Below are 115,343 nucleotides of genomic sequence, written 5' to 3'. Positions count from 1 at the left end.
CCTCCATGCCCGGGAACAGGGTGTCCAGGTGCTCAGCAATGATGTCTTCGAGCGCAATGTAGCGGCTCTCGCGGCCCGCAGTGTTGGCGGCGCGGGAACCATCCACAGAGACCATACGGTCCAGCTGATCGGGCACCTTCACACGAGCGAACAGTTCCTTGCCGGTCTGCGGGTTACGTACCAGCACCGCAAGGTTCAGCGACAGACCCGAAATGTACGGGAAGGGGTGCGCCGGGTCAACAGCCAGAGGGGTCAGAATCGGGAAGATATCCTGCATGAACTCCTGACGCAGGCGCTGCTTAGCGTCCGCATCCAGGTCGTCCCAACCGACAATGCGGATGTTCTGCTCCTCCAGAGCAGGCAGAACCTGGTTGTGGAACACATCGGCGTGGCGCTCCTGCAGCTTATGGGCACGCTCAGCAATCTCTTCCATCTGCTCCTCGGGGCTCAGGCCCGCCGCCGAAGGAACCGCCAGACCGGTCGCAATGCGGCGCTTCAGACCCGCCACACGCACCATGAAGAACTCGTCCAGGTTAGACGCCACAATCGACAGGAAGTTCAGACGCTCCAGCAGGAACAGGTTCGGGTCCTCCGCCAGCTCCAGCACGCGGGTGTTGAAGTCCAGCCAGCTGCTCTCACGGTCGAAGAAACGCTCCGGGCCGAACTCCTCTTCCAGACTGAAGTAGGAGCGCTTCTCGCCCTTCTCAATGCGGTCGCCGCGAGACTCGGCACGCTCAATCTTCGAAATATCGTGGCCGATATGAATGACACCGGTCATGGGTGCCGGCTCAGACGGCTTAGGCTTAGGCGCCTTATTCAGGCCATTGGGGGCGGGTACCATACTGTACTTGCCTTTCTGATCGGGGATAAGTCGTGAAGAAGCACGCCAACTGTGGCGCACCAAAACTAGGCGGCAGGCTCAGCCTGCTGGGCGGGGGCGTACATGCGGTCAACCGTCGCCACACCAAAGCCCAAGGAAGTGTACAGGGCGTAGGCGGCATCATTATCGGCGTCCACGTACAGATCAATGGCGCGCAACGGCTCGCCGTTCTCGTCTTCAGCGCAGGCGAGGTACGCCAGGGCGCGCAGGGTGAGGGTTCGGCCCAGACCGCCTCCCTGAGCCTGCGGGTTCACGCCCACCACGTAAATCTCGCCGGAGGGGGACAACTCGCCCTGCTCCTGACCGGTCGGGATTTTCGTCCAGGTGAACGCCGCAATAGCGGAATCATCATCCACCTCGGAGGCGATGAAGAAACCCTCGGGACGGAACCAGGGAGAGCCGGTGCGCTCGCGCAGGTCGGCGAGGGTGAGCTTGCCCTGCTCGGGGTGGTGCGCAAACGCTGCGGCGTTCACGCGAAGCCAGGGGAATTCGTCCGCACCGGTGAAGGTACGCATCCGCAGGTTCTCCGGCAGAGTGCGCGCATCGGAGCGTTCCACGAGCTCTTCGCGGGTCTGCGCGTCCAGGGGCAGAACCATCTTGTACAGCACACGTACCGGCTCGAAGCCGTGCAGGGTCGCGAACGCGTGGGCGGGGCTTTCAATGCCGGTGTCGGTGGCGCTGCCGTGAACCCAGAGGCGGTAGCGTACGGCGTCTTCACCCAGCTGGCGGACGGCGTGGTCGAAGAATGCGCTACCGGCGCCTCGTCCGCGGTATTCGGGGGCGACGGCTGCCTCAATGACTCCGCTGTCTTCGTCGTTTGCCGGGGTGAGCGCCACAAAGACGGCGGCGAGGGTGCCGTCGTCCTCGGCGACAAAGAAACGCGGAGGGGTGAGGGTGCTTTCGCGTAGCGCCTTGCTCAGCTCGATGCGGGTCTGCTCGGAGAACGCCGAAACGCCGTCGTGCTTGGCAACCGCCTGGGCAAAGGAATCGAATCGTTCCAGCAACTCTTCGGTGAGCTGCGGTTCCGCGTAAACAAGGGAGCTTTCAGCGGGCAGGGTGGAGGGATTGGGTGTCTGACTGTGTACCATCATCGCCTTCTTTCGTAGCCTTCTGATTCAACTCTACCGGGGATGATTGCTCTTTGAAGAGTTTGCTCTTCGTCTTGGGCGAATATGACAAGAACCGGAACATTTACACACTCTGGTACCTGGTTCAGCGGCGAGTCTACCCGAGAACGGGCACACCAAAACAGCGGTTGGTACCGCAAAATTTAGCGGGTGCTGTTGAAGGAATAGCCCACGTTACGCACGGTCGAAATCATCTGTTCGTACTCGGTGCCGAGCTTGGAACGCAGACGACGCACGTGCACGTCCACGGTGCGGGTGCCGCCGTAGTAGGAGTCGTAACCCCACACTTCAGAGAGCAGCTGGGCGCGGGAGAAGACGCGTCCTGGGTGCTGAGCCATGAACTTGAGTAGTTCAAACTCTTTGAAGGTCAGGTTCAGCGCCGCGCCGGAAAGGTGTGCCGAGTACGCCTGGGTGTCAATGACGAGGTTGCCCGCGCGCACGATGCGCTCTTCCGAGCTTTCTTCTTCCGCGGCTGCGTCGCTCTTGATGGCGAGGCGCAGGCGCGCATCCATTTCGGAGGGGGATGCCTGGTCAGAGACGATATCGTCCACCTGCCAGGAGGCGGCAACCGCCGCCATGCCGCCTTCATTCAGGAGTGCGATGAGCGGCAACTGCACGCCGGCTGCGCGCAACAGCTGGGCGCATTGGCGTGCCTTGACGAGCGCGGTGCGGGCGTCGACCATGAGCAGGTCGAAGGTCTCGGATTCGAAGGCGGTGTGGGCGGTGTCGAGGGGGAAGACGTGTACCTTGTGGCTGAGCAGGCTCAGCGAGGGGATCATATCCTGCGCGGCGGTGTCGCTCATGAGCGCAATACGGTACACACCCTCTCCTTTCCCATGTATTTCCCGTGTAAAACTTTTGGGCTCTTTCTAGTGTACTCGCCAGGCTGTGACGCGGCTGTGGGCGCCGGTGTAGACCGGGCCGAATATCGTATTCCGGACTGTTCGTACAGGCTTCTCAGCTGGCTATGATGGGGCACCTACCCGGATTCTGCGGGGCTATTATTTTGCTGGTGCCGGGCGGGGCGTATGCCTGTTGGGAATCGTGCTGTTCACTATGTTTCTGCCTCCGATTCTGCGCCCTTTCGGGGCGGGTCTATGGTAGGTTTAAGGCATGGAAAACAATCTTATGGCTCTTGAAGCTCTCTTCATGTCGCTGATGGCTATCATCTCCGTGTGCATCGGTATCGGTGCATTCGCAGTGTTGCGTGGCCTCTTCAGCGGTCAGAAGTAGTCTTCCCGCACAGAGCAGAAGCATCGCCCACACAGGGCTTTAGGCGGTCGTACGGTTCGTACCGCCTCGCCAATGACGGCGTGAACCCCCACCCGGTCCCCTCCGGTTGGGGGTTTTCTATATGTCTGATGCCGGGCGTGGACGGGAAATTATCCCGCGCCGAGGGCGAACGAACAGGGTACCGTTTTACGCTCGGGTACTAAAATAGGGGGTATGGCTATTGAAATCCCTACCAACCTAACCCCTGAACTTGTTCCCTTCGCATGGCTGCTCGGCACCTGGGAGGGTACCGGAACCATGTGGTACGAAGGCCAGGAGAATACCCCCTTCGGCCAGATTATTACTTTTGAGCAGAACGGTCTGCCCTTCATCGAATACCGCGCTGAATCTTTCCTCCTCGATGACGAGGGTCAGAAGCTGCGTCCCATCACCGTTGAGACCGGTTTCTGGCAGATTGACCGCCCCCTGACTGACGCCGACGGCGGCTTCGGTATCGTTCCCAAGGACGTTATTCCCGCCTTCGCTGACGCTGAGAGCGTTGAGACCCTGCGCAACGAGGACGACGGTTTCTCGCTGCTGGCAACCATCGCGCATCCCGGCGGCATTAGCGAGAACTATGTGGGCATGGTCAAGGGCCCGGTCATTCGCATGCAGACCGGTAACCTGCTCCGTGACGACATCTCCCACGAGTACGCGGGCTCCGTGCGCCTGTGGGGCCTGGTCAACGGCAACCTCATGTGGGACTGGGAGGTCGCAGACGCCGAGGGTAAGCTGCACAAGCACGCCTCCGCTGAGCTTCGTAAGACTTCCTCGATGACCGGCGATTCCCTGGGAACCTCGATGTTCGGTTCCCTGGACGGCGAAGAGCCCACCGGCGAGCCCGGCTCCGAGCCTACCGCCTAATACATTACTTATGTCTGCCCCGCTGAATGGCGGGGCAGACTCTTTGCGTGAAAGGTGCACCTTCCGTGACTGAATCTTCGCTTGAAGCCCCTCAGGCTGAGGCACCCCAGCCTGATGCCGCCCGCCCCGCGAGCCCCCTGCTGGGCCTGCACGGCGCTTTTGCCGCCTCCGGGCTGGACGCCGGCGTCGCCGCACACTACGGCAACCCCATGCTGGAACAGCGCGCCCTCAGCTTTGACCGCTCCGCCGACGCAGGCGAACCGCTGGTGCTGGTGGACCGCTCCTCCATGGGCGTGGTGCGTGTTGCGGGTCCGGATCGTCAGACCTGGCTGACCTCCATCGCTTCGCAGATTCTGACCGGCATGACCTCCGGGGAGAGCCGCGAGTTCCTGTTGCTTTCACCCCAGGGCCGCGTGGAGTATGCCCCCGCTGCGATTGAAGATGGCGAGGCGCTCTGGCTGATTGTGGAGGGCTACCAGGCTCAGCCGCTGACCGATTACCTGAACCGCATGAAGTTCATGATGCGCGTTGAGGTGCAGAATCTCAGCGACGAATACGCCGTGCTGGAGAGCGCTCGTAACCCGATCCTGCAGGACGGTTCGGTGCATCCGGCGCTCGCTGAGGGCAAGCCGCTGGTGTGGGAGGACCCCTGGCATACTCCTGCACCGGGTAGCTGCCGTTACGATGAGGCGGGTGACGCCCACCCCGGCGCGGACTATGTGCGTTTCTTGAGCATTGTGCCGCGTTCTGCTCTGCCCGCCCTGGCTGAATCTGCGGATGCGCGTTTTGCGGGCCTGTGGGCCGCCGAGGCTCTGCGTATCGAGGCCTGGCGCCCCCGCTATGGCACCGAGGCTGACGATAAGACCATCCCGCAGGAGCTGGATTACACCCGTACTGCGGTGCACTTCGATAAGGGCTGCTACAAGGGCCAGGAGACGGTGGCTCGCGTGCATAACCTGGGCCGCCCGCCGCGCCGCCTGGTGTTCTTGGATATCGACGGTTCGGAGCACACCCTACCCGCGGCAGGTAGCGAGCTGTTTGTGGAGGGCAAGTCCCGCCCGGTCGGTCGTATTACCTCGGTGGCGTTGCATCACGAGGCGGGCCCGATTGCTCTGGCTGTGATTAAGCGCGGCGTTGACCCGCAGGCGCCTTTGCGTGCGGTTGATGGTGGTGACTTCCTGCCCGATGGTTCGCCGGCGCCGGCGACCGAGTACGCGGTGGCTCAGACGACGGTGGTTTCGCCGGAGTCCGGTGAGGTGGCGCGTCGTTCTTTGGCGGGTCAGGACTTCCTGAAGCGCTAGGGCATTCCTGACCAAAAGCTACCCCAGCTAAAACCCACCCCAACTAAAAGCCGCGGAGGCGGACACCCGTTACGAGTGCCCGCCTCCGCGGTTTTAGTATGAGTGCTCAGCGAGCTTGCTGAGTCTGTGGGGTTTAGCGGCCGAAGAGGACGGCTGCTTCTTCCCAGCGTTCCTGAGGTACGGACTTCAGGCCGTCCAGTGCCTCTTCGAGGGGTACGTACTTGATTTCGGTGCCCTGCACGGAGACCATCTTGCCCCACTGCTTCTGTGCGACCATGTCGACTGCGCCCATGCCCAGGCGGGTTGCGAGCACTCGGTCGTAGCCGGTGGGTGCGCCACCGCGCTGGATGTGACCCAGGATGGTGTTACGGGTTTCGACGCCGGTCATCTTCTCGATTTCGTGGGTGATGTACTCACCGATGCCGCCGAGGCGGGGACGGCCGTCCTTTTCGGTACCCTTGTTTGCCATGACCTCGTCGAAGCCTTCGGGGATGAAGCCTTCAGCAACAACAACCAGGGGAGAGCGGCCGCGGTCGTGTACTTCCTTGACCCATTCAGCAACCTGCTCCATGGAGACCTTGACCTCGGGGATCAGGATTGCGTGTGCGCCTGCAGCCATACCGGAGTGCAGCGCGATCCAGCCGACGTGGCGGCCCATGACTTCGGCGACCATGCAGCGGTGGTGCGATTCACCGGTGGTGCGGATGCGGTCCATAGCCTCGGTTGCGATGGACACTGCGGTGTCGAAACCGAAGGTGTAGTCGGTTGCGCGCAGGTCGTTGTCGATGGTCTTGGGAACACCGATGACGGGCAGGCCTGCGTCCGCCAGACGCTTTGCGCCTGCGAGGGTGCCTTCACCGCCGATAGCGACGATTGCGTCGATGCCGTGGCGTTCCATCATAATTTCGATGTTTTCGGGGCCACCGTTGGGGCCGTCGAAGGGGTTGGTGCGGGAGGTACCGATGATGGTGCCGCCCTGGGATGCCAGGCCGCGGACCTTCTGGCGGGGCAGGTCCATGTAGTCGCCTTCAACGACGCCTCGCCAGCCATCGCGGAAGCCGACGAATTCGTAGCCGTACTTCTTGACACCGTTGAGCACGGCGCCGCGGATGACAGCGTTCAGGCCGGGGCAGTCGCCGCCGGAAGTAAGCAGACCGATCTTCATGGTTGGCTCCTAATGTCTGCGCGTTTTAGGTGTTGTGCGCGCGTGTATATAACTATGACCTCCACGATTTCAGCGCATGAATGTGCGCCGGTCGGGAGGTCGTTCTCTTGGTCTCTATTTTAGCGATGTTTGGGTTGTGTTGGTAGTGGTGGAAAGGCGTGGGAATGCCCAAATCGCGGCATAAAAGTTCAGGTTTTTGAAACCTGTATGTTTGGGTTTAAAACACAAATAGCCGCCGCTTCCCACCTATGGCACCGAAGAGGCAAACGAGGCCTCCGCGCATCCGAAAAGATGCGGGAGGCCTCGAGTGTTTTAAAAATATTTTTAAATCTTTGTGGGATTCCCGGTTTTTAGGACAAAAAACGGTCAATAGCTCTGTGTTTGATCGTTTTGTGCCGGTTCACCCCACGCCTAAAGCGCACCTCCCGCCGTGGTGAGAGGCGCGGTTCGGAGAGCCGCAAACTAGTCGCGTGCCTGACCGAGGAACTTCTGCAGGCGAGCTAGGCCCTCTGCCAAATCCTCGTCGCTCAGTGCGTAGGAGAGGCGCAGGTAGCCGCTGGGGCCGAATGCCTCGCCGGGAACTACGGCGACCTCAGCCTTTTCGAGGATGAGCTCGGCAAGCTCTGCGGAGGTCTGGGGGCGTACGCCGTCGATTTCCTTGCCGAGCAGTTCGCGTACGTCCGGGTAAGCGTAGAATGCGCCGGTGGGGACGGGGCAGTGCACGCCTTCAATCGCGTTCAGGCCGTCGACGATGGTGCGGCGGCGGCGGTCGAAGGCTGCGTGCATGATTTCCACGTCCTCCTGCGGGCCGGTCAGTGCGGCAAGTGCTGCGCGCTGGGCGATGTTGTTGACGTTGGAGGTCATGTGGGACTGCAGGTTGGAGGCTGCGGCGATGACGTCGCGCGGGCCGATCATCCAGCCCACACGCCAACCGGTCATGGCGTAGGTCTTTGCCACGCCGTTGAGGATGACGCACTGGTCGGCGAGCTCGGGCACTGCCTTCAGGATGGAGACGGAGTCGGTGCCGTCGTAGGTGAGGTGCTCGTAGATCTCGTCGGTCAGCACGAAGATGCCCTTGGCAAGTGCCCATTCGCCGATTGCGCGGGTCTCTTCTTCGGTGTAGACGGCACCGGTCGGGTTGGAGGGGGAGACGAAGATAAGCGCCTTGGTTGCGGGGGTGTATGCGGCTTCGAGCTGCTCGACGGTCACCTTGTAGTGCTGGTCGCTACCGGCGAAAACCTCGATGGGGTTACCGCCCGCCAGGCGGATGCATTCGGGGTAGGTGGTCCAGTAGGGCGCGGGCAGCAGTACGTCGTCGCCTTCGTCGATGACGGTTGCGAATGCCTGGTACACGGCCTGCTTACCGCCGTTGGTGACGATGACCTGTGCGGGGTCAATCTCTACACCGGAGTCGCGCAGGGTCTTTTCCGCGATTGCCTTCTTCAGCTCGGGAAGGCCGGAGGCGGGGGAGTAGCGGAAGTTCTTGGGGTCGTTGAGTGCTTCGCGTGCTGCATCAACAATGTGCGCGGGGGTGGGGAAGTCCGGTTCGCCTGCGCCGAAACCGATGACGGGGCGTCCCTGAGCCTTGAGTGCTTTTGCCTTTGCGTCGACGGCAAGGGTTGCGGAGGGTGCGATGGCACCGATGCGGCTTGAAATACGCGCCATGGGGCTCTCTTCTCTTTCTTCTTGTGCGCTGCCGGCGTGAAGTCGACAAGGAAAATGGTGATGGGAATGCGCGTGTGGGACCAATTCGCGCGTGGTGGGCGCGGGTGTGAGCGGCGTTCCTTGTAATAGGATACGGTCCACTAGTAGTGATGCGGAACCCTTAGTCAAGGTATCTCAAGAGGTTTTTCAAAAAATATTACATTCTGAAGTTGCATCGGCCCCGAAAGATGGTTTAGAGTTAGTTCTGCACCCGCAAGGGTGTAATTGTTTGCCCCTCTAAAGCCACGGCTTAGAGGCAATGGAGGAGCAAGCGAGTGAGAAGCAACTCTCACACCTGAAGTGAAAACTTCAAAGGGTGGTGGCTCAATTGGTAGAGCAGCGGTCTCCAAAACCGCAGGTTGCAGGTTCGAGTCCTGTCCGCCCTGCTTTTATTGCCTCAATAAATAATTTGTACGCCCGCACCCCGGGCGTACTTTTTTAGACTCAGAAAGGGGCAGAAGAAATGGCATCGTCTGCTACCGCCGAAAAGGCTGTTCAGCCCGGCGCATCGTCGAAGAGCGATAAGAAGCTCGGTTTCTTCGGCCGTATTTTTGCATTCCTCCGTGAAGTTTTTGCGGAGTTGAAGAAGGTTACTACTCCCACCGGACGTGAACTGGTTGGTTACTTCTTCGGAGTTCTGTTCTTCGTCGTGGTGATGCTCCTGCTTATTTCTGGTCTGGATTATCTTTTCGGCCAGGGAGCATTCTGGATTTTCGGTAACGGAACGATTCAGCGTAACTAGTACTGGCTGCATCCTTAATCTGGGTGCCCCATCAGTGATTTCCCTCAGCGTATTGGCGAGTGGGAGTCCCCTCTAGATGATTAACGATAGAAAGTAGGAGCGACGTGTCCGAGCAGGAACTGGTATCCGAGATTGAAGAGGTCGAGGTAGCCGCTGCTGAGGCTACTGAGGAGTCTGCGGCTATTGAGCAGCAGGCTGAGGAAGCTACCGAGGCTGTCGAGGTGGCTGAAGCAGCTGCTGAGGCGGCTGAGGAAGTCGACGCTCTGGAAGAATTCAAGTCCAAGCTGCGCCGTCAGATGGGCGACTGGTACGTGGTGCACACCTACTCCGGTTACGAGAACAAGGTGAAGACCGGTATCGAGACCCGTATCCAGAACCTGGAAGCTGAAGATGAGATCTTCGAGGTTCAGGTTCCCATGGAGACCGTGGTTGAGTTCAAGAACACCGTGAAGAAGACCATCCGCCGCGTGCGCGTTCCCGGTTACGTTCTGGTTCGTATGGAACTGACCGACCACTCGTGGGGCGTTGTCCGCCACACCCCGGGTGTGACTGGCTTCGTGGGCCAGGATGCGTACAACCCGGTCCCGCTGCGTATGGACGAGGTCTTTGACATGCTCCTGCCGGTCTTTGAAGAGCAGCAGCAGAGCCAGGGCCTGCCCGTTTCCAAGCCCGTTATCGAGTCCGACTACACTGTGGGCGAGAACGTCCGCGTGAAGTCCGGTGCTTTCGAGGGCATGGACGCTACCGTTTCGGAGATCAAGGGCGAGTCCCAGCAGATTGTCGTGATGATTTCCGTCTTCGGCCGCGACACTCCGGTGACCTTGAGCTTCACCGAGATCGAAAAGATTTAACGCTTCTAGCGCGTGAATATGAGCCTCGCACTTCGGTGCGGGGCTCATATTTTGTGTCGGCTGTATAACCGGCGGTGGCTGTGCGGGTGGGGTTTACTCTTTCTGCTAGCTGGCGCTGGATTAAGTCGCTGATTAACGCTAGAATGTTGGTTTGTGTATGCGCATGTCACGCTTTCATGCGGATGCACGGGTGACCGCGCCACGGTCACCGTCTTGCCGGCGTACGCTCCTGTGCGTCGGTTCCCAGCTAAGAAAAGGACCCTACATTGGCTCCCAAGAAGAAGGTCACTGGCCTCATCAAGCTGCAGATCCAGGCAGGCGCCGCTAACCCGGCTCCCCCCGTCGGCCCCGCACTGGGCTCGCACGGTGTGAACATCATGGAGTTCTGCAAGGCATACAACGCTGCAACCGAGTCGCAGCGCGGTAACATCATCCCCGTTGAGATTACCGTCTACGAGGATCGCTCCTTCACCTTCATCACCAAGACCCCTCCGGCTTCCCAGCTGATCAAGAAGGCTGCTGGCGTTGCTAAGGGCTCCGCTGTTCCTCACACCACCAAGGTTGGCTCGCTGACCGAGGCTCAGGTGCGCGAAATCGCTGAGACCAAGATGCCCGACCTGAACGCAAACGACCTGGATGCTGCTTCCAAGATCATCGCAGGTACCGCTCGTTCCATGGGTATCACCGTCGAGTAATTTCGGTTCGCCGAACAGCCGAGTAATCGGCACCGTAGATTTTTCTACACAGAACTTGTAAATGCCCGTCGTATGGACGGGATGTGGCAGAGCCGAGCGCGGCTCACGAGACCACAACTGCATAAGGAGAAAAGCAGATGGCAAAGCGCAGCAAGGCGTACAAGGCAGCTGTAGCCAAGATTGAAGAGGGTAAGCTCTACACCCCCGCTGAGGCAGTTGCCCTGGCGAAGGAGACCTCTTCCACCAAGACCGACGCAACCGTTGAGGTTGCAATGCGTCTGTCCGTTGACCCCCGTAAGGCAGACCAGATGGTTCGCGGTACCGTGAACCTGCCCCACGGCACCGGTAAGACCGCTCGCGTGGTCGTTATCGCAGCAGGCCCCAAGGCTGCTGAGGCTGAGGCAGCTGGCGCTGACTACGTTGGTTCCGACGAGCTGATTGCAAAGATCGCTGGCGGCTGGACCGACTTCGACGCAGCGGTTGCAACCCCCGACATGATGGGCAAGGTCGGCCGCCTGGGTAAGATCCTGGGTCCCCGTAACCTGATGCCGAACCCCAAGACCGGTACCGTGACCATGGATGTTGCAAAGGCTGTTGCAGACATCAAGGGCGGTAAGATCGACTTCCGCGTTGACCGTAACTCCAACCTGCACTTCATCATCGGTAAGGCTTCCTTCACCGCTGAGCAGCTCGAGGAGAACTTCCAGGCAGCTCTGGAAGAGGTTAACCGTCTGAAGCCCTCTTCGGCTAAGGGTCGTTACATCTCCAAGGCAACCGTTGCTACCACCTTCGGCCCCGGCATCCCCGTTGATCCGGCTGCCGTTGCTGCCTAAGGTATGCACCTGTAGCTTCTAGCTTTCGCTAGTGATCGCCCCCGACGTTTAGGCGTCGGGGGCGATTTTTTGTGCATGATTTTGTCTGTGTGAAGATTCAAAACACAGCGTGAAGATTCAAGACATTGCGTGACCGGCGTCAGTTAAAGTACGTCACGGACTTCCAGCTTATATAGGCTTAAAACATAGAATGATTTTCTAGCCCCCTGTTCCTTGGGCTTTGTCCATGCCCGGGCACCGTCGAAACATATACACGGGGTTGTACGCCCCTATCCTGCCCTACGACCATGAGAGGTAAATAATGCCTTCTTCCCTTCAGAGCGAGCAGAGCGCCCGCCGCGGCCTCAGCGTGCCGGTCAATTATTTTGCGGTGGCGCTGGGCACCGGCGCACTGGGCGCTGCCTGGCGTACCGGCGCATCGAAGGGACTGGCGCCTGACTGGGTGGGTGAGAGCATCCTGGCTTTTAACGCCGTGGTGTGGCTGCTTCTTATGGGTTTTCTGGTTCACTCGGTGGTGAAGTATCGTGCGTGGGTGCGTAGTTTTTGGGAGCATTCGGCGCGTACCTGTTTCTTTTCGCTGGTTCCTGCGACGACGGCGCAAGTGGGCGCGGCGCTTTACCCGTATGCTGAGGCTCCGGCTCTGACCCTGGTTGTGCTGGGCGGTGTGGGTCAGCTGTATTTCGCTTCTCATCGTATTGCCGGTACGTGGCGTGGCGGGTATGCTCCCGAGGCCGCCTCACCGGTGCTGTATCTGCCGACTGTGGCGACAAATTTTGCGACCGCTACGGCGATGGGTTTTGTCGGGTGGCACGATATGGCGATGCTCTTCTTGGGTGCGGGTCTGATTTCGTGGTTTAGCATTGAGGCCGCGATCCTGAGCCGCATGCGCACCTTGACCCCGCTACCTCAGGGCGAGCGCGGCGTCATTGGCATTCAGATGGCACCGCCCTTTGTGGGCGGTAACGCGTACCTGGCGGCTAACGGCGGCACGGTGGACTGGTTCTTCCTGGTGCTGACCGGTTATGGCATTTTGCAGCTGATTTTCCTGATGCGTTTGCTCCCGTGGACTCTTGAGGGTGGTTTCTCGATGAGCATGTGGGGCTTCTCCTTCGGTATGGCGTCTATGGCGGCGAGTGGTATTCGCCTAACCTCGGCTGGCATGTTGGGGTTGGTGGGCCCTGCGCTGACGGTGGCGGGTACGGCATTCCTGGTCTTTCTGTGGGCGGGCACGCTGTACTTGGCTGTGAAGGGACGCCTACTGGTGCGCCCGAGCTAAGGTTCCCGTGTGAGGCACCGGCGTGAGGTTAGTGTGGCGTTGTATGACGGCGCTTATCTTCTGCGCCCGTGCCGGGTGCGGGTTTCGGCGATAATGGGGGAATGACTTCTGCATCCTATTCTTCTGCCGTGGTGGAACCCTTTGAGGGCCTGCGCATTCGAGGCGTCGCAAAGACCTTCGGCACCGATACGACGGTTCTGAACGAGATTGACCTGGATGTGCACCCCGGCGAGCTGATTTCCCTCGTGGGTTCTTCGGGTACGGGTAAGTCGACTCTGCTACGCATTATTGCCGGTTTGGAGGAGCCGAGCGCCGGCAGGGTGACCTATGCCGGTCAGCCGCTGGAGCGCGGCTCGGTGGGTGTGGTGTTTCAGCGCCCGATTCTGTACCCGCACCTGAGCGTGAAGGACAATATCCTGTTCCCGACCCGGCTGGGTGCATTCTCCGGTGGGGTCGATATGGACTACTACCGCGAGCTGCTGGAAGCGTTGAAGCTTGAGGGTCTGGAGTCCCGTAAGCCCTCGCAGCTATCGGGTGGTCAGGCTCAGCGCGTGGGCATTGCGCGTGCACTGATTCGCCGTGCTCCGGTGGTGCTTTTTGATGAGCCGCTGGCGAGCGTGGATGAGGAGATGAGCGCGAGTATCCGCGCGGATATTGTGCGTCTGCACGAACGCTATGGTTTTACGGGCCTGTACGTGACCCACGATCAGAATGAGGCGCTCATGCTGGGTCAGCGGGTTGCGGTCATGGATGCCGGTTACCTGGTGCAGGTGGATACTCCGGAGCGTCTGCTGGCGCATCCGCATACTCTGCAGGTGGCGAAGCTTTTAGCGGCGCCCGCGCTGAACCTACTGGCTCTTGAGGACTCGGATTTTCTTCCTGCCGGGTGCGAGCTGGCGATTCGCGCGACCGCCTTGCACCCCGTGGCGGCAGATGCTGCTCACGCCCTGCCGGTGCAGGTGCTCGGTTACCGTCACCTGGTCGGTGGCATGCTGTACCGCGGGCGTCTGCTGGAGGCGGTTTCCCTGCCGCTGAAATCCCAGCGGGCTCAGACGGAAGCTGAGCTGAGTGCCCAAAAGTATGCCCGTGTGAGTGCCGGTCAGGAGCTAGAGTTCTTTATCCCGGATGCGCAGAGCACCGCCTCCCTAAACGTGGGGGAGCGGATGCACCTGGGCGTGGCTGCTGAGCGCTGCTTCTTGTTCTCTGAGGGAAAGCGTTTTTACCTCTAAAGCGTGGGTTGCCAGGCCTTTTAACGGGGAGAAAGCGCGGGTTGAGTAGCTTAAAGAGGGGCTTTAAGTGATTAACCCCGCTTAATCACGTTTTTAACTTGCGACTCGGGCTTTAACCTGAGATGATGAATGAACCAAAGACCGCCGGTCTAGAACTATGTCCTTTATCGCCACCTCGTTGGAGACGAAGAACAGAGTTCTGATAAGAGCAGATTTCACTAGAAATCGCCGCCCGCGTAGGTAACTCGAAGTAAATAGCCGTTGCCCTGATTCAGGGTGCCGTCTACTGTGCCTCGTGCGCCTACGCGTCGGGGCATTTTTTATTGCTTGCAATAAGTGCTTCGAGGCTCTACCGGCGACCTTACAAGAATCGGAAGAAGGAACTACCATGGCGACTCAGGAAAAGATCGCTGCAGTATCCGAGCTGAAGGAACTCTTCGAAGCTTCGAACGCAGTCATCCTGACCGAATACCGCGGTCTCACTGTTGCACAGCTCAAGGAGCTGCGCCGCGCACTCGGTGCAGAGACCGAATACGCCGTGGTGAAGAACACGCTGGCTGCTATCGCAGCTAAGGAAGCTGGCATCGACGCATTCGAAGGCCACCTCCAGGGTCCCTCCGCACTGGCATTCATCAAGGGCGACCTGATTGATGCTGCTAAGGGCCTGCGTGACTTTGCCAAGGCTAACCCCCAGCTGATCGTGAAGAACGGTTACTACGAAGGTGCCGCTCTGACCGAGGACGACGTCAAGCGCTACGCTGACCTGGAATCCCGCGAGGTTCTGCTGTCCAAGGTTGCAGGTGGCGCAAAGGCAGCCATCGCACGCATCGCACAGGTTGCAGACGCACTGCGCGTCAAGCTGGAGGAGCAGGAAGGCGCAGCTCCCGCTGTTGCCGAGGAGGCTTCGGAAGAGGCATAAGCCCCTTTCGTGCTACTGCACCAGCGCTGAGATACTCAGCAGCGTGAACGCGAATAGCGTGTAACGCACCCTAAATTTGACCGACCCTTTCGGGGTAGGTACTGAAGATTTACACCGCGGGCGTCAGTCCGCACCAGATAGTGAAGGAGCCAAACAATGGCTAAGCTGTCCATCGAAGAACTCATTGCAGCATTCAAGGAACTGTCCCTCGTTGAGGTTTCCGAGTTCGTCAAGGCATTCGAGGAAGAGTTCGACGTCACCGCAGCTGCTCCCGTTGCAGTTGTAGCAGGCGGCGCAGCAGGCGAGGCTGCTGAAGAGAAGTCCGAGTTCGACGTTATCCTGGAGTCCGCTGGCGACAAGAAGATCGCAGTGATCAAGGAAGTTCGTGCCCTGACCTCCCTCGGCCTGAAGGAAGCAAAGGACCTGGTTGACAGCGCTCCCAAGGCTCTGCTCGAGGGCGTTTCCAAGGAAGACGCTGAGAAGGCTAAGGAGCAGCTCGAGGCTGCTGGCGCAACCATCACCCTCAAGTAATCGACTTCTTCTCGATTCTTACGCGGGCGGTGCATCCATCGGATGCGCCGCCTCGCGGCATTTAACGGCCCCGCACCTACTCCGGTATGAAGACTGGGGGAGGTTCGGGGCTTCGTCGTGCCCGCTCTTTTCTCCTGTAGCAAACGGGGCATGCGCCACATAATCGGCAGGTGGCGGTATAAGCCGCTGTGGCCGCCCTGTGCCTCGGATGAGAGAGGCTGAGAGCACTGTGGTTCCTCTCTCCTGGAGCCCGGCAATGGGGGAGAGGTGCCGTATGATGGGATGAGACAACCCAGACATTCCTTTGCACGAAAGCGGATAGACATGAGCGAGCAGAAGAAAAAGAAGAAGAGCGCAACCGAGCGACCCGCCCGCGACTTGGCGGCTGAAGCACAGCAGGTTCTGGACGCTTTCGGTGCCGGTGTTCGTGAAGACCGCGACTACCCGGCTCTGCACCTGGCACCTCCCGTGGGCCGTCTGAACGACCCGAACGGCCTGGTCTTCGACGGTAAGCGCTACCACGCCTTCTACCAGTACTCGCCCCTGCACCCGGAGCGTATGGTCTACTGGCGCCACGCCGTCAGTGAGGACCTGACTCACTGGACCGATGAGGGTACCGCGCTGGTTCCCGATAGCCGCTACGATTCGCACGGCTGCTACTCCGGCTCCGGCATTAAGGTTCCCGGCGGTTTTGAGTTCTTCTACACCGGTAACGTGAAGGACGAAGAAGGCAACCGCGAAACCTACCAGATTCTTGCTACCGCGGGTGAGGATGCGAAGCCGACCCGTCAGTTGCCCCCGCTGATTTCCGGCCCCGCGAAGGGCTACACCGCGCACTACCGCGACCCGCACGTTTTTGAGCGTAACGGTGAATGGTGGATGGTCATCGGTGCTCAGCGTGAGGATCTGACCGGCGCCGTGGTCGTGTACACCTCCAAGGATCGCCGCGAGTGGACCTTCCGCGGCGAACTGAGCATTAAGGATAAGACCCTCAAGGGCACCTACATGTACGAGTGCCCCTCCCTGCTGAGCATGCGCGATGAGCTGACCGGCGAAATCCGAGACGTGCTGATTTTCAGCCCGCAGGGCATGCAGCCCCTCGGCGAGAAGTACAACAACATTTTCCAGAGCGGCTACATTGTCGGTTCGCTGGATAACGAGACCCTCAAGTTCACCGTGGAGACCCCCTTCACCGAGCTGGATGCAGGTTTCGAGTTCTACGCCCCGCAGACCATCTCCGGTACCGGCCTGACCGCTGACCCGAAGGCACCGCACGATGTATGCGGCGACGCCCCAGTGATGATTGCGTGGCTGGGTAACGCAGACCAGGACGACCTGCCCTCGTGGAGCCACCGCTGGGTGCACATGTTCACCTACCCGCGTGAGCTGCACCTGCGCAACGGCAAGATTTTCCAGCGCCCGGTGCCGCAGCTGAACGACGCTATGGAGATGAAGCCGTTGTACCGCGAAGAGGAGAAGGGCAAGCTCGTCGAGCTGAAGAACGCCCTGACCTTCCGCCTGCGCGGTCGCGTGAACGTCTCGGATGAGCGTGTGAAGCTGAAGATTAAGGACACCCACGGCGTGGCACTGAGCATCGTTCTGGATAAGGACTTTGTGCAGATGGACCGTGGCGGTACCCGCTACACCGAGGGTGGTAGCCTGCGCCGCCGCACCCTGAAGCGTTCGAAGATTCGCGAGTTTGACCTGCTCGTGGACGGCTCGGCAACCGAACTGTACGTGGGCGGCAAGCTGGTCGCGTCCATGGGTGCTGAGGTCATGACCGCTCGCACCTTCTTCAAGGGCGATAAGCGCCGCGTCCGACTGACCGGTGGCGAGGTGCTGTCCCTGGAATACGGCCGCCTCTAAGCCGTTTTCTAGGCGTTGGGAGCCGCCTATGCGGGTAGTTTCCGGTAATTTCTGAATATGTCTGAGGGCTCACTCTCCGCATGGAGGGTGGGCCCTCGCTTTTAATAACTTTCCCGTGATACCATGTTTTACATCTGATATGTCAAACGTATGACATATGCATGACATGCACACACAGACATGTCACCCCACCCCATTTACAAAGCATCATACGGTGGTGCTCCAAACAAAGGAGAGCGAGCGTGGACCACAAGTCAGTGGCACAGCGCGTGCTGAAGGACGTCGGTGGCGCCGGCAACATCGTTGCAGCCGCACACTGCGCAACCCGCCTTCGCCTCGTCTTGAAGAACCAGGACAAGGTCGACCAGGCGGCAATCGACAACGACGAAGACCTCAAGGGTAGCTTCCTTAACGCTGGCCAGTTCCAGATCATCGTCGGCCCCGGCGACGTCAACGAGGTGCATAAGCACCTCATCGCTGCTGGCGCACCCGAGGCATCCAAGGACGAGCTCAAGGAAATTGCCTCCAAGCAGGGCAACATTGTCTCCCGCTTCATCAAGACCATTGCTGACATCTTCGTTCCGCTGATTCCGGTGCTGGTCGGTGGCGGTATGCTGATGGCGCTCAATAGCCTCCTGACTTCCAAGGGTATCTTTGGTCCCCAGGCAGTTATTGAACTTTACCCGGAATGGGCTGACTTCGCGGACATCGTCAACCTGCTCTCCGCAGCTCCTTTCGCTTTCCTGCCCGTGCTGGTTGGCTTCTCCGCAACCAAGGTCTTCGGCGGTAATCCTTACCTGGGCATGACCATGGGTGCCGCAATGGTCTCCCCGGCACTGATGAACGGCTACAATGTCGCTGCCTCTCTGGCAGGTGCCGAGGGTAGCGAACCGATGAAGTACTGGAACCTCTTCGGCCTGCAGGTCCAGCAGGCGGGCTACCAGGGTACCGTGCTGCCCATCATGCTGGTTGCCTTCATCCTGTCCCACATTGAGAAGTTCTTCCACAAGGTCCTCAAGGGCACCATCGACTTCATCTTCACCCCGACCCTCACCATCCTTATCACCGGCTTCCTGACCTTCATCTTGGTCGGCCCGCCGATGTTCCAGCTGGGTACCTGGCTGGGTGAAGGTATTAACTGGCTCTACACCGTTGCTGGCCCGCTCGGCGGTCTGATCTTCGGTACTTTCTACGCATTCATCGTGATGACCGGTATGCACCAGGCATTCCCGCCCATCGAGATGAGCCTGTGGGCAACCGGCGGTTCCTTCATCTTCGTCGTTGCCTCCATGTCTAACGTGGCGCAGGGTGCTGCCGCAGCCGGTGTCGCACTGACCACCAAGAACAAGAAGATCAAGGGTATTGCTTCGGCATCTGCACCCTCCGCATTCCTCGGCATTACCGAGCCCGCAATGTTTGGTGTGAACCTGGCTCTGCGCTGGCCCTTCTACATTGCAATCGTCTCCGCAGGTATTGGTTCGATGTTTACTTCTATTCTTGGAATTAAGGCGGGTAAGCTTGGCGCCGCTGGTTACCTTGGCTTCCCCTCGATTGAACCGACTGTTGGCGCTGGTATTCCTGGCTTCTTCGGCTGCCTCATCCTGACCACCGTCATCGCTTTCGTTGCCTCCTTCATCTGGGGTAAGAAGGTCGAGGCTGGCAACACTGAGGCACCCGCTGCACCCGCTGCTGCCGCTCCCGTTGCCACCGTAGCTGCTGCCGCAGCTCCCGCCGCCGCTGTAGCATCTGAGGCTGGCGAGAGCGTCGAAATCGGTTCCCACATGGTCGGTTCCGTGGTTCTGCTGGCTGACGTCAAGGATCCCACCTTCTCCTCCGGCGCACTGGGTGCAGGCACCGCAGTGGAGCCCACCGAAGGTAAGCTCTACGCGCCGGCTGACGGCAAGATTACCGTTGCATTCCCCACCGGCCACGCATACGGTCTGCGCACCGAGGATGGCCTGGATCTGCTGATGCACATCGGCATGGACACCGTTGAGCTCGACGGCAAGCACTTCGAGCCCAAGGTTGCTAAGGGCGACACCGTTAAGCGCGGCGACGTCATCGCCGAGTTCGATATTCCCGCTATCAAGGCGGCAGGCTACCCGCTGGCAACCCCCATGGTGATTACCAATGCCAAGAAGGCAGCTGCCTCGGTTGAGGATGTCCAGGCTTCGGGCACATCTGTCACCAGCGCAGATTCACTCCTGAAGGTTGCACTGAAGGCAAAGGCTAACGCATAGTCTGCACTCTTAGTGAGTAGATAACCTCAACGTGATGTACACCCCGTACCGCTCTTCCTAGAGCTGGTGCGGGGTGTTCAAATTTCCCTGCAAAGTAATGCAAAAATAACATGAATAAATATTCGTAAAATTTATGCATATTGGTGCAATATAAGCTGGCACACATTCGATGCATGGCTATGAAAAATGTCTTGATAAGGCAGAATTTATTAGCCAGGAGTGAATAATCCAGCTAATATTTATGTATAGTTTCAAGCTTTTGTAAAGGGTGAATATGACCTCAGCTTCCTATGCTGTCCGCACCGCCGAGCCTCATGAATATGCCGAAGCGCTCGAAGTCCTGATTGCCGCGTTTGACGGAGATCCCGCCATGATGGCAGTCATTGCAGGCGGTAGCCGCCGACAGGAACTCGCCAGGCTCCGCGCAATCATGACCCTGCAGGTCTACGGCAACTTCCAGGGCCGCGGACGTATCGACATCGCTATTGATAACTCCACCGGCAAGATTGTGGGTGTCTGCCTCTGGAACACCCCCGAATCTCACGAAGGTTCCTTTGCTAACGAGCTCAAGCAGATTGGCGCCTACTACAAGGCACTCGGTTGCAAGACCCTGCTGAGGGCAGTCCTGATGGAGCTACACCTGCTCAAGTACCGCCCCGCGTACAAGCACTGGTACCTCTTCAACATTGGTGTTCTCGAAGAGTACCGAGGCCGCGGTATCGGCTCCCAGTTGCTCGATTACGGTACCGAGCGTATTGGCGATTACCCCGCCTACCTCGAAGCATCGACCTACGACAGTGCACGCCTCTACGAGCGCCGCGGATTCTTCTCCCTCGGCCCGCTCCACGGAATCTTCTCCAAGGCACACGCCGTTGGTATGGTCTACCCCGGCACCGGTCCCACCGAGATTGTGCAGCGCACCTCCTAAACTTCCGGACGCGCGCAGAACCGATAAATGTATATGAAAAATCCGCCCCACCGTGAGCACTCGCACGGTGGGGCGGATTTTTATTGTCAGAAGAGGAGCCTCTTATTGGAGCTCGTCCGGGGCAGAGGTATCAGGCTGAATCTGATCCAGATTCGGGATAGAACGCACCGTCGCCCCCAAATGCAGCTCAACGGGGAGTACGTCCTCGGGTTGGGTAATTGGGGGAGCGGTCTTCTCTGAAGATTCCTCCTGCTGTAGCTCAATGAGCTCCAGTAGACGCTGCGCGGTACGCTTCGCAATACCCTCAATCGGCTGAACCACGGTCGCCAACTCCGGCATGAGCAGCTGAACGCTCTGCGTGCCGTCGTAGCCAATCACCTGGAAATCCTCAGGAACGCGAATACCGCGTGCGCGCGCCCAGCCCAGCGCCAACGCGGCGTAATTATCGTTGGAGGCGAAGACCGCATCCACCGGCTCCGGGCTATCGGCGCGTTCGTCGAGGTAGCGGTAGAGCACCTCACGCTTAATGCCCAGGGAGGGGCGGAAACCCAGCTCCAGGAACTCCGGCATGAGTCCGGCTTCGAGCATTGCCTCACGGTATCCGCGCTGACGCTCATTGTGCTCACCCAGGGTCGATGTCACGTGCACAATATTCTGCGCACCCGTGGCGATCAGATGCTCCGTGGCGGCGCGAGCGCCTTCGTAGTTATCGGAGCGGACATTCGGGTAAAAGCCGCTTTCGAGGCGGTCCACGGTCACCAGGGGAGCCTGGGCGTGCGGAATATTCACCAATGCGTCGGAGTGAGCGCCGCTGATAATGCCGTCCACCTGATTGGAGAAAAGCATCTCGAGGTAGCGCTTTTCCTGCTCGGGGTGGTCGTCGCTATTGCAGAGAATGACGCGGTAGCCTGCCTCGGCAAGGTAACTTTCGAGGCGGTACACCATCTCCCCGTAGAAGGGGTTAGCGACCGTGGGGAAGATGAGGCCCACCATCTGCGAGCGCTGACCTTGCAGGCTACGGGCGATGGCGTTGGGCCGGTAGCCGAGTTCCCGCATTGCCTCGTGGACCTTGGTGCGGGTGCTTTCGCTCAGGTAGCCGCGGTTGTTGAGCACGCGGGAGACCGTGGTGGGGGAGACTCCCGCCAGGGCCGCAACGTCGCTGAGTTTGGGCTTAGCCACGGAGGCTCCCTTCGGTATGCTAAACGATTGACATATCTCTCTACTATACCCCGACCGCATACCGCATAAACATTCCAACGCCGGAAAATAGCGCCTTACTACAGCACCGGAATAATCGGAACCCGGGCCCCCACCTCATGAGCAGAACCCCGAACCGAAGAATCATCCAACACCGCGCAGTGAGTAGCCGCCGCCAACGACGACAGCATATGCGACGCCGACTTCGGCAGAGGATACGCCACACCATCACGCACCGACACGGGAAGCAGACGAGCCCCCGCCGGCTTACGCAACGTATCAACAGGCTCACCCAGAACCGCAGAATCCAGCTCCGGTAGAGGCATATCCCTCATACCAGCCAAAAGCGGCGGCAAATACGAATACAGGGCAGTGTACGCAGCCAAAGGATTACCCGGCAGACCCAACACAAAACGCTCACGACCCGAATTCGGGCCAGTCTCCGGAACCGGCAGGCGCGCAGCCAATGCAGGGTGCCCCGGACGCACATCCACCGACTCAAACAGATACGTCGCACCCATATCGTTGAGCACCTTACGCACCAAATCAACACCCGAGGTGCTCGACCCACCCGTGAACACCAGCACACGAGCAGTCGACGTGGACAAGAACGTGCGGAACTCAGACTCAACATCCGCCAAGCGAATCGAAGGGCGCGCCTCACAGCCAGCAGAAATAATCGCATGCTCCATAAAGCCGCCAAACGCATCACGCACCTGACCCGGCGCAGGCACACCAAACGTAATGACCTCATTACCCGTAAACGCGCAACGCACCGGAATCGGGGCATACACCGGCAACTCATCAAAACCATTCGTGCCCAAGAACGCCGCCATACGCGCAGAAATACGGTCGCCGTGGCGCGCCAACAGCTCGCCACGCTCCAGCTCAGCACCGGCATGGCGAATATCAGCACCCGGTGCCGGAGGCTCAAAACCCTCCGCCATATCCAGGTAATGAATGCTCGACTGAGTCTCCAAATGAGCGCTCACGCCCGGACGCAAAGAAGCCTCCGCACCCTCATATAGGCGGGAATGCTCCTCACGCACAATCGCCTCAGCACCCTCCGGAATCAAACCACCCGTCAGAATCGGGGTCGCCTCGCCCGGTGCAATCGGCACGGTCAGGCGGTGAATATTCGCGCGAGAATCCTCCGGGTACGCCGGGGTCACCAGACGCCACGGAGGCGCACCCGCCACCGCGTAACCGTCCATCGCCGAAGAGCTGTAGTGGGGCACCGGCATCATCGAATAAACGTCGTCCGCCAAATAGTGGCCAATCGTCGCCAACAGCGGCAAAGACTCCGTCTTCACATGGTGAGCAATCTCCAGACCCTGCTCATGCAGAATCTGGCGGGCCTGCTGCCACGAAACAGAAGGAATATGGTGAGACATCGTACCTCGTAAAAGTGTGTGCGGGACGCGCAACAGCGCGCGAGCTCAAAAACATCGCCCGGTCGGGCGTTAAGAACTGAGACCTACCACTAGGGTACTCGTAGCTTGGCAACTAGCGCTCCTGCGCGCCTCAGATGCTAATAACTCGTGCTAATAACTCGACCAGAGCGAGGTCGTATAGCCGAGAGCCTGCGCCTGCTCCCACGTATCAACATCGGCGGTGTCAGCGGCAGACATCTCCACCGCCGCAGGGTTCAAACGGCGCAAAAAAGAACGAACAGAAGCGTCAGTCGTACCGGTCGAAAAGACCGAACGAATCGCCTCAAAGCGGTAAATACCCACCAGCGGCTGATAGATGCCCTCAGAGACACCCCAGAAGCCCTCAGAAGCTTCAGAGTCACTGGGCGCTTCAGAACCGGTGGTGGAGAAGGTAGTCGCGGTCTGCTCGGCACCCCGCGCAGCGGTAAGCAACTGCTGAACCGCCGGAGCAATACGCGGAGTATCCACACCCAAAATCAGGCACCAGCCCGGCAACGGGGTCTGCGAGCGCTCGCAATCCGCCGCAATACACTCCAACCCGGCATGAATCGCCGCGGCAGGACCCGAAAACGGCGGATCCTCACGAGTACGCAACACCCCGGTAGGCAACGGCAGGCTCTCAGGACCCACCACCACACGCGGGGACGCGCTCGCCACCGCCTCCAGGGCACAACCCAGCAGGGTATTCGTGCCATCAGACAGAGACGCCTTCGGCACGTGGTTCAGGCGGCGAGAAGCGCCTCCGGCAACAACGACCGCGGCGCACGAAAAATCACCCTCAGCGGGAAGCTCCGAACCGGGCATCTGATCCGCCCGCATTATCCACCCGCAAAGGGAGGCAGAACGTCCACACGATCGGCATCCTGCAGCGGAGCCTGCGCATCAGAACGGGCACCGTTGACCAGGAACGAGCACTGCTCCATGACCTGCGCAAGAGTCAGACCCGAAGGGGTTGTGCCCTCCAAGCTCTGGCCCAGATGCTCAATCAGCGCGCCAAGAGTTGCAGACGACAGCTCAGCCAGGGGCACCGACAGCTGCGCGGTACCCGCCGCAGAACGCGCGGCAGCGAAAAAATGAACCTGCATAATGCTCCTCAATCCTTGAATAAACTCTGAGCAGGGTAGCCGAAAGCCAGGGGGTAAGGTGGCAGTAAAAGACCTTGTCCCACGCATATTTGGGTGTATATCCGGCTAATAAATAGGGTAGCTTCCTTAGCCGCCAATAGCGCTCATCGAGCGGCTCGCCTTGGCGAACTCCTCAATATCGAAGTCAGCGTCTTCCTTGCCGTGAGCGCGCGGCTTAAACCACATGCCTTCACGCCAACGCAGAGCCAGCTGCTGATCGTCAGCACCGGAACGTAGAAGCTGCATCAGGTCAGTCTCAGTGTCAGAGAACAAACACGAGCGAATCTTGCCGTCCGCCGTCAGACGGGTGCGGGTGCACGCATTGCAGAACGACTCCGTCACCGAAGCGATAATGCCCACGCGGCCCAGCGACTCGGTACCGTCAGCCGGGAAGCCCGCCTCATCCAGGGCAGTGCCGAGCGGGTACACCTCCCACAGCTGAGCGGGGGAATCGCCACGTGCCTCAGCCACCGAACCCAGAACGTACTCAGCCGATAGCTTCTCGCGAATCTCAGCGGCAGTAATCGTGCCCTCGCGGGTCCAACGGTTATCGGCATCCAGCGGCATCTGCTCAATAAAACGCAGCTGATAGCCACCCGCCAATGCCCAGCGCAGAAGCTCCGGAGCCTGATCATCATTCAGACCCGGCATCAGCACAGCATTAATCTTGATGGGCCACAGGCCAGCCTCAGCAGCACCGTCAATACCCTTGAGTACAGCATCGAGCTTGTCGCGGCGGGTCAACTCGGCAAAGGTTTCACGGCAAATCGTATCCAGAGAAACATTGATGCGGGTCAGACCAGCCTCCGCCAGGGCGGTGGCACGCTTCTCCAAACCAATACCGTTCGTCGTAATAGCAAGCGGAACATCCGGATGCGCCTGATGGATACGGGAAATAATGTCCACCAAATCGGCGCGCACCAGCGGCTCGCCACCGGTAAAGCGGATCTCCTCCACGCCCAGCTCAGTAATCGCAATATCGGCAAGGCGTGCAATCTCCTCTGCAGAGAGCAGATTCTCCTTGGGAAGCCACTGCAAACCATCCGCCGGCATGCAATAAATGCAACGAAGATTACATTTATCGGTCAGAGAGATACGAAGATCCGTCGCCACGCGACCCCAACGGTCCAAGAGCGGACCGCTATTCGTAATATTCGGAAGTTTACGCTGGGCCTTTACGCCACTCTCAGATTTTTGGGGCGTCACAAAAGCAGCCCCGTTACCCTCCGCAGAAGATAAGGTGCTTAACATTGGGCCCGCAATGAGCTCAGAAGAAGCTGAATTTGCCGTGTACGCCATGTAAAACCTATGTGGAAAATTTGCATATTTCAGGTGACAATATGATTATTCCATGTTCCGGCGCCCCGCACATAGTGTGTGCAGGGTAAGTTACAACTGCGCCACCGCAGACCACGTGACGAAAACAACGTGTACAAGCTAGGGACGTACACGGAACGTCACACAGAGCCCGAACAGGAAAACACCTCACCACCGCAAGAGTACGAACCACCAAGGAAACAAATTTCATGAAGACCCCCCTCGCAGCCCTCAGCGCGCTCGCCGCCGCAACCCTCGCCCTCACCGGATGCGGCGCCACCCAGAGCTCCTCTTCGTCCACTGCCTCCTCATCGAGTAGCCAGGCTGCCTCCGGCAAGGTCGAAGTCTTTGCCGCCGCCTCCCTGAACAACGCAGGTGCAGACCTTGAAAAGGCATACGAAGCCGCCAACCCCGGCGTAGACGTCACCTTCGTCTACGAAGGCTCCGCAAAGCTCGTCAACCAGATTGAGCAGGGCGCAACCCCCGACCTGCTCATCACCGCAGACACCAAGAACATGGACAAGGCAAAGAAGCTCGACCAGTTCTCCGACTCCAAAACCAACGTTCTGGTCACCAACAAGCTCGTGCTCGTCACCGCCGAAGGTAACCCCGGCAAGATCAACAGCCTTGACGACCTCAAGACCACCGAAGGCGTCGTCGCTGTCTGCAAGGAAGACGTTCCCTGCGGCACCATCGCCCACCAGGAACTGAAGAAGCACGACATCACCCTCAAGAACGCAACCACCGAAAGCAAGGTCACCGACGTAGCGACCAAGGTCACCACCGGTAACGCGGACGCGGGCTTCATCTACACCACCGACCTCGCCGCCGCCAAGAAGAAGGGCGCCAACCTCGGTTCCGTCGAACTGACCGACGTGGAACGCAACGAATACCCCGCAGCGCTGAGCAAGACCGGCTCCTCCTCCGAAGCCGCAAAGAAGTTCAACGAATGGCTGAAGAACTCCGATGAGGCGAAGAAGATCCTCACCGACTACGGCTTCAGCACCGCCAAGTAACGCTAGCGCCGTTCCGCACCGCTGAAACCCGGAGCGCAGAACGGACACCCGCAGGATGCGGCGGCACGCTCAACGAGCAAGCCGCCGCATCCTGAACGCGTCTCCTGCCGCGCTCTCAAGACCCCGAAGAAATACGCCGAGAAATACCCATGACAGACAGCACCGCAACCACCCGCCGCCGCGCCGGCGCCTCACGCACGCCCGGGAGCAGCCTCTTCGCCTCCGTGCCCGTGCTCTTCCTGGTTCCGGCGTCGCTGGGTATTTTCCTCATCGCGGGTCCGCTTCTCGGGCTCTTCCTCAACATCCCCTGGAGCCAGCTCGGCAGCATCTTCACCCCGCAGGTGCTCGGGGCGGCTAACCTCTCTCTCGGCACCGCCGCCGCATCCACCCTCATCTGTGGTCTTCTCGGCGCACCCCTGGCACTCGTGCTTTCTAAAGTGCTCAACCGCTCGCGGCTGCACCGTTTCGGGTCGGTCCTCTACGCCATCATCTACACCCCGGTGATTCTCTCACCGGTGGTCTCCGGCCTTGGGCTACTCTTCTTCTGGGGACGCAAAGGCATGATCGGTACCTACCTCTACCAGGCAGGAATCTCTATCCCGTTCACCTCGAACGCGGTGATTATCGCCCAGGTCTTCGTCGCCCTGCCCTTCTTTGTCGCCACCGCGGTTACCACCCTGCAAGCCATACCCCGTGAGTATGAGGAAATCGCTCTCGTCGAAGGCGCTAAACCCGCAGAAATCACTTTCAAAGTGTTGTTGCCCCTCGCCGCGCCGGGACTCGCCACCGCCTTTCTCCTCTCCTTCGCTCGTGCACTCGGTGAATACGGTGCAACCGTCACCTTCGCCGGCAACGTGCAAGGAAAAACCCAAACCATACCCCTCGCCATTGACCTAGCCATCAACAGCAGCGACATTTCCAGCGCCCTCGGAAGCGCCCTGATCCTCATCAGCCTCTACCTGGGAATCTTTGGGGTCCTCGGCCTGATTCGCGCCCTCAAAAAACTACGCGAAAGCACCCGATAAGCCACTCCGCCGCCTGCCCCGCATACCACCCGGCATACACCGGTCCTTAGGCAAAACTGCATTTACCAGCCCACAAACACACACCTACACTAGTCATAACCGCCACCGCACGATTGGAACCGCCATGATTTCCCCCGAATTCAATGGAACCCCTAGCACCGAGGAATACCGCGCCTACCTGGCGCTACTGTTGCGCGAAGTATTTATCGGCACCGCAGAAACGGTTCCCCTCTACCACGCGGCAGGACGCATCCTCGCGCAAGACGTCACCGCACGCATGGACGTACCCAGCTTCGACAACTCCCAAATGGACGGCTACGCCCTCACCGCGGCAGCCGTTGACCGCGAAGACCGTATCTTCACCGTCGGCCGCGAAATCCCCGCCGGACGCCCGCTACAGCGCTCCCGCTCCTCCGACGACCTGACCTACCCCATCATGACCGGCGCACCCATCCCCAAGGGCTACGACGCCGTCATCCCCGTCGAACAGTCTGAACGCATCGAATACCCCGACCTGCCCGAATCCTTCGGCCGCCCCAGCGAAAAGGTCAAACTCGCCCCCGGCAAGCCCGGACAGTTCGTCCGCCGCCGCGGTGAAGACGTCGTCACCGGCCAGGTACTCGCACGTGCCGGTGAACGCGTCACCCCCGCCCTGCTCGGTGCGCTCGCCTCCCAGGGTTATGCGCGCCTGACCGTTGCGGCAGGCCCCCGCGTGCTCGTATGCACTGGCGGCGACGAGATTCTTTCCGGTGTTGAAGAAGACGGCACCGCTACCTCGCAAGAGCTGGCTCAGGGGCAGATTTTTGACGCCAACGGCCCCATGCTCACCGCCATGCTCCGCGAAGACGGAGCGGAGGTGCGGCGCATCGCTATTGGTGATGACCCCATCGAGCTGCTGCACCGCCTCACGGCAGAATACGAGAGTTTCGCGCCGGACATCATCATCACCTCCGGAGGCATTAGCCACGGTAAATACGAAGTGGTGCGCAACGCCATCGCCAAGGCACACGAAGCCGACATCCTGGTGCCCGTCTCCTGGTTTGGGCATGTCAGCCAGCAGCCCGGCGGACCGCAGGGCGTGAACCTGCTCGACTTCAAGGGTCACCGCGTGCCCATGATTTCCTTCCCCGGAAACCCGGTGAGCACCCTCATCTCGTACGCGCTGATCCTGCGCCCCTACCTGCGTGCAGGCGGCCCCTACGGTGTGCCCTATGCGGTTGCCTCCGAACAGGCAACGCTGAACAATGCTCCCCGAGGCGTGCTCGTCACCGACACCCCGCTCACCGCCCCGGCAACCAAGCGCCAGTTCCTGCGCGGAACCCTCGCCATGGTAGAGGTCGAGCCCGGAACCTACCGGGTGGAGCTCTACCCGGACATCCTCTCAGGCTCGCACCTGCTACACCGCGCCGCACAGGCGGATGTGCTCATTGAGCTGGCGCCCGGAACCACCTACACCGGGGGAGAAGCGGTACCCTACCACCGCATCCGCCTCACCGATAACTAGGCGACGCACCCCCGCATTGTTCCCATCCAGAGCGACAGGGAATAATTGAGACTCACACTAACTAACGATTCGCGGCAGAAGAATACCGCGCAGAAGCCAGGAGAAACGATGACCTCTACCTCGCAGCCCAACCAGGAACTGACCCATGTGCGCGCCGACGGCTCGGCGCACATGGTGGATGTTACGGAGAAGTCTGTCACCACCCGCACCGCCCTGGCTGAGGCGACCGTGCGCACCCGCGAAGACGTTATCGCCATGATTTTTGATGCCGATCTGCCCAAGGGCGACGCTCTTCCCGTTGCACGCGTTGCCGGCATCATGGGCGCTAAGCGCACCCCGGAAATCATTCCCCTCTGCCACCCGCTGCCCCTGGGTAAGATCACGGTGGACTTTGAGCGCGGCACCGACTTCGTGCGTATTGAGGCGTCCGTGAAGACCCGCGGCGTCACCGGCGTAGAGATGGAGGCGCTCACCGCCGTCTCCTCGGCGGCGCTGACCGTTTTCGACATGATTAAGGCAGTCGATAAGCACGCCGTCATTACCGATATCCGTGTTCTGGAGAAGAGCGGCGGCAAGTCCGGCGACTGGTCCGTCCGCGAGGACTCCTAAGTTACGGCGGCACACCACCCCCACCGATCCCACCGTCACCTGATAGATACAGAAAAGGAAAGCCAATGAGTAGCGAAGACTACACCATGCCCGAGAACCTCACCGGCTTGGTTATTGTCGCCTCCACCCGTGCAGCCCGCGGCGTGTACGAGGATAAGTCCGGCCCCATCGCTGTGGAGTGGCTGCGCTCGCGCGGTTTCGACACCCCGGATGCCGTGGTCATTGAAGACCGTGATATTGTCGAGTACTTCAACACCCTGGTGGCCGAAGGTAAGAAGAACGGTAACCTGCCGACCTTCATCCTGACCAGCGGTGGTACCGGTCTGAACTCTGACGACCAGACCGTGGAGGCGGTTCGCCCCCACCTGGACAAGGAAGTACCCGGCATCATGCACGCCTTCTGGATGAACGGTCTGAAGAACGTTCCCGCGGCGGTGCTTTCACGCGGCGTGGCGGGTGTTATTGACCGAACCTTCGTGATGACCCTGCCCGGTTCGCGCGGTGGTGTGAAGGACGGCGTGGCAACCCTCGACCCGCTTGTTGAGCACATTTGCCGTCAGATGGAGGACTACCATGACCACTAAGCCGCAGAACGAAGAATCCCTGGACCATTCGGGTGCGCACGGTGCTGAGCCGAGCGGCTCGACCGTGGTGTTCACCGATATTACGGAAGCGCCCCTGGAGCCGCTGTACGCGGCGGCTAAGGCTGAGGTCATGACTGACGCTATGGGTGCCCTGGTAATTTTTGACGGCATTGTACGCAACCATGATCACGGTAGTGCGGTTCGCGGGCTGTCCTATAGCGCGCATCCGCAGGCTCGTGAGTATATTGCGGAGGTTGCCGCCGAGGTTGCTGCCGAGCTGGACGGTGTGCGTCTGTGGGCTGTGCATCGTGTGGGTCCGATTGCTATTGGTGAGTCGGCTCTGACCGTGATGGCGGCGGCTGCTCACCGTGGCCGCGCGTTTGATGCCTGTGAGCTGGTGGCTGACCGGGTGAAGGCTCGTGTGCCGATTTGGAAGGAACAGGAACTGCTCGATGGAAGCATCGAGTGGGTTGGTGTGGACACTTCGCCTGCTTAGCCTTCTGAATATTCTGATATCTCTATATAAGCCTGTCAGGGGGATTTCTCTCGGGCAGGCTTATTCTCCTTGAAAGCTCAAGTCACCTCTACTACTAGACGCGAGGAATCCCTATGTCTTCTCAGCCTTCAACCGGCACGGGCGAGCTCTCTGCCGCTGAGCGTGCGTTCTACTCTCGTCAGCTGATTCTGCCCGAAATGGGTTACGAGGCTCAGTTGGCGCTCAAGCGCGCACGCGTGGTGGTGCTGGGTGCTGGCGGTTTGGGTGCTCCCGCGCTGCTGTACCTGGCGGGTGCCGGGGTCGGTCAGATTGTGGTGGTTGATGATGACTTCGTGGATGCCTCGAATCTGCACCGCCAGGTGATTCATACGCACGCCAGAGTGGGTAATTCTAAGGCTGAGTCTGCCGCAGAGTCTTTGCGCTCGCTGAATCCTTTTATTGAGGTGTTGCCGGTGCGTGAGCGCCTGACGGAGGCGAATGTTGATGAGCTTCTGTCTGGCGCTGATCTGGTGCTGGATGGTAGCGATAATTTTGAGTCGCGTTATGTGGTCTCGGCGGCGGCTGCGCGTGCGGGGATTCCGCATGTGTGGGCTGCGATCCTTGGCTTTGATGCGCAGCTGAGTGTGTTTTGGGCGGGGTGCGGTCCTGTGTATGAGGATTTGTATCCTCAGGCTCCTGCGGAAGGTAGCGTGCCGTCGTGTAGTACTGCAGGCGTGGTGGGTGCTATGGCTGGCGTGGTGGGTGCTGCGATGGCCATGGAGGCGGTGAAGCTGCTGACCGGGGTGGGGGAGCCGCTCATAGGTGAGGTTGGCCTATATTCGGCATTAAGCGGAAGGTGGGAATATATACCTCTTGTAGCTAGCGTGCAAGCTGTACCTAAGAAAAGCGCTGTTTTGCCCCAAGAAACGAGTCATAAGCCCAAAAATCATGTAACAATTCGTAATATTTCTCAGGATTTTACAAGCTCTTCTGCTGACTCGAAACCCCGCTCGATGAGCGCTCAGGACCTTAAAAAGATGTCATCGGGTGAAAATATTGCCCTTTTGGATGTCCGTGAGCAGGTGGAGTTCAATGCCTTTGCAATTGACGGTGCCATTAATCTACCCCTCACTGAATTGCTTGAAGCGGCTCGAAATGACTCCCTCAAAGCCCTAATTGAGCGTAAAATCCCCGCAAATGCCCAGAAAATCGTTATTTACTGCACCGGATACACCCGAACGGTTGAAGCGGCTCGTGAAATAGCGCCTCTGGAGGAGCGTTCTGTGTACATGCTTGAGGGTGGAATTTCCGCCTGGCTTACGGTCTAAAACACCCTTATTTCGCATGAATTAGGCAAGGTTTTTATCTCGTATTTTCTATGCCAAATTTCCGATATATTGGGCAGTATGGAACAAGCATCACAGATTAAGGGCCCGGATGGCCCCCTTACCGATCAGCTGATCAAGTTCGGTAAGTTCTTCTCCCGCTGGGATGAGACTGAAGACGGCCGCGCCGTCTTCCGTGAAGGCGGCCGCGAAGGTGACGCCTTCTACCGCGACCGTTGGAGCCACGATAAGGAAGTTCGCTCTACCCACGGTGTGAACTGCACCGGCTCCTGCTCCTGGAAGGTGTACGTCAAGGACGGCATTATCACCTGGGAAGCACAGGAAACCGACTACCCCACGGTTGGTCCCGACCGCCCCGAGTACGAGCCCCGCGGCTGCCCCCGCGGTGCAGCATTCTCGTGGTACACCTACTCTCCCACCCGCGTTAAGTACCCCTACGTTCGCGGTCTCCTGCTGGAGATGTACCGCGAAGCGAAGGCAATCCACAACGATCCCGTGGACGCCTTCCACTCCATCGTGTCCGACCCCGCTAAGCGTGCACGCTACGTGAACGCACGCGGTAAGGGTGGTCTGGTGCGCTCGACCTGGGCTGAGGCTCTCGAACTGATGGCTGCTGCTCACGTGCACACCATCAAGTACTACGGTCCCGACCGTAACACCGGCTTCACCCCGATTCCGGCAATGTCTATGGCATCCTTCAGTGCGGGTGTTCGCTACATCCAGCTCGCTGGCGGTGTTATGACCAGCTTCTACGACTGGTACGCTGACCTCCCCGTGGCATCGCCGCAGGTCTTCGGCGACCAGACCGACGTGCCCGAGTCCGGCGACTGGTGGGACGCTGCATACCTCATCATGTGGGGCGCAAACGTTCCGCTGACCCGTACCCCGGACGCTCACTGGGTCTCCGAGGTTCGCTACCGCGGTACCAAGGTTGTCACCGTGAGCCCCGACTACGCCGACAACACCAAGTTCGCTGACGAGTGGCTGCCCGCACAGGCAGGTACCGACGCGGCACTGGCAATGGCAATGGGCCACGTCATCCTCAAGGAGAACTACGTCGACCAGCGTGTCGAGTTCTTCGAGGACTTCTCCCTGACCTACACCGACCTTCCCTTCCTGGTCACCCTGGAAACCCGCGAAGACGGCGTTAAGGTCCCCTCCAAGTTCCTGACCGCAGCTAAGCTCGCAGGCGAGGCTGAGCAGGCTAACGCTGACTTCAAGCCCGTCCTGATGGACCGCGAGACCGGTGAGGTCTTCGTTCCCAACGGCACCATGGGTCACCGTTACGCTCAGGAAGACCAGGGCAAGTGGAACCTGGACCTGCAGGGTCGTAAGCCGATTCTGTCGATTCGCGACCTGCCCCAGGGCCAGACTGCAGCTGCAGAGATCAAGATGCCGACCTTCGACAACCCGAAGGGTCACGGCGACGTCATTACCCGCGGTGTGCCCGTAGCCTACGTTGAAGGCCACGAAGTCACCACCGTCTTCGACATCATGCTGGCACAGTACGGTGTGGGCCGTGAGGGCCTGCCCGGCACCTGGGCTAAGGACTACGAGGACTGGAACGTTCAGAACACCCCGGCATGGCAGGAGCAGATTACTTCTGTCCCCGCCGAGGCTGTTATCCGCGTTGCCCGCGAGTTCGCCAAGAGCGCCCTGGATTCCGGCGGCCGCTCCATGATCATCTTCGGTGCGGGTATCTGCCAGTGGTACCACGCTGACACCACCTACCGCGCTATCCTCGCCCTGCTGAACCTGACCGGTTGCCAGGGTCGTAACGGTGGCGGTTGGGCTCACTACGTGGGCCAGGAGAAGGCACGTCCGCTGACCGGTCTGACCAACATTGCGAACGCTCTGGACTGGAGCCGCCCGCCGCGTCACATGATCGGTACCGGCTTCTGGTACATGCACACTGACCAGTTCCGTCAGGATGCATACTCCACCGACTACCTGCAGTCCCCGCTGGCTAAGGGCGAGCTGCGCGATGTTCACACTGCTGACGTTGTGGCACGTTCTACCCGTATGGGCTGGATGCCGTTCTACCCGCAGTTCCCCGAGAACTCGCTGGATCTGGCAGACAAGGCAGAGCAGGCAGTGGCACGCGGCGAGGCTTCCTCGAACGCGGACTACATTGCACAGCGCCTGAACTCCGGTGACCTGGAGTTCTCCGTTGAGGACGTTGACAACCCCGTCAACTGGCCTCGTACCCTGACCCTGTGGCGTTCGAACCTGTTCGGTTCCTCCGCTAAGGGTGAGAGCTACTTCCTGAAGCACCTGGTCGGTAGCATGGACAACGTCCAGGGCTCCGACTCGGAGAAGCTGCCGAACGAAGTGAAGTGGGTTGAGGACGCGCCTCAGGGCAAGCTGGATCTGCTGGTCACCTCGGACTTCCGTATGACCTCCACGACCCTGCTGTCTGACATCGTTCTGCCGACTGCTACCTGGTACGAGAAGCACGATATCTCCTCGACCGATATGCACCCGTTCCTGCACGCGTTCTCCCCGGCAATTGACCCGCCGTGGGAGGCAAAGACCGACCACGAGACCTTCAAGGCACTGGCGTTTGAGTTCAGCCGCCTGGCTAAGAAGCACCTCGGCGTCCGTAAGGACATCGTTTCGGTCCCGCTGCTGCACGACACCCCCGGCCAGATTGCTCAGCCCGGCGGTCACGCACCCGACTGGAAGAACACCCCCGGTATGGTGGGCGTACCCGGCAAGAACATGCCGAACTTCGTCACCGTCGAGCGCGACTACGGCGCACTGTACGACATGTACACCACCGTTGGCCCGCTGTTCGATAAGCTCGGTGCAACCACCAAGTTCATCACTTACGACCTGAAGGACGAAGTCGCGAAGATGGCTAAGGAATTCGGTGTGATGGACTCCGGTAAGGGCGCAGGCCGTCCGGCACTGGATACCGACGTGAAGATTTCTGAAGCAATCCTCATGATTTCCGGTACCTCCAACGGTGAGGTCGCTGTCAAGGGCTTCAAGGAGCTTGAGAAGCAGACCGGTCTGCACCTGATGGACCTGGCAGAAGGTAACGAGGAACGTCGTATCACCTTCCCCATGACCCAGGCCGCACCGCAGCCCGTGATGACCTCCCCCGAGTGGTCCGGTTCGGAGACCGGTGGTCGCCGTTACGCTCCGTTCACCGTCAACATCGAGAAGAAGAAGCCGTTCCACACCCTGACCGGCCGTATGCACTTCTTCCTCGACCACGACTGGATGCACGAAATGGGCGAGGCTCTGCCGATTTACCGTCCGCCGCTGGATATGACCGGCCTGTACAACGAGCCTGAGCTCGGTACTACCGATGGTGTTTCGGTTGCTGTTCGCTACCTGACCCCGCACAACAAGTGGGCAATTCACTCGCAGTACTTCGATAACCACTACATGCTGAGCATGTTCCGTGGCGGTCCGACTGCATGGATGAGCCCGCAGGACGCTGAGAAGATTGGCGTCAAGGATGGCGAGTGGATTGAGTGTGTGAACACCAATGGTGTCTTCGTCGGCCGTGCGGTTGTTTCGCACCGTATGCCCGAGGGCGTTTGCTACGTCTACCACGCTCAGGAGCGTATGGTTAGCCCGAAGTCTGAAGTCACCGGTAAGCGCGGTGGTATTCACAACTCGGTGACCCGTATTCTTCTGAAGCCCACCCACATGATTGGTGGCTACGCTCACCAGGCGTTCGCCTTCAACTATCTTGGACCGACCGGTAACCAGCGAGACATCGTCTCGTACATCCGTCGCCGTAAGTCCCAGGAGGTAACTTTCTAATGCGCGTTATGGCACAAGTTGCTATGGTGATGGCGCTCGATAAGTGCATCGGCTGCCACACCTGCTCCGTGACCTGTAAGCAGGCATGGACGAACCGAGCCGGTACCGAGTACGTCTGGTTCAACAACGTTGAGACTCGTCCCGGCCAGGGTTACCCCCGCCGTTACGAGGATCAGGAGAAGTGGAAGGGCGGCTGGGTGCTGAACAAGCGCGGTCGTCTGGAGCTCAAGAGCGGTAACCGCTTCCAGAAGCTCTTCACGATCTTCGCTTCCCCGATTCAGCCCGAGCTGAACGACTACTACGAGCCCTGGACCTACGATTACCAGAACCTGACCAGTGCTCCTCTGGGTGATGACTTCCCGGCTGCTAAGCCGGTCTCCCTCATCACCGGTGAGGACACCAAGGTCGAGTGGGGTATGAACTGGGACGACAACCTGGCTGGTGCGACCGAGTACGGTCACCTGGACCCGCTGGTTGAGAAGGTTCGCAAGAAGGCTGAGGACAAGATTAAGTTCGAGTTCGAGCAGACCTTCATGTTCTACCTGCCTCGTATTTGTGAGCACTGCTTGAACCCCTCCTGCATGGCTTCTTGCCCCTCCGGCGCTATCTACAAGCGCGCTGAGGACGGTATCGTTCTGGTTGACCAGGACCGTTGCCGCGGTTGGCGTCAGTGCATCACCGGCTGCCCCTACAAGAAGGTGTACTTCAACCACAAGACGGGTAAGGCTGAGAAGTGTACCTTCTGCTACCCCCGTATTGAGGCTGGTATTCCGACCGTGTGTGCTGAGACCTGTGTTGGTCGTATGCGCTACATCGGTATCTTCCTCTACGATGCAGACCGCGTGACTGAGGCTGCTTCGGTTGAGGACGAGAAGGACCTCTACGAGGCTCAGCTGTCGCTGATGCTTGATCCTTCGGATCCGGCTGTGATTGAGCAGGCTCGTAAGAACGACATCCCCGATGCGTGGATTACTGCAGCTCAGAAGTCGCCCGTGTACAAGCTGGCGAAGGAGTGGAAGGTGGCTCTGCCCCTGCACCCCGAGTACCGCACCATGCCGATGGTTTGGTACGTGCCGCCGCTGTCTCCGATTGTTGACCTGCTCAAGGAGCAGGGCCACGATGCAGAGAACAGCAACAACCTGTTCGGCGCTATTGAGTCTCTCCGTATTCCGGTTGAGTACCTGGCTGAGCTGTTCACCGCTGGTGACACTGAGGTTGTTACTAACGTTCTGCGCCGCCTGGCTGCGATGCGTTCGTACATGCGTGACATCAACCTCGGTGGCGAAGGCAACGAGGAGATTGCTCAGGCAGTTGGCATGACTGGTCAGCAGGTGTACGAGATGTACCGCCTGATGGCTATCGCTAAGTACAACGAGCGTTACGTCATTCCGAAGGCTCACATGGAAGACGCCCACAACCTTGAGGAAATGGGCTGCTCCCTGAGCGTGGATGGCGGACCCGGCATGTACGGCGATGCGTTCAACGACATGGAGGGTCGCCCGACCCCCGTGTCTACCGGTGTCTACGAGGCTAACAACAAGGTCAGCTTGTTCAGCTGGGATGGTTCTTCCCGTCCTGACGGCCTCTTCCCGAATACCACCGGAAAGAAGTAATAAGTGGCTGGATTCTTTTCCAAGCTCATGGGCAAGGCCGGTTCCGAGGCTACTGTCTCGGAGCCGGCTCAGCCGGAGAACCCGTTTGATATCGATTACGGTCCCGGCAAGGATAAGGACTCGGTGATTTACCAGGTGAGCGGTATGCTCCTGGGCTACCCCGATGAGGAGACTCTGAAGGTTCTGCCTGAACTGGTGGAGATTACCGCTTCCACCCAGGATGAGGCTTTCATTGCTGCCGTTGATGCGGTTCAACAGTGGCTGACTTCTAAGGACCTGGAGGATGTGCAGTCCGAGTACGTGCAGGAGTACGACCTTTCGCGTCGTCATTCTCTGCATCTGTCCTACTGGACCGATGGTGATACCCGCCGCCGTGGTGAGACTCTTCTGCGTTTCAAGCAGATGTACCGCGACTCCGGTATGTTGACCGTTTTGAATGGTGAGCTTCCGGACTACCTGCCGTTGGTGCTGGAGTTCTGTGCGTTGGTGGATCGCCGTAAGGGCCGTTCCGCTTTGCAGGCGTACCGTCCGTCCCTTGAGCTTCTTCGTCTGTCCATGAAGGACGGAAATCTGCCCCACTACGGGTTGTTGCAGAGCATCTGCGATACCCTTCCTGGCGTCTCTCCGCAGACTCAGGAGGAGGTCCAGAAGATGGCTGGCTACGGCCCTCCCGTCGAGACTGTTGGCCTGAATGGCTACGCTGATCATCAGCTACTCCAGCAGGCTTCGGCTCGTTCTAACTAGTTTTATCCCTTGTGAGGAGACAACACGTGTACGTACTTGCTTCTGAGAACGCAGGACATGCTGCACAGGCTGTAGCCGATCCGGGTATTGTGGACATCCTGCTGTGGGGCGTTCTGCCCTATGTTGCACTGGTCATTCTGATTGGTGGCACCATTTGGCGTTACCGTACTGACCAGTTCGGATGGACTACCCGCTCGTCCCAGGTCTATGAATCGAAGCTGTTGCGCATCGCTTCGCCCCTGTTCCATTACGGTCTTGCGGCCGTTTTCCTTGGCCACGTTGGTGGTCTGCTGGTGCCTAAGGCATTCACCGACCTGGTCGTTTCGGATGACACTTACCACATTGTGGCGCTGGTTGGCGGTTCTGTCGCTGCGGTCGCAACCATTGTTGGTATGTTCGTTCTGATTGGTCGCCGCGCTTCGAACTCTCGTGTGCGTTCGGCTACCACTCGTAATGACGTTTTCATGTATGTCGTTTTGGTTCTGGTGATTCTCGCCGGTACTGCGGCTACTCTGATTTCGGCAGTGAACCCCTCGGGCGGTTTGCCTCCGGTGAATGGTCACGAGGTTCACTTCAACTACCGTGAGACCATTTCTGTGTGGTTCCGTTCGCTGTTCTACTTCCACCCTGAGGTGGCTCTGATGGTGAATATTCCTGTGGCTTTCAAGATTCACATCGTGGTGGCTATGGTTCTGTTCATCATTTGGCCGTTTACCCGCCTGGTGCATGCACTGACTGTGCCTCTGCACTACCTCTTCCGCCCCTACACCGTGTACCGCTCTCGTGGCGGCCAGCGTGTTGGTGCACGTCGAGGTTGGGATCCGGTTGGTACTCTCCCGCGTGAGCGCGCCGACCGCTAATACACATATCCATATTGCAAAAGAGGAAATATGAGCACCCCTGTTGCACCGAGCTACGACCTGAAGAATGGTCAGCTCCGTAACGTTCTGCTGGCAACGTTCATCTCGACCATCGGCTTCTGGGCCTGGACTATTGTTGGTCCGCTGGCCAAGCTGTACGCCAAGCAGATGCACCTGGACGCTGGTATGACCAGTGTTCTGGTGGCTATGCCGATTTTCATCGGCGCTATCGGCCGTATTCCCGCTGGTGGTCTGACTGACCGCTACGGTGGTCGTATTATGTTCACCGCTGTTCTGGCGATTAGCGCGCCCCTGGTCTTCCTGGTTGGTGTTGCTGGTCAGATGAACTCGCTGCCCATGCTGCTTGTTGTGGCGTTCTTCCTGGGTATTGCGGGTACCGTGTTCGCTGTGGGTATTCCCTTCAGTGCCGCATGGTATGACGCTTCCAAGAAGGGTTTTGCGACCGGTGTGTTCGGTGCCGGCATGGTGGGTACTGCGGTTTCCGCATTCGCTACCCCCCGCCTGGTGCAGGGTATTGGTTACTTCCAGACTCACGTTCTGATTGCTGTTATCTGTGCTGTAACCGCTGCTATCTCTTTCTTCTTCTTGAAGGATTCTCCGGCAACCATCGGCCGTGAGGTTACTCCGCTGATGCCGAAGATTGTTCAGGCATTCAAGGTGAAGACCACTTGGCAGCTGTGCTTCCTCTACGCTGTTGTGTTCGGTGCGTTCGTGGCATTCTCGAACTACCTGCCTACTTACCTGAGCAACATCTACAACTTCAACGCTAACGACGCTGGTATGCGTGCGGCTGGCTTTGCGGTTGCTGCTGTGATTGCTCGTCCCTTCGGTGGTGTGCTGGCTGATAAGTTCGGTCCGAAGATTATCACCCTCATCTCCCTGGGTGGTGTGGTGATCCTGGCAGTTATTACCGCGTTCCAGCCTGATGCTGAGCACGTGTATGGTGCTGTTTTCATCCTGATGGCTGCTCTTCTGGGTCTGGGCCACGGCTCGGTCTTCGGCTGGGTGGCTCGTGCGGCTGATCCGAAGAACGTTGGTGCGGTGTCCGGTGTGGTTGCTGCTGCTGGCGCTCTGGGTGGTTTCTTCCCGCCGCTGGTGATGGGTGCAACCTACAACCAGGCTGAGAACAACTACTTCATCGGTCTGATGCTGCTGGCCGTGACCGCGTTCCTCGCCTTTCTGTCGGCATTCCTCGTGCCGCACGGTGGCAAGCCCAACCACGCTAAGTAGGGTCTTCTAATACATCCTTCTGCGGGATGTATGTGAAGTTTGCTTTGACTGAGTCCGGCTCGTTTTCTCTTCGGAGAGAACGAGCCGGGCTTTGTGCGTTTCTGCTGTTTTTCCTCTAACAGGGAGGGAGCTTAGCGGGGCAAAAGACTTTGATGTTTAGGCATGTCAAATGTTGGTAAAGCTAGCAAAACTTTGTGGAGATGTGGGACACTTAAGATGTTCGACTCGTCGCAATAGCGCGACGTGACCCCTTTACGGTTTGCGCCGACTAATAGGAGAATCCTATGTCCTTTATTGATCGTCATCTCGGCCCCCGTTCCGCAGACGCAGAGCAGATGCTCGAAACCCTGGGATACTCTTCCCTGGATGCGCTGATGGACGCTGTTGTCCCCTCGCAGATTCGCCTTGACGGCGAATTGCAGTTGCCTGCTCCGCTGTCGGAGCATGAGGCTCAGGCAAAGATTGCCGGCTATGCTGCGAAGAATAAGGTTCTCGCCCAGATGATTGGTGCCGGATACTACGATGCAGTAACTCCCGCGGTTCTGCGCCGTAACATTCTGGAAAACCCCGGTTTCTACACTTCTTACACCCCGTACCAGGCTGAGATTTCTCAGGGCCGTCTGGAGGCTCTGCTGAACTTCCAGAACACCGTGATGGAGCTGACCGGCCTGGAGATTGCAAACTCCTCCCTGCTGGATGAGGCATCCGCAGTAGCTGAGGCAGCTGTCATGATGCACCGTGCGAACCGCAAGGTGAAGAATGGCTTCTTCGCGATTGACTCCCGTTGCCTGCCTCAGGTTATTTCGGTGACTCGCGGCCGTGCAGAGATGCTCGGCATTCCCTTCGTCATTACTGATTTCTCTGAGGGTCTGCCTGAGGGCGACCTGTACGGTATCGTCCTGGCGTACCCCGGCAATGAAGGCGATATTCGCGATATTGAGCCGCTGATTAAGGCCGCTAAGGAGCGTAACGCCCTGGTCACTGTGGTCGCTGACCTGTTGGCTCTGACCCTGCTGAAGTCTCCGGGTGAGCTGGGTGCTGATATCGCAGTTGGTAACACTCAGCGTTTCGGTCTGCCCTTCTTCTTCGGTGGCCCCCACGCTGCGTACATGGCTGTTCACAAGGGCATGGAGCGTACCATGCCTGGCCGTCTGGTGGGTGTTTCTAAGGATTCGGCTGGTAAGCCTGCGTACCGTCTGGCTCTGCAGACTCGTGAGCAGCACATTCGCCGTGAGAAGGCTACTTCCAATATTTGTACTGCTCAGGCTCTGCTGGCGATTGTTGCTGGTGCTTACGCGATGTACCACGGTCCTGAGGGTCTGCGCGCTATCGCGAACCGCCTGCACACTAATGCCGCTCGTGTTGCTACCGCGCTGAAGTCTGCGGGCTACGGTATCGCTCACGATACTTTCTTCGACACCGTCGTGGTGGAGGCTGCTGGCCGTGCCGACGAGCTGGTTGCGAAGGCTCTGGAAGCTGGCGTGAACATCCGCCGCTTCGACGAGAACCGCATCGGTATTTCCGTGGGTGAGTCTCACGGTGAGGAGCTGCTCAAGGGCCTGGTTGAGGCTCTGGGCGGCACCCTGGGTGAGGCAGATGCACAGTACGATCTGCCCGCTGAGCTGCTGCGTACCGATGACTACATGCAGCACCCGATTTTCCACAAGTACCGTTCCGAGACCGAGATGATGCGCTACCTGCGTCACCTCGCTGACAAGGATCTGGCACTTGACCGCACCATGATTCCGCTGGGTTCGTGCACTATGAAGCTGAACGCGGCCGCTGAGATGGAGCCCATCTCCTGGCCTGAGTTCGCGAACATCCACCCGCTGGTCCCGGAGAATCAGGCTGAGGGCTGGCACGAGCTGATTAAGGATTTGAGCGAGTGGCTGGTTGCTATTACCGGTTACGATGCTATCTCGCTGCAGCCGAACTCGGGTGCGACCGGTGAGTACGCTGGTCTGCGCGCTATCCGTTCCTTCCATGAGGCTAACGGTGACCACGAGCGCGATACCGTCCTGATTCCGCTGTCTGCGCACGGCACCAACGCGGCATCTGCTGCTCTGGCTGGTCTGAAGGTTGCCGGTGTGGCAACTGCTGCTGACGGTTCGATTGATGTTGACGACCTGAAGGTAAAGATCGAGAAGTACGGTCCTAAGGTTGCCGGCATCATGATTACCTACCCCTCCACTCACGGTGTGTTTGAGGAGCAGGTTGCTGAGGTTTGCCAGCTGGTTCACGAGGCTGGCGGCCAGGTGTACCTGGATGGCGCGAACCTGAACGCTCAGATGGGCTTCGCTCAGCCCGGTAAGTTCGGCGGCGACGTTTCGCACCTGAACCTGCACAAGACCTTCTCCATTCCTCACGGTGGTGGTGGCCCCGGTGTTGGCCCGCTGGCTGTTCGTGAGCACCTGGCGAAGTTCCTGCCCGGTGACGCATACCGCGCTGATGCTGAGGGTAAGCTCCCCAACGATGCTGCACTGCCGATTTCGCAGGCGTTCTTCGGTTCTGCCGGTGTTCTGCCGATTAGCTGGATGTACATTGCGATGACTGGTGCTCAGGGTCTGAAGGACTCTTCGCAGTACGCGGTTCTGAACGCTAACTACATTGCGAAGAAGCTCAACGACAAGTACCCGGTGCTGTACACCGGCCCCGGCGGTCTGGTCGCTCACGAGTGCATCCTGGACCTGCGTCAGCTGACCGATCAGTCTCACGTGACTGCTGAGGACGTCTGCAAGCGTCTGATGGACTTCGGCTTCCACGCTCCGACTCTGGCGTTCCCGGTTCCGGGCACCCTGATGGTTGAGCCGACTGAGTCTGAGTCGAAGGAAGAGCTGGACCGCTTCATTGAGGCAATGGAGACCATCTACGACGAGATTATCGAGGTGGCTGAGGGCAAGGTCGCTGTGGAGGATTCGGTTCTGCGCAACGCACCGCACACCGTTGATGTGGTGAGCGCTGATGAATGGGATCGCCCCTACAGCCGTACCCAGGCAGCTTTCCCTGTACCGAGCCTGCGCGCTAACAAGTACTTCACTTCGGTGGGTCGCATTGATGGCGCTGGTGGTGACCGTAACTTCGTGTGCGAATGCCCCCCGATGGAGGCTTTCGACCTGGAAGCATAAGGAGCCTATAACGCTCCTGGGTAGGCTGTAGCGGTCTGCCTGCCTCACCCGTCCTCAGGTTCCTGGGGGCGGGTGGGGATCGCCTCCGCAGCGTATCTCGTGTCTGTGGGGGTGAACTAAATCTACGACGATTGAACGATAACAGCACAAGGCTGTGCGTGAGGAGAACCTAATGTCCCCCAAGAAGACCTCCCTGTACCCGGTTCACGAGAAGCTGGGCGCTTCTTTCACCGACTTTGGTGGCTGGGATATGCCCCTGAAGTACGCTAATGACGTTGCTGAGCACGAGGCTGTCCGTACCCGTGCCGGTATTTTCGACCTGTCCCACATGGGTGAGTTCCGTGTGACCGGTCCGGATGCGGGTGCGTTCCTGGATTACGCTCTGGTGTCGAACATGTCCATCCTGAAGGTTGGTAAGGCGAAGTACTCGATCCTGGTCAACGATAAGGGCGGCGTGATTGATGACCTGATTACTTACCGTCTGGGCGATGAGGAATTCATGGTCGTTCCGAACGCTTCGAACATTGACACTGACTTCGCTGCGATGAGCGAGCGCCTGGGCGATTTCAACGTTGAGTTTGTGAACGAGTCGGATCAGACTTCTCTGGTTGCTGTTCAGGGTCCTCGTGCTGAGGAGATTCTGCTGGCTGCTGGTGTTTCTGATGAAGAGGCTGTGCGCGAGCTGAAGTACTACGCTTCGGTTCCGCTGACTGTTGCTGGCGTTGATGTTCTGCTGGCTCGTACCGGTTACACCGGTGAGGATGGCTTCGAGCTGTTCGTTCCGAATGAGAAGGCTGTTGAGCTGTGGGATAAGCTGGCTGCTGCTGGTGAGCCTTTCGGCATGATTCCTGCGGGTCTGGCTTCTCGTGACTCCCTGCGCCTTGAGGCTGGTATGCCGCTGTACGGTCACGAGCTGGGTCTGGATATCACCCCCTTTGAGTCCGGTCTGGGCCGTCTGGTTGAGATTGCTCTGGAGAAGAAGGCGGCTAACTTTGTGGGTCGTGAGGCTCTGACTGAGCTGGCTAAGAGCGAGTCCAAGCGCATCCTGGTGGGTCTGAAGGCTCAGGCTAAGCGTCCTGCTCGTGCCGGTTCTAAGCTGGTGGATGCTGAGGGTAATGAGATTGGTGAGGTTACCTCCGGTATTCCTTCCCCGACTCTGGGCTTCCCGATTGCTATGGCTCTGGTGAACCGTGAGTTCTCTGAGGTTGGCTCTACTGTGGATGTTGATATCCGCGGTAAGCGTGCTCCGTTTGATGTTGTGGCTCTGCCGTTCTACAAGCGTGAGAAGTAAGATTTTTTCTGCAGGTTATCTGTAGGGGAGAGGCGTCGTGTCCTGTGTGGGTACGGCGCCTTTTCTGTGCTGTAATGCGGGTTTGAACGGTGGGGGAGCGGGTGAGGTGTTCTGAGCCTTAGTTTGTGATGGTTCTGAAGTGCGTTAGGATTAGAGCGGCCAGTCAAGGGTGATTGTCCGCACTTATAGACCGCAGATTGATGTGCGGTTCCTCCGTTGAGGGGCGCATATCTTTTGGGGCGGCACACAGACGACTATTTCGAAGGACAGAACGTGGCTATTAACCAGAGCGCACCCAGTAGCGCCCAGAAGAAGGCAGAGGCTCTGCCGTATGACATCAGTGTTTTTGAGATGTTCAGCATTGGTGTGGGTCCTTCGAGCTCGCATACGGTGGGTCCGATGCGCGCTTCGAACCGTTTTGTGGCGGAGCTGATTGATGAGGGTCTGCTGGATCGCGTGACGGGTGTGCATATTGACCTGTATGGTTCGTTGGCGGCTACTGGTGCCGGTCACGGCACGATGAGCGCGGCGTTGAAGGGTCTGTGCGGTTTTGTTCCTGAGACTATCAATATCGCTGAGTCTGAAGCGATGATTGAGCGCAATAGCGTGGATGGCACGTTGCCGTTGGCGGGTTACCCGTCCTCTGCGTATGGCGTGACTGCTCCCGGTGGTGAGGAGCAGAAGGTGTACGGCCCGGTGGTGAATTACCGTGAGCTGGATATGACTCTGCGCCCTTTGACGGTTCTTCCGCGCCATACGAACGGTATGAAGATTGCGGCGTTTGCGGGTGAGCAGCTGCTGCTGGAGCGCACCTACTATTCGATTGGTGGCGGCTTCATTGTTGAGGGTGATGAGGAGGCGACCGGTGGTGCGTCGCTGATGAACCCTCCGTATCCGTTTGGTTCGGCTGCTGAACTGCTGGAGATGGCGAATGAGTCTGGCCTGTCGATTGCGCAGTTGAAGATGGCGAATGAGTGTTCTCTGCGTTCGGAGCAGGAGGTCCGTGACGGCATCTTGCATATCTACCGTGTGATGAAGGAGTGCATTGGCTCTTCGCTGGCGCGTGTGGGTTATTTGCCTGGTCCTCTGAAGGTGCGTTGCCGTGCAGGTGCGTGGCATCGTGATTTGATGGTGGAGGACCCCTCGAAGTCTCCTGAGTTCGCTATTGACTGGGTGAACCTGATTGCTCTGGCGGTCAACGAGGAGAACGCTTTTGGTGGTCGTGTGGTGACTGCTCCGACGAATGGTGCTGCGGGTATTATTCCGGCGGTGCTGCATTATGCGATGAATTACACGCAGGGTATTCGCCATTGCGGTCAGGCTGCTCGTGATCAGGCTGTTGTTGATTTCTTCTTGGCGTCTTCTGCTGTGGGTGTGCTGTATAAGAAGCGTGCCTCGATTTCTGGTGCTGAGGTGGGTTGCCAGGGTGAGGTGGGTAGCGCCTCCTCGATGGCTGCTGCCGGTTTGGCGCAGGTGATGGGCGGTACTCCCGAGCAGGTTGAGAACGCTGCTGAGATTGCGATGGAGCACAACCTGGGTCTGACCTGTGACCCGGTGGGTGGTCTGGTGCAGATTCCGTGTATTGAGCGTAATGCGATGGCGGCGTCGAATGCTGTGACGGCGGCTCGTATGGCGTTGCGTGGTGATGGTACGCACCGTGTGTCGTTGGATCAGGTGATTGAGACGATGCGTCAGACCGGTCTGGATATGTCTCACCGTTATAAGGAGACGTCCATGGGTGGTTTGGCTGTGAATGTGGTGGAATGCTAGGTGCACGCCGTGGCAGGTTTGCACTCCTGATGAGGGTGTGGTAGACAGAAGGGATTTCTTCCTGTATCGTTAGTATTTACGCTTTCCCTAACCTTTGTGCCTTCATATAGCGGTGGGCACGGGCTGAAGGTGACGTTTTTCCGTCCGACTCTATAGCTTCGAGCACCGTTCTATTCGGGGGCTGAGGTTGTCGTGTCGCCGGTAATGTCGCCGGGAGGCTGATTGCTAACAGACATGTCTGTGGAAGGATCCCCATTTTGGTCGCTTCGAGCACCTCTAACCATGACGCCGCTAACGGCGCAGAGAACATCTCGCGCCGAATTTCATTCGCGAAGATTAACGAACCGCTGAAGGTTCCCAACCTGCTTGCTATCCAGACCGATAGCTTCGACCGCCTCGTTGGTAACGAGCGCTGGGCGGAGCGTCTGGAAAAGGCGCAGGCTGCTGGTGACACTTCTGTCCCCGCTCAGTCCGGTCTGGCTGAGATTTTTGAAGAAATCTCCCCGATTCGTGACTTCCAGGAGACTATGCAGCTCTCCTTCTCTGAGCCTGAGTTTGCTGACCCCAAGTACTCTGTTGAGGAGTGCAAGGACCGCGACGCAACCTACTCGGCTCCGCTGTACATTAAGGCTGAATTCATGAACCTCGCTACCGGCGAGGTCAAGCAGCAGACCCTGTTCATGGGTGACTTCCCCCTGATGACCGAGGCCGGTACTTTCGTTATTAACGGTACTGAGCGTGTGGTCGTTTCTCAGCTGGTGCGTTCCCCCGGTGCTTACTTCGAGAAGGCTCCGGACCGTACCTCCGATAAGGACATTTACTCTGCCCGCGTGATTCCTTCCCGCGGTGCATGGTTCGAGCTGGAGATTGATAAGCGCGACCAGGTTGGCGTGCGTCTGGACCGTAAGCGTAAGCAGTCTGTGACCGTTCTGCTGAAGGCGCTGGGCTGGACCGAGTCCAAGATTCTGGCTGAGTTCGGTCAGTACGACTCCATCCGCGCAACCCTGGAGAAGGACTCCGTCAAGGACCGCGACGAGGCTCTGCTGGACATTTACCGCAAGCTGCGTCCGGGCGAACCCCCGACGGTTGAAGCTGCCCAGGCTCTGCTGGACAACATGTACTTCACCCCGCGCCGCTATGACCTGGCGAAGGTTGGCCGTTACAAGCTGAACCGTAAGCTCGGTGTGGATGTTCCCATGGATTCCCCCGAGGCTTCCGTTCTGAGTCAGGACGACATCGCTCAGATGATTCGTTACCTCTGCGCTCTGCACGCAGGCGAGACCAGCATCCCCGGCGTCCGTGACGGCGAGGAAATCTCCCTCAAGATCGATATCGACGACATCGACCACTTCGGTAACCGTCGTATCCGCACCGTGGGCGAGCTGATTGAGAACCAGATCCGTACCGGTCTGTCCCGTATGGAACGCGTGGTTCGCGAGCGCATGACCACCCAGGACGTGGACGCTATCACCCCGCAGTCCCTGGTGAACATCCGCCCCGTCGTGGCAGCTATCAAGGAGTTCTTCGGTACTTCTCAGCTGTCCCAGTTCATGGACCAGAACAACCCGCTGGCGGGTCTGACCCACAAGCGTCGTCTGTCCGCACTGGGCCCGGGCGGTCTGTCCCGTGACCGTGCAGGCATGGAAGTTCGAGACGTCCACCCCTCGCACTACGGTCGTATGTGCCCCATTGAAACCCCTGAAGGCCCGAACATTGGTCTGATTGGTTCGCTGGCAACCTACGGTCGCATCAACTCCTTCGGTTTCATTGAGACCCCCTACCGCGTGGTGACTGATGGCCGCGTGACCGATGAGGTCCGCTACCTGACTGCAGACGACGAGAAGTCTGTCGTTATTGCACAGGCAAACGCGCCGCTGAACCCGGACCGTACCTTCGCTGAGAACGAGGTTCTCTGCCGTGCGGGCGATGGTTCTGGCGAAGCTGTTCTGGTCGCTCCCGGTGCCGTTCAGTACATGGACGTCTCCCCGCGCCAGATGGTGTCTGTCGCTACCGCCCTGATTCCTTACCTGGAGCACGACGACGCTAACCGAGCACTGATGGGTGCTAACATGCAGCGTCAGGCTGTGCCCCTGCTGGAGTCTGAGGCTCCCGTGGTTGGTACCGGTATGGAGAAGTACGCAGCACTGGATTCCGGTGACTCCGTGCTCGCGAAGAAGCCCGGTGTGGTTTCCTCCGTGGATGCTAAGACCGTTATCGTCCGTAACGACGACGGCTCTGTCTCCACCTACCCGATCATGAAGTTCTCCCGATCGAACCCGGGTAACTGCTACAACCAGCGCGTTGTGGTGAAGGAAGGCCAGCGCGTCGAATACCGCGACGTTATCGCTGACGGCCCCTCCACCGACGGCGGCGAGCTGGCACTGGGTAAGAACCTGCTCGTGGCGTACATGCCGTGGGAAGGCCTGAACTACGAGGATGCGATCATCCTCTCCCAGCGCATGGTTTCTGAGGACGTGCTGACCTCGATTCACATTGAGGAGCACGAGATTGACGCCCGCGACACCAAGCTGGGCCCCGAGGAGATTACCCGCGATATTCCGAACGTGTCCGAGGACGTTCTCTCGGCTCTGGACGAGCGCGGCATCATCCACATCGGTGCTGAGGTTGAGGCTGGCGACATCCTCGTTGGTAAGGTCACCCCCAAGGGTGAGACCGAGCTGACCCCCGAGGAGCGCCTGCTGCGCGCAATCTTCGGTGAGAAGTCCCGCGAGGTTCGCGACACCTCTCTGAAGGTTCCTCACGGCGAGTCCGGTACCGTCATCGGTATCCGTATCTTCGACCGCGAGAACAACGATGAGGACGATCTGCCCCCGGGCGTGAACCAGCTGGTCCGCGTGTACGTGGCTCAGAAGCGTAAGATTACCGACGGCGACAAGCTTGCAGGCCGCCACGGTAACAAGGGTGTTATTTCCAAGATCCTGCCGATCGAGGATATGCCCTTCCTGGAAGACGGTACCCCCGTGGACGTCATCCTGAACCCGCTGGGCGTGCCCGGTCGTATGAACATTGGTCAGGTTCTGGAAGTCCACACCGGTTGGCTGGCTAAGCAGGGTTGGAAGATTGAGGGCGAGCCCGAGTGGCTCAAGCACATGCCGAACTTCCCGAAGGAATCCGGCCCGACCCGCCTGGCAACCCCGGTGTTCGACGGTGCCCACGAGGACGAACTGTTCGACCTTATGGACCACTCGAACCCGAACCGCGATGGCGACCGTCTGATCAACCGTTCCGGTAAGGCACGTCTGATTGACGGCCGTTCCGGTGAGCCGTTCCCGGACCCGATTTCGGTTGGTTACCAGTACATCCTGAAGCTGCACCACCTGGTGGATGACAAGATTCACGCTCGTTCCACCGGTCCGTACTCGATGATTACCCAGCAGCCCCTGGGTGGTAAGGCGCAGTTCGGTGGTCAGCGCTTCGGTGAGATGGAAGTGTGGGCGCTGGAAGCATACGGCGCCGCATACACCCTGCAGGAAATCCTGACCGTCAAGTCCGATGACGTGGCGGGCCGTGTGAAGGTTTACGAGGCTATCGTGAAGGGCGAGAACATCCCTGAGCCGGGTATCCCCGAATCCTTCAAGGTTCTTATCAAGGAAATGCAGTCTCTGTGCCTGAACGTCGAGGTGCTCTCCACCGACGGCAAGATTATCGAGATGAGCGACTCGGAGGAAGAAGGCTTCCGGGCAGCAGAAGATATGGGCGTGAGCCTGACCCACGACGAGCCTAGCTCCGTCGACGAGGCATAAGCACCGCCTCCTTCTAGGGTGGGGAACCCCGCATGCGCTCGCGTGCGTTGTGGGGTTCCCGCCCGCTAACCCAAGTCTTCAGAAACTTACAGAAAGAGATTAGGACCGATATGTCCAACGAATCTTCGCTTGGTTTGATGCGAATTGGCCTCGCCACCGCCGACGACATCCGTCGCTGGTCCTTTGGTGAGGTTAAGAAGCCCGAGACCATCAACTACCGTACCCTGAAGCCCGAGAAGGACGGCCTCTTCGACGAGCGTATCTTCGGCCCCACCAAGGACTGGGAGTGCTACTGCGGTAAGTACAAGCGCGTGCGCTTCAAGGGCATCGTGTGTGAGCGCTGTGGCGTTGAGGTGACCCGCTCCAAGGTTCGTCGCGAGCGCATGGGCCACATTGAGCTGGCTGCTCCCGTGACTCACATTTGGTACTTCAAGGGTGTTCCTTCCCGCCTGGGTTACCTGCTGGATCTGGCTCCGAAGGACCTGGAGAAGGTCATTTACTTCGCTGCGTACATGATCACTAAGGTTGACGAGGAGGCTCGTCACGAGGATCTGCCGATGCTGCAGGCTGCTCACGACCGTGAGAAGCAGGAGCTTGAGGCTGCTCTGAACGCTGATGTGAACGCTATCAGCCGTGAGGTTGAGGCGGAGCTGGCTCGTATTGAGGCAGAGGGCGGCAAGGCTGCTGAGAAGCGTAAGCTGCGCGATAACGCTGAGCGTCAGCTCGCGTCGGTGCGTAAGCGCTACGAGCGTGAGGCTGAGCACCTGGATCGCGTGTGGGATCGCTTCAAGAACCTGAAGGTCGCTGACCTTGAGGGTGATGAGGCTCTGTACCGTTCCATGATTGATAAGTACGGCCTGTACTTTGAGGGTGCGATGGGCGCAGAGGCTATTAAGAAGCGTCTGGAGTCCTTCGACCTGGAGGCTGAGGCTGAGGCTCTCAAGGAGATTATTCAGACTGGTAAGGGTCAGAAGAAGACCCGCGCTCTGAAGCGTCTGAAGGTTGTTAACGCCTTCCTGACCACTAACAACTCTCCGCTGGGTATGGTCCTGGATGTCGTTCCGGTTATTCCGCCGGAACTGCGCCCGATGGTTCAGCTGGACGGTGGCCGCTTCGCGACCTCCGACCTGAACGACCTGTACCGTCGTGTGATCAACCGTAACAACCGTTTGAAGCGTCTGCTGGAGCTGGGTGCCCCCGAGATTATCGTGAACAACGAGAAGCGTATGCTGCAGGAAGCTGTGGACTCGCTCTTCGATAACGGTCGTCGCGGTCGCCCGGTGACCGGCCCTGGTAACCGTCCCCTGAAGTCTCTGTCTGACATGCTGAAGGGTAAGCAGGGTCGTTTCCGTCAGAACCTGCTGGGTAAGCGTGTTGACTACTCGGGTCGTTCCGTGATTGTGGTTGGTCCTCAGCTGCAGATGCACCAGTGTGGTCTGCCCAAGCAGATGGCTCTGGAGCTGTTCAAGCCCTTCGTTATGAAGCGTCTGGTGGAGCTGAGCCACGCTCAGAACATTAAGAGCGCTAAGCGTATGGTTGAGCGTTTCCGCCCGCAGGTTTGGGACGTTCTGGAAGAGGTCATTGCTGAGCACCCGGTTCTGCTGAACCGTGCACCTACTCTGCACCGCCTTGGTATTCAGGCGTTTGAGCCGAAGCTGGTTGAGGGTAAGGCTATTCAGCTGCACCCGCTGGTTTGCTCCGCGTTCAACGCTGACTTCGATGGTGACCAGATGGCAGTTCACCTGCCGCTGTCTCCCGAGGCTCAGGCTGAGGCTCGTATCCTCATGCTGTCCTCGAACAACATCCTGAAGCCGTCGGATGGCCGCCCTGTGGCTGTTCCTTCGCAGGATATGATCATTGGTCTGTACCACCTGACTACTCCTCGCGATGGTCAGAAGAACGAGGGTCACGCATTCTCCTCGGTGTCTGAGGCTCTGATGGCGATGGATCGTCACGAGATTGAGCTGTACACCAAGGTGAAGATCCGCCTTGATGGTGACCAGTTTGTTGCTCCTGAGGGCTGGGAAGCTCCCGAGGGTTACAAGCCGGGCGACCCCGTGCTGCTGGACTGCACCGTTGGTCAGGTTCTGTTCAACCAGGCTCTGCCGAAGGATTACCCCTGGTTCTCTGGTGTGGCAGATAAGAAGGGCCTGGGTAGCCTGATTAACGATTTGGCTGAGCGTTACCCGATGGATGTTGTGGCTCGTGCCCTGGACAACCTGAAGAACTCCGGTTTCTACTGGGCTTCTCGTTCGGGCGTGACCGTGGCTGTTTCCGATATTGCTACTCCCGCTGAGAAGCCGGCAATTATGGAGCGCTACGAGAAGCAGGCTGCTGCAATTCAGGACGACTTCGAGATCGGTACCATCGATGACGAAGAGCGCCGTCAGGAGCTGATTAAGGTTTGGACTGAGGCTACCGACGTGGTTGCTGAGGCTATGCGTGAGAACCTGAGCTCTCACGGTGGTCTGAACACCATTTACCGTATGGTGACCTCCGGTGCACGTGGTAACTGGATGCAGGTCCGTCAGATTGCGGGTATCCGTGGTCTGGTGTCGAACCCGAAGGGTGAGATTATGCCTCGCCCAATTAAGTCCTCGTACCGTGAGGGCCTGTCGGTTCTGGAGTACTTCATCGCGACCCACGGTGCACGTAAGGGTCTGGCGGATACCGCACTGCGTACCGCTAACTCGGGTTACCTGACCCGTCGTCTGGTGGACGTTTCGCAGGACGTTATCGTTCGCGAGCACGATTGTGGCACTCGCCGCGGTCTGGTTCTGCCTCTGATTGATGAGGACGGCGCTCTGCACCAGGATGTCGAGACTTCGATTCACGGTCGTACCCTTGCGGTTGACGTGAAGGACGAGGCTGGCAACGTTCTGGCTGCTGCTGGTTCCGATGTCTCTGATGAGCTCATTGAGAAGCTCTTCAAGGCAGGCGTGAAGGAAGTTCGCGTCCGTTCGGTTCTGACCTGTGAGTCGGCTATTGGTGTGTGTGCACTGTGCTACGGTCGTTCGATGGCTTCGAACGTTCTGGTAGACATTGGTGAGGCTGTTGGTATTATTGCGGCTCAGTCGATTGGTGAGCCCGGTACCCAGCTGACCATGCGTACCTTCCACACCGGTGGTGTGGCTTCGGCTGACGATATTACTCAGGGTCTGCCCCGTATTCAGGAGCTGTTCGAGGCTCGTACCCCCAAGGGTGTTGCCCCGATTTCTGAGGTGTCTGGTCGCGTGACCATTGAGGATACCGAGAAGTCCTACAAGATTGTGGTGACCCCGGACGATGGTTCCGAGCCCCAGTCCTACACTGTTCTGCGTCGTGCAGCTTCTAAGCTGCAGAACGGCGATCACGTTCAGGTTGGCGATCAGCTGGCTACCGGTTCTGTTGATCCGAAGGAGGTTCTGCGTATTCGTGGTCCTCGTGAGGCTCAGAAGCACCTGGTGAGCGAGGTTCAGGGCGTGTACAAGTCGCAGGGTGTGGAAATCCACGACAAGCACGTTGAGGTTATTGTTCGCCAGATGCTGCGTCGCGTGACCGTGATTGAGTCCGGCGATACCGATCTGCTGCCTGGTGAGCTGGTTGATAACATTGCTTTCCAGACTGCTAACCGCAAGGCACTGGTTGAGGGTAAGAAGCCCGCAGCTGGCCGTCCGGAAATGATGGGTATTACCAAGGCTTCGCTGGCTACCGAGTCCTGGCTGTCGGCGGCCTCCTTCCAGGAGACCACCCGCGTCCTGACTCAGGCTGCTATGGAGGCGAAGACTGACCCGCTGCTCGGCCTGAAGGAGAACGTGATCATCGGTAAGCTGGTTCCCGCCGGTACCGGTCTGGCACGTTACAACGATATTGAGGTTGAGCCCAGCGCTCAGGCTACCGCGGAGCGTATGCAGGCTCTGGACACTTTCGGTGGTTACCCGAGCGCATTCCAGATGGATAACGAGGTGTACACTTACGGCAACGGCGGCTTTATGGCTGTTTCGCTGGATGAGTACGGTCGTGGTCTGGACTAAGGCTTCTGCCGTGAGGGGCAGGTTGGAGGTTTAGAGACCCGGCTTGGTCCTTGATAAAGAACGCGGATATTCGAGTTTGTCTCGGGTATCCGCGTTCTTTGTTGTTTAACGAATAGGTGGGGGAGAGGCGACTTTCTTTTAACCGGTACTTTAATATTCTTTATCCTTCAGGGGAAGGTTGCATATTTTTTGCCTAGTGGACGGATTTATTTATGAAAAAATTATTGGAGTGCATTATTTTTCAAACTGGGAAAATTTCTTGAATGGGCAAGAAATTAGATGGCGGTCAAATATTGTGAGACCCCTTGTAATTCGCCCTAATAATGCCATATATAGAATACTTGCTCGTTTTTCTTTGGGTTATATAAAGAATAAATATTCTATATTTGAATAATGCTAATTCAACTTGGAAAGCCCTTTGACTAGGTTCTATTCTTGAAAGCATGCATATCACTCCATTCTCTTCCGGACGGGTGACGAATCAGGGTACCCGACTGTCTTCCGGAGCATCTCGACCTCAGATGTCTGAACAGAATTCCTCCTTGTCTGCAGGGGAGCAAAAGCGCTCCTCTGTTTTTTCGCGTTTTAAGGCACCCACCCACTCTCTTGCTCGCATTGGTGCAGCATGCCTTATTGCGGCGTCCGCAATTCTTCCCGCCGGTCAGGTTGCAACCGCAGCCCCTGCTTCTCAGAGCGCTAGCGCTACCCCCTACCTGGTAGGTGCGGGTGCGGCGGATATTACCGGCGAGCCCGGTGAAGTCGGCTTCATGGGCTACGGCGACTCTTCCCAGAAGGGTAGCGGTGTGCATACTCGTCAGTACGCACGTGCTTTCATTGCGGTGGACCGCGCCTCGGGTAAGCGCAACCTCATCGTTGTGCTTGATACGCTGACCAGTTGGCAGTCGTTGCGTGATGAACTGGTGAAGCGCCTCCGTGCAGAGTTTGGCTCCGCGTATGACGAGTCGAACATTATGATTACCGCGACTCACACTCACGCAACTCCGGGTGGTATTACGCACCAGAGTCTGTACAACATTACGACTCTGGGTTTCCATCAGGACACCTTCAACGCCCAGGTGGACGGTTCGCTGAAGGCAATCCGCCAGGCAACCAAGGATTTGGCTCCTGGTAACCTGACGATTTCTTCTTCGAAGCTGACCGGTGTTGGTGCTAACCGTTCCCGTGAGGCGTTTAATCTGGATTCTCCTGAGCTTCGTTCCAAGTTGCCTGGCGGTACCGATCCGACCAATATGACTCTGCGTTTGGAGCGTAACGGCAAGACTCGTGCGGTGCTGAACTGGTACGCGATTCACCCGACGTCTTTGACCTCGAAGAATACTCTGATTTCGAGCGATAACAAGGGGTATGCGGAGTACCTGCTGGAGACTCAGGATCACGGTGTTGACCGCAATGTTCCCGGTAGTGGCGATGGTTTCGTGGCGGCGTTTGCGAATGCTAATGCTGGTGACGTTTCCCCGAATACTTGGTTGAAGCCCGGCCAGGGGCCAACCAATGACCAGTTCAAGAACGTGAAGATTCAGGGTGAGAAGCAGGCTAACGCCGTGCGTTCTCAGCTGAAGAGCTCGGGTACTCCGGTTGGTAAGGGTCTGGATTCGCGCATTTCGTACTTCAACTTCTCGGGTATGAACGTGGATGCCAAGTACACCGGTAGCGGCCAGAATGAGCGCACCTGTCAGGGCTTCCTGGGTACTCCGTTCGGCGCCGGATCCACTGAGGATGGCGGCGGCGGTTGGGCTGTCTATAAGGAAGGCTCGGGTAGCCCCTCTATTCTGGGTACTTTGGTATTCACTCCGAGTGCGGCGCAGACTCGTTGCCAGCAGCCGAAGGGTATTCTCTTCTCTGCAAAAAATGGAACGATCATTCAGGAAAAGTATCCGGTGCAGATTATGCGCTTCGGTGACTACTATCTGCTGGGTATGCCCGGCGAGTTCACCGGTGCGGTAGGTGTGCAGTACCGCCAGGATGCTGCCAAGCTCTTTGGTGTTCCTGAATCGCACATCATTCTGCAGGGCTACACCAATGCCTACGATCACTACGTGACGACCCCCGAGGAATACGACTCGCAGCAGTATGAAGGCGGTGCGACCCTCTTTGGCCGTTACACCTCCAGTGCCTTCCGCCAGACTATTAACGTGGTGGGTACGTCCCTGAAGAACGGCACCCCTCTGGGTATCGGTGATCGTCCGAATGATCGTCGCCCGGTAGCCAGCCTGCAGGGTAAGGTCGTCTACGACACTCCCATGTTCGGTATGCGCTACGGTCAGGTGACCCAGCAGCCTCAGGACGCTATTGCCGGCCGTCAGGAGGTGTCGGCTCGTTTCGTGGGTGCACACCCGAACAACAATATGCATCACGACGGTAGCTACTTCGTGATTGAGCGTCGTGTGGGTAATACCTGGAAGTACTACACCGCGGATAACAACCCGGACACCTTCTTTGAGTGGAAGCGCATCGGTGCTTCGGCTTCCCAGGTGACGGTGCGTTGGAGCGTTCCTGCAAATACCCCTAAGGGTCAGTACCGCATCCGCTACTACGGCAATGCCAAGAAGAACTCGAAGACTATTACCCCGTTTGAGGGGCAGACTCGAGTCTTCCAGGTGGTGTAGTCCAGCAGTCGCTGCGGCGAACCTATAACTGAAGACTCTCTTGCGGGAGGCGGGTGCGATTCTGCGCTCGCCTCCCGCAAGTATTGAAGCCGTCAGGAATCGTTGAGACGGTTCTTGGCGGCTTTCTGCTTTAAATTGCGCCGAGGAGGTGGTGAGGGAGGAGTAAATCCCAATAATGTAATTTAAGTGAGGTAAATCATCAGCTTTTACCCTTAGATGGGGGCTTAAAAGCAAAGAATCCCCGCTCTGGCGCTAGATTAAGCGGGATTTAACCTGTATAGTCTTATCCGAAGTACTTGAGCTCGGTGCACAAGGATCCACCCCCGGTGGGTTTACGCGGGATATTTCCCGAGGGCACGGGCATGATGAATCAATGGCAGTATGGATACCGTCCTTTGGCGTTGCTTTTTGCTGACGCCTAAATGCCATTTTTAAGCGTGCCCAAAAACTTTTTCACCTCTGACGGTGAAGAATTTTAGCCCTGAGAACTCGCCGAGATGTCGAGGAACCTATAGAAACCAACCGGATATGCATCCGAGCGTTTCTGATAACCGAGAGCACCCATCCAACGTGATGGGGGCCAGTAAGTTTATACGGGATTCTCTAACGAGAAACCTGATCAAGCAACGGAGAAAACGTGCCTACTATTCAGCAGCTGGTCCGCAAGGGCCGGACTCCCAAGGTCGTTAAGACCAAGGCGCCCGCACTGAAGGGCAACCCCATGAAGCGTGGCGTGTGCACCCGTGTGTACACCACCACCCCGAAGAAGCCGAACTCGGCACTGCGTAAGGTCGCTCGTGTCAAGCTCAACGGCGGCGTCGAGGTTACCGCATACATCCCCGGTGAGGGTCACAACCTGCAGGAGCACTCGATTGTGCTCGTTCGCGGTGGTCGTGTGAAGGACCTCCCCGGTGTTCGCTACAAGATCGTTCGTGGCGCTCTGGATACCCAGGGTGTTAAGGGTCGCGGCCAGGCTCGCTCCCGCTACGGCGCTAAGAAGGAGAAGAAGTAATGCCTCGTAAGGGTCCCGCTCCCAAGCGTCCCCTCGTAAACGATCCTGTTTACGGTTCTGCTCTGGTCACTCAGCTGATCAACAAGGTTCTGCTGGACGGCAAGAAGTCCGTCGCAGAGCGCATCGTCTACGGCGCCCTCGAGGGTGTCGAGAAGAAGACCGGTTCTGACCCGGTCGCAACCCTGAAGAAGGCAATGGACAACATCAAGCCTTCTCTCGAGGTTCGCTCCCGCCGCGTTGGCGGTGCAACCTACCAGGTTCCGGTTGAGGTTCGCCCCGGCCGTTCCACCGCTCTGGCTCTTCGCTGGCTCGTTGGCTTCTCGAAGCAGCGCCGCGAGAAGACCATGACTGAGCGTCTGATGAACGAGATCCTGGATGCGTCCAACGGTCTCGGTGCCGCTGTGAAGCGTCGCGAGGACACTCACAAGATGGCCGAGTCCAACAAGGCCTTCGCACACTACCGCTGGTAATTCTCCGTTTAGAGCCTGCCGAGTCGATTCGAGTCGGCAGGCTTTCGGAGTATCTCATTTAGGGAGAATAACGTGGCACTTGACGTGTTCACCGACCTTAACAAGGTCCGCAACATCGGTATTATGGCGCACATCGACGCCGGTAAGACCACCACCACTGAGCGCATTCTGTTCTACACCGGTATTAACCACAAGATCGGTGAGACCCACGACGGCGCTTCCACCATGGACTGGATGGCTCAGGAGCAGGAGCGAGGTATTACCATTACCTCCGCAGCAACCACCTGCTTCTGGAAGGACAACCAGATCAACATTATCGACACCCCCGGTCACGTCGACTTCACCGTTGAGGTTGAGCGCTCCCTGCGCGTCCTCGACGGCGCAGTTGCTGTGTTCGACGGCAAGGAAGGTGTTGAGCCCCAGTCTGAGACCGTTTGGCGCCAGGCTGACAAGTACGATGTCCCCCGTATCTGCTTCGTCAACAAGATGGACAAGATGGGTGCTGACTTCTACTTCACCGTTCAGACCATCATCGACCGTCTGGGTGCACGCCCGCTGGTTGTTCAGCTCCCCATCGGCGCTGAGAGCGACTTCCTCGGTGTTGTTGACCTGCTCGAAATGAAGGCATACGTCTGGCCTGGCGACGCCAAGGGTGACGTGACCATGGGTGCCTCCTACGAGGTTCAGGACATCCCCGCTGACCTGGTTGAGAAGGCTGAGCAGTACCGCGCTGAGCTGGTTGAGGCTGTTGCTGAGGCTAGCGAAGAGCTTATGGAGAAGTACCTCGAAGAGGGCGAGCTGTCCATCCCCGAGATCAAGGCTGGTATCCGTCAGCTCGTGATCGCAGGCGAGGCATTCCCCGTTCTCTGTGGTTCTGCATTCAAGAACCGTGGTGTTCAGCCCATGCTGGACGCTGTGATTGAGTACCTGCCCTCCCCGCTGGACGTTCCGGACGTTGTCGGCTCCAACCCCTCCAATGAGGAAGAGAAGCTGACCCGTAAGGCATCCGCTGACGAGCCCTTCGCAGCACTGGCATTCAAGGTTGCAGCTCACCCGTTCTACGGTCAGCTGACCTACACCCGCGTGTACTCCGGTGTTGCAGCTCAGGGCCAGCAGGTTCTGAACTCCACCAAGGGTAAGAAGGAGCGCATCGGTAAGCTCTTCCAGATGCACTCCAACAAGGAGAACCCGGTTGAGGAGATCACCGCAGGTCACATTTACGCTGCGATTGGTCTGAAGGACACCACCACTGGTGACACCCTGTGCGACCCCGCACACCCGATCGTTCTCGAGTCGATGACCTTCCCCGACCCCGTGATCTTCGTGGCTATCGAGCCCAAGACCAAGGGCGACCAGGAGAAGATGTCCACTGCTATCCAGAAGCTTTCCGCTGAGGACCCCACCTTCACCGTTTCGCTGAACGAAGAAACCGGTCAGACCGAAATTGGTGGTATGGGTGAGCTGCACCTGGACATCATCGTTGACCGTATGAAGCGTGAGTTCAAGGTTGAGGCTAACGTTGGTAAGCCTCAGGTTGCTTACCGCGAGACCATCAAGAAGGCAGTCGAGAAGGTCGACTACACCCACAAGAAGCAGACCGGTGGTTCCGGTCAGTTCGCAAAGGTGCAGGTCTCCTTCGAGCCCCTGCCCCTGGATGGCGAAGAGCTGTACCTGTTCGAGGACAAGGTCACCGGTGGCCGCGTTCCTCGCGAGTACATCCCCTCGGTCGACGCTGGTATCCAGGACGCTATGAAGTTCGGTGTCCTCGCTGGCTACCCGATGGTGGGCGTGAAGGCAACCCTGATCGACGGTGCTTACCACGACGTCGACTCCTCCGAAATGGCGTTCAAGATCGCTGGTTCGATGGTCTTCAAGGAAGGCGCTAAGCGCGCTAACCCGGTCCTGCTCGAGCCGCTGATGGACGTTGAGGTTCGTACCCCCGAGGAGTACATGGGCGACGTTATCGGCGACCTGAACTCCCGCCGTGGCCAGGTTCGTTCCATGGAGGACGCATCCGGCGTTAAGATCATCAAGGCTATCGTGCCCCTGACCGAAATGTTCGGTTACATTGGCGACCTGCGTGGTAAGACCCAGGGTCGTGCAGTGTTCTCGATGGCATTCGATAGCTACGGCGAGGTTCCCAAGAACGTCGCTGACGAGATCATCCAGAAGAGCCGCGGCGAGTAATTTTCGCGTCTCACCCGTGGGCCACGGGCTAAAAACCTGTGGCCCACGCCAAAATTTTCAATTAAATCCATTATTGAGAGCATGAACAGTTTCATCTCTGCGGCGTAATCCGCTATTGTAGACGCTAGACCGTTTTATAACGGGATGCGCCGGAGCGAAGATCCGCGTGCATGTTTTCAATCGTTCTAGGAGGAACACTCTTGGCTAAGGCTAAGTTCGAGCGCTCCAAGCCTCACGTTAACGTCGGTACCATTGGTCACGTTGACCACGGTAAGACCACCCTGACCGCAGCAATCTCCAAGGTTCTGGCAGACAAGTACCCGGACCTGAACGAGAAGCGCGACTTCGGTATGATCGACTCCGCTCCCGAGGAGCGCCAGCGCGGTATTACCATTAACATTGCTCACATCGAGTACCAGACCGAGAAGCGCCACTACGCACACGTTGACGCTCCCGGCCACGCTGACTACGTCAAGAACATGATTACCGGTGCGGCTCAGATGGACGGCGCAATCCTCGTGGTTGCAGCTACCGACGGCCCCATGGCACAGACCCGCGAGCACGTTCTGCTCGCTCGCCAGGTTGGCGTCCCCACCCTGCTGGTTGCACTGAACAAGGCAGACATGGTTGACGACGAAGAGCTCCTCGACCTCGTCGAGATGGAGGTCCGTGACCTCCTCTCCTCGCAGGAGTTCGACGGCGACAACGCTCCCGTTGTTCGCGTTTCCGCACTGAAGGCTCTCGAAGGCGACCCCGAGTGGGTTGCTAAGGTCGAGGAGCTCATGGACGCAGTCGACACCTACATTCCGGACCCCGTGCGTGAGAAGGACAAGCCCTTCCTCATGCCCATCGAGGACGTCTTCACCATCACCGGTCGTGGCACCGTTGTTACCGGTCGTGCAGAGCGCGGTACCCTGAAGATCAACTCCGAGGTCGAGATTGTCGGTATCCGCCCGATCCAGAAGACCACCGTTACCGGTATCGAGATGTTCCACAAGCAGCTCGACGAAGCATGGGCAGGCGAGAACTGTGGTCTGCTGCTGCGTGGTCTGAAGCGTGACGATGTTGAGCGTGGTCAGGTTGTCGTGGAGCCGGGCTCCATCACCCCCCACACCGAGTTCGAGGCAAACGTCTACATCCTCTCCAAGGATGAGGGTGGCCGTCACAACCCCTTCTACTCCAACTACCGTCCTCAGTTCTACTTCCGTACCACTGACGTGACCGGCGTTATCACCCTCCCCGAGGGCACCGAGATGGTTATGCCCGGTGACAACACCGAGATGACCGTTACCCTGATCCAGGAAATCGCAATGGAAGAGGGCCTCGGCTTCGCTATCCGTGAGGGTGGCCGCACCGTTGGTTCGGGTCGCGTTACCAAGATCATCAAGTAATTGCCGTAAATTTACGACAATTCGCTAAAAATCTGCCGGAGGGGAGACTCTCCATCAGGTAGCGATACTCAAGGACCCCCGCATCTGCGGGGGTCCTTTTGTTATGCCCTTTTGCGGGTTGCTGAAGGCTCTGGCAAAGGAGAGAACGGCATTATCTGCTGGACTGTACGAAACCGCTCTGAGCGTTATCAGTTCGTCCTAGTAGCCGCTCAAGGCTTCTGAGGGGGTATGCGTGGCTGATAGTGGAGTTTACGGTGAATCTGTAACGGCAGGGAACACCCTCCCCGGCGGCGGTATGACATATCCGTACCCTCTAGCCGTAGATTCTGAACTCCTGGATATGGAAAGAAGCTGGATGTGGAAAGCCCTGGGGCAGGGGAGCAGAGGAACGACTGCCTACTCCGTTCAGAGATCTGCTGGCTCGGAGACAGAAGCTGGGTCATGCGGACCGGCTTACGGCGGGGGAGCGTCTAAAGACCCTGCAGATAGGAATATAAAATCTTCGGACAAAGAAAAACGGTTCCCAGCCCGAAGGCTGGGAACCGCAATTCGAATGACTGCCCCTCGGAAGGGACATAGGTAATCCTACTACAGAATGCCGTAGGAATAGAACCTATACGTGCTGATAGCTAGATGTTTTCCTCATGACGAGGCTCGTAGCCTTGCTGAGGAGCCGGGGCTGCTGCATCTGGACGTTGCCCTGGGGATGCATACCCGGCTGATCTTGAGTGTGCGGGAAGTCCTCGAGCTGCTCAGAACCCTGGTGCGGAGCTACCACATCCTGCTTATTCTGTCGCGCCAGCAGACGCCAGATAACGCCGGCAATAAGCAAAATCGAGATGATTAGCAGGGTCAGCGGGTTCAGACCGTTGAGCAAAATTGCCAGGTCGAGGGTGACCAGAGCAGTTGCGATATAGGTCCAGACTCGGTCGAGCAGCAGAGCGCTCAGGAGAGTCAGGGCAATACCGAGTACCAACACCACGATATCCGGACCATCAGCGGGAACTGCCCACGTTACCAGGGTGAGGAACACCTGCAGACCCAAAGCCCAGTACAGAGGAGAATCCGATACCTGCGTATCTACAGGCCTCTTTGCGATGAAGTTCTTGAGAACCTTGGCTGCCACAACAGCCAGCAGAATCAGGAGAGCAACCTCAAGAATGACGCTCAGGGGGTTGGACTTCGAGTAATCAATGACCAGACGGGCGATGAAGAGGCTGAACGCCGTGGTGCAGACAATCGGCAGGTTCTTCGCCTTGGTGACAGATACGAAGGACAGAGCACCCAGACCCCAGAGAAGTGCGTTGAGCTCCACCTGCCTGGGCTCAAAAACCAACCCAACGAAGGTGTAGAATCCCAGCACCGCCAGAGCGGGAATCATCAGCAGCGTATTGACCGGTGCATAGATACCCTGGCTCAGGGGACGGCGAGACATGAAACGCGCGTAGGGGGCACCCAGCGGGCCGTGCATCGGCAAATCAACCATCGTATTACCGGCCGGAACAGCGATGCGAGGACGAACATTTGCCCTCACACCGAAGACCTCAACCGGGAGCGTGACCTTCAGAACGAACAGGATGATGACGGCAATCAGAGCGTAGTAGCCCAGAAGAGTCATCTCCATTGTGCTTTCCCTCGTGTTGAAGAGATTCCACAGAGCACCGATGCAGAAAGTCGTGATGCTGATGGAGGCACCAATCTGCATGCGGGAGACCCTGAAGATAAGGGCAAGCACCCATACAGAGATGAAGATAGCAGGAGTTGCTACCGCGAACAGAAGATTATCAAAATCGCCAATGAAACGGCCTGCGCTCAGGACAGAACCGAGCGTGAAGAAAATCGCCGCCGCGTATGCTTCGTAGTTTCGCTTGGAGTACGCGTAGAGTAGCACGCTGCACAGAGCCTGAACCGCCAGCAGCGCAAGTACGAGGAAGTCTACGAGCGATTCCTTCATATTGCCGGTGATCGCGAGCAGAATGACCGACCAGCAGATGGGGAACCGCGCAACGGTGAGTAGCTCCGAACGAATCGAAGAGCCAACCGGCATAAAGAAACCAAGCGCACCATAAACGACGGTCAGGAGCGCCGGCAATGCTACAGCAATGTACTCCTTCTGCAAGTCGTACAGCAGGTAGTGTCGCGAGCCAATCGTCGCGATAAGCAGAGTCGCGTAGAACGCGATACGGACAAACATGACAAGCGTGGAGCGGAAGGAACCAACATCCGAAAGTCGTAGCGCGCGGGCCAGAATAAGAGCGCTCAGGACGCTCAAGAAGAGGACGGCACCCGAGAAGAGAGGGAAACCAACCCAGAATCGGCCATGTGCTCCGCCATCAGCATGGTTAGCTACGTACCCCACGAAGAGAGCAAAAACGCCCAAGAAGAGGTACGTCGACATCTCTACAAGACGGTAGCTTGCGTTCTGCGCTGCAACGCCCTGAGAGAGGACAAAAGTCAGTAGCGCAATAGCGGCGCAGACCAACGCAAACATCAAAAGTGACTCAGAAGTCTGCATCTCAGGAATGAGAGCGAGGAAGAGCTGAATCATACCAATGGCATAACCGATGTTGCTCAGTACCGCTCCAGCAGTACGTGCCTCGGGAGCCTTAGCAGTGACCAGATAGATGACTACAGCCGCGGCAAAGAAGAGGTAGAACGTTCCCTGGTTGCCAGGGGAAGCATACATGCCAATGACCGGGATGAGCGCTACAAAACTCATGAGCACCAGAGGCTGAATTGCCTTGCGGTACAGCAAGAAACTGACAATGCAGAGGACACCAATAACCCAGGGCGCGGGGAAGACACCTTGATTACCCTCTGCATAGGGAAGGAAAGTGCTCCAGCGCGTTGCGTAGGTAACGCTATCAGCGACGTGAGCAGTGTAGAAGGCATCAAGGAGAGCAAAGAAGGAGAAGAATACGCCGACGCATGCGTCAATTGCCGGCAACCACTCTATCTTGCGAGCGGGTTGGTGAAGAGCTTCCTTCGCCCAGGGGATAGCCGGGGTGCTTTGCACCTGCTCGGACTGTTCAGCGGCAGCAGGAGCGGAACCAGCAATAGTCTTCTGCAGACGAGGAATAAATACGTAGGCAGAAATCAGGTTAACAACCAGAACAGAGACGAAGAAGATACTGGGGAACCACGGGCCGTGATCCGAGTCCATGATGAAGGAGAGAATGGATGCAATCGGGTAGATGCGTGCCTGGGCGTAGTAATCCGCCGTGCCGTTCAGCCAGGTGAACAGAATGGCGTGCACAGACATGACCGCAAAGGCAATACCTGCATCCGTGTAGCTCAGATCGTTGGTAAAGAAGAAAATGGCGACGGCAGTAGCCGGGACGAAAATACGGGAAGAATCAACAAGACCTTCGCGGATACCCTTCGGGGCAGCATTCGGGGCAAAGTGCAGAATCAAACCCAGAACAGTGGCAACGGCAGTCAGAGAAACGAAATACCAAACGAAAGGCAGAGCCGCCACCTTCGTAGCTGCCAACGAGTCCGAAACGATGAACGAAATCAGCAGGTACGCCATCACACGGTTACGCATGAGGGCGCAGGCTCCAACAATAGCTGCAGTGCCAACCAGAGACGTGAGGAGCCAGATGTAGCGTCCTTCAGTCCAAATCTTGAGGACATAGATAGCAACGCCGGTCAGAGGAATAAACGCAAGACCCGTTGCTGCAAAAGAGTAGGAGGCAATACGCAGGCGCTCTACGAAACGGTAGGTGAGCAGACCGGCTCCGTAGAAGACAATTGCTCCAAGCGCCATTGCGAGGACACGGAAGATAGCCGTTTCATCCTGAGAAGAAGTCACCGAGGTGACAAAAAGACCTGCAGCGCCGATGAGCAGGAGCGAGCCGATGTACAGAACAATATTGAGGAAGATATCCTCATTGACCCGGCGTCGCTGCGCAGGAGGCTGAGGATACGGACTCGATAGGGACGGGGGAACGTACAAGCCGAGACCTTGCGGCTGAGCATACTGAGGGCTCTGAGACGAAGAGTGAGAGCTAGAGGATGCCTGATGAGGTTGTGTCGGCTGAGACATGGTTTCTCCTTAGGCTGTAGTGATACTTCTACGATACGAGAGTCTTTAGGCCTAAAAGCTTTATTAAGAGCAATAAAGCGCATGGAACTTACTGAAAGTAGATTGAAAGCTCCCTGAGAGTTACATCGCGGGAGTATCCTCAGGTTGACAGCGACAGTTAAGTGTTCTTAAGCACTTAACTTGTGTTCGTATTGCATCAGGGCTCTAACTCTGAGAGAATTGACGACGTTGTCAAAGCGTCTACCTGCACTAAAGGTAGGCCCACGTATGACCCGGTCCGAAGGATGACGGGACGAGTTTGTCTAGAAAATTAGGCGACACGCCCGAGTTCGGGGGTCGGTACTCAGGCGGGGTGAGGAACCCGGCAAAGCCGGATTCAGTCCGTTCTGAGTGGCGCACGTGATGAATATATCGCGTTCCTTAAGCGCTATAACAAAGGGGCAAAAGCTCCGATACAGGGAATACATCAAGAAAGAGAGTCCGACAGATGGCGGGACAGAAAATCCGCATCCGTCTGAAGTCCTATGACCACGAGGTCATCGATTCTTCGGCACGGAAAATCGTCGAAACGGTCAAGGGCGCAGGCGCAACTGTAGTTGGCCCCGTGCCGCTGCCGACCGAGAAGAACGTCTACTGTGTTATTCGTTCTCCCCACAAGTACAAGGACAGCCGCGAGCACTTCGAGATGCGTACGCACAAGCGTCTGATCGACGTTGTTGATCCGACCCCCAAGGCTGTTGATGCCCTCATGCGTCTCGACCTGCCGGCAGACGTAAACATCGAGATCAAGCTGTAGAGGATCGCATCTAATGACTAACAAATTCGAGCGCCAGGTGAAGGGCCTGCTGGGCACCAAGCTCGGCATGACCCAGGTCTGGGACGAGGACGGCAAGTTCGTGCCCGTCACCGTCGTCAAGGCTGATTCTAACGTTGTTACCCAGATCCGTAACCAGGAAACTGACGGCTACGAAGCTGTTCAGATCGGTTTCGGTGCAATCGACTCTCGCAAGGTTACCAAGCCCCTGGCTGGTCACTTCGAGAAGGCCGGTGTTACCCCCCGTCGCCACATCGTCGAGCTGCGTACCGCAGATGCTTCTGAGTATTCCCTCGGTCAGGAACTGACCGTTGAGCTCTTCGAAGCAGGCCAGAAGGTCGACGTCGTTGGTAAGACCAAGGGTAAGGGCTTCGCAGGTGTTATGAAGCGTCACGGCTTCAAGGGTGTTGGCGCGTCTCACGGTCAGCACAAGAACCACCGCAAGCCCGGTTCCATCGGTGGCGCATCCTACCCCGCACGCGTGTTCAAGGGTATGCGCATGGCTGGCCGTATGGGCGCAGCACGTCACACTACCTTGAACCTGACTATCCAGGGTGTGGACGCAGAGAACAATGTCCTGCTGATCAAGGGCGCAATCCCCGGTCCCAAGGGCGGCGTTGTTCTGGTTCGTACCGCTGTGAAGGGAGCCTAATACATCATGGCTGTTAAGACCCTTAAGGTAGACCTGCCCGCAGAGATTTTCGACGCGCAGGCATCCGTGCCCCTGTTGCACCAGGTTGTCATTGCACAGCTCGCTGCTGCACGCCAGGGCACCCACAAGACCAAGAACCGCGGCGAGGTTTCCGGTGCAGGCCGTAAGCCCTTCAAGCAGAAGGGTACCGGTAACGCACGTCAGGGCTCCATCCGTGCACCGCACATGACCGGCGGTGGCGTTGTTCACGGTCCGACCCCGCGTAACTACGCACAGCGCACCCCCAAGAAGATGATTGCCGCTGCACTGCGCGGTGCTCTCTCCGATCGCGCTCGTCACGACCGCGTCCACGTTGTCGAGAACTTCATCTCCGGTGAGACTCCCTCGACCAAGGCTGCAAAGGCTGCATTCGCAGCTATCACCGAGCGCAAGAACATCCTTCTTGTGATTGCTCGTGCAGAGGACGTTGTGGCTCTGTCCGCACGTAACCTGGAGAACGTCCACGTTCTGTACGCAGACCAGCTCAACACCTACGATGTGCTGGTTTCGGACGACGTGGTCTTCACCAAGGCAGCATTCGACGCATTCGTTGCTGCAGCTCAGAAGAAGGAGGGCGCTAAGTAATGAGCGTTTCCACCAAGTCTGTATACGACGTGATCATCGCTCCCGTCGTTTCCGAGAAGAGCTACGGTCAGCTCGACGAAGGTAAGTACACCTTCGAGGTCGCTACCGATTCCAACAAGCTGGAAATCAAGCAGGCCATCGAGAAGATCTTTGACGTCAAGGTTGCTTCCGTCAACACCATCAACCGTCAGGGCAAGCGCAAGCGCACCCGTTTCGGTTGGGGCGCTCGCAAGAACACCAAGCGTGCGATTGTGACCCTCAAGGAAGGCACCATCGACATCTTCGGCGGTCCGCAGGCATAAGCCCCGCGGAGACCACTTTAACGAAGGAAGAAATATCTAAATGGGTATTCGTAAGTACAAGCCGACGACCCCGGGTCGCCGCGGTTCGAGCGTTGCTGATTTCTCCGAGATCACCCGCTCCACCCCGGAAAAGTCCCTGCTTCGTCCGCTTCACAAGACCGGCGGCCGTAACAACACCGGTCGCATCACCACCCGTCACAAGGGTGGCGGCCACAAGCGCCAGTACCGTCTGATCGACTTCCGTCGTCACGACAAGGACGGCGTTAACGCACGCGTTGCACACATCGAGTACGATCCCAACCGTACCGCTCGCATCGCGCTGCTGCACTACTTCGATGGTTCCAAGCGCTACATCATCGCTCCGAACAAGCTCGCTCAGGGCGACATCGTCGAGTCCGGCCCCGCAGCTGACATCAAGCCCGGTAACAACCTGCCCCTGCGCAACATCCCCGTTGGTACCGTGATTCACTGTGTCGAGCTCCGCCCCGGTGGCGGCGCAAAGCTGGCTCGTTCCGCAGGTGCTTCTGTACAGCTGGTTGCTAAGGAAGGCAAGTACGGTCAGCTCCGTCTGCCCTCCGGCGAAATCCGCAACGTGGATGTTCGCTGCCGCGCAACCGTTGGTGAGGTCGGCAACGCTGAGCAGTCCAACATCAACTGGGGTAAGGCTGGCCGTAACCGCTGGAAGGGCATCCGCCCGACCGTCCGTGGTGTGGTCATGAACCCGGTTGACCACCCGCACGGTGGTGGTGAAGGTAAGACCTCCGGTGGTCGTCACCCGGTTAACCCCAACGGTAAGCCCGAGGGTCGTACCCGCCGTCCCAACAAGGAAAGCGACAAGCTCATCGTTCGTCGCCGTCGTACTGGCAAGAAGCGCTAAGGAGCCTGAAACATGCCTCGTAGTTTGAAGAAGGGCCCTTTCGTTGATCAGCACCTCTACCTGAAGGTTGCAGCTCAGAACGAGAAGGGCACCAAGAACGTAATCAAGACTTGGTCGCGTCGCTCGATGATTATCCCCGACATGCTCGGTCACACCATCGCAGTGTACGACGGTCGCAAGCACGTGCCGGTGTTCATCACCGAGTCGATGGTTGGTCACAAGCTCGGTGAGTTTGCTCCGACCCGCACTTTCCGCAGCCACGTGAAGGACGACCGTAAGGGCAAGCGTCGCTAATCGGTTCACACCGATAAGCTAACGTTTCCCTTTCGGCAATAGACGAAAGAGAGATAGGCAATGGAAGCCAAGGCATCAGCGCGTTTCGTTCGCGTTACGCCTATGAAGGCCCGCCGTGTCGTCAACCTGATCCGTGGTAAGCAGGCGGAAGAGGCTCTGGCGATTCTGAAGTTCGCCCCCCAGGCAGCTTCGGAACCGGTATACAAGATCGTTGCTTCGGCAGTAGCTAACGCTCGTCAGAAGGCAACCCAGCAGGGTCTGCCCTTCCGCGAGGAAGAGCTGTTCATCAGCGAAGCATTCGTGAACGAGGGCCCGACCATGAAGCGCATTCAGCCCCGCGCTCAGGGTCGCGCATACCGAATCAACAAGCGCACCAGCCACATCACCGTGGTAGTTGCTACCCCGGAGAAGGAGGAGGACCGCTAAATGGGTCAGAAAATTCACCCGAACGGTTTCCGACTGGGCATCACCACTGACCACGTCTCCAAGTGGTTCGCTGATTCCAACAAGCCCGGCGAGCGTTACGCTGACTTCGTCCGCGAGGACGTAAAGATCCGCGAGCTGCTGGCAAAGAACCTGGATCGCGCAGGCGTTGCAAAGGTCGAGATCGAGCGTACCCGTGACCGCGTGCGTGTGGACATCCACACCGCTCGTCCCGGTATCGTGATTGGCCGCCGTGGCGCAGAAGCAGACCGCATCCGCGGCGAGCTCGAGAAGCTCACCAACAAGCAGATTCAGCTGAACATCCTCGAGGTTGCTAACCCCGACCTCTCCGCTCAGCTGGTTGCACAGAGCATCGCAGAGCAGCTCGCATCGCGTGTTGCATTCCGCCGTGCAATGAAGAAGGCAATCCAGTCCGCACAGCGTGCAGGCGCAAAGGGTATCCGTATCCAGTGCTCCGGCCGTCTGGGTGGCGCTGAAATGTCCCGTTCCGAGTTCTACCGCGAAGGCCGTGTGCCCCTGCACACCCTGCGTGCGAACATCGACTACGGCTTCTTCGAGGCTAAGACCACCTTCGGTCGCATCGGCGTGAAGGTCTGGATCTACAAGGGCGACCTGACCGACAAGGAGCTGGCAGCTCAGCAGGCAGCAAACAACCGCCGTGGCAACCGCCGCGATGGTGACCGCCGCCGCCAGGGCAACCGTGGTCCTCGTCGCGAGCGCCGCAACGAGAACGCTTCGGCAAAGGTCGAGGCCAAGACTGCAGAGAACGGTGAGGCATAAATGCTTATTCCCCGTCGAGTAAAGTACCGCAAGCAGCACCACCCCAAGCGTAATGGTCTCGCAAAGGGCGGCACCGAGGTTAGCTTCGGTGAGTGGGGCATTCAGGCCCTGTCGCCCGCATACGTGACCAACCGCCAGATTGAGGCTGCACGTATCGCAATGACCCGTCACATCAAGCGTGGCGGTAAGGTCTGGATTAACATTTATCCCGACCGTCCGCTGACCAAGAAGCCCGCTGAAACCCGTATGGGTTCCGGTAAGGGTTCGCCCGAGTGGTGGGTCGCAAATGTCAAGCCGGGTCGAGTCATGTTTGAACTCTCCGGTGTGTCCGAAGAAGTGGCTCGCGAGGCAATGCGCCTGGCAATCCACAAGCTCCCGATGAAGGCACGTGTTGTGCGTCGCCGCGAAGGTGGTGAATAAGCGAGATGGCAGTAGGATCCAAGGACCTGAGCATCGATAAGCTCGCAGAGCTCTCCAACGAAGAGCTGGCTGCAAAGCTGAGCGAAGCGAAGAAGGAACTCTTCAACATCCGCTTCCAGGAAGTCACCGGTCAGGCTAACGCAGGTCGTCGCCGCACTATCAAGCGCGACATCGCACGTATCTACACCGTGCTGCGTGAGCGCGAGCTCGGTATTCGTCCCGCAACTGAAGGTGAGTCCAAGTGAGTGAAGTAAAGAACGAAGAGCGCGGCTACCGCAAGACCCGCCGCGGCTACGTTGTCTCCGACAAGATGGACAAGACCGTTGTCGTCGAGGTCGAGGACCACGTGAAGCACGCACTGTACGGCAAGGTCGTTCGCCGTAGCTCCAAGATCAAGGCACACGACGAGCAGAACACTGCTGGTATTGGTGACCTCGTTCTGATTGCAGAGACCCGTCCGCTGTCCGCTTCCAAGCGCTGGCGTATCGTGGAGATCATCGAGAAGGCTAAGTAAGCCCTCTAATGACTCTCTGCTAGAGCAATAAAAGGAGCCCTCTCCTACTTAGGTAGGAGAGGGCTCCTTTGCGTTTAACCTTTATCCGGGAGAACTCAGCGGGAAGTTCTGTGGGCTACAGAATCAACGATAGAAGTCATGAAATGCCGAATAAATATTTGTCATAAAACTTTTGAAGATGTCATACAGAAAAGTGGATACTTTTACCGGACAACGCTATCAAAGAGCCACGTAGCTTGAGCTGGAGGAAGAAATCCCCTTGTGGAGCGTGTATGCGGGGCTTTAGGGAGGATAGCGAGGGTGGCTAAAAGAGTCGTGAGAAGCGTGGGCGCTGATAAAAGCTGCTTGAAAATAACCTAATGAGGCACTTATTATCAACTTTATAGTTGCTTAGTCTAGCCTTGCCTAATCCATAGGGGCTTAGCTACGCATCTTCCGGAGGTTGCACGACCTTTGGAGAAGTACCACTACACATCATCGAGGATCAGCATGACTTCTTCACCCAAGCCCTCACGTAAGCTGCTCGCCATTGCTGGCGCACTTTCCGTTGTCGCAGGTTCTTTCGCTGCGGTTCCCGCTACCTTTGCGGCAAACGTCTCCGCGTCTGTCCCCGGAGGAAACTCCCAGACCTCTGCTGAGGAATGCCGCCACATCGCAGTGAGCGCTACCCAGTACCAGGGCCTGCCCGGCCAGTACCAGCTGGCATACTCGGCAGCAACCTCCTCCCTCTACACCTCCTTCTCCTCCGGCCGCCCGCCGGTACTGACCGGTGGTGTCGGCACCTGGAACGTTGCATCCACCCCGAGCCTCTCCACTGTCTACCAGTTCCCGACCACTGACTTCACCGCTCGTGGCGCTACCGCACCGACCGGTAAGCAGATCGAATCTCCCTACGGTATTGCCTACGACGAAGCAACCGGATACGTATGGGTGACCCAGACCCGCGTCAACAAGGTATCTGTCTTCGATCCCGCGACCAACAAGATTATCTGGAGCAGCGCAGAAGGCGAGGTCAACCACCCGCGCGAGGTACGCATCGATCCCTCCAGCGGCAAGGTCTTTGTCTCTGGCTCCGGCGGCATTAGCGTCTTCGACACCACCCTGCACGCTCTGGTCAAGAAGATTGAATTCACCGATGCCAAGGGCGAATCTGACATCGCAATGAACATGCACGTGGACTCCGCCGATGGCAAGCTCTACGTTCCTTCCCTGAGTGCCGGCACCGTGAAGGTAATCGACACCAAGAGCTACGAGGTTGAGAAGACCATTCAGCTGCACAAGGACAATGCTGAAGCCGACCTGAACGCCTCTGACGTCACCATCGACAAGTCTCTGAAGGAAATCTACGTTAGCTCCCAGGGTGACCGTAAGGGCACTAACTCCGGTATCACCGTCTACGACCTGGAAACCGGCGCCTACAAGAAGACCATTCCTTTCGGCTCTCAGGCTCTCGCCCTTGCCTCCGACGAAGCCCGTGACCTGCTGTACGTGACCGATTACGGTACCGGCAACGTCGGCGTTGTTGACGCACGCACCGGCACCGTTGTGTCTCAGGTGTCCACCGGCGCAACTAGCGGTGCGAATGATGTTCTGGTCACTGCAGACGGTAGCGTATACGCTGTAGCACGTAGCATCGAAGGCGCTTCCGCCATTGAAACGAACTACACCATCGATAAGACCACCGGCGAATACCGCACCTCTAGCACCGAGCCCAAGGGCAAGGACAACGCAGATTCCCCGATTACCCCCGGCGTCATGGTGAAGATCAGCACCACCGTTGAAACCACCGCAAAGCCGGCAGTGCAGACTGCTTCTGAAGAACTGGTGAAGACCTACGCTGACGGCGCTAAGCTCTACGCTGTGAAGGACTGGACCACCGGCGAAACCCTGAAGTTGCGTGGTGAAGGTTTCAAGACCCAGGACGGTTCGAAGGGCTCCGTGCTCGCTGTCAAGCTGAACAAGGGTCGTATCTCCGCTAAGGAAGAGCCGAAGTTCAACGGTGTTGAGGGCAACAGCGCAGGTGTTTGGGCATACATCCAGGCAGACGAGAACGGTAACTTCACCGCTGAGTTGCCGTACCCGACCACCGAGAACTCCAACCTGACGGAAAACCTGAAGAGTGGCGACAAGGTGTCGGTCTTCCTGCTCTCCGGCTCCATTGTTGAAGGTGACACTCCTCGCGGTGGTGAAGCGCTCTCCGCAACTGTTGCAGAGAAGAAGGCAGACACCGCTGAGACCTGCGCACCGGCAGAAACCACCCAGGTCGCTGCTACTCCTTCTGGCGTGACTACCACTTACCCTGCCGGCACTAAGCTGAGCCTGCCGGATAGCGAACAGCCCACCCCGGCTCCGAGCGAGTCTGCTAAGCCTGAGCCGACCACTCCGGCTCCGAGCGAGTCTGCTAAGCCCGAACCCAGCACCCCGGCACCCTCCGAGAGTGCAGAGTCCAACGAAGTTGTACACGAGTACAAGGACGGCGCTAAGGTCTACTTCCCCAAGACCTGGGATGGCCAGAAGCTGACCTTCCGCGGTGAAGGGTTCAAGACTCTGGACGGTAAGGGCTCCGTTATCGCAGTCAAGCTGAATAAGGGCGCTATTTCTCCGAAGGAAGAGCCCAAGCTCGAAGGCGTTGAAGGCAATAGCGCAGGCATCTGGGCATACATCAAGGCGGACGAAAACGGTAACTTCACCGCAACCATCGACCGCCCCACCGTGGCAAACTCTAACCTGACTGAAGAGCTGAAGACCGGCGATAGCGTTGCTATCTACCTGCTCTCCGGTTCCCTGGCAGAGAACGATAACGTACGCGGTGGTGTGGCTGCAGAATACACCTTCAGCATCGACAACCAGGCACCTGCACCGAAGGCATCCGAATCGGCTAATGCACCTGTAACTAACCCCTCTGAGGCGCCTTCCGCACCGGCAGACTCCAAGGAACAGGTAAAGGAAAACGCTAAGGATCAGTCCAAGGCTCCCGCGGATTCTTTGAAGTCTGAGGCTCAGAAGAAGGACAGCACTGCACCGAAGACCTCCGGCTCTTCGTCGCAGAACGTAGCATCTTCCAACAACGGCTCCACCGCTTCGAGCTCCTCGAAGTCTTCGCTGGCTAACACCGGTGCTTCGGGCGTCGTCGTTGCTGCAGGAATCGGCGTTCTTGCCCTGGTCGTTGGCGCAACTGTGCTGGTAGCACGTCGCCGCAAGGCATAGCCTGTACCCCACGGCAGCTCACGATACTACCGCTTGGTGGTAGCGAAAGAGGTAGAGCGGGATCTGCTAGATATTCAAGAACCCGTTTGACTCTCTGAAACTGCCGATATGCACTGAAAGGGGCGGTACCCATCGAACCGATGGGTACCGCCCCTTTCAGTTTGCCCAATGTATTCAGACGGAAGACCTAGACTAAGCGCAGAAGTAACAACGGGGAGATACAAGAGAAGTGGGGGAGTGCGAGGCACTCCCTCTATACTCGCCAGCCCTTATTTGACGAGTTAACAGCCCGTAGGAATGAAACGCGAGATTCTAACGCCTCAAATACGAAGAAAACCCGCACCGAAGTGCGGGTTTAATGTCAAAGCGAGGTTCGGTCCCTAGACAAACGGATTAGCGAGGAAAAAGGGACCCAAGAAATCTGTCCGATAAGGACCGAACCTCTTGTTTGACGCATGCGTCTCTTCTGTTATGGTACATCTCGCTGATTTTCGCACCTTGAAGCGCGTTTTTTACCAAAAAACTTGATTTTTGAAAAAACAAACCTTAATTTCTAAATTTTTAAGCAGATTTTTTCAGACTGCTGTTTTGAGAGGGGTCAGAAGTGACGAAATGTTACGAAATCTATGGCTCTAGCCGACTCATAATAGGTCTACTGATTCTGTAAGGTGCCAGTATCTCTAGATAGATATCTTTCATGCTAACTATATGCAGAATGTTATAGCTTTCGTCGGGTAAATTTGCCCCGTTCAGAGCATGGGGAGAGTGGCACATGGTGCCAATATAGGACGTCTCGATAACGAACGGTACAGCGTATGGGCTGTGCTAGAAAAGTCTCAAAGTGGTGGGCAAAGCGTAAGATATACAGTAAAAGCCTCGGATGCTAAGCCCGCAAAATATAGGCGAGCTATCCTCCAAACTACACAACTCTGGAGATACTCATGGTTCCCTCTGCCGCAGGAGAAGGACAGAAAAATACGCTCGATAATAAGCGTTTTTCCGTGGCTCGTTCTGCGGGACTCGCTGGTCAGTATCAAGTGGCATACAACTCTGAAGAGAACGTTCTTTTTGTAAGCGGAAGCTATAACCATACAAAGACCCACGGCACTCTCTGCGCCACATTTGCTCGCATAAACGCAGATACCCTGCAGATTGAGAAGACAGCTGTTCTGCCCGCTATCCCGGAAAATAACCCCGAACTAGCAAGCCTCTTCCAGATTCAAGCTGCCTACGGCCTAGCCGCAGACAACGAACGGGGGCTTCTCTGGACCGGAGGAACGCGTACAAACTCCGTCACCGCATACTCCCAAAAAGATCTATCGCTCGTATGGGATTCTCTCACTCTAGGAGTAGAGATGCTGACTCCGCGCGAGCTATACGTCGCACCCAACGGTGCCGTGCTCGTTACCGGCATGGGTGGCTACCAGGTGATTTCTGCGCCCAACGCAGAAGGGGAGCGTAAGGTTAGCGCCCTTCAAGGGGAAAGTCCCGCCATGCTGCTAGGGCCCGTAGCGGATGAAACCCGTAGCCTCCTGTACATCCCGAATATTATGCGAGATGAAATCTGGGTTGTGGATATGAATACCTGGGAGCTCGTGCGCAGGCTACCCGTAATTGGAGGGGAAGATACCAATACTCCAATCGGTGTACACGGCGTGGGGATTGACTCGTCGCGCGGTGAACTATATGTCTCTGCGCAAGGGCGCGAGGGTAAGAACGGTGGTCTATACGTTCTGAATTTTGAGGGTGAGCACCTCGATTATCTTCCTTTCGGAAAGATGCCCACCGATATCTTGCTCGATGCAGAACGTCACCTGCTCTATGTTGCTGATTTCGGCGGCAAGGGGGAGGCGGCAGTTGCTGGTGGCGGAACTATTGCTGTCATCAATACGCTCAATCGAGCCATTATTGACACCGTGCAGGTGGCTCCCACCCGCATTAATCACCAGGTCCTGTTGAAGGACGGGAGTGTCATTGTTATCGATAAAGCAGGAGACTACCCTGCAGTTGAGGTTCCCTATGTGCTGGATGCGAACTCTGGCAAATACTACGAGGCGGCAGAAGAAGCTCGGCCGGGAGAACCGCCTCGCCCTATCGTTCGTGACGGTATCGCGAAAGTATATATGCCCTAGTTGTTGTGTGAAGAGCGGCTGAGTCGCCAACGTCGTGTCTGCTGTGCTCTAGCGTTGTATGCACGTTTGCGTAAGGAGCGGAACCGCCGTGATCTCTCGCCAGCCCCGCGGCAAGTCTGTCGTGGAGGCATATTAAAACGTAGTAAAATATAAATATCTACCATCCTTGTTTGACACATTGTTTGGTAGATTTCTCGAGGCCCCTTCAGTTTCTTATGCGTCAGGAACTACACGAAGGGGCCTCCTGCTTTAAGTGTCAAATAAGAGACCTTCTCGCTCGACGGTGATGTGGGGTATGAGGTTTTTACTCCCTAAATCCGACTATTTCCAGAGATAGGGTAGGGGAGACCGAAATCATAGTCAGCAAACTCTTGCGCTACATACCTGATTCCTGTACAGTGTTAAGACTGTGTGGCTGTATCCAAATAGCCGCGCAACCACGGGCTTCTCGTGCCAGTGCATAATGCCGCTACTTACGGGTGGATACGCCCGCTTCACGCGGGTCCAAATGCTTCTGGCATGGGTTTGCCCCAGGCGTTTCCGCTAACCCCTTCCACAGAGATGGGGCCCGGGGCGTCAACCAATCCCGTAAAAATGTTCCGCAAGGCTGGCTCGCGCCTAAAGCGAGTCGGAACCGGCGAGACGACAGGAGAAATATGATTCAGCAGGAGTCGCGACTGAAGGTCGCCGACAACACTGGTGCGAAGGAAATCCTGACCATCCGTGTTCTCGGTGGTTCCTCGCGTCGCTACGCAGGCATTGGCGACATCATTGTCGCAACCGTCAAGGACGCAATCCCCGGCGGTACCGTAAAGAAGGGTGACGTTGTCAAGGCAGTCGTCGTCCGCACCAAGAAGGAAACCCGTCGTCCCGACGGCTCCTACATCAAGTTCGACGAGAACTCCGCAGTGATCCTGAAGAACACTGATGGTGATCCCCGTGGTACCCGTATCTTCGGCCCCGTGGGTCGTGAGCTTCGCGACAAGAAGTTCATGAAGATCGTTTCGCTGGCTCCGGAGGTGCTCTAATTCATGGCTAAGATCAAGTCCGGCGACCTGGTTCAGGTTATTTCCGGTGCAGATAAGGGCAAGCAGGGCAAGGTTCTGAAGGTTCTCCCCAAGGAAAACCGCGTGATTGTTGAGGGCGTCAAGGTCGTCACCAAGCACACCAAGGCTAACCCCCTGACCGGCGCAGCAGGCGGCATTCAGAAGGTTGAGGCACCGATCCACGTTTCTAACGTTGCGATTGTTGACCCCGAGACCAAGAAGCCGACCCGTGTTGGTTTCCGCCTCGAGACTGTAGAGCGTGACGGCAAGGAGCGCACCGTTCGCGTGCGCGTTGCTAAGCGTTCGGGTAAGGACATCTAATGACCGAAACCAAGATCACCCCCCGCTTCAAGACCAAGTACGCTGAGGTCGTCGTTCCCGCTCTGCAGGAAGAGTTCAAGTACGAGAACGTCATGCAGACCCCGAAGATCGTTAAGGTCGTCGTAAACATGGGTGTTGGCGAGGCAGCTCGCGACGCAAAGCTCATGGACGGCGCAATCCGCGATCTCACCGCAATCACCGGTCAGAAGCCGATTGTTACCCGCGCTAAGAAGTCCATCGCACAGTTCAAGTTGCGCGAAGGTATGCCCATTGGTGCACACGTCACCCTGCGTGGCGACCGCATGTGGGAATTCCTGGACCGCCTCGTCACCCTGGCACTGCCCCGAATCCGCGACTTCCGCGGCCTCTCGGACCGCCAGTTCGACGGTAACGGTAACTACACCTTCGGTCTGACCGAGCAGTCCATGTTCCACGAAATCGATCAGGACTCGATCGACCGCGTGCGTGGTATGGACATCACCGTGGTGACCTCCGCGAAGACCGACGACGAAGGCCGTGCAATCCTGAAGGCACTGGGCTTCCCGTTCAAGACCAACTAACGACTACGTTGTAGGTCCAGACCCCGTTACCGCGGGGTAGGGAAACCACAACGAGGAAGGGCAAAAGCCCACAATGACTATGACTGATCCGGTCGCAGATATGCTGACCCGTTTGCGTAACGCAAACTCCGCATACCACGACACCGTATCCATGCCCTACTCCAAGCTGAAGTCTCGCATTGCTGAGATCCTGAAGGCTGAGGGCTACATCGCCGACGTGAAGGTTGAGGATGCAAAGGTCGGCAAGACCCTGACCCTCGTCCTCAAGTACGGTCCGTCCCGCGAGCGTTCCATCGCTGGCGTGCGTCGTATTTCCAAGCCGGGCCTGCGTACCTACGCAAAGTCCACCAACCTGCCCCAGGTTCTGGGTGGCCTCGGCATCGCAATCCTGTCCACCTCTTCGGGTCTGCTCACTGACAAGCAGGCAGCGAAGAAGGGCGTGGGCGGCGAAGTCATCGCTTACATCTGGTAGTCGGTTAGAAGAGAAAGGAAGAGAATAATGTCACGTATTGGACGTCTCCCCATCTCGGTTCCCGCCGGCGTTGAGGTTAAGGTCGATGGCAACCTGGTCACCGTTAAGGGCCCGAAGGGCGAGCTTTCCCACAAGGTAGCTTCCCCCATCACCGTGGCTCTGAACGAAAACGAGATCGTTGTATCTCGTCCGAACGACGAGCGCCTGTCTCGCTCGCTGCACGGTCTGACTCGTACCCTGATTCAGAACCTGATTATCGGCGTTACCTCCGGCTACGAGAAGAAGCTGGAAATCGTTGGTACCGGTTACCGTGTGACCCCGAAGGGTAACGACCTGGAGTTCGCTCTGGGCTACTCCCACCCGATCAACATCACCGCTCCCGAGGGTATTACTTTCGCAGTGGAGGGTGCTAACAAGCTGACCGTGTCGGGTATCGACAAGCAGCTCGTTGGTCAGGTTGCAGCAAACATTCGTGGTCTGCGTAAGCCCGATCCCTACAAGGGTAAGGGTGTTCGCTACGCAGGTGAGCACATCCGCCGCAAGGTCGGAAAGGCTGGTAAGTAAACATGGCTATCAAGTCGAAGGCAGCGCAGCGTGCACGTCGTCACGCTCGCATCCGCAAGTACGTTTCGGGTACCGCTGCGCGTCCGCGCCTGTGCGTCACCCGTTCGACCCGTCACATGTTCGTTCAGGTTATCGACGATGTCAAGGGCGTAACCCTGGCATCCGCTTCCACCATGGAAGCAGAGCTGCGTGCAGCTGACCTGGACAAGACCGCTAAGGCAAAGCGCGTTGGTGAGCTCGTTGCAGAGCGCGCCAAGGCAGCTGGTGTTGAGGCAGTCGTGTTCGACCGCGGTGGTAACAAGTACCACGGCCGTGTTGCAGCCGTTGCTGACGGTGCACGCGAGGGAGGTCTTGCACTCTAATGAGCGAGCAGAACGTAAAGGAAACTCAGGTGAGCGAAGCAGTAGTAGCTGAAACCGCTGAGACCTCCAACCAGCGCGAGGAGCGCCGCAACAACCGCGGCGAGCGTCGTGGCCGTGGTGAGCGCCGTAACAACCGCGCTCGCGAGGAGGAGAAGGACAAGTACATCGAGCGCGTTGTGACCATCAACCGCGTTTCCAAGGTCGTCAAGGGTGGTCGTCGCTTCAGCTTCACCGCACTGGTCGTCGTTGGTGACGGTAACGGCCTGGTCGGCGTTGGCTACGGTAAGGCTAAGGAAGTTCCCGCAGCAATCTCCAAGGGTGTCGAGGAAGCAAAGAAGAACTTCTTCCGCGTTCCCCGTATCGAAGGCCGCACCATCCCGCACCGCGTGCAGGGTGAGGCAGCTGCAGGCGTTGTGATGCTCCGTCCGGCAACCGCTGGTACCGGTGTTATCGCAGGTGGCCCCGTGCGTGCAGTACTCGAGTGCGCAGGCATTCACGACGTGCTGTCCAAGTCGCTCGGTTCCTCCAACCAGATCAACATCGTTCACGCAACTGTTGCAGCACTCAAGGAGCTCGAGGAGCCCCTGGCAGTGGCAGCCCGCCGTGGCCTGCCCACCGATGAGGTTATCCCCAGCTACCTGCGCAACACCAAGTCTGAAAAGGCAGGTGCGTAGTAATGGCCAAGCGTATTCAGCCCAGCGACGCAAAGCTGGAAATCACCCAGGTCAAGTCCTATGTTGGTCAGAAGCAGAACATGCGCGACACCCTGCGTTCCCTGGGCCTCAAGCGCCCCGGCAACAAGGTAGTCCGCACTGCTGACCCCGTCACCGTTGGCATGGTTAACACCGTTGCTCACCTGGTGAAGGTTGAGGAGGTCAAGTAAAGATGGCAGAAGCTATCAAGATTCACGATCTGCGCCCGGCACCGGGTGCCCACAAGGCAAAGACCCGCGTTGGCCGCGGTGAAGGCTCCAAGGGTAAGACCGCAGGTCGCGGTACCAAGGGTACCAAGGCACGTTACCAGGTTCGTGCAGGCTTCGAAGGCGGCCAGCTGCCGCTGCACATGCGCCTGCCGAAGCTGCGCGGCTTCAAGAACCCCTTCCGCACCGAGTACCAGGTTGTTAACCTGGACCGCATCCAGGAACTGTTCCCCAACGGTGGCGACGTCACCGTCGAGGCACTGGTTGCTAAGGGTGCCGTTCGTAAGAACGAGCTCGTGAAGGTTCTGGGCAACGGCGAAATCTCCGTCAAGGTGAACGTTGTTGTCGACAAGGCATCGGCTTCCGCTATCGAGAAGATCGAGGCCGCTGGCGGTTCTGTAACCGTTAAGTAGTCTTCAAGACGAGAAAGCCCCCGTCCGTACGCTGTACGGCGGGGGCTTTTTGCTGCTTGAAAAGATTCACAACAGGACTATATTCCTGTATTCGCATATTTGAACGCTTGGTGTGCGCCACATTTTGTGTTCAAAAATCACGCTAAGAGAATATAAAAGCTACATAATCTGCTAGGGAGTTATCGTTACCCGATCCAAACACGATAGACTGGAAGATGTGTTTACTGCGCCCTAAAACTCTTTGAGAGGGATGGGCGCCCCATAGACTTACAGGAGGACATGTGCTGAGCGCATTCGGGCGAGTCGTTAAGACCGCCGATTTGCGGCGTAAGCTGCTGTTTACCCTGGCAATGATTGTGCTGTACCGCGTGGGCACTTTCATCCCCGCGCCAGGCGTTTCCTACGGAAATGTACAGCAGTGCCTGAACGCCAATGTTACGAGCGGTGGCGTCTACGATATCGTCAACCTCTTCAGCGGTGGCGCACTGCTGCAGCTTTCGATCTTTGCCCTCGGCGTGATGCCGTACATTACCGCGTCCATTATCATCCAGCTGCTGCGCGTGGTCATCCCGCGATTCCAGGAGTTGCACGATGAAGGCGCGCAGGGTCAGGCAAAGCTCACCCAGTACACCCGCTACCTGACCATCGCTCTTGCTCTGCTGAACGCAACCACCATCGTCTCGATGGCGCGCTCCGGCGTTCTGCTGGGCAACTGCCCCGGCATCATCCCCCAGGACGACGTACTGCACATCCTGCTGATTATCGTCACCCTGTGTGCGGGTACCACCGTCATCATGTGGATGGGTGAGCAGATTACCGAGCGTGGCGTCGGCAATGGCATGTCCCTGCTGATCTTCACCTCCATCGCTTCTTCCTTCCCGAGCGCTCTGGGTTCCATCCAGCGCACCCACGGTTGGGGTATCTTCGCAGCTGTCTGCGGCATCGGCCTGCTGGTCATGCTCGCTGTGGTCTACGTGGAGCAGTCTGTTCGCCGTATCCCCGTGCAGTACGCAAAGCGCATGATTGGTCGACGCACCATTGGTGGCACCAGTACCTACATTCCGTTGAAGGTCAACATGGCAGGCGTGATCCCCCTGATCTTCGCCTCCTCCCTGCTGACCCTGCCCGGCCTGATTGCCCAGTTCAACACCCCCACCGACGGCTCCACCCCGCCGGACTGGGTCAACTGGATTAACGCATACCTGGTGCGCGGCGATCACCCGCTGTACATTGCTCTCTACTTCTTCATGATTATTGGCTTCGCGTACTTCTACGTGGCGGTCACCTTCGACCCGGTAGAAGTAGCGGACAATATGAAGAAGTACGGTGGCTTCATCCCCGGTATTCGCGCCGGTAAGCCCACCGAGCGTTACCTCAGCTACGTACTCAACCGAATTACGTTGCCTGGCGCACTTTACCTGGGTGTAATTTCCATGATTCCCCTGGTAGCGCTTATCCTATTCAACGCAAACCAGAATTTCCCGTTCGGCGGCGCCTCGCTGCTGATCGTGGTGGGTGTTGGTCTTGACACTCTCAAGCAGATCAACGCTCAGCTCCAACAACGAAACTACGAAGGACTGCTCCGATGAACCGTCTGCTCATCGTCGGCCCTCCCGGTGCAGGTAAGGGCACCCAGGCCGTCAAGATCGCTGAAGCGCTGAAGATTCCCGCGATTTCCACCGGTGATATCTTCCGCAAGAACATCAAGGAAGAGACCGAGCTGGGCAAGGAAGCGAAGTCGTACATCGACTCCGGCAACCTGGTTCCCGACTCCGTCACCAACAACATGGTGCGCGCACGCCTGGAGGAAAGCGACGTCGTCAACGGTTTCCTGCTCGATGGCTACCCCCGCAACACCTCCCAGGTGCACGAGCTGGACTCCATCCTCGAAGCCAAGGGCGAGAAGATCGACCGCGTTCTCCTGCTGGTTGCAGACAACGACGAGCTCGTCGAGCGTCTGCTCAACCGCGCAGCAGAGCAGGGTCGTACCGATGACAACGAAGAGGTCATCCGTCACCGCCTGAAGGTTTACGAAGAAGAGACCGCACCGCTGATCGCAATCTACCGCGAACGCGGCATCGTCAAGGAAGTTAACGGCCTCGGCGAGATTGCTGAAGTCACCGAGCGCATCCTCGACGCTCTGAAGTAATCTTCTGCTGTACCCCCGCAATTTGAGGTGCATGATGCATCACAAAGACTTGCGGGGGTACAGTGCTGTCTGTAGAGTTCTAAGCTTGGGCGCACCGCCCCCTATACCTAAGGAGCCAGAATGGCACGAGTCGAAATCAAAACCAATGCACAGCTTCAGCAGATGGCTCGTGCAGGCGTCATCACCAGTCGCGCGCTCGATGCGGCAGTGGCGGCTGCTCGCCCCGGCGTAACCACCGCAGAGGTGAACGCCGCCTTTGAACGCACCATGCTGGAACTGGGTGGTACCTCCAACTTCTACGGTTACTACGACTACCCGGCGACCGTATGCACCTCCGTCAACCACGAGGTCGTTCACGGCATCCCCGGCGACTACGTCCTCAAGGACGGCGACATCCTCTCTATCGACGGTGGCGCCTACGTCATTGATCCCGCCACCAACCGCCAGTGGCATGGCGACTCGGCACGTACTGTGCTGGTCGGTGACAACGTGAGCGAAGCACGCGCGGAGCTCTCTGCCGTCACTCGCGAGGCAATGTGGCACGGCATCGCGGCTCTCGCGACCGCAAAGAAGGTCGGTGAAATCGGTCTGGCTATCGAAGCATACGTGACCGAAGAATACGGCGATAAGTACGGCATCATTGAAGACTATGTGGGCCATGGCATCGGCTCGCAGATGCACATGGCTCCGGATGTGCTGAACTACGCTGTGCGTGACATGGGCCCGAAGATTAAGCCCGGTATGGCTTTCGCTATCGAACCGATGCTCGTCACCGGTTCCATCGAGACCAAGGTGCTCTCCGATGACTGGACCGTTGTGACCGTTGACGGCTCCGATGCATGCCAGTGGGAGCACTCCGTTGCTGTGCACAGCGACGGCATCTGGGTTCTGACCGCAGAAGACGGCGGCGCCAGCGAACTTGCTCGCTTCGGCGTAACCCCGGTTCCGATTCCCGCCTAAGCCCCACCACTGGGGGAGGGGAACACCTTTAGTTGCCCCACCTCCACCCGAAGAAACCGGCGAATCCGGTCCGGTGCGTGATAGCGCATCCGAAAGCATCCACATCACAAGGAAGAAGCTCCATGAGCGAAACTCTCAATAGCGGCGAGGCAACCGCGCCCGCTGCGACCAAGGTGCCGGTTGAAATCTCGAACGTTCGCCCCGCACCCGGCCAGATTGCCCTGAAAGCACCGCGCCGTGCGAAGCCGCCCAAGCACATCGCTGACTTCGATATGGCTGGCCGCCGCGAATTTCTGAAGGAACTGGGCTACCAGTCGTTCCGTGCGTCCCAGCTGTCCAAGCACTATTTTGAGCGTCTGGTCACTGATCCCGCCGAGATGACTGACCTGCCGGCTAAGGATCGCGAGCAGATGGTTGCTCAGGCGATGCCCCAGCTTCTGACTCCGGTCCGTACCCTCGAGGCTGACGGTGGCGACACCCTGAAGGTTGTGCACCGCCTCTTTGATGGTGCGCTCATTGAGTCCGTCATCATGCGCTATGACAACCGCGTGACCATGTGCATTTCTTCGCAGGCTGGCTGCGGTATGAACTGCCCCTTCTGTGCAACCGGTCAGCAGGGTTTGACCCGTAACCTCTCTACTGCAGAAATTGTGGAGCAGGTCGTAGCTGGTGCCCGCTACCTGAAGCAGATGAAGGGTTTGGAAGAAGCAGAAGGCGGTTCTGAGGATACTCGTCCTCTGCGTGTTTCCAATATTGTCTTCATGGGTATGGGTGAGGCGCTCGCTAACTACAAGGCAACTATGGGTGCTGTGCACCGCCTGATTGACCCTTCGCCCGAGGGCCTCGGTATTTCTGCTCGTGGTCTGACCATGTCGACCGTGGGTCTGGTACCCGGTATTCGTAAGTTTGAGCTGGAGAAGCTGCCCATTACTTTGGCGCTGTCTCTGCATGCTCCGGATGATGAGCTGCGTGATGAGCTAATCCCGATTAACCAGCGTTGGAAGGTTGACGAGACTCTGGACGCTGCGTACGACTACTACCGTACGACCGGCCGCCGCGTCTCTATTGAGTACGCGCTGATTCGCGATATTAACGATCAGGGCTGGCGTGCGGATTTGCTCGGTAAGAAGCTGGCTCAGCGCGGCCGCGGCTGGGTGCACGTGAACCCGATTCCGCTGAACCCGACCCCGGGTTCGAAGTGGACAGCATCCCGTAAGGGCGTTGAGCAGAACTTTGTGGAGCGTCTGCGTGCCCACGGTATTCCGACGACTATTCGTGATACTCGCGGTTCCGATATTGATGGTGCATGCGGTCAGCTGGCTGCTAAGGAAGACTAAGTAGCTGAGCTGTGACCGGTGAACGGTGCCCCTTTCCTGCGGAGGGAAGTCATGAAGACTTTCAGGAACGTGGGGGAGGGGCTTCTTCCTTTTAAACATTAAGTGCCTGATGTCATAAAAATCACGGTTGTTTTTCCATGGTCTTTGCCGTAGAGTTAACAGTTGGTTGTTTGTGCCAGTGTTAAGTGCGCCTTAAAACGCCCTAGCACCTCACCGAGGTGAGCTCACAAACAGAAGATACAATTGCCCGCCGCACCTGCGACGGGCACCGACGTTAGCGGAGGATATGGCTAAGAAAGACGGCGTCATCGAGATTGAAGGCTCTGTGGTTGAAGCTCTGCCCAACGCGATGTTCCGTGTTGAGCTGGATAACGGCCACAAGGTTCTCGCACACATCTCGGGCAAGATGCGTCAGCACTACATTCGCATCCTGCCTGAGGACCGAGTAGTAGTGGAACTGAGCCCCTACGACCTTTCCCGAGGTCGTATCGTCTACCGTTACAAGTAAACCCGAGATAAACGTCGCCCACCGGCGGCGTTTAAATCGTGTTCAAAGGGATAACGCAGTTCCCCAACGTAAGTGAGGGAACCTCTTATCTCGCCAGTAATCAAGTTGCAATCAAAAGGAATGCGATGAAGGTCAAGCCGAGCGTTAAGCCGATCTGCGATAAGTGCAAGGTGATCCGCCGTCACGGTGTGGTCATGGTGATCTGCGAAAACCCGCGCCACAAGCAGCGCCAGGGCTAATCCCTAGTAGCTGACTTCATAACCGCCCCAACAGGGGGCGGAATTGTCATAGGCACCGCTCCGAAGCAACGCCGACGAGGCGCCTTCGGATACCTCCGGACTCAGAGGCCGGGGACCGGGTCAGAACAACCCGGGCAGTGATGCTATAGACCTCTGGAAAACAACAAGGAGAAGCCAGTATGGCACGTCTCGCTGGAGTTGATATTCCCCGCGAAAAGCGCGTGGAAGTTGCTCTCACTTACATCTACGGCGTGGGCAAGACCCGTGCACACGAAACCCTCGCTGCTACCGGCGTCAACCCTGACACCCGCGTCAAGGACCTGACCGACCAGGAGCTCGTGGCACTTCGTGACTTCATCGAAGGCAACTACAAGGTTGAAGGTGATCTTCGCCGCGAGGTTGCAGCTGACATCCGCCGTAAGGTTGAAATCGGTTCCTACCAGGGCCTGCGCCACCGCCGCGGCCTGCCGGTTCACGGTCAGCGCACCAAGACCAACGCACGTACCCGTAAGGGCCCGAAGCGTACCGTCGCAGGTAAGAAGAAGTAAGACACGTTGCTCTGTTGGATATCTCTATCCGACCAACGTATAAGTAAACCTTTGTAGGAGAATCAAAAATGCCTCCCAAGACTCGCGCTGCGGCAGCTCGTAAGACCAACCGCCGCAAGGTTAGCAAGAACATCGTTGCTGGTCAGGCTCACATCAAGTCGACCTTCAACAACACCATCGTCTCCATCACCGATCCCACCGGTGCAGTAATCTCCTGGTCCTCCGCTGGCGACATGGGCTTCAAGGGCTCCCGTAAGTCCACCCCCTACGCCGCACAGCTGGCTGCTGAGGCTGCTGCAAACCGCGCCAAGGAGCACGGCGTCCGCAAGGTTGACGTGTTCGTCAAGGGCCCCGGTTCCGGTCGCGAAACCGCAATCCGCTCCCTGCAGGCTGCAGGCCTCGAGGTCGGTTCGATCCAGGACGTTACCCCCGTTGCACACAACGGTTGCCGTCCCCCGAAGCGCCGCCGCGTCTAATTAGGTTCCTGACCTAATCCCTCGACGGGTACGCTCCACGGAGTTGTGCCCGGAGAGTACAGACACCCGTCTGCTTCCTAAGATATGTTTTCCCCAACCTGTGGGCTCATATAGCGGAGCTCACCGAAAGGAAACAAAGTGCTTATTGCACAGCGCCCCACTCTGACTGAAGAGGTCGTAGCGCCCAACCGCTCGCGCTTCACCATCGAGCCTCTGGAGCCCGGTTTCGGCTACACCATGGGTAACTCCCTCCGCCGTACTCTGCTGTCCTCCATCCCCGGCGCCGCTGTTACCAGCGTCCGCATTGATGGCGTACTGCACGAGTTCAGCACCGTTCCCGGCGTGACCGAGGACGTCACTGAGATCATCTTGAACATCAAGAAGCTCTCCATCTCTTCTGAGAACGACGAGCCCGTCGTGGCCTACCTGCGCAAGCAGGGCGAAGGTGAACTGACCGCAGGCGACATCGAGGTTCCCGCTGGCGTGGAGATCCACAATCCGGAACTGCACCTGGCAACCCTGAACGCCTCGGCAAACTTCAACGCTGAGCTGGTTATCGAGCGCGGTCGCGGCTACGTGACTGCAGCTCAGAACAAGGTCGGCGATGGCGAGATTGGCCGTATTCCGGTTGACTCCATCTACTCCCCGGTTCTGAAGGTTACCTTCAGCGTGAACGCGACCCGTGTTGAGCAGCGCACCGACTTCGACAGCCTGACCCTGGACGTCGAAACCAAGGAAGCCATCGCACCGCGTGACGCCGTTGCTTCTGCAGGCAGCACCCTGGTCGAGCTCTTCGGCCTGGCACGTGAGCTGAACATTGCAGCTGAGGGTATCGAAGTTGGCCCGTCGCCCGCCGACGAGTCCATGGCCGCTGATCTGGCACTGCCGATCGAGGACCTGAACATGTCCGTCCGCTCCTACAACTGCCTCAAGCGCGAGGGCATCCACACCGTGGGTGAGCTCGTGACCCGCAGCGAAGCTGACCTGATGGACATCCGTAACTTCGGTGCTAAGTCCATTGACGAGGTCAAGGCAAAGCTCATCGAGCTCGGCCTGGCTCTGAAGGACTCCCCTCCCGGTTTCGAGCCTGCTGCACGCCCGCTTGATGACGAAGACGGTTCCGGCGAATAATTTCGACCGAATAGTTCACCCGGTTTCACCGGGATCAGTCAAACTTGATTCCCTAAGAGGCTCCGCTGCTGGGGCGTTAGGGAACGCAACTATGGAGATTTAACTATGCCTACTCCCACTAAGGGTCCCCGCCTCGGCGGTTCCCCGACCCACGAGCGCCACATGCTCAACAACCTGTCGGCGCAGCTGTTCCAGCACAAGCGCATCACCACCACCCTGACCAGGGCAAAGCGCCTGCGTCCGGTGGCAGAGCGCTTCATCACCTTCGGTAAGAAGGGCGACCTGGCTGCTCGCCGTCGCGTGCTGCGTTCCATCACCGACAAGTCCGTCGTGCACGAGCTCTTCACCGTTATTGCTCCGGCAATGGCAGAGCGCCCCGGTGGTTACACCCGCATCATCAAGATCGGTAACCGTAAGGGTGACAACGCTCCCATGGCAGTCATCGAGCTCGTCATGGAGCCCGTTGCAACCAAGGGTGCAGTTGCTGAGGCAACCAAGGTTGCTGAGAAGGCAGCTGAGGCTCCCAAGGCTGAAGCAGCTGAGGGCCTGCCCGCAGGTTCCCACGCACCCCTGGAGTCCGGCGAGGCTCCCGAGGGCTTCGAGGTTAAGGGTAACGCCGATTCCATGAAGTACCACGTGCCCGGTTCCCGCTGGTACACCAGCACCAAGGCTGAAATCTGGTTCGACTCCGCTGAGTCGGCAGAGGCTGCAGGTTACGCCCCCGCAGGTGGCGCAGCAGCACAGAAGGTTTCCGAGTAATACGGATCCCAGCTGATCTAGGCTAAGCCTAAATATGTCAATCCGCCGTCCACTGCTGTGGGCGGCGGATTGGTGTATCTGCATACTTAACGAGGAGACGGTTCTTTGCGCATTCGCTATCCAAGAGCCGGTCCGTATTCTTCAACCGTCCGCTACTGCTGAAAGGCACACAATGCATAACGCTACTGCTTTAGAGAATCACGAAGAGCCGCTCTTCATCGCTACGCACCGCGTGCGCATTGATTGCGCTTACGACGGTTCCCTTTTCAGTGGATGGGCTGCCCAGCCGAACCTGGTCACCGTGCAGGGAGTCATTGAGAACGCCCTTGAACTGATTTTGCGTGTACCTCACCGCGTGGTGGTCGCGGGTCGAACCGATGCCGGTGTGCATGCGGAAGCCCAGACCCTACATTGCGATCTGAGTGATGAGGACTGGACTCGCCTGCAGGGGCGAACCGGGGAAGATGACCCGACGGCTGCACTGGGGCGCCGCCTCACCGGTGCTCTTCAGCGATGCCTTTACGATGCGGAAGAACAACTCAACCTGCCGAAGAACGTTCGCGGTATTTTGCAGGGGGCTATTCAGATTCACCGCGTGAGCGAAGTGCCCTTCGATTTTGATGCGCGCTTCTCAGCTACCGGCCGCCGCTATGTTTACCGCATTGCAGATGGTGCAGCGGACGGTCTTAACCCCCTGCACCGTACCTACACCTGGGCGGTACCCGAGCACCTGGATTGTGTTGATCTGAACGAATCGGCACAGCAACTACTCGGCCTGCGCGATTTTCTCTCCTTCTGCAAACCCCGTGAAGGCGCGACCACCATTCGTGAACTGCGGGAACTCAGCTTTACCCGCACTGAAAACGGGCTGATTGAGGTACGCGTAGTGGCTGACGCCTTCTGCCATCACATGGTGCGTTCACTTGTCGGCGCGCTGGTTCTCTACGGTACGGGCAAACGCGACGCCGCCTGGCTGCGAGAGCGGATCGAGAACCCGGGACGCGAGGCTTCGCTGACTCTGGCGCCTCCGCATGCGCTCGCTCTGGCTGAGATTTACTACCCTGTTCCTGAGCTCTACGGTGTGCAGGCGGAGCGTGCTCGAGCAAAGCGCGAGGACCACGAAGCACAGAGCGCTTAACGCCCTGTGCATATTGAACCTCGTCACTTTGCTCATGCTCCACGAAGCACCGCGGGGGAGCGCAACTACCGCGGGGGAATTACACGGATGGAATTTAAAATGTGTTTAAGGCAAAAAAGCCCTATTTTTAAGGCTTTGGCGGTGGATTAAGCACTCGACGTCCTGTATAGTCTTGATATGTTGTGCGTGTTCTACCCGAGCGCGCTCTAAATCGCTGTCTAGTTGCAGGACGTTAAGGCGGTATAGAGTACGGGCAGAACGGGCGGCAGCTCGGTCCTCACCCGGGTGTTCGTCATGCACGTAAGTAAAAGGCGCGATACCCAACTAAGCGCCGTATGTACATTTCGAGACAAAGGCCAATATTTTGCGCACTTATACTCCCAAGCCCGGCGAAGTCGAGCGCCAGTGGCACGTCATTGACGCCACCGACGTTGTTCTCGGCCGCCTCGCAAGCCAGACCGCTATCCTGCTGCGCGGTAAGCACAAGCCGACTTTTGCTCCCCACGTTGACACCGGTGACTTCGTTATCATCGTGAACGCTGAGAAGGTCGCCCTGACCGGTGCAAAGCTCGAGCAGAAGCGTGCATACCGCCACTCGGGTTACCCCGGCGGTCTGAAGTCCGTGAACTACGCAGAGCTGCTTGAGACCAACCCCGTTCGCGCGGTTGAGAAGGCTGTCAAGGGCATGCTGCCCAAGAACAAGCTTGCTGCACAGCAGCTCAAGAAGCTGAAGGTCTACGCTGGCCCCGAGCACCCGCACGCGGCACAGCAGCCCAAGACCTACGAATTCAACCAGGTCGCCCAGTAATTCGGGCCTACGAAGAAACAATAGGAGAAATCGTGGCTCAGAACGAAGAGCAGATCGTAGTCGAGGAAGAGCTGACCAGCTACACCTCGGAGTCCGCTGCCCCCGCAGCGGCTAAGGCAGCACGTCCGGCCCTGACCGTTGCAGGCGCAGCAGTTGGTCGCCGCAAGGAAGCAGTGGCACGCGTTCGCGTTGTGCCCGGTTCCGGCAACTGGACCATCAACGGCCGTAGCCTGGAAGACTACTTCCCCAACAAGCTGCACCAGCAGGACGTCAACCAGCCCTTCAAGCTCCTGGAGCTCGAGGGTGCATACGACGTCATCGCACGCATCAACGGTGGTGGCCCCTCCGGTCAGGCAGGTGCTCTGCGCCTGGGTATCGCTCGTGCACTGAACGAGATCGACCGCGAGAACAACCGCCCCGCACTGAAGAAGGCTGGCTACCTGACCCGTGACGCACGCGTCATCGAGCGTAAGAAGGCTGGTCTTAAGAAGGCACGCAAGGCTTCGCAGTTCTCCAAGCGTTAATCGCTGGTTTTCACGAAGCGTTACGCCCCGCTTCTCCTTCGGGAGAGTCGGGGCGTTTTGCGTATCTGCTCACCGTGAGCGTTACAAGGTTATAGGGTGCATATAACTGTTACGTTTGTTCATCGAAGAGCACACCGGTAGAGTTAAAGAGTCAAAGCAGACAGGAAGAAAAGAGTACTCATGGCAGAGCAGAATCCCTCCACCCAGCCCGAAGAGAAGGCAGTGGAGGCTCCTCAGACTGAAGCCCACCAGCACGCCGCTGGAGGCGCACACGCACACACCGGTTCTGAGAAGAAACAAGCCATCAAGGAAGCCCTGAAGCCCCAGGCACGCCGCACCTCCGTTGTCGAAGACTACTCGGCAGAGCTGGACGAAATGGCTTCCCTCACCCGCGCCCTCGGCAAGGACAAGAAGGACGACGAAACCTCGCAGGCATGGAAGAAGGGTTATCCCTACGACACCAAGCTCAGCCGTAAGGCATACGAGAAGGAAAAGCGTGCCCTGCAGATTGAGCTGCTGAAGCTGCAGCTCTGGGCTAAGTCCACCGGTCAGAAGATCCTCATCATCTTCGAAGGCCGTGACGCAGCAGGTAAGGGTGGCTCCATCAAGCGCTTCACCGAGCACCTGAACCCCCGTGGCGCTCGCGTTGTGGCACTGGAGAAGCCGACCGATATCGAGCAGACCCAGTGGTACTTCCAGCGTTACATCAAGCACCTGCCCTCCGGCGGCGAAATCGTCCTGATGGACCGCTCCTGGTACAACCGTGCCGGCGTTGAGCGCGTTATGGGCTACTGCACCCAGGCACAGTACTTCGAGTTCATGCGCGAAGTTCCGGACCTGGAGCGCATGCTGGTGAACTCCGGTATCCATATCATCAAGTTCTGGTTCTCCGTCACCCGCGAAGAGCAGCTCGCACGCTTCACCTCCCGCCGTACCGACCCGGTTCGCCAGTGGAAGCTTTCCCCCACCGACCTGGCATCCCTGGACAAGTGGGACGACTACACCGCGGCGAAGGAAGCAATGTTCTTCTACACCCACACCGGTGACGCCCCCTGGACCGTTATCAAGTCCAACGACAAGAAGCGCGCACGTCTGGAAGCAATGCGTTACGTGCTCTCCCAGTTCGACTACCCCTCCAAGGATGAGGCAGTCGTGGGCGAGCTCGACTCGCTAATCGTCCGCTCTGCATCGGACGTTTTCGAGGATGAGTCCGGTGACTCTCCCGACGGCTTCCCGGTCGTCAAGTAAGCGTTGATAGATAGGGGAGAGCAACAGCTCAACCCTGCGGCGATAGAACCGCTAAACAGCTTGCGCTATGAAGGTGCCTGCCTCTCTTTTCCCTCTCTGGGAACTGAGAGCAGGCACCTTTGCGTGTCTATAGAAACATTAGCTATGAAGCAGATATGTAGCCGCTGAAAATCACTTTCTGATTCTGAAGAAAATGCGGTGTATACGCCTGAGGAGAGTTATGCACAACGTAAAATAAAAAGGTGACTGAACGACTTTTTGGAACCGACGGCGTACGCGGTCTGGCAAACGATGTAATTACTCCCGCCCTGGCTATGGAGCTCGCGCAGGCAGCCTCTATTGTGCTGGGCTTTGACACGGTAGAAGAGGGTGTACGCCCCCGTGCCGTGATTGCAAATGACTCCCGATCCTCTGCAGACTTTATTGTCTCTGCGATGAAGGCTGGCTTCGCTAGCGCAGGTGTTGACGTGCTGGACGCCGGCATTGTCCCCACCCCCGCAGCAGCTTACCTGGTGGCACACACCGGCGCTGACTTCGGCGTGATGATTTCTGCATCGCACAACCCCGCAGCGGACAACGGCATTAAGTTCCTGGCCCGAGGCGGCCAGAAGCTGGAAGACTCCGTTGAGGACGCTATTGAGCGCGTCTACCGCGAGAAGTCCTTCCGCTACCCGACCGGTGGCGCTGTGGGTACCGTCAAGCCCCTGGAGAACGGTACCGAGGCTTACGTGAAGCACCTGGTCTCCACCCTGCCCGAAGGCAAGCCCCTCGCAGGCAAGAAGATTGTTCTGGACTGCGCAAACGGTGCGGCATACGCAGCATCTCCCGCAGCTTTCGAAGCGTTGGGTGCAGAGGTTATCGCACTGGCTGTAGAGCCCAACGGCACCAACATCAACGACGGCGTGGGCTCCACCCACCCCGAGAAGCTGCAGGCAGCAGTCGTTGAGCACGGCGCGGACCTCGGCATCGCCCACGACGGCGACTCCGACCGTTGCCAGGCAGTTGACGAAAAGGGCAACCTGGTAGACGGCGACCAGATCATGGCGATCCTTGCTGTTGCTGCTAAGCGCGAAGGCAAGCTCGCAAAGGACACCCTCGTCGCAACCGTGATGAGCAGCCTGGGCCTGGAGCTGTACCTGCGCGAGCACGGCATTACCCTCGGCCGCACCGCTGTGGGCGACCGCTACGTCCTCGAGTCTATGCGCGAGCACGGCTACAACCTCGGTGGCGAGCAGTCCGGCCACGTTATCATGAGCGACTACGCAACCACCGGTGACGGCGTTCTGACCGGCATCCAGCTGGCTGCAGAGGTGGCTCGTAGCGGTCAGACCCTCTCGGAGCTGGCATCCCGCATGCAGCCCACCCCGCAGCGCCTGATCAACGTCAAGGGCGTTGACCGTGCGGCGGTCAAGACCAACGAGGCGCTCGCCACCGCCGTGAGCGAGGCTGAAGGCGTACTGGGTGAGAGCGGCCGCGTGCTGTTGCGTGCATCCGGCACCGAGCCTCTGGTTCGCGTGATGGTTGAAGCTGCAACCCAGGAACAGGCCGATGAGGTTGCTCAGCAGCTGGCTGACGTCGTGGCTAAGGAACTGGCACTCTAAACGTATTCTCTTCCGGCGCGAAGACCGGAATGGAGGATAGAGAAAGGGCTGGGAAGGTAACACCTTCCCAGCCCTTCTTCGTTATCTTGGGCGGGGGGAGGGGGGACGAGGATACGGAAAACCCCCGTATCCACAGGGGATACGGGGGTCTAAAAAATTAGTGGTAGAGAGCAGAGAAATTACTTCTTTGCCAGAGCATCGCGGATCTCCTTCAGGAGGTCAAGCTCGGTCTCTTCCTTTTCAATAGCCTCGTCTTCAGCCTTCTTCTTAGCCAGCGCGAGTTCAGTCAGCTTCTGAGTGGGCACAACAACTGCGAAGTACACAGCAACTGCAATCAGGATGAAGTTGACAATAGCGGTCAGGAACACGCCAACCTTGATCTGGCCGAAGACCAGGAAGTTGTCGAAGTTGGGGGAGCCAACCAGCATGGAGATAGCCGGCATCAGGACGGCCTGGACAAGCGAGGTCACCACAGCGGTGAAGGCGGTACCCATAATCAGACCAACTGCGAGATCGATGACGTTACCGCGGATTACAAAATCTTTAAAACCCTTAAGCATGAGATATAGAATAGCGCCTTTTCGCCTCAGAAAATGCCATATTCTGAGAAAATTTTCGTTGTAAAGCATGTGTTTTTCTTCACAGTGGTTCTGTGGTACCCAATACTTAAGGTCTAGGTCACATAAAGGTGAGTAAAAATCTCTGAAACCTGCGAAAAATCGCGGATTTACGCGGCGTGTACGCGAAAAAATATGCATCTACTGTGCCTATTTATTTCTGACACGGAAGCCAGAAATACGACACGCATCACCACTTGGCGCACCGACCAAAGCCGAAAGATTAGCCCAGACCCTAGCTCGCACTTGCATAATTGGGTGCCGCACCCGTACCGATAAACTCCTCAAAAGTCTTCGCACCCGAAGACACATACTCCTGAGCAATCTGCACACCCACATAACGGTAATGCCACGGCTCAAAACGATAACCGGTCACCGACTGACGACCATCAGGGAAACGCAAAATATATCCGTAACGCGGAGCATTCTTCACCAACCACTGACCAGCCAGCGTATCGCGGTAACACTCCTCCAGACGGCAACCCTCAGGAGAAGCAAAATCAATCGCCAAACCCGTCTGATGCTCCGAATAGCCGGGACGAGCAGACAACTGATCCGCCACCTGCTGACCGTTCACCGAAACCCAATACTGATAGGTCTGCTGCTGCACCGCATACGAACGATACGCGCTAGAAACAAGCAGAGTCACGCCATCGGTCGCCGCCGCATCAATCATCGTGTCCGCCGCCTTAGCCGCCTCAGCACGCAATTGATGACCGTAGAACTCCACCAGGTCACTCGGCTCCCAATCCTGCTGCGCAAAGGGGCGCATCTTATTCACGAGACAACGCAAAGAATCCGGCTGAGACTCAACACTCGGCTGGGCAAGCGCCAACGGGGAAGAAGACGCGCTCGCAGAAGCCGAAGCACTTGCAGAAGCACTGGTAGCAGAAGCGCTGGTTGCAGAAGCAACAGGGGAGGGCGCGGCAGAAGATGTCGCAGCAGTGGAAGAGACGCTAGAAGAAGCCGCCGAAGCCGTCGCAGACTCAGAAGCAGAAGCGCTCGCTGCAGAAGATGAAGAGGAGGCACCCTGACCCTGCGAACCACCCTGCGAACCACAAGCCGCCAATAGTGCGGTACCGCCAACCCCCAAAGTAGCACCCAAGAGAGCGCGGCGGTTTACCGCAGAACCATTAAGAGACTCCTGAGCGGTAGACGTACGGTGCAGAGACAACACAATAACTCCTCATCATGGCGTAGATGCAAACAAAAAGCGCCGGAAGCCTAAACCCACCCAGCGAGGGAGTGGAGCCTCCGGCGCCTTCTACTAGAATGCACCACAATACCGGCTAAAAGCCGCACACGAACACTAAAAACCTAAAGAACCTCTAGTTCTTACGCAGAAGAACCTGCTCCACGGTATGCTCGGCACCCTTCTGCAGAATTAAATGCGCACGAGCACGAGTCGGCAAAACATTCTGCACCAGATTAGGCTCATTCACGCTCTTCCAAATGCCGGTCGCCACCTCAACCGCCTGCTCATCGCTCAGCTCCGCATAACGCTTGAAATACGACTCCGGATTCGCAAAAGCCGAAGAACGCAGTGTCAAGAAACGATTCACATACCAGCGCTCAATATCCTCAGTGCGGGCATCCACATAAATAGAGAAATCAAAGAAATCGCTCAGCGTCAGATCGGAAGTCTCCGGACCCTCAGCTTGAGAAGGCGCCAAAACATTCAAACCCTCAAGAATCAGAACATCCGGTGCGGTGACCTCAATATGTTCATCCGGCATGATGTCGTAATACAGGTGTGAATACTTCGGCGCCACCACACGCTCGGCACCGGACTTCACCTGCGACACAAAATTCAGCAGGGCACGGCGATTATAAGACTCTGGGAAACCCTTGCGGTGCATAATGCCGCGACGCTGAAGCTCCGCATTCGGGTACAAGAAACCATCCGTAGTTACCAACTGCACCTTCGGAGTCGAAGGCCAGCGACTCAAAAGAGCCTGCAAAATACGAGCCGTCGTCGACTTGCCCACAGCAACAGAACCCGCCACACCAATAATGAACGGGACACGGCGCTGAGACACATGCAGAAAATCATTCGTCATATGGTTTAACGAAGAAGCAGCAGTCACGTACAGGTTAAGAAGACGAGAAACCGGCAGATAAATACGCTGCACCTCCTCAAGGTCGACAGTTTCACCCAGGCCACGAAGAGACTCAATTTCCTCAGCACTGAGGGGGACAGAAATCTCATCGGCTAGGTGCGACCAGCGGGAACGGTCAAGATGCATGAAGCGGTCATCGCCAGAAAAATACGGTGCGGTGCTCATTTATCTAAGTGTACGAACTTTCAGCCCGCGGGGAAAATATCTACTCTCATGGTTTGTGCGAAGAAATAAATTGATGGAAAGAAAAGGGTAAAACCTGAAAAGCTAGGAAAGCCACATTAAACGTGACGCATAACGGTATTTCACCGTGCACATATTCGGATACTTGTGGGATAAACTTATAGCATGTGTGGAATCGTAGGATATGTAGGTCTGGACACTGCTCCGGACGGTAACAAGTTTGACCACAACGCATACGATGTGGTCCTCGAAGGTCTGCGCCGTCAGGAATACCGCGGCTATGACTCTGCTGGCGTGGCACTCGTGTGCCCCGACGGCATCGTATTCCGTAAGAAGGCTGGTAAGCTCCTGAACCTTGAGAACGAGGTCAAGGAACACCCCCTGCCTGACTCCCAGATTGGTATCGGTCACACCCGTTGGGCAACCCACGGTGGACCCACTGACAACAACGCTCACCCCCACGTTGTCGACAACGGTCGCCTCGCCGTCGTACACAACGGTATTATCGAAAACTTCGCAGAACTGCGTGCCGAACTGCTCGCCGAAGGCGTAGAGTTCGCATCTCAGACCGACACCGAGGTAGCTGCAGCAACCATCGCAAGCATCTACAACAAGCTCGGCACCGGTGACCTCACCGAGGCAGTACGCGTAGCATCCAACCGCCTCGAAGGTGCATTCACCATCCTGGCTATCCACGCCGACCACCCGGACCGCGTTGTGGCAACCCGCCGCAACTCCCCGCTGGTTATCGGCCTGGGCGAGAACGAGAACTTCCTCGGCTCTGACGTCTCCGCGTTCATTGACTACACCAAGGAAGCCGTCGAAATGGGTCAGGACCAGATCGTGACCATCACCGGCACTGACTACTCCATCATCGACTTCGAAGGTAACCCCGCAGAGGGCAAGCCGTTCCACATCGAATGGGACGCAGCAGCAGCCGAAAAGGGCGGCTACAACTCCTTCATGGAGAAGGAAATCCACGAGCAGCCCGCAGCCGTTGAGCAGACCCTCATGGGCCGCCTTGACGAGAACGGCAACCTCACCCTCGACGAGCTGAACATCGACGACTCGGTGCTGCGCTCGATTGACAAGATCATCGTTGTTGCATGTGGTACCGCAGCATACGCAGGCCAGGTGGCACGCTACGCCATCGAGCACTGGTGCCGCATCCCCACCGAGGTCGAGCTCGCACACGAGTTCCGCTACCGCGACCCCATCGTGAACGAGAAGACCCTCATCGTGGCACTCTCGCAGTCCGGCGAAACCATGGACACCCTGATGGCAGTGCGCCACGCACGCGAACAGGGCGCAAAGGTTATCTCCATCTGCAACACCCACGGCTCGACCCTGCCCCGTGAATCCGACGCTGCCCTGTACACCCACGCGGGCCCCGAAATCGCAGTGGCATCCACCAAGGCATTCCTGGCACAGATCACCGCAGCATACCTGCTCGGCCTGTACCTGGCACAGCTGCGCGGCAACAAGTACAAGGACGAAATCGCTTCGATCCTCGCCGAGCTGCAGAACATGCCCGCAAAGATTCAGAAGGTCATCGACAACGACACCCAGGTCAAGGAACTGGGCGTCGAAATGAAGGATGCCTCCTCCGTGATCTTCCTCGGCCGCCATGTGGGCTTCCCCGTCGCAATGGAAGGCGCACTCAAGCTCAAGGAAATCACCTACATCCACGCTGAAGGCTTCGCAGCAGGCGAGCTCAAGCACGGCCCCATCGCGCTGATCGATGAAGGCCAGCCGGTCATCGTAGTGGTTCCCTCCGCAAACGGTCGCGACTCCCTGCACGGCAAGGTCGTCTCCAACATCCAGGAAGTGCGCGCTCGCGGCGCCTTCACCATCGTCATCGCCGAGGAAGGCGACGAGGCCGTCAAGCCCTACGCAGACCGCCTCATCACCGTCCCGGCATGCCCCTCGCTGTTGCAGCCCCTGCTGGCAACTGTGCCCTTGCAGATCTTCGCATGCGCACTGGCAGAAGCTAAGGGCCTGGACGTTGACCAGCCGCGTAACCTCGCAAAGTCCGTGACCGTGGAGTAATCCTTAGGAGTAATCCTCGGAAATCGCCTCAGCGATAACGAAAGGGCGGTGGTTGAGTTCTTAGAGAACTCGACCACCGCCCTTGTCGTTTAACCACTCGGTTATTCATGGATGGTCCAACAAAAATAGGACACTGTGAAACAGGCATCAACCGGGCGTCATATTTGACGGTAAACCGCCCAAAAGAAACGAATCTCGCTAGACTTAAAACAAGAGAAACCGCAAACAGGACGCGGCACCACCCCTAGCGCAGAAGGTGAAGCTCATGATCATGGGAATCGGCGTAGATACCGTCAACATCGAACGATTCGAACGAATCGTCACCGAAACACCAGCCTTCGTTCGCCGCGTCTTTACCCCCAACGAACGCACCCGGAACGTGCGCTCCCAAGCCGTACGATTTGCTGCCAAAGAAGCCGTCGCAAAAGTACTCGGAGCACCCGCCGGACTCAACTGGCAAGACTGCGAAGTCGCCACCGCCGAAAGCGGTCAGCCCTACCTCATCATTCAGGGCACCATCGCCCGCCGAGCCAAAGAACTTGGCATCAACCGCATTCACCTCTCGCTGACCCACGACGAACCCATGGCCATCGCCATTGCAACCGCCGAATACCTCAGCGATGCAGAACTGGCGCACCTGCAAAAGTTCAACCCCGAAAGCTACCGACTCAGCGTCATCGCCGGTGACGACACCGAGGACTAACGCAGAGCCACACCAACACCACACCAGGTGACCCCTAAGGCCCGCACGGTGCCACCCAAGGAGACAGCAATGAAGCTCATCTACACTGCTTCCCAGGTACGCGAAGCAGAAAAGCCCTACATCGAAGCCGCCGACTACGACGGCTACCTCATGCAACGTGCCGCAGATGCCGTCGCGGCCGAAGCACAGGACCTGCTCCGCGGCAAGGACAATGCCAAAATCCTGTTGCTCATCGGTCCGGGCAACAACGGCGCAGACACCATCTACGCCGGCGCCCGCCTCAGCGCCAAAGGCCACCGCGTTGATGCCGTCATCTTTGACCCCAGCGAAAAGAACCTCGAACTCATCGCCCGAGAAGGCGGCGAAGGCACCCGCGTACTCGACCCCGAACACACCCTCGAACACCTTACCGGCTACGACCTGACCATTGACGGCATCCTCGGTACCGGCTCCAGCGGTGCCGTACGCGGTAGCGCCGGCGAATACCTGGGCGTACTCCGTGCAGCGCAGCTCGACGGTAAGCTCGGCGCAGTCCTTGCCGTAGACACCCCCTCCGGAGTCGACAACAACCGCGGAACCGTGCACGAACCCTCCCTGCGCGCCGATCGCACCGTCACCTTCATCGGCCACAAGCTACCGGCAGGCACCTGCCACAGCGTCCACTCCGGAGACATCAAACTCTACGACCTGGGCGTTCCCGAAGCCCTCAACTCCCACAAGCCTGCCCTGCGCGTCCTCGAGCGCGAAGACTACCGCGAGCTTATCGAAGTACCCGACGAACACTCCCACAAGTACACCCGCGGCGTACTCGGCATGCTCACCGGAAGCCTCGAATACCCCGGCGCAGCCCTCATGAGCGTGCGTGCCGCTCTCAACACCGGCGTGGGTATGGTTCGCTTCAACGCCAACTCCCACGAGCTGCGCCAGCTCATGATCGCCCACAACCCCGAAACCGTCTACTTCAGCGGCGCACCCGCCCTGCAGAGGGTCACCGTCTGGGCAGGCGGCTCAGGATCCAGCCACGACTCGCTGGATAAGAACCGCTACCTGCTCCACTCGCCCGAACCCGCCATCCTCGACGCGGGCGCCTGCGACCTGGCGGCAGAATACATGGCAACCGGCAAGCACCTCGGCTCCCATAAGATTCTCACCCCGCACGCGGCAGAACTCGAACGCTTCCTGCGCATCGTGCACGAGCTCGCCCCCGAAACCTGGACAAAGCACCTGGGCGACGCCATCGTACCCAGCCGCAAGGACATCGACGCAGAGCCCTTCCGATGGGCCCGCGCCGCCTCCGAACTCTCCGGCGCCACCGTCATGCTCAAGGGCGGCTACACGCTCATCGCGGCGCCCAACGGCGCCACCTACAGCGTTGCTGGCGGAAGCCCCTGGCTCGCCACCGCAGGCAGCGGAGACACCCTCACCGGCATCTACGGAGCACTGCTCGCCCAGACCGTAGCAGCCTTCGATGCTCGCGGAGAAGCGCTGGAAGGCTGCACCTTCGCCTCCATCGGTGCGCTCGCCGTCTACCTGCACGGCGAAGCCGCACGCGCCAGCGCCACCGGAAGCGTCAAGGACGCCCGGCCCGGCCCGGCACCCGCAACCCGCGTCGCGGAGATGCTCCCCGAAGTTATCGCCCGACTCATCGCAGAATAGGGGAGCGGGAACAAAGCTAGCACACTGAAGCTCTGACACTCGTCTCAAGACGAAGAGAAAAGCCCCCAGACACCCTGGGTATGCAGAAGGGGCGTGAATCCATCGGAAATGGATTCACGCCCCTTCAACGCGTTTACATCAATGCACGATACCGAGCTGCCTGTGCCGGGACAGCATCACTAAAAACCGGCATACGCATCGGCGGGAGAAACTCCCACCATCTTTCTTAGTACGCGCCTTCCTTAGCGAAAACCGCACGGACAGTACGCAGAAGAATAATGAAGTCACCGGTAAGCGACCAGTTCTCAACATAGTAGAGATCCAGACGAACCGACTCCTCCCAAGAGAGGTCACTACGACCCGAAACCTGCCACAGGCCGGTAATACCCGGCTTCACCAGAAGGCGGCGGTACGCAATATCTTCGTACTGCTCAACTTCCTCAACCAGCGGAGGACGCGGACCCACCAGCGACATATCGCCAATGAACACGTTCCACAGCTGAGGCAGCTCATCAATCGAGTACTTACGGATGAACTTACCGATGGGGGTAATACGCGGGTCGTCCTTCATCTTGAAGAGCACGCCGTTACCCTCGTTCTGCTCCATGAGGCGCTTCTTAACCTCTTCAGCATCAGTACGCATCGAACGGAACTTCACCATCTTGAAAAGCTCACCGTTCAGACCCACACGGTTCTGAAGGAAGAAGACCGGGCCGCCATCACGCTTAACCAGCAGAGCAACCACCAGGAACAGCGGAGAGAGCAGAATCAAACCCAGACCCGAGGACACAACGTCCACGGCGCGCTTGAAGAACGCCGACAGACCGGTAATACGCGGAGTCGACACGTGCACCAGCGGCAGACCGTTCAGCGGCTGCATGTGCATACGCGGACCAGCAATATCGGTCGTAGCCGGAGCCATAATCAGCGAAATATGCGCATCCGCCAGCTTCCAACCCAGCAGACGAACCTGGTCCGGGCTCAAATGGTGGCCATTCGTAACAGCGACCATGTGAATATCGTTCTCGCGGATAGCTTCCATAATGTCAGCCGGAGAAGTGCTGTAACCAAGCACCGGAATCGGCGCACCAGCAACAGTAGTACCGGGAGTGAAACCGGGCAGGTAGAACGCAGCGGGGGACAGACCGGAAGCAACCACATCCTTCAAATTCTTGTACAGGTGCTGACCGGTCGTCACATCAGAAATAATCATGACGCGAGTCAGCGCGCGACCGCGAGTACGCGAACGCACCAGGCCCTGACGAATAACCCAACGCTCCATCAGCAGGAAGAACAGGCCCAGCGGATAAGCAATCAGCAGGTACATGCGGGTGACGTCAACCTTGAGGAAGAACGCCACAATAATCAGCAGACAGAAGAAATAAGTACTGCCGCGAGTAATGAGGCGGTACTCCTCAGTACCGAAACCCATAATGCGCAGGCTACGGGAGCCATTCACCTGGAGAATAAACCACCAGCCAATGGTCAGGCCAATACCCAAGAAGATATAGTCCATCGCGGGTACGCGGCCATCGAGAACATTAATAGGCCAAACGTTCACATAGGGCAGGTCAGCATTTTCCCACCCGAAACGAATCAGATGCGCAGCGACAACCGCAACAGCAATGGCGAAAAAATCGCCAAAGTAAAGGGCGCGCTGAACCTTGGGATGCCAGCTTCGCTTGATAACGAAGTCTGAACCCCACATTTTTTTAAGACGATCTTGTACTTTCAACGGTGTAATCTTCCCCGGAAATTTGTCCTGTATTGCGGACTGAGAGCGGCGAATAGGCACATTTACCCCTAATTATCGGTGTAAGGGAGACGTGTCCTAGTCTTTGTCCTGATGAATGAGTGAACCCTTAATCTTGCTGAGTGAATAATGGCAGAGACTACGGCAAAGGCGCTGGTAAGACGCCTAGTGGAGCGTTATATGAGCCCGCTGAGCGCATAAACGTGTTCCGTAAACTATTCTACGGGGTCGGGGGTCTTCCGTCTCGAAGAATGAAGAGGCAAAGTCGCTCCGGTGTGATGAAATCAATCACAGAAAAATAAGAGAATAAGAGCCTCCGGGAAGAATGCCTAGTGGAGCTAAGAAACTCCCAAAATTACCGGTATGTTTCACGCATCTGCAGAAAAACAATAACCGGCATATAAAAAGACAAATCCCGGAGTCTCAATAACAAGCCCTACGCACACGGCGTAAAAGGGACATTAAGGGCGCTCAAGCCCCGCACGATCCAAAATGAAATCAATCATCGGTTCATAACGGCGCGGCGGAACGTTATCGTCCATCGGCACACACACCGGCAAATCTCCCTGCTCAGCCGCAACAAACAGACCGGGATCATTACAATCCGCAATGCCAATCGTCAGCAGCTTACGAGTAGACGCCGCATAACCACCCATACCGTGATCCGAAACCACCAGATCCGGGGTCACGCCACGCGCCTCCAGCTGATCCAAAGCGATGCGCATCGGGCCGGGGAAATGTGTATGCTGCAGGTTGCCGTACTGCTCAAACATCACGACATCCATAATCTGGCGGACGTCGCCGTCGAGGAAACGCTCGCCCTCCTCAATCTGAAGAACCTCAGCACCCGCAGCCTTCGCCGCTGCAGCCATTACCGCGTAAATGGGGAACAGGCCCGCCGGGTGACCGGTCGCAAACAGGATGCGGGAACCGGCACGCACCGCCTCGCCGAAGATACGGGCGTACTCCTCCAGGGCGCTGATGCACTGCTCGGCACCAATCGTGTCCTGACCGTGAGTATGCGAACGGTCCGGGTTCAGACCCGCACGGCGGACCATCACCTCAAACACCGAATCGTAATCCCACTCGCGGGTCCACTGAACACCAAACTCAAGGTGCTCATTGCCATCCAGGAAACCCTGAATATGGTCCAGATTATTCTCGCGCGGGGTCGCCACCTCGCCGGTAATACGCACCGAATCCAGGTATGCGGCGAACTCATCGCGGCTCATGGAGAAAGACATTAAAACTCCTCATGACGTGAAAAATACATTACTGCGAGATACCTTCACGTACCTCGGCATAAGCTTCTAGGGTCTTACGCGCCGTCTGATCCCAACCCATCGTGCGGGCACGCGCCGCAGCGTTCGCGCCCAACGAGTGGCGCAGATACGGGGCACGCACCAGACGCTCAATAGCCGCAGCCCAACGCTGCGGAGTACGAGGAGCCACCAGCAGGCCCGTACGGTGGTTCTCCACCGCATAGCGCAGACCGTCAGCATCCGTAGCGAGCACTGCCGCGCCGCACGCCTGCGCTTCCAAAGCGACCAGGCCGAATGTCTCAGACGACGACGGGGATGCCACAATATCGGCGGCACGGAAAATATTCGCCAACTCAGACGCCGGAACCGGGTCCTTCAAATGCACCCGATCTGCCACACCCAGCTCAGTTGCACGCTGCAACAGGCGGCGCTCATAATCCGAATCGGAACGACCAATAATATCCACGTCCACCTGCAGATCGGAGGGGAGTAGCGCGAGCGCCTCCACCAGCAGATGTGGGCCCTTCAACGGCTGAGGCCTACCGGCAAACACAATGCGGCAACGAGTCTCCGAGGTGTCATTGAGCGGATGCACGCCAGGAATCGTATGGAAAATCGAGGTGTCAACACCCGGGGGGATAATGGCAAGCTTCTGCGCGTCCGTACCGTAGTACTCGCCCATCTGCTGCGCCTCCAGGGGAGTGTTCACAATGACCCGGCTCGCGGAGCTACTCATCAGGTACTCAGCGCGGTAGCGTTCCTCGGGTTCGGGTGCCTCGCCTTCGCCGCGGCGCGCATCCTTGGTGGCAGCCGTTGTGTGGGGAGTAAAGAGAACAGGAACGGGGGAGCCGGCACCCTTCGCCGACCACAGCTCGGATGCGCGAGCCGCCGCCTGACCCGACAGCCAGTAGTGGGCGTGAATAATATCCGGGGTGTACAGCGCCTGCTCCACGCACGCCTGCGCAAAATCATCGGTGACCGTAGCCAGCTCATTCTTCGAAAGACCACGGGCGGAGGGCAGATCAAGACTGTGGCGCACAAGGCGCTCGCCGGGCTGAGGAGGCTGACGGAACGGCGAATCAGCCGGAAGCGCCTCACCGCGGTCCAGGGTGAAAACCTCAACCCGCAGCTCGGGATCCAGCTCCAGCATGGCATGCACCGACCGGGCAATATAGACGTTCATGCCGCCTGCATCTCCGCTACCGGGCTGCGCAAAAGGGTCGGTGTGCATGGAATACACGTGAACCGTCCGAACCGGCGGCAGAGTGCTCATCGATGCTTTCCTCTCTAAAGGGGTACCTGACCTAGTGTAGCGCGACAGGACTTTCGCACAGCGGGAGGTCTAGAATTTAGTAGAAGAGAGGCTGCTCAAGCACAGCCTGTAGTACCCGCCCGTCAGAAACGAAGGACCATGACTCACCCTCAGCAGCCTGCCGAACCGCTTTACTGCCCGCCCTGCACTCCCGGCCAGGTGGAACGTAGCGCCACGATTGACCTTGACGCGCTGGAACATAACGTGCGCCGCCTCAAGGAACTCATTGGTGACCGCATGCTCATTGCCGTGATTAAGGCGGATGCGTACGGTCACGGCGCGTACCCGGTGGCACGTTCAGCTATTGCTGCCGGTGCCGACCTGCTGGGCGTGGTGCACGTGAACGAGGCCCTGGAACTGCGTGCTGACGGTATTGACGCGCCGCTCATGGCGTGGCTGCACACCCCCTCCACCGACTTTGATGCGGCACTGCAGGAGAAGATTCGTCTGGGCGTTTCCGGCTGGGACCTGGAGGCGGTAGCCGCCGCCGCTGAACGCACCGGCGAGCGCGCTATCGTGCATCTGAAGGCTGATACCGGTCTGGGTCGTAACGGCGCCACCGCGGCGGATTGGCCTGCGCTGGTCGCTCGTGCCGCTTCTCTCGAGGAGTCCGGTCTGATTACGGTTGAAGGTATTTTTAGCCACCTGGCGGTTGCTGATGAGCCGACCCGCGCCGAGACTGCGCAGCAGCTCGACACCCTGGATACTTTTGTGGCTCAGGCTCGTGAGGCTGGCCTGGCCCCGAAGATCGTGCATTTGGCGAACTCGCCTGCGACCCTGACCGCCTCGCTGGAGGGCTGGGACACGGAGGAGCGTCTGCTCGGTGACGGCGTGCGTTGCGGTTTGGCTCTCTACGGTCTTTCCCCGCTGCCGGAGGTGACCGCTGAGGACCTGGGCCTGAAGCCTGTCATGACGGTGGGTAGCTACATTGCCGCGGTGAAGGAAGTTCCCGCAGGTCAGGGTGTGTCCTACGGTTTGCGCTACCACACTCCCAAGGCGACCACCCTGGCGCTGGTGCCGCTCGGCTACGCTGACGGCGTGCCGCGCATTGCGGAGAACGCGCCGGTGCGCATCTACCCGGGCGCGCAGAACGCGGAGAACGGCTCCGTGCCTAACAGTGCGGAAGGTAAGACCTACCGCGTGGTCGGCCGCATCGCCATGGACCAGATGGTCGTTGACCTGGGCGAACCCGGTCTGAGTGACCCCGCCCTGGGCTACCTGGGGGCGCCCGCCATCCTTTTTGGTGCCGGTGAGAACCCGCCCGTGGAAGAGTGGGCGGATGCCGCGCAGACCATTAACTACGAAATCGTGACCCGCATTTCGTCCCGCGTGGAGCGCCTCTATGTTGGCGGCTCCTGGGTTGAAGCTGAGCTGAACGAGCTGTGGGGTACCGGGCAGGAGCAGGAGGGCTAATGAGCTCTGAGTATATTTCTGCCGCACTCGACCTGGATGTGACCGGCCCCGACCATACCCGCCGCCTGGCGCTCACCCTGGCGCAGCACCTGAACGCCGGGGACGTACTGTTGCTCTCGGGCGAGCTCGGCGCGGGTAAGACCACGTTCACCCGCTCCCTGGGTGAAGGCCTGGGCGTGCGTGAAGGCGTTATCTCACCGACCTTCGTGCTCTCGCGCGTGCACCCGAACCTGCCGGACGGCCCCCGCCCCGGCGGCCCCGACCTGGTGCACGTGGACGCCTACCGCCTCTCCAGCGCCGAAGAGCTCGACGACCTGGATCTGGAGTTCTCCCTGCCGCGCTCGGTGACCGTCATCGAGTGGGGTCGCGATAAGGCTGAGCACCTGAGCGATTCCCGCCTGGAGCTGGACTTCACCCGTCTGACCGGCGCGGATGCACGCTTCGCCTACTCGGGTGCCGAAGAGTTCAGCTGGGACGATGAAGACGAGGACGAAAGCGACGAGGATGCGGACACCCCCGAGCCTCGCCTGCTGCGGGTGCGCGCCTTCGGCCCTCGCTGGGAGCACGCTTTTGACGCTCTGAAAGAGGCCCTGCAGAGCGCCTAGAGCCCGCGCGTTAGAATGATAGGGTGCTAGTACTTGCCCTTGATTCATCCGCCACCGCATCTGTGGCGCTCGCCCGTGTGCACGGCTCCGAAGCCGGTGCGTCCTTCGAAATCCTCGCCCGCTACGAGAGTGAAGATACCCGCTCCCACGCCGAGGTGATGGGTCCCTACGCGCAGGCGGCCCTGCAGGACGCTGGCGTGCGCGGCGAAGATTTGGATGCAATTCTGACCGGTACCGGTCCGGGACCTTTTACGGGCCTTCGCGCCGGTATCGTTACTGCGCGCGCTCTGGGTTTTGCCTGGTCGGTGCCGGTGTACGGCATGATGAGCCTGACCGCGCTGGCTGAGCGTGCTGTGTCTGGCGTGGTTGCCGGGGAAAGTGCTGAGGGTACTGCCGGGGAAGAGAATGCAGAACGAGCGTTCGCTTCTGCTGAAGGTTTTGAGCCCGCAGAAGGTGCCGAGCTGCTCGTACTCTCCGACGCGCGCCGCCGCGAAGTCTACTCAGCACGCTACCGCGTGGAGACCGACGGCTACACCCTGGTGGACGGCCCGAACGTATGCCCCGCCTCCGAAATTCTGCCCGGTGAAGGCCCCTCCTACGCCTACGGTTACGGTGCCGGCCTGTACTCCGAGACCCTCGAAGAGCACGGCTGGACCATTGTCGATTCTGCCCGCGAGGTGCACCCGCACGCCGAGTACCTGGTCGCCGCCGCGGCACGCCTGGGCGTAGAGAACCTGAGCGAGGACACCTCCGCCCAGTACCTGCGCGACTCGGACGCGAAGGTCCCCGCCGCAATGCTCGCCCGCCAGCAGAAGCAGGCGGCACAGGCTGCCGGTCAGGCCACTGCACAGACTGTCGCGCAGAAGGAAAGCTAAATGAGCGCTGCTGAAAACTCTGAAAATATCGTGCGAGACGACCTAGCTCTGGGCGCTCGCCTGCGCGTTGCCGAACTCGCGGACGTGCAGGCTATGCACCGCATGGAAACCACCCTGTTCCCCGCCGACGCCTGGCACATCGACATGTTCCTTGAGGAACTGACCCACCCGACCCGCACCTACTACATGCTGGAACTGCCCGCAGAAGGTTCGGAAGATAACGAAGGCGGCTGGCGCGCTATCGGCTACTGCGGAACCATGGTCGTAGCCGACACCGCCGACGTTCAAACCATCGGCGTGCTCCCCGAGTACGAGGGCCACGGCTTCGGTCGCGCCATGCTTGAGCAGATGCACGAGCGTGCCCGTGAGCTGGGTGCCGAGCGCATCCTGCTGGAGGTGCGTGCCGACAACCCGCGCGCCCAGCGTCTCTACGAACGCAACGGCTACCGTGCGATTCACGTACGCCGCGGCTACTACGATGACGGAACCGACGCCATCATTATGGAATGCACGTTCTAAATAATCCGTTGAACTAAACGGCAATCCCCGCGATAGAGGCGAGTATCCGCCACCCTCTACGCCGCTGCATCCCTATATCACTGCATCCTTCCATTACTGCAACTAGAAGCACTACGCGCAGACAGCGCAACAGAAAGATAGACTATGAGCACTCGCGAACCCCTCGTTCTGGGCATCGAATCCTCCTGCGATGAGACCGGTATCGGCATTGTGCGCGGTGCACAGCTGCTCAGCAACACCATCTCCTCCTCCATGGAAGAGCACGTGCGCTTTGGCGGCGTGATCCCCGAAATCGCCTCCCGCGCCCACCTGGACGCCATGATCCCCGCCCTCAAAGCGGCACTCGCCGAAGCGGACATCACCCTCGATCAGGTGGATGCTATTGCCGTCACCGCCGGCCCCGGCCTGGCGGGCGCACTCATGGTGGGTGTCTCCGCGGCGAAGGCGCTCGCTATTGCCACCGGCAAGCCCCTCTACGGCATTAACCACCTGGTCGCCCACGTTGGCGTTGGCCTGCTGGAGGATAACGGCACCGAGGACGGCTCCGACCTGCTGGCGAATGCCGGCTCGGGTGGCCTGGGTGCACTGTTGGTTTCTGGCGGTCACACCGAAATCCTGCAGGTGCGCGACATTACCTCCGATGTGCGTCTGCTCGGCGCGACCCTCGACGATGCCGCAGGCGAGGCTTACGACAAGGTCGCCCGACTGCTCGGCCTGGACTACCCGGGCGGCCCCGCGATTGACCGCGCCGCCGCTGAGGGTAACCGCAACGCCTTCGTGTTCCCGCGCGGCCTGTCGAACCGCAAGTTCATGGGCACCGTCGAGGAGCCCGGCGCGCACCGCTATGACTTCTCCTTCTCCGGTTTGAAGACCGCCGTGGCGCGCGTGATTGAAAGCTTTGAGGCCGCCGGTGAAGAGGTTCCGGTCGCCGATATTGCCGCGTCCTTCCAGGAGGCTGTCGTAGACGTTATCACCAAGAAGGCGATGCTCGCCTGCCGCGAGCAGGGCATGAAGACCCTGCTGCTCGGCGGTGGTGTGGCGGCTAATTCGCGTCTGCGTGAGCTGCTTGCCGCCCGGTGCGCCTCCGAGGGGGTACGCCTGATCATTCCGAAGTTCACCCTGTGCACCGACAACGGCGCGATGGTTGCGGCGCTGGGCGCCCGTCTGGTCGCCGCCGGTCGTGAACCCTCGGGCGTAGACTTTACGACGGACTCCTCGCTGCCGGTGACCACTGTCTGTTTCTAAGCGGGCTGCTTCTAAACGGGCTGTTCTAAACGGTCTGTTTCAGAAAGGCAGCGCGAGCGCGTTCCTGTGGCTCGCCTCGAAAATACTCATAGAAATGCCTCGGCACAGTCTCCCAAAGGACTGCGCCGAGGCATCTCTGTATTCAAACTTTAGCCGCGGGGGAACGGCGCTAACGCAGTGCCCGTGCGCGGGACTGCGCGGCAACATCCAGCGCCACCTCACGCAGAGAGCCGGTCTTCTCAAAGACCGCACGCTGACGATCCGCACCCGTACCCTCGGCGAGGATGCGGCGCACCTGAGCCAGCTCCACCTCGCAGTCAAGGTCGCGTGCCACCGGCTCCAGCTTGGGCAGAAGCAGTTCGAAATCTTCGCGCAGGGTGCGCTGTACCGGCTCGTTGGAGACTACGATCTTAGCCTCCAGGCCGTAGCGGGCTACGCGCCACTTATTCTCCTGCGCGTGCCAGGGGGCGAGCACTTCAATGCTTTCGCCCGCCTCAATGCGGCGGGAGAAGTACTCCACCAGGCACTGCGTGAACGCCACGATCGCGGCAACATCCGGCAGGGAGGCGAGGCCATCGCAGTAGCGCATCTCAATGGTGCCGTAGCGCGGAACCGGGCGCACATCCCAACGGTCCTCGCTGGGGTCGTTAATCACGTCGGTTGCCACGAGCGAATCGAGGTACTCGCTGTACTGCTCCCAAGTATCAAAGTGGAAGGGCAGGCCGTTCGTCGGCAGCTGCTGGTAGAGCTGGGTGCGGTGTGATGCGTACCCGGTGTCCACGCCATCCCAGTAGGGGGAAGAGCAGGAAAGCGCCAGCAGGTGCGGGCCGTAGTTGGTGAGCGCGTCAATAAGCGGCAGAACCTTATCGCGGGAGTCAACGCCCACGTGCACGTGCACGCCGTAAATGACCATGTGGCGGCCCCAGTACTGGGCACGCTCGACCACACGCTGGTAGCGTTCCTTCGCCACGACCGGCTGGTCAGCCCAGTGGGAGAAGGGGTGCGTGCCGGCGGGGTAGAACTCAATGCCCAGGTCATCGGTGATTTCACGGATGATGTCGGTCAGTTCCTGCAGCTGGCGGCATGCCTCGGCGACGGTGTGGCAGATGCCGGTCACCACTTCGATGGTGTTCTCCAGGAATTCGCCGGTCACGTGCGCGCGGTCGGAGGCGGGCTCGAGCAGTTCGGGGCGGCGCTCGCGCAGGATGGTTAGCACCTCGCCGGCGCGCTGGGTCAGTTCGCCGCTTTCACGGTCGATAAGTGCAATCTCCCATTCCACGCCGAGAGTGGACTGCGGGGAGGAAGCAAAGTCGATCATATGGCCTTTCCTGCGTCTGGAAATAGTGTCGTGCACAGTGCCGACTACGGAAGTTTGCTATCGGTGGGTTCGGCCCGGCAGGGTACTAGCTGGTGAGAGCCGGCTCCGCGGGGGAGTACCTCTACTGGGCCCCGTATCTTTATTAGGCCCGTATCTTCTCATTAGGCACTGTATCTAGTGTACGGTCTAGCGGTGCTCAGCGCCCTGTCGAGTGCAGAATCCGAAAACGGTACCGTAACGAATCGTCACGAACGGTAATCCAAACGTGCAGCCGGATGTGCGGGTTGGATGCGGGGCCTGAAAGCTAGAGCGGGCGCACGTGCCAGCCGATACGGCGCGAGTCCCTGCCCGAACCGATGCGGGTAAAGACCAGCGTTGCCGGACGGTAGGTAGGCTCCTGTGCACCCGAAGAAGAATTAGCATTCTTTTTCTGTTTTTTCTTAGAGGTCTTAGAACCTGCAGAACCCAGCAGGCGTGCACGCAACTGCTCCGGAACAATATCCACGCCACGCTTTTTAATCGTCAGCGCCGTAAAGCCCTGCTCACGCACCCAACGCTTCAGCTGCTTCTCCTGCAGGGGAATCTCCTCCAGCACCTCGTAGCAAGCAACCAGTGGATGCTCCACCGGCTTGGCAGAACACAGGTACGCCAGGTGCTCATCCAGCAGATGCGCACCAATACTCTGCGCAAACTCAGCGACCAGATGCGAGCGCACAATCGCCGGGGCAGGCTCCAGAAGGTATTCGCCCGGCTGCGGCAGGGATACCGGAACCTCCACGCTCTGCTGAGCCTCTGCTGCCGTGAGGGGGCTACGGAAGCTGACCGCCTCGTAGGGCGGTAGTAGGGCGCTGGTTTTCTTGGAGTCTTCGTTAGAGCTTTCGTTGGGGATTTCCTCGGGGCTTTCATCGAGGTCGGCTTCTTCAACGGGCAGCTCACGCACCGAAGTTGCGGTGCGAGCCACACCCTCCTGCGCCAGCGCGTTAAACCAGAGGACCAGTTCGGCGAGGGACCCCTCCGATTGAATCCACTCCGCCTCAACGCGCGGGTTGGGGTTTGCCTCCGACGCAATATATTCGGGCAAGGGGATGCCCTCATGCGGAAAACCGGGGCCCAACTTCACACCCATCGGCACACCCGTGCGCGCCAGATTCAGCACGAACGAGAACGGGGGAGAGAACGCCTCCGGATCAAAAAGACGCTCCGTCTGAGCCTTCTTGGTACCGCGTAGCTCGCGGCGTGCCGGGTCCATCCACACAATGCCCACCGGCTCACCGGCAGCATCCAGAAGCTCACCGTACACATAGTCGGTCACATCGCCCGAATACACGCGCGCCTGCGGGCAGAACTCAAGGTTCTTCGCCGCAAAAGAAGCCGTCAGCGGGTCCAACTCCACCGCAACCACGGCACCGCGATCCGCCGCATATACGGCAGAATCCGAGGCGATACCGCACCCCAAATCAGCCACCGTGCCGGCAACAGGGCGCAGACGCTGAGCGCGATAATGCGCAATCACCGGGCGGGTCGCCTGCTCCGCAGCCTCCTGAGTCAGCATGAGCGTGCGGGCGCGCTCGCCGAACTTGGCGCGCGCACGGGTACGAGCCTGCGCCAGCGAAATAATCTGTGCAGACTCCTCGGGGCTGAAACCGCGCGAACGCAAAGAGGTAACGGCGCTGAGCGTATCCGAGCCCAGCGGGTAGAGCTCGTCGGCTGCCGCGAGCGCTTCGGCGCTGAACGGAAGCTCAGCGGCGGGAGTAAAAGGGGATGTAGGCATGCTCCTCATTTTACGGGGTGCCGGTTTTGAGAGGTGAGGAGCCCGATTTGCCCAGCTTTTTGCTCGGCGTTCGCCTTGCGGTGAAACACCCCGGCAGAGCGCCGCTATTCTTGACCGAAAGCGCAGGTGAAATTAGAGTTGAGGTAGCACTCGAGACAGTACATTAGGCGCGCCACTGCGCCGCTGTCTCGCATCAAACGTCAATCCACAATCCGGAGGAACCGATTATGGCCATCAAGCCGCTGGAAGACCGCGTCGTTATCAAGATCGAACAGGCTGAGCAGACCACCGCATCCGGTCTGGTCATCCCCGAGACTGCGAAGGAAAAGCCGCAGGAAGCACGCGTCGTCGCCGTTGGCCCCGGCCGCGTGGATGAGAAGGGCAACCGCATCCCCGTTGACATCAAGGAAGGCGACGTTGTCGTGTTCTCCCGCTACGGTGGCACCGAGGTCAAGTACCAGGGCGAAGAGTACCTGATTCTCTCCGCACGCGACGTTCTGGCAATCGTCGACTAATACTTTCAGATGCTCATGCGCCGTACCGTTCACCCGGTGCGGCGCATGAGCTGTCATCTGCCCCTCATTTTCTTTCTGTGACGCACTAGGAGTAGCGAACACATGGCTAAGCAGCTTGAATTCAACGATGCCGCCCGCAAGTCCCTGCAGGCTGGCGTCGATAAGCTGGCAAACGCGGTCAAGGTAACCCTTGGCCCGCGCGGGCGCAATGTTGTGCTCGACAAGCAGTGGGGTGCACCCGTCATCACCAACGACGGCGTGTCCATCGCCCGCGAAATTGAACTG

At 58.4% G+C, this 115,343-nt stretch carries 101 protein-coding genes and 1 tRNA gene (2 of these 102 cut by a window edge); 83 read left to right on the top strand and 19 right to left on the bottom strand.

The genetic code is table 11. The features are described from left to right. The 3 genes from HMPREF2682_RS04740 to HMPREF2682_RS04730 all read right to left on the bottom strand — a co-directional run. Window positions 1-841: the start of an RNA degradosome polyphosphate kinase gene (locus HMPREF2682_RS04740; RefSeq protein WP_083321760.1), read on the bottom strand. It extends 1,433 nt beyond the left edge of the window; only the first 841 of its 2,274 coding nucleotides appear in the window; it begins with the start codon at window positions 839-841; its stop codon lies off the left edge, out of view. A 65-nt stretch (window positions 842-906) separates the two neighbouring features. Further along, window positions 907-1,971, bottom strand: coding sequence for a mycothiol synthase (mshD, locus tag HMPREF2682_RS04735; RefSeq protein WP_083321759.1), 1,065 nt, complete (start codon window positions 1,969-1,971; stop codon window positions 907-909). 179 nt (window positions 1,972-2,150) lie between these two features. After that, window positions 2,151-2,828, bottom strand: a complete 678-nt coding sequence (locus HMPREF2682_RS04730) for a winged helix-turn-helix transcriptional regulator (protein ID WP_083321758.1) — start codon at window positions 2,826-2,828, stop codon at window positions 2,151-2,153. Window positions 2,829-3,453: 625 nt separating this feature from the next. Between HMPREF2682_RS04730 and HMPREF2682_RS04725 the strand changes: the two genes are divergently transcribed. Further along, window positions 3,454-4,143 carry a heme-binding beta-barrel domain-containing protein gene (locus HMPREF2682_RS04725; RefSeq protein ID WP_070831831.1) on the top strand — a complete coding sequence of 230 codons (690 nt, stop codon included), beginning with the start codon at window positions 3,454-3,456 and terminating at the stop codon, window positions 4,141-4,143. A 65-nt stretch (window positions 4,144-4,208) separates the two neighbouring features. Next, window positions 4,209-5,444, top strand: coding sequence for a CAF17-like 4Fe-4S cluster assembly/insertion protein YgfZ (locus HMPREF2682_RS04720; protein ID WP_083321757.1), 1,236 nt, complete (start codon window positions 4,209-4,211; stop codon window positions 5,442-5,444). Window positions 5,445-5,577: 133 nt separating this feature from the next. On the opposite strand, the gene HMPREF2682_RS04715 is transcribed toward HMPREF2682_RS04720, so the two are convergent. Then, window positions 5,578-6,609 carry a 6-phosphofructokinase gene (locus HMPREF2682_RS04715; RefSeq protein ID WP_070831826.1) on the bottom strand — a complete coding sequence of 344 codons (1,032 nt, stop codon included), beginning with the start codon at window positions 6,607-6,609 and terminating at the stop codon, window positions 5,578-5,580. A gap of 462 nt (window positions 6,610-7,071) precedes the next feature. Further along, on the bottom strand, window positions 7,072-8,274 hold the full coding sequence (locus HMPREF2682_RS04710; RefSeq protein WP_070831823.1) for a pyridoxal phosphate-dependent aminotransferase: 1,203 nt from the start codon (window positions 8,272-8,274) through the stop codon (window positions 7,072-7,074). A 352-nt stretch (window positions 8,275-8,626) separates the two neighbouring features. Here HMPREF2682_RS04710 and HMPREF2682_RS04705 point away from each other — a divergent pair. The 12 genes from HMPREF2682_RS04705 to HMPREF2682_RS04650 all read left to right on the top strand — a co-directional run bounded on the left by HMPREF2682_RS04705 (window position 8,627) and on the right by HMPREF2682_RS04650 (window position 20,423). Next, window positions 8,627-8,699: transfer RNA gene (locus HMPREF2682_RS04705), tRNA-Trp, on the top strand. Window positions 8,700-8,776: 77 nt separating this feature from the next. Beyond that, a complete protein-coding gene (gene secE, locus HMPREF2682_RS04700) occupies window positions 8,777-9,055 on the top strand; it encodes a preprotein translocase subunit SecE (protein ID WP_005504868.1) in 279 nt (92 codons plus the stop codon). 104 nt (window positions 9,056-9,159) lie between these two features. Next, window positions 9,160-9,906, top strand: coding sequence for a transcription termination/antitermination protein NusG (gene nusG, locus HMPREF2682_RS04695; RefSeq protein WP_049338063.1), 747 nt, complete (start codon window positions 9,160-9,162; stop codon window positions 9,904-9,906). Window positions 9,907-10,172: 266 nt separating this feature from the next. Then, the gene (gene rplK / locus HMPREF2682_RS04690) at window positions 10,173-10,601 is read left to right on the top strand and encodes a 50S ribosomal protein L11 (RefSeq protein ID WP_005504870.1); all 429 of its coding nucleotides are present in this window, start codon (window positions 10,173-10,175) and stop codon (window positions 10,599-10,601) included. Window positions 10,602-10,738: 137 nt separating this feature from the next. Next, window positions 10,739-11,434, top strand: coding sequence for a 50S ribosomal protein L1 (gene rplA / locus HMPREF2682_RS04685; RefSeq protein WP_005504876.1), 696 nt, complete (start codon window positions 10,739-10,741; stop codon window positions 11,432-11,434). A gap of 301 nt (window positions 11,435-11,735) precedes the next feature. Further along, a complete protein-coding gene (locus tag HMPREF2682_RS04680; RefSeq protein WP_070831820.1) occupies window positions 11,736-12,710 on the top strand; it encodes a TDT family transporter in 975 nt (324 codons plus the stop codon). Window positions 12,711-12,811: 101 nt separating this feature from the next. Then, complete coding sequence (locus tag HMPREF2682_RS04675; protein ID WP_070831817.1) at window positions 12,812-13,939, top strand: ABC transporter ATP-binding protein; 1,128 nt, start codon at window positions 12,812-12,814, stop codon at window positions 13,937-13,939. A 388-nt stretch (window positions 13,940-14,327) separates the two neighbouring features. After that, window positions 14,328-14,858, top strand: a complete 531-nt coding sequence (gene rplJ, locus HMPREF2682_RS04670) for a 50S ribosomal protein L10 (RefSeq protein ID WP_070831814.1) — start codon at window positions 14,328-14,330, stop codon at window positions 14,856-14,858. Window positions 14,859-15,014: 156 nt separating this feature from the next. Next, the gene (rplL, locus tag HMPREF2682_RS04665) at window positions 15,015-15,389 is read left to right on the top strand and encodes a 50S ribosomal protein L7/L12 (RefSeq protein ID WP_005504884.1); all 375 of its coding nucleotides are present in this window, start codon (window positions 15,015-15,017) and stop codon (window positions 15,387-15,389) included. Between the two features lie 324 nt (window positions 15,390-15,713). Beyond that, window positions 15,714-17,255: a glycoside hydrolase family 32 protein gene (locus tag HMPREF2682_RS04660; RefSeq protein WP_070831811.1), complete on the top strand. Its 1,542-nt coding sequence runs from the start codon at window positions 15,714-15,716 to the stop codon at window positions 17,253-17,255. 242 nt (window positions 17,256-17,497) lie between these two features. After that, window positions 17,498-19,495 carry a PTS sucrose transporter subunit IIABC gene (locus HMPREF2682_RS04655; protein WP_070831808.1) on the top strand — a complete coding sequence of 666 codons (1,998 nt, stop codon included), beginning with the start codon at window positions 17,498-17,500 and terminating at the stop codon, window positions 19,493-19,495. A 274-nt stretch (window positions 19,496-19,769) separates the two neighbouring features. Then, complete coding sequence (locus tag HMPREF2682_RS04650) at window positions 19,770-20,423, top strand: GNAT family N-acetyltransferase (RefSeq protein ID WP_070831804.1); 654 nt, start codon at window positions 19,770-19,772, stop codon at window positions 20,421-20,423. 102 nt (window positions 20,424-20,525) lie between these two features. Here HMPREF2682_RS04650 and HMPREF2682_RS04645 read toward each other — a convergent pair whose 3' ends face one another. The 5 genes from HMPREF2682_RS04645 to moaA all read right to left on the bottom strand — a co-directional run bounded on the left by HMPREF2682_RS04645 (window position 20,526) and on the right by moaA (window position 25,476). Further along, entirely contained in the window at window positions 20,526-21,602 is a 1,077-nt protein-coding gene (locus HMPREF2682_RS04645; RefSeq protein ID WP_070831801.1) for a LacI family DNA-binding transcriptional regulator, read from the bottom strand. Between the two features lie 98 nt (window positions 21,603-21,700). Beyond that, a complete protein-coding gene (locus tag HMPREF2682_RS04640) occupies window positions 21,701-23,014 on the bottom strand; it encodes a molybdopterin molybdotransferase MoeA (protein ID WP_070831798.1) in 1,314 nt (437 codons plus the stop codon). Window positions 23,015-23,164: 150 nt separating this feature from the next. Then, a complete protein-coding gene (locus HMPREF2682_RS04635) occupies window positions 23,165-23,872 on the bottom strand; it encodes a molybdenum cofactor guanylyltransferase (protein ID WP_070831795.1) in 708 nt (235 codons plus the stop codon). After that, the gene (locus HMPREF2682_RS04630; protein WP_070643103.1) at window positions 23,872-24,138 is read right to left on the bottom strand and encodes a MoaD/ThiS family protein; all 267 of its coding nucleotides are present in this window, start codon (window positions 24,136-24,138) and stop codon (window positions 23,872-23,874) included. The genes HMPREF2682_RS04635 and HMPREF2682_RS04630 overlap by 1 nt, the downstream gene beginning before the upstream one ends. Window positions 24,139-24,264: 126 nt before the next feature. After that, on the bottom strand, window positions 24,265-25,476 hold the full coding sequence (gene moaA / locus HMPREF2682_RS04625) for a GTP 3',8-cyclase MoaA (protein WP_005504903.1): 1,212 nt from the start codon (window positions 25,474-25,476) through the stop codon (window positions 24,265-24,267). Between the two features lie 227 nt (window positions 25,477-25,703). Between moaA and modA the strand changes: the two genes are divergently transcribed. The 22 genes from modA to tuf all read left to right on the top strand — a co-directional run bounded on the left by modA (window position 25,704) and on the right by tuf (window position 61,951). Further along, window positions 25,704-26,510, top strand: a complete 807-nt coding sequence (gene modA, locus HMPREF2682_RS04620; protein ID WP_070831791.1) for a molybdate ABC transporter substrate-binding protein — start codon at window positions 25,704-25,706, stop codon at window positions 26,508-26,510. A gap of 149 nt (window positions 26,511-26,659) precedes the next feature. Beyond that, window positions 26,660-27,535: an ABC transporter permease gene (locus tag HMPREF2682_RS04615; RefSeq protein WP_070831788.1), complete on the top strand. Its 876-nt coding sequence runs from the start codon at window positions 26,660-26,662 to the stop codon at window positions 27,533-27,535. A 124-nt stretch (window positions 27,536-27,659) separates the two neighbouring features. Beyond that, window positions 27,660-29,039: a molybdopterin molybdotransferase MoeA gene (locus HMPREF2682_RS04610; RefSeq protein ID WP_070831783.1), complete on the top strand. Its 1,380-nt coding sequence runs from the start codon at window positions 27,660-27,662 to the stop codon at window positions 29,037-29,039. Between the two features lie 108 nt (window positions 29,040-29,147). Further along, complete coding sequence (gene moaC, locus HMPREF2682_RS04605) at window positions 29,148-29,648, top strand: cyclic pyranopterin monophosphate synthase MoaC (RefSeq protein WP_044150196.1); 501 nt, start codon at window positions 29,148-29,150, stop codon at window positions 29,646-29,648. 65 nt (window positions 29,649-29,713) lie between these two features. Then, a complete protein-coding gene (locus HMPREF2682_RS04600) occupies window positions 29,714-30,232 on the top strand; it encodes a MogA/MoaB family molybdenum cofactor biosynthesis protein (protein ID WP_005508377.1) in 519 nt (172 codons plus the stop codon). Then, on the top strand, window positions 30,222-30,728 hold the full coding sequence (locus HMPREF2682_RS04595; RefSeq protein ID WP_005504913.1) for a molybdenum cofactor biosynthesis protein MoaE: 507 nt from the start codon (window positions 30,222-30,224) through the stop codon (window positions 30,726-30,728). The genes HMPREF2682_RS04600 and HMPREF2682_RS04595 overlap by 11 nt, the downstream gene beginning before the upstream one ends. A gap of 113 nt (window positions 30,729-30,841) precedes the next feature. After that, window positions 30,842-32,035, top strand: a complete 1,194-nt coding sequence (locus HMPREF2682_RS04590; RefSeq protein WP_070831780.1) for a ThiF family adenylyltransferase — start codon at window positions 30,842-30,844, stop codon at window positions 32,033-32,035. A gap of 78 nt (window positions 32,036-32,113) precedes the next feature. Further along, a complete protein-coding gene (locus HMPREF2682_RS04585) occupies window positions 32,114-35,833 on the top strand; it encodes a nitrate reductase subunit alpha (protein ID WP_070831777.1) in 3,720 nt (1,239 codons plus the stop codon). Beyond that, window positions 35,833-37,446 carry a nitrate reductase subunit beta gene (gene narH, locus HMPREF2682_RS04580; RefSeq protein ID WP_005504921.1) on the top strand — a complete coding sequence of 538 codons (1,614 nt, stop codon included), beginning with the start codon at window positions 35,833-35,835 and terminating at the stop codon, window positions 37,444-37,446. The genes HMPREF2682_RS04585 and narH overlap by 1 nt, the downstream gene beginning before the upstream one ends. 3 nt (window positions 37,447-37,449) lie before the next feature. Continuing rightward, window positions 37,450-38,190, top strand: coding sequence for a nitrate reductase molybdenum cofactor assembly chaperone (narJ, locus tag HMPREF2682_RS04575; RefSeq protein WP_070831774.1), 741 nt, complete (start codon window positions 37,450-37,452; stop codon window positions 38,188-38,190). 26 nt (window positions 38,191-38,216) lie between these two features. Further along, complete coding sequence (narI, locus tag HMPREF2682_RS04570) at window positions 38,217-39,050, top strand: respiratory nitrate reductase subunit gamma (RefSeq protein ID WP_049341119.1); 834 nt, start codon at window positions 38,217-38,219, stop codon at window positions 39,048-39,050. A 30-nt stretch (window positions 39,051-39,080) separates the two neighbouring features. Continuing rightward, a complete protein-coding gene (locus tag HMPREF2682_RS04565; RefSeq protein WP_070506937.1) occupies window positions 39,081-40,301 on the top strand; it encodes an MFS transporter in 1,221 nt (406 codons plus the stop codon). A 284-nt stretch (window positions 40,302-40,585) separates the two neighbouring features. Further along, on the top strand, window positions 40,586-43,426 hold the full coding sequence (gcvP, locus tag HMPREF2682_RS04560; RefSeq protein WP_070831770.1) for an aminomethyl-transferring glycine dehydrogenase: 2,841 nt from the start codon (window positions 40,586-40,588) through the stop codon (window positions 43,424-43,426). A 172-nt stretch (window positions 43,427-43,598) separates the two neighbouring features. Next, window positions 43,599-44,717 carry a glycine cleavage system aminomethyltransferase GcvT gene (gcvT, locus tag HMPREF2682_RS04555; protein WP_070831766.1) on the top strand — a complete coding sequence of 373 codons (1,119 nt, stop codon included), beginning with the start codon at window positions 43,599-43,601 and terminating at the stop codon, window positions 44,715-44,717. Between the two features lie 273 nt (window positions 44,718-44,990). Then, on the top strand, window positions 44,991-46,487 hold the full coding sequence (locus HMPREF2682_RS04550; protein ID WP_070831763.1) for an L-serine ammonia-lyase: 1,497 nt from the start codon (window positions 44,991-44,993) through the stop codon (window positions 46,485-46,487). A gap of 257 nt (window positions 46,488-46,744) precedes the next feature. Then, a complete protein-coding gene (rpoB, locus tag HMPREF2682_RS04545; protein ID WP_070831760.1) occupies window positions 46,745-50,251 on the top strand; it encodes a DNA-directed RNA polymerase subunit beta in 3,507 nt (1,168 codons plus the stop codon). 110 nt (window positions 50,252-50,361) lie between these two features. Next, the gene (locus HMPREF2682_RS04540; protein ID WP_070831757.1) at window positions 50,362-54,264 is read left to right on the top strand and encodes a DNA-directed RNA polymerase subunit beta'; all 3,903 of its coding nucleotides are present in this window, start codon (window positions 50,362-50,364) and stop codon (window positions 54,262-54,264) included. 521 nt (window positions 54,265-54,785) lie between these two features. Then, on the top strand, window positions 54,786-56,891 hold the full coding sequence (locus HMPREF2682_RS04535; protein ID WP_070831756.1) for a neutral/alkaline non-lysosomal ceramidase N-terminal domain-containing protein: 2,106 nt from the start codon (window positions 54,786-54,788) through the stop codon (window positions 56,889-56,891). 637 nt (window positions 56,892-57,528) lie between these two features. Further along, window positions 57,529-57,903, top strand: coding sequence for a 30S ribosomal protein S12 (gene rpsL / locus HMPREF2682_RS04530; protein WP_005504939.1), 375 nt, complete (start codon window positions 57,529-57,531; stop codon window positions 57,901-57,903). Further along, window positions 57,903-58,373, top strand: coding sequence for a 30S ribosomal protein S7 (gene rpsG / locus HMPREF2682_RS04525; RefSeq protein ID WP_005504941.1), 471 nt, complete (start codon window positions 57,903-57,905; stop codon window positions 58,371-58,373). The genes rpsL and rpsG overlap by 1 nt, the downstream gene beginning before the upstream one ends. A gap of 72 nt (window positions 58,374-58,445) precedes the next feature. Continuing rightward, window positions 58,446-60,560: an elongation factor G gene (fusA, locus tag HMPREF2682_RS04520; RefSeq protein ID WP_070737711.1), complete on the top strand. Its 2,115-nt coding sequence runs from the start codon at window positions 58,446-58,448 to the stop codon at window positions 60,558-60,560. 200 nt (window positions 60,561-60,760) lie between these two features. Beyond that, a complete protein-coding gene (tuf, locus tag HMPREF2682_RS04515; protein ID WP_005504946.1) occupies window positions 60,761-61,951 on the top strand; it encodes an elongation factor Tu in 1,191 nt (396 codons plus the stop codon). 613 nt (window positions 61,952-62,564) lie between these two features. On the opposite strand, the gene HMPREF2682_RS04510 is transcribed toward tuf, so the two are convergent. Beyond that, entirely contained in the window at window positions 62,565-65,909 is a 3,345-nt protein-coding gene (locus tag HMPREF2682_RS04510) for a Fe2+/Zn2+ uptake regulation protein (RefSeq protein ID WP_246827251.1), read from the bottom strand. 577 nt (window positions 65,910-66,486) lie between these two features. Between HMPREF2682_RS04510 and rpsJ the strand changes: the two genes are divergently transcribed. The 37 genes from rpsJ (at window position 66,487) to glmM (ending at window position 95,142) form a co-directional block, all read left to right on the top strand. Then, the gene (gene rpsJ, locus HMPREF2682_RS04505; protein WP_004005287.1) at window positions 66,487-66,795 is read left to right on the top strand and encodes a 30S ribosomal protein S10; all 309 of its coding nucleotides are present in this window, start codon (window positions 66,487-66,489) and stop codon (window positions 66,793-66,795) included. 13 nt (window positions 66,796-66,808) lie between these two features. Beyond that, window positions 66,809-67,465, top strand: a complete 657-nt coding sequence (rplC, locus tag HMPREF2682_RS04500; RefSeq protein ID WP_005504955.1) for a 50S ribosomal protein L3 — start codon at window positions 66,809-66,811, stop codon at window positions 67,463-67,465. Window positions 67,466-67,471: 6 nt separating this feature from the next. Then, a complete protein-coding gene (rplD, locus tag HMPREF2682_RS04495) occupies window positions 67,472-68,089 on the top strand; it encodes a 50S ribosomal protein L4 (RefSeq protein WP_049347280.1) in 618 nt (205 codons plus the stop codon). Continuing rightward, the gene (gene rplW, locus HMPREF2682_RS04490; protein ID WP_005504959.1) at window positions 68,089-68,391 is read left to right on the top strand and encodes a 50S ribosomal protein L23; all 303 of its coding nucleotides are present in this window, start codon (window positions 68,089-68,091) and stop codon (window positions 68,389-68,391) included. Before rplD ends, rplW begins: the two co-directional genes overlap by 1 nt. A 40-nt stretch (window positions 68,392-68,431) precedes the next feature. Further along, a complete protein-coding gene (gene rplB, locus HMPREF2682_RS04485) occupies window positions 68,432-69,268 on the top strand; it encodes a 50S ribosomal protein L2 (protein WP_005504961.1) in 837 nt (278 codons plus the stop codon). Window positions 69,269-69,280: 12 nt separating this feature from the next. Then, entirely contained in the window at window positions 69,281-69,562 is a 282-nt protein-coding gene (gene rpsS, locus HMPREF2682_RS04480) for a 30S ribosomal protein S19 (RefSeq protein WP_004005282.1), read from the top strand. Window positions 69,563-69,622: 60 nt separating this feature from the next. Then, complete coding sequence (gene rplV, locus HMPREF2682_RS04475) at window positions 69,623-69,988, top strand: 50S ribosomal protein L22 (RefSeq protein ID WP_005504964.1); 366 nt, start codon at window positions 69,623-69,625, stop codon at window positions 69,986-69,988. Beyond that, window positions 69,989-70,786 (top strand): 30S ribosomal protein S3, encoded by a 798-nt coding sequence (gene rpsC, locus HMPREF2682_RS04470; RefSeq protein WP_005504966.1) that lies wholly within the window; start codon window positions 69,989-69,991, stop codon window positions 70,784-70,786. It begins immediately after the preceding gene. Further along, the gene (gene rplP / locus HMPREF2682_RS04465; protein WP_044150210.1) at window positions 70,787-71,206 is read left to right on the top strand and encodes a 50S ribosomal protein L16; all 420 of its coding nucleotides are present in this window, start codon (window positions 70,787-70,789) and stop codon (window positions 71,204-71,206) included. It abuts the gene before it with no gap. Between the two features lie 5 nt (window positions 71,207-71,211). Continuing rightward, a complete protein-coding gene (gene rpmC / locus HMPREF2682_RS04460) occupies window positions 71,212-71,451 on the top strand; it encodes a 50S ribosomal protein L29 (RefSeq protein ID WP_005504969.1) in 240 nt (79 codons plus the stop codon). Then, complete coding sequence (rpsQ, locus tag HMPREF2682_RS04455; RefSeq protein WP_012903053.1) at window positions 71,448-71,720, top strand: 30S ribosomal protein S17; 273 nt, start codon at window positions 71,448-71,450, stop codon at window positions 71,718-71,720. Before rpmC ends, rpsQ begins: the two co-directional genes overlap by 4 nt. A gap of 489 nt (window positions 71,721-72,209) precedes the next feature. After that, entirely contained in the window at window positions 72,210-74,927 is a 2,718-nt protein-coding gene (locus HMPREF2682_RS04450) for an LPXTG cell wall anchor domain-containing protein (protein WP_070831753.1), read from the top strand. Window positions 74,928-75,868: 941 nt separating this feature from the next. After that, window positions 75,869-77,059: a YncE family protein gene (locus HMPREF2682_RS04445; protein ID WP_070831751.1), complete on the top strand. Its 1,191-nt coding sequence runs from the start codon at window positions 75,869-75,871 to the stop codon at window positions 77,057-77,059. Window positions 77,060-77,715: 656 nt separating this feature from the next. Next, entirely contained in the window at window positions 77,716-78,087 is a 372-nt protein-coding gene (rplN, locus tag HMPREF2682_RS04440) for a 50S ribosomal protein L14 (RefSeq protein WP_005504986.1), read from the top strand. Between the two features lie 3 nt (window positions 78,088-78,090). Beyond that, complete coding sequence (rplX, locus tag HMPREF2682_RS04435; RefSeq protein ID WP_005504988.1) at window positions 78,091-78,426, top strand: 50S ribosomal protein L24; 336 nt, start codon at window positions 78,091-78,093, stop codon at window positions 78,424-78,426. Next, window positions 78,426-78,986, top strand: a complete 561-nt coding sequence (gene rplE, locus HMPREF2682_RS04430; RefSeq protein ID WP_070819400.1) for a 50S ribosomal protein L5 — start codon at window positions 78,426-78,428, stop codon at window positions 78,984-78,986. Before rplX ends, rplE begins: the two co-directional genes overlap by 1 nt. A 73-nt stretch (window positions 78,987-79,059) precedes the next feature. Next, entirely contained in the window at window positions 79,060-79,458 is a 399-nt protein-coding gene (gene rpsH / locus HMPREF2682_RS04425; RefSeq protein WP_049331925.1) for a 30S ribosomal protein S8, read from the top strand. A gap of 27 nt (window positions 79,459-79,485) precedes the next feature. Further along, window positions 79,486-80,022: a 50S ribosomal protein L6 gene (rplF, locus tag HMPREF2682_RS04420; protein WP_005505004.1), complete on the top strand. Its 537-nt coding sequence runs from the start codon at window positions 79,486-79,488 to the stop codon at window positions 80,020-80,022. Between the two features lie 2 nt (window positions 80,023-80,024). After that, entirely contained in the window at window positions 80,025-80,384 is a 360-nt protein-coding gene (gene rplR / locus HMPREF2682_RS04415; RefSeq protein WP_005505006.1) for a 50S ribosomal protein L18, read from the top strand. 29 nt (window positions 80,385-80,413) lie between these two features. Then, window positions 80,414-81,058 (top strand): 30S ribosomal protein S5, encoded by a 645-nt coding sequence (gene rpsE / locus HMPREF2682_RS04410; RefSeq protein WP_171840195.1) that lies wholly within the window; start codon window positions 80,414-80,416, stop codon window positions 81,056-81,058. Between the two features lie 2 nt (window positions 81,059-81,060). Beyond that, window positions 81,061-81,267, top strand: coding sequence for a 50S ribosomal protein L30 (gene rpmD / locus HMPREF2682_RS04405; RefSeq protein WP_004005265.1), 207 nt, complete (start codon window positions 81,061-81,063; stop codon window positions 81,265-81,267). A 2-nt stretch (window positions 81,268-81,269) separates the two neighbouring features. Beyond that, a complete protein-coding gene (gene rplO / locus HMPREF2682_RS04400) occupies window positions 81,270-81,716 on the top strand; it encodes a 50S ribosomal protein L15 (protein ID WP_005505008.1) in 447 nt (148 codons plus the stop codon). A gap of 281 nt (window positions 81,717-81,997) precedes the next feature. Then, complete coding sequence (gene secY / locus HMPREF2682_RS04395) at window positions 81,998-83,305, top strand: preprotein translocase subunit SecY (RefSeq protein WP_005505014.1); 1,308 nt, start codon at window positions 81,998-82,000, stop codon at window positions 83,303-83,305. Further along, window positions 83,302-83,865 carry an adenylate kinase gene (locus HMPREF2682_RS04390; RefSeq protein ID WP_005505015.1) on the top strand — a complete coding sequence of 188 codons (564 nt, stop codon included), beginning with the start codon at window positions 83,302-83,304 and terminating at the stop codon, window positions 83,863-83,865. Before secY ends, HMPREF2682_RS04390 begins: the two co-directional genes overlap by 4 nt. A 120-nt stretch (window positions 83,866-83,985) precedes the next feature. Beyond that, window positions 83,986-84,825 (top strand): type I methionyl aminopeptidase, encoded by an 840-nt coding sequence (gene map, locus HMPREF2682_RS04385; protein ID WP_070831748.1) that lies wholly within the window; start codon window positions 83,986-83,988, stop codon window positions 84,823-84,825. 122 nt (window positions 84,826-84,947) lie between these two features. Beyond that, window positions 84,948-86,162: a dual-specificity RNA methyltransferase RlmN gene (gene rlmN / locus HMPREF2682_RS04380; protein WP_044150213.1), complete on the top strand. Its 1,215-nt coding sequence runs from the start codon at window positions 84,948-84,950 to the stop codon at window positions 86,160-86,162. Window positions 86,163-86,448: 286 nt separating this feature from the next. Next, window positions 86,449-86,670 carry a translation initiation factor IF-1 gene (gene infA, locus HMPREF2682_RS04375; protein WP_005505018.1) on the top strand — a complete coding sequence of 74 codons (222 nt, stop codon included), beginning with the start codon at window positions 86,449-86,451 and terminating at the stop codon, window positions 86,668-86,670. 125 nt (window positions 86,671-86,795) lie between these two features. Continuing rightward, complete coding sequence (gene rpmJ / locus HMPREF2682_RS04370; RefSeq protein WP_004005257.1) at window positions 86,796-86,909, top strand: 50S ribosomal protein L36; 114 nt, start codon at window positions 86,796-86,798, stop codon at window positions 86,907-86,909. Between the two features lie 179 nt (window positions 86,910-87,088). Next, the gene (gene rpsM, locus HMPREF2682_RS04365; protein WP_005505026.1) at window positions 87,089-87,457 is read left to right on the top strand and encodes a 30S ribosomal protein S13; all 369 of its coding nucleotides are present in this window, start codon (window positions 87,089-87,091) and stop codon (window positions 87,455-87,457) included. Between the two features lie 68 nt (window positions 87,458-87,525). Next, window positions 87,526-87,933: a 30S ribosomal protein S11 gene (gene rpsK / locus HMPREF2682_RS04360; RefSeq protein ID WP_005505028.1), complete on the top strand. Its 408-nt coding sequence runs from the start codon at window positions 87,526-87,528 to the stop codon at window positions 87,931-87,933. Between the two features lie 138 nt (window positions 87,934-88,071). Further along, window positions 88,072-89,064: a DNA-directed RNA polymerase subunit alpha gene (locus tag HMPREF2682_RS04355; RefSeq protein WP_005505031.1), complete on the top strand. Its 993-nt coding sequence runs from the start codon at window positions 88,072-88,074 to the stop codon at window positions 89,062-89,064. A gap of 105 nt (window positions 89,065-89,169) precedes the next feature. Continuing rightward, window positions 89,170-89,823, top strand: a complete 654-nt coding sequence (gene rplQ, locus HMPREF2682_RS04350; protein WP_070831745.1) for a 50S ribosomal protein L17 — start codon at window positions 89,170-89,172, stop codon at window positions 89,821-89,823. Between the two features lie 172 nt (window positions 89,824-89,995). Next, the gene (gene truA / locus HMPREF2682_RS04345) at window positions 89,996-90,961 is read left to right on the top strand and encodes a tRNA pseudouridine(38-40) synthase TruA (protein WP_070831742.1); all 966 of its coding nucleotides are present in this window, start codon (window positions 89,996-89,998) and stop codon (window positions 90,959-90,961) included. Window positions 90,962-91,325: 364 nt separating this feature from the next. After that, on the top strand, window positions 91,326-91,769 hold the full coding sequence (gene rplM / locus HMPREF2682_RS04340) for a 50S ribosomal protein L13 (RefSeq protein ID WP_005505035.1): 444 nt from the start codon (window positions 91,326-91,328) through the stop codon (window positions 91,767-91,769). A 32-nt stretch (window positions 91,770-91,801) separates the two neighbouring features. Then, window positions 91,802-92,293, top strand: coding sequence for a 30S ribosomal protein S9 (rpsI, locus tag HMPREF2682_RS04335; protein ID WP_005505036.1), 492 nt, complete (start codon window positions 91,802-91,804; stop codon window positions 92,291-92,293). A 180-nt stretch (window positions 92,294-92,473) separates the two neighbouring features. Next, window positions 92,474-93,541 (top strand): polyphosphate kinase 2, encoded by a 1,068-nt coding sequence (gene ppk2, locus HMPREF2682_RS04330; RefSeq protein ID WP_070687290.1) that lies wholly within the window; start codon window positions 92,474-92,476, stop codon window positions 93,539-93,541. A gap of 242 nt (window positions 93,542-93,783) precedes the next feature. Next, the gene (glmM, locus tag HMPREF2682_RS04325) at window positions 93,784-95,142 is read left to right on the top strand and encodes a phosphoglucosamine mutase (RefSeq protein ID WP_070599032.1); all 1,359 of its coding nucleotides are present in this window, start codon (window positions 93,784-93,786) and stop codon (window positions 95,140-95,142) included. 179 nt (window positions 95,143-95,321) lie between these two features. On the opposite strand, the gene mscL is transcribed toward glmM, so the two are convergent. The 3 genes from mscL to coaA all read right to left on the bottom strand — a co-directional run bounded on the left by mscL (window position 95,322) and on the right by coaA (window position 98,044). After that, window positions 95,322-95,702 (bottom strand): large conductance mechanosensitive channel protein MscL, encoded by a 381-nt coding sequence (gene mscL, locus HMPREF2682_RS04320; protein ID WP_049331947.1) that lies wholly within the window; start codon window positions 95,700-95,702, stop codon window positions 95,322-95,324. Between the two features lie 292 nt (window positions 95,703-95,994). Further along, window positions 95,995-96,936: a M15 family metallopeptidase gene (locus HMPREF2682_RS04315; RefSeq protein ID WP_070687291.1), complete on the bottom strand. Its 942-nt coding sequence runs from the start codon at window positions 96,934-96,936 to the stop codon at window positions 95,995-95,997. A gap of 151 nt (window positions 96,937-97,087) precedes the next feature. Continuing rightward, window positions 97,088-98,044 carry a type I pantothenate kinase gene (coaA, locus tag HMPREF2682_RS04310; RefSeq protein ID WP_070819404.1) on the bottom strand — a complete coding sequence of 319 codons (957 nt, stop codon included), beginning with the start codon at window positions 98,042-98,044 and terminating at the stop codon, window positions 97,088-97,090. A 183-nt stretch (window positions 98,045-98,227) separates the two neighbouring features. On the opposite strand from coaA, the gene glmS reads away from it, so the two are divergent. From glmS to HMPREF2682_RS04295, 3 genes are all read left to right on the top strand, one after another. Then, a complete protein-coding gene (gene glmS, locus HMPREF2682_RS04305; protein WP_049338090.1) occupies window positions 98,228-100,111 on the top strand; it encodes a glutamine--fructose-6-phosphate transaminase (isomerizing) in 1,884 nt (627 codons plus the stop codon). A gap of 265 nt (window positions 100,112-100,376) precedes the next feature. Continuing rightward, window positions 100,377-100,814 (top strand): holo-ACP synthase, encoded by a 438-nt coding sequence (locus tag HMPREF2682_RS04300; protein WP_070831739.1) that lies wholly within the window; start codon window positions 100,377-100,379, stop codon window positions 100,812-100,814. A gap of 69 nt (window positions 100,815-100,883) precedes the next feature. Continuing rightward, window positions 100,884-102,470 (top strand): bifunctional ADP-dependent NAD(P)H-hydrate dehydratase/NAD(P)H-hydrate epimerase, encoded by a 1,587-nt coding sequence (locus HMPREF2682_RS04295; protein ID WP_070831736.1) that lies wholly within the window; start codon window positions 100,884-100,886, stop codon window positions 102,468-102,470. Between the two features lie 226 nt (window positions 102,471-102,696). On the opposite strand, the gene HMPREF2682_RS04290 is transcribed toward HMPREF2682_RS04295, so the two are convergent. From HMPREF2682_RS04290 to HMPREF2682_RS04280, 3 genes are all read right to left on the bottom strand, one after another. Next, the gene (locus HMPREF2682_RS04290) at window positions 102,697-104,178 is read right to left on the bottom strand and encodes a sugar transferase (RefSeq protein ID WP_070642928.1); all 1,482 of its coding nucleotides are present in this window, start codon (window positions 104,176-104,178) and stop codon (window positions 102,697-102,699) included. A 506-nt stretch (window positions 104,179-104,684) separates the two neighbouring features. After that, a complete protein-coding gene (locus HMPREF2682_RS04285; protein WP_049346436.1) occupies window positions 104,685-105,467 on the bottom strand; it encodes a phosphatase in 783 nt (260 codons plus the stop codon). A gap of 28 nt (window positions 105,468-105,495) precedes the next feature. Continuing rightward, window positions 105,496-106,758 carry a glycosyltransferase gene (locus HMPREF2682_RS04280; RefSeq protein ID WP_049346434.1) on the bottom strand — a complete coding sequence of 421 codons (1,263 nt, stop codon included), beginning with the start codon at window positions 106,756-106,758 and terminating at the stop codon, window positions 105,496-105,498. A 138-nt stretch (window positions 106,759-106,896) separates the two neighbouring features. Here HMPREF2682_RS04280 and alr point away from each other — a divergent pair, with 138 nt between their 5' ends. The 5 genes from alr to tsaD all read left to right on the top strand — a co-directional run bounded on the left by alr (window position 106,897) and on the right by tsaD (window position 111,454). After that, window positions 106,897-108,210, top strand: coding sequence for an alanine racemase (gene alr, locus HMPREF2682_RS04275; RefSeq protein ID WP_049346433.1), 1,314 nt, complete (start codon window positions 106,897-106,899; stop codon window positions 108,208-108,210). Beyond that, the gene (gene tsaE, locus HMPREF2682_RS04270; protein WP_049346431.1) at window positions 108,210-108,815 is read left to right on the top strand and encodes a tRNA (adenosine(37)-N6)-threonylcarbamoyltransferase complex ATPase subunit type 1 TsaE; all 606 of its coding nucleotides are present in this window, start codon (window positions 108,210-108,212) and stop codon (window positions 108,813-108,815) included. Before alr ends, tsaE begins: the two co-directional genes overlap by 1 nt. Window positions 108,816-108,838: 23 nt before the next feature. Then, complete coding sequence (gene tsaB, locus HMPREF2682_RS04265) at window positions 108,839-109,690, top strand: tRNA (adenosine(37)-N6)-threonylcarbamoyltransferase complex dimerization subunit type 1 TsaB (protein WP_070831733.1); 852 nt, start codon at window positions 108,839-108,841, stop codon at window positions 109,688-109,690. Further along, window positions 109,691-110,209 (top strand): ribosomal protein S18-alanine N-acetyltransferase, encoded by a 519-nt coding sequence (gene rimI / locus HMPREF2682_RS04260; RefSeq protein ID WP_070831730.1) that lies wholly within the window; start codon window positions 109,691-109,693, stop codon window positions 110,207-110,209. Between the two features lie 144 nt (window positions 110,210-110,353). Then, window positions 110,354-111,454 carry a tRNA (adenosine(37)-N6)-threonylcarbamoyltransferase complex transferase subunit TsaD gene (tsaD, locus tag HMPREF2682_RS04255; protein WP_070831728.1) on the top strand — a complete coding sequence of 367 codons (1,101 nt, stop codon included), beginning with the start codon at window positions 110,354-110,356 and terminating at the stop codon, window positions 111,452-111,454. A gap of 169 nt (window positions 111,455-111,623) precedes the next feature. Here the strand turns inward: tsaD and HMPREF2682_RS04250 are convergent, their stop codons facing one another. Both HMPREF2682_RS04250 and HMPREF2682_RS04245 read right to left on the bottom strand, forming a co-directional pair. Further along, complete coding sequence (locus HMPREF2682_RS04250) at window positions 111,624-112,772, bottom strand: glutamate--cysteine ligase (RefSeq protein WP_070691003.1); 1,149 nt, start codon at window positions 112,770-112,772, stop codon at window positions 111,624-111,626. A 304-nt stretch (window positions 112,773-113,076) separates the two neighbouring features. Beyond that, on the bottom strand, window positions 113,077-114,552 hold the full coding sequence (locus tag HMPREF2682_RS04245) for a class I SAM-dependent methyltransferase (protein WP_070831725.1): 1,476 nt from the start codon (window positions 114,550-114,552) through the stop codon (window positions 113,077-113,079). 218 nt (window positions 114,553-114,770) lie between these two features. Here HMPREF2682_RS04245 and groES point away from each other — a divergent pair, with 218 nt between their 5' ends. After that, the gene (gene groES, locus HMPREF2682_RS04240; protein ID WP_005505066.1) at window positions 114,771-115,058 is read left to right on the top strand and encodes a co-chaperone GroES; all 288 of its coding nucleotides are present in this window, start codon (window positions 114,771-114,773) and stop codon (window positions 115,056-115,058) included. Between the two features lie 102 nt (window positions 115,059-115,160). Further along, window positions 115,161-115,343: the beginning of a chaperonin GroEL gene (gene groL / locus HMPREF2682_RS04235; RefSeq protein ID WP_070831722.1), read on the top strand. The gene runs 1,404 nt beyond the window's last position; 183 of the gene's 1,587 nt are visible here — the first part of the coding sequence; its start codon is at window positions 115,161-115,163; its stop codon lies beyond the right edge, outside the window.

The organism is Rothia sp. HMSC061D12, from assembly GCF_001836735.1.
GTDB lineage: Bacteria > Actinomycetota > Actinomycetes > Actinomycetales > Micrococcaceae > Rothia.
This window is presented reverse-complemented; position numbering and strand designations above follow the sequence as displayed.

Bases quoted from the DNA above. Each gene is read 5' to 3' on its own strand.
- HMPREF2682_RS04450 (WP_070831753.1), top strand. From the start codon at position 72,210: ATGACTTCTTCACCCAAGCCCTCACGTAAGCTGCTCGCCATTGCTGGC.
- HMPREF2682_RS04295 (WP_070831736.1), top strand. From the start codon at position 100,884: ATGAAGCTCATCTACACTGCTTCCCAGGTACGCGAAGCAGAAAAGCCC.
- HMPREF2682_RS04660 (WP_070831811.1), top strand. From the start codon at position 15,714: ATGAGCGAGCAGAAGAAAAAGAAGAAGAGCGCAACCGAGCGACCCGCC.
- HMPREF2682_RS04290 (WP_070642928.1), bottom strand. From the start codon at position 104,178: ATGTGGGGTTCAGACTTCGTTATCAAGCGAAGCTGGCATCCCAAGGTT.
- HMPREF2682_RS04585 (WP_070831777.1), top strand. From the start codon at position 32,114: ATGGAACAAGCATCACAGATTAAGGGCCCGGATGGCCCCCTTACCGAT.
- HMPREF2682_RS04680 (WP_070831820.1), top strand. From the start codon at position 11,736: ATGCCTTCTTCCCTTCAGAGCGAGCAGAGCGCCCGCCGCGGCCTCAGC.
- rlmN (WP_044150213.1), top strand. From the start codon at position 84,948: ATGAGCGAAACTCTCAATAGCGGCGAGGCAACCGCGCCCGCTGCGACC.
- gcvT (WP_070831766.1), top strand. From the start codon at position 43,599: ATGTCCCCCAAGAAGACCTCCCTGTACCCGGTTCACGAGAAGCTGGGC.
- HMPREF2682_RS04590 (WP_070831780.1), top strand. From the start codon at position 30,842: ATGTCTTCTCAGCCTTCAACCGGCACGGGCGAGCTCTCTGCCGCTGAG.
- rplX (WP_005504988.1), top strand. From the start codon at position 78,091: ATGGCTAAGATCAAGTCCGGCGACCTGGTTCAGGTTATTTCCGGTGCA.
- HMPREF2682_RS04675 (WP_070831817.1), top strand. From the start codon at position 12,812: ATGACTTCTGCATCCTATTCTTCTGCCGTGGTGGAACCCTTTGAGGGC.
- HMPREF2682_RS04285 (WP_049346436.1), bottom strand. From the start codon at position 105,467: ATGTCTTTCTCCATGAGCCGCGATGAGTTCGCCGCATACCTGGATTCG.
- rplN (WP_005504986.1), top strand. From the start codon at position 77,716: ATGATTCAGCAGGAGTCGCGACTGAAGGTCGCCGACAACACTGGTGCG.
- rpsG (WP_005504941.1), top strand. From the start codon at position 57,903: ATGCCTCGTAAGGGTCCCGCTCCCAAGCGTCCCCTCGTAAACGATCCT.
- HMPREF2682_RS04715 (WP_070831826.1), bottom strand. From the start codon at position 6,609: ATGAAGATCGGTCTGCTTACTTCCGGCGGCGACTGCCCCGGCCTGAAC.
- rplD (WP_049347280.1), top strand. From the start codon at position 67,472: ATGGCTGTTAAGACCCTTAAGGTAGACCTGCCCGCAGAGATTTTCGAC.
- rplC (WP_005504955.1), top strand. From the start codon at position 66,809: ATGACTAACAAATTCGAGCGCCAGGTGAAGGGCCTGCTGGGCACCAAG.
- HMPREF2682_RS04540 (WP_070831757.1), top strand. From the start codon at position 50,362: ATGTCCAACGAATCTTCGCTTGGTTTGATGCGAATTGGCCTCGCCACC.
- rpmC (WP_005504969.1), top strand. From the start codon at position 71,212: ATGGCAGTAGGATCCAAGGACCTGAGCATCGATAAGCTCGCAGAGCTC.
- rplV (WP_005504964.1), top strand. From the start codon at position 69,623: ATGGAAGCCAAGGCATCAGCGCGTTTCGTTCGCGTTACGCCTATGAAG.
- ppk2 (WP_070687290.1), top strand. From the start codon at position 92,474: ATGGCAGAGCAGAATCCCTCCACCCAGCCCGAAGAGAAGGCAGTGGAG.
- moaA (WP_005504903.1), bottom strand. From the start codon at position 25,476: ATGGCGTACACGGCAAATTCAGCTTCTTCTGAGCTCATTGCGGGCCCA.
- rpmJ (WP_004005257.1), top strand. From the start codon at position 86,796: ATGAAGGTCAAGCCGAGCGTTAAGCCGATCTGCGATAAGTGCAAGGTG.
- gcvP (WP_070831770.1), top strand. From the start codon at position 40,586: ATGTCCTTTATTGATCGTCATCTCGGCCCCCGTTCCGCAGACGCAGAG.
- glmS (WP_049338090.1), top strand. From the start codon at position 98,228: ATGTGTGGAATCGTAGGATATGTAGGTCTGGACACTGCTCCGGACGGT.
- HMPREF2682_RS04640 (WP_070831798.1), bottom strand. From the start codon at position 23,014: ATGTCTCACCATATTCCTTCTGTTTCGTGGCAGCAGGCCCGCCAGATT.
- HMPREF2682_RS04595 (WP_005504913.1), top strand. From the start codon at position 30,222: ATGACCACTAAGCCGCAGAACGAAGAATCCCTGGACCATTCGGGTGCG.
- rplA (WP_005504876.1), top strand. From the start codon at position 10,739: ATGGCAAAGCGCAGCAAGGCGTACAAGGCAGCTGTAGCCAAGATTGAA.
- rplE (WP_070819400.1), top strand. From the start codon at position 78,426: ATGACCGAAACCAAGATCACCCCCCGCTTCAAGACCAAGTACGCTGAG.
- map (WP_070831748.1), top strand. From the start codon at position 83,986: ATGGCACGAGTCGAAATCAAAACCAATGCACAGCTTCAGCAGATGGCT.
- HMPREF2682_RS04280 (WP_049346434.1), bottom strand. From the start codon at position 106,758: ATGAGCACTCTGCCGCCGGTTCGGACGGTTCACGTGTATTCCATGCAC.
- HMPREF2682_RS04615 (WP_070831788.1), top strand. From the start codon at position 26,660: ATGACAGACAGCACCGCAACCACCCGCCGCCGCGCCGGCGCCTCACGC.
- HMPREF2682_RS04630 (WP_070643103.1), bottom strand. From the start codon at position 24,138: ATGCAGGTTCATTTTTTCGCTGCCGCGCGTTCTGCGGCGGGTACCGCG.
- HMPREF2682_RS04710 (WP_070831823.1), bottom strand. From the start codon at position 8,274: ATGGCGCGTATTTCAAGCCGCATCGGTGCCATCGCACCCTCCGCAACC.
- HMPREF2682_RS04600 (WP_005508377.1), top strand. From the start codon at position 29,714: ATGAGTAGCGAAGACTACACCATGCCCGAGAACCTCACCGGCTTGGTT.
- HMPREF2682_RS04635 (WP_070831795.1), bottom strand. From the start codon at position 23,872: ATGCGGGCGGATCAGATGCCCGGTTCGGAGCTTCCCGCTGAGGGTGAT.
- HMPREF2682_RS04610 (WP_070831783.1), top strand. From the start codon at position 27,660: ATGATTTCCCCCGAATTCAATGGAACCCCTAGCACCGAGGAATACCGC.
- HMPREF2682_RS04725 (WP_070831831.1), top strand. From the start codon at position 3,454: ATGGCTATTGAAATCCCTACCAACCTAACCCCTGAACTTGTTCCCTTC.
- rpsH (WP_049331925.1), top strand. From the start codon at position 79,060: ATGACTATGACTGATCCGGTCGCAGATATGCTGACCCGTTTGCGTAAC.
- moaC (WP_044150196.1), top strand. From the start codon at position 29,148: ATGACCTCTACCTCGCAGCCCAACCAGGAACTGACCCATGTGCGCGCC.
- rpmD (WP_004005265.1), top strand. From the start codon at position 81,061: ATGGCCAAGCGTATTCAGCCCAGCGACGCAAAGCTGGAAATCACCCAG.
- HMPREF2682_RS04300 (WP_070831739.1), top strand. From the start codon at position 100,377: ATGATCATGGGAATCGGCGTAGATACCGTCAACATCGAACGATTCGAA.
- rpsC (WP_005504966.1), top strand. From the start codon at position 69,989: ATGGGTCAGAAAATTCACCCGAACGGTTTCCGACTGGGCATCACCACT.
- rpsJ (WP_004005287.1), top strand. From the start codon at position 66,487: ATGGCGGGACAGAAAATCCGCATCCGTCTGAAGTCCTATGACCACGAG.
- rpsK (WP_005505028.1), top strand. From the start codon at position 87,526: ATGCCTCCCAAGACTCGCGCTGCGGCAGCTCGTAAGACCAACCGCCGC.
- groES (WP_005505066.1), top strand. From the start codon at position 114,771: ATGGCCATCAAGCCGCTGGAAGACCGCGTCGTTATCAAGATCGAACAG.
- rplJ (WP_070831814.1), top strand. From the start codon at position 14,328: ATGGCGACTCAGGAAAAGATCGCTGCAGTATCCGAGCTGAAGGAACTC.
- HMPREF2682_RS04565 (WP_070506937.1), top strand. From the start codon at position 39,081: ATGAGCACCCCTGTTGCACCGAGCTACGACCTGAAGAATGGTCAGCTC.
- infA (WP_005505018.1), top strand. From the start codon at position 86,449: ATGGCTAAGAAAGACGGCGTCATCGAGATTGAAGGCTCTGTGGTTGAA.
- rplB (WP_005504961.1), top strand. From the start codon at position 68,432: ATGGGTATTCGTAAGTACAAGCCGACGACCCCGGGTCGCCGCGGTTCG.
- mscL (WP_049331947.1), bottom strand. From the start codon at position 95,702: ATGCTTAAGGGTTTTAAAGATTTTGTAATCCGCGGTAACGTCATCGAT.
- rplF (WP_005505004.1), top strand. From the start codon at position 79,486: ATGTCACGTATTGGACGTCTCCCCATCTCGGTTCCCGCCGGCGTTGAG.
- rplQ (WP_070831745.1), top strand. From the start codon at position 89,170: ATGCCTACTCCCACTAAGGGTCCCCGCCTCGGCGGTTCCCCGACCCAC.
- mshD (WP_083321759.1), bottom strand. From the start codon at position 1,971: ATGATGGTACACAGTCAGACACCCAATCCCTCCACCCTGCCCGCTGAA.
- HMPREF2682_RS04390 (WP_005505015.1), top strand. From the start codon at position 83,302: ATGAACCGTCTGCTCATCGTCGGCCCTCCCGGTGCAGGTAAGGGCACC.
- HMPREF2682_RS04445 (WP_070831751.1), top strand. From the start codon at position 75,869: ATGGTTCCCTCTGCCGCAGGAGAAGGACAGAAAAATACGCTCGATAAT.
- rimI (WP_070831730.1), top strand. From the start codon at position 109,691: ATGAGCGCTGCTGAAAACTCTGAAAATATCGTGCGAGACGACCTAGCT.
- HMPREF2682_RS04650 (WP_070831804.1), top strand. From the start codon at position 19,770: ATGACCTCAGCTTCCTATGCTGTCCGCACCGCCGAGCCTCATGAATAT.
- HMPREF2682_RS04245 (WP_070831725.1), bottom strand. From the start codon at position 114,552: ATGAGGAGCATGCCTACATCCCCTTTTACTCCCGCCGCTGAGCTTCCG.
- rplO (WP_005505008.1), top strand. From the start codon at position 81,270: ATGGCAGAAGCTATCAAGATTCACGATCTGCGCCCGGCACCGGGTGCC.
- alr (WP_049346433.1), top strand. From the start codon at position 106,897: ATGACTCACCCTCAGCAGCCTGCCGAACCGCTTTACTGCCCGCCCTGC.
- rpsM (WP_005505026.1), top strand. From the start codon at position 87,089: ATGGCACGTCTCGCTGGAGTTGATATTCCCCGCGAAAAGCGCGTGGAA.
- modA (WP_070831791.1), top strand. From the start codon at position 25,704: ATGAAGACCCCCCTCGCAGCCCTCAGCGCGCTCGCCGCCGCAACCCTC.
- rplL (WP_005504884.1), top strand. From the start codon at position 15,015: ATGGCTAAGCTGTCCATCGAAGAACTCATTGCAGCATTCAAGGAACTG.
- tsaD (WP_070831728.1), top strand. From the start codon at position 110,354: ATGAGCACTCGCGAACCCCTCGTTCTGGGCATCGAATCCTCCTGCGAT.
- secE (WP_005504868.1), top strand. From the start codon at position 8,777: ATGGCATCGTCTGCTACCGCCGAAAAGGCTGTTCAGCCCGGCGCATCG.
- HMPREF2682_RS04250 (WP_070691003.1), bottom strand. From the start codon at position 112,772: ATGATCGACTTTGCTTCCTCCCCGCAGTCCACTCTCGGCGTGGAATGG.
- rplR (WP_005505006.1), top strand. From the start codon at position 80,025: ATGGCTATCAAGTCGAAGGCAGCGCAGCGTGCACGTCGTCACGCTCGC.
- narH (WP_005504921.1), top strand. From the start codon at position 35,833: ATGCGCGTTATGGCACAAGTTGCTATGGTGATGGCGCTCGATAAGTGC.
- rpsS (WP_004005282.1), top strand. From the start codon at position 69,281: ATGCCTCGTAGTTTGAAGAAGGGCCCTTTCGTTGATCAGCACCTCTAC.
- tsaE (WP_049346431.1), top strand. From the start codon at position 108,210: ATGAGCTCTGAGTATATTTCTGCCGCACTCGACCTGGATGTGACCGGC.
- rplW (WP_005504959.1), top strand. From the start codon at position 68,089: ATGAGCGTTTCCACCAAGTCTGTATACGACGTGATCATCGCTCCCGTC.
- HMPREF2682_RS04535 (WP_070831756.1), top strand. From the start codon at position 54,786: ATGTCTGAACAGAATTCCTCCTTGTCTGCAGGGGAGCAAAAGCGCTCC.
- coaA (WP_070819404.1), bottom strand. From the start codon at position 98,044: ATGAGCACCGCACCGTATTTTTCTGGCGATGACCGCTTCATGCATCTT.
- truA (WP_070831742.1), top strand. From the start codon at position 89,996: ATGCATAACGCTACTGCTTTAGAGAATCACGAAGAGCCGCTCTTCATC.
- rplP (WP_044150210.1), top strand. From the start codon at position 70,787: ATGCTTATTCCCCGTCGAGTAAAGTACCGCAAGCAGCACCACCCCAAG.